We start from the raw sequence: 115,343 nt of genomic DNA on the forward strand, positions 1-115,343 counted from the left end.
CCCGCACAACCCTGTATCCGCTGCGGACAATAACTGCGAATATGGCTATATAAAGATGCTCTTTGCACAGATTGTGTAATATGCCTGTTCATAGAATCATTAACATAGTTTTTGGCAACATCTATCAAATCGGCAAATACTATGAGCAAAAAATAGAAAATAGAGTATCTCCAAATCCTTGACTTGTCTAAAGTACTCATAGCATTAATAGATTTTTTCAGATATTCATTTGGAAATACTATGAAAAAGCTTGTCGCTAAAGTTAAAAGCAGTGAACATAATACTAAATATTTATGATTCAGCATGCTTCTTATCAAGAATGCATACGCACTTTTATCTTTTATTTTAACCGGTCCTATGGAAAATCCTTTTAGCAATTGAGTTATCAAATATGCCACCCCGCACACTTATTTAAAGTTATGTGTTTTTTGCGATAAACTTCTGACTGGTATATCTGGCTATTATATGGGAAGATTGCTTGCTTATGCTCAGTTGATAAACACAACAGCTTTTGCTTCTAATACATGGTAATATTTTACCAGTAAAAAATATCCTTAACAACCCTATGATAGCATTATTGGTTGAAGGTGTGAAAAATCCGGTAATCAGAGTAAAGGCAGCCAAAAATAAAAATTATAAAAGCATGATCTCAATAATATTTTTTGCCCCAGAGTTGTTATGAGCATTGCTGGGTTACATACTTATGAGTATCGCCACATTGGACTCACGTTTGGAGGGAACCTTTTCGGTAAACACATTAATTGTCGTTGCTGCATTCTTCCTTTTCCAATTGATATATTATGCAATAACTCAGAGGAAGTACAACAGGGATATTATAAAAACAAGGGTGGCTGAATAAGTGTAAGCGAACCCCAATTATTTTACATAAAAGGAGTACATAATGAGCAATTGATTAACCCAGTGAAAAAGGAGCGCTAGCTACTCTAACATACTGCAATGGCAGCATAGGGAACAGGTATGCTAACAGCGCCGGGATATGATTTAGAAGGTGCAATAGTATCTGGCTGAAAGGTGAGAAGGTGTAAAATATAGGTGATTTTATAAGATTTATGGTGTAAAATAAAGTATATAGTTCGAATTGGTAAAAGTATGCAATAAGCAAATTAAATTATTATGGAGCATTCCTATAAGGAAACAAAATGGCCTTTGAAAAAATAGATGCCTGACTGTAAAATTTGAAATGTGAGTTGCCGCAAGTAACCACAAATCAAAAACACAGGAGGCATCCAATATGAAGTATACTCAGAATGAAAAGATTTTGCAAATCAAAGAAACGACGCTGATTGTCGGAATTGACGTTGGTAGTGAATCACACTACGCCAGAGCTTTCAATTTCAGAGGCGTAGAGTATGGGAAGCTGTTGATTTTCAGCAACAATACTGAAGGGTTTGCGAAGCTCAAAGAATGGGCAGGGAAGATAGCGGAAGCCAAAGGCTTTACCGAGGTGATCCTTGGGATGGAGCCGACAGGACACTATTGGTTCAACCTTGCTGAGAATACTATGAAAAGCGGGATGCGCATTGTACTAGTAAACCCGCATCATGTGAAGAAAAGCAAGGAATTGGATGACAACAATCCCACCAAGAACGACCGTAAAGACCCAAAAACCATAGCAATGCTGGTTAAGGATGGGAGATATATTGAACCGTATATTCCGGAAGGTATTTACAAGGAGCTACGGTCGGCCATGGACAGCCGGTGGCGGCTAGTAAAGGAACTTTCAGCTGTCAGGAACCGTATCAGCCGGTGGATATGTATCCATTACCCTGAATTCACCAAGGTATTTGAGGATTGGGAGGGGAAGGCTGCATTGTTGATACTGAACGAATGCCCGACACCCAAAAAGGTTGTTGAAAAAGGCATTGAAGGTATCATAGCCATCTGGAAGAAACACAAGATAAGGGCTGTAGGAATAAAAAGAGCTGTGAGGCTTCTTGAATCCGCTAAGACTTCTATTGGAACATCCGAAGGGCTTATATCTGCAGAAAATGAACTCTCAATGTTGCTTGAGGACTATGAGAGCAAAATGCGACAGCATGAAAGAACAATGGCTTTAATTGAGGAGCTGGCAATGCAAATTCCCGGGTTTGAGAAGATGCTTGAAATCAAAGGTGTTGGACTCGTGGTAGCTGCAGGCTTTCTAGCGGAGGTAGGCGATATCTTTAGATTTAGTCATCCAAAGCAGATCCAAAAGCTGTCTGGGCTAAGTCTCAAAGAGAACAGTTCCGGTAAGCATAAGGGTCAGACAACCATATGCAAACGTGGAAGGAAGCGGCTGCGATACTATTTGACATTTGGTATTATGCCCTTGCTGTCCAAGAATGAGGAATTCCGAGCCTTACACCAATACTATACGACTAGGAAGGAAAGGCCCTTGAAGAAAATGCAATCCCTGGTTGCTTTGAGTAATAAGTTAATACGGATATTTTATGCGATACTGACGAAAGACATAGCTTACGACCCACAAAAGATGATAAGCGATATAAAAAGACCGGAAGTAAAAGCAGCATAATTTGCACCGCATATGAAAGAATACATCGCTCTCGTAAGCCAGTCAAGGGCAAGACTGCGTTCGGCTTGTGCCGACCCTTGACAGTCTTACTCACGCGATGGAATGTGTAATCAAGCGGGGCAAGCAGTTAAACTAAAACTAACGCTTTCACTTTAATGATAGATTTGAACCTTGACAAAATGAGCCGGATAGTCGGGATGAATTTTCACCATAAGGGCTTAAGACCCCGTGTTGGAGCTTGACTGACATCCACCTCACGGACAGACAGAATGAAGGAATTAAGGGCATTGACCCAGTTAGATTTGGGAGGTTTGTTGCCGGAGCTAATGTGGATACCAATGGCCGTGATACTGGAAAAAGGACGTAGTTTCATTGGGATACACATCATCATCCATAATTGTGCAGTAATACAATATCTGTCCATATGGCTTGTTTTTAAAAAGGTGAAAATCTGAGATTGAGTGAGTATGCGTAAGAAAAACGAAGAAATATTAGGGAGGTAAAGATGGAAGAACCTAAAATGATCATAAACACGATTATGACAAAGAATGATTATAGAAAATTTCTGTATATTGCCACCTTTAAAAGAAATAAATTTACAATTCCTATGCTGGCTTTAATTGCTTTGCTTGGAAGCCTGATAGTAAGTTTTGATAATGAGAATTTCAACTGGATAAAACTCATCATAAGCTGGGCTTTATTGTTTGCGTTGGCAATTATCGCTGTTCTGATTAAAGTTGAAAGAAGAAATGCCCAGAGAATAAAGACGGATAAAACAGGTGCCTTTGATATCGTCAATACCTTAAAATTCTACGATGACAGAATTGTTATGGAGAATGAGGCCTTGAAATCAAAAGGTGAGTTGAGATATGATCAGTTTTACGCAGTAATGGAGAGCAAAGATTACTTTATATTTTATCTGACGGCAAACCAGGCTTCGTTAATTAGAAAAAAAGATGTAGATAATCTTAATGATTTCAAGGAGTTTATCGTTGGAAAATTTCAAGGCAGGTATAAAAGCATCTAAGGGTAGATAGGAAAATGATGGCGCAGTTTTCGTAACTTTATTGTGCCTTAAATGTAATGCAGCCTTTATATGTTATGTAGAAATATGCAAAAGAGGGGTCTTTATGATTGAATACAGAACCACACTTGAGGGTATAAGTCCTGATGATTTAAAGGGCTTTTTTGTCGGTTGGAAAAAACCTCTGACACCTGAACAACACTATGCTATACTTAACAACAGCAGTTTTTTTGTACTGGCATATGATAAAGATAAATCAAAAGTTGTGGGTTTTATAAATGCTCTAAGCGATAGGGTAAACTTTGCATTCATACCAATGATTGAAGTTCTTCCTGAATATCAGCACAGGGGAATCGGAAGAAATCTTTTCAATATGATGCTAAAGCTCCTGGAAGATATCCCATGTATTGATTTGACTTGTGATGTTGAAATGCAGGGCTTTTATGAAAAATTTGGAATGCTCAAATCGCACGGTATGGTTTTTCGCAAGTATTTTAAACAAGATTAATTTTTTGCACTAAATATTTATTTATATAGTAATGCCGATAGATAGGAATTTATCGGACGGATTGAATTGCAGATTACTTTGAATACCCAATAAGAAAGGTAACATTGAAATAAAAATAAGATATTATTAAGTAGGGCGCTCTTAAATATGCAACTTATATTGATATTAAACGTCTAAATAAGTAAAGAAGTTTTTCTATGCGAATATTTTGAAGGTGTTTTTATGCGAAAAAATATATATTTATTCATTTGTTTTGCCACTTTTTTTGCCCTACTAACAGGTTGTAAAGTCGATTATAACAGGATATCAGTCATGAACTCAAAAAGCACCTATACAGAAGGTGCTGACACAGAAGGTACAATAGACATAGGAAATATAAAAGAGAATTCTGACCGGTTTGTTGATGTGACTGACTGGAATCCATCAACATACGAAACTATCAACAACTTGGATGGAGTTACTATGACTGTTAAGAAAGGAACTACATCTCCAACCGGATTGACTGTAGTAATTGAGAATAACTCTGGCAGTCAATGCATTTATGGAGAGTACTTTGAATTAGAAAAGAAAATCAATGAATCTTGGTATAAGGTTCCTGTTACTATAGATGGCAACTACGGATTTCATAGCATTGGATATGATTTATCCTCTGGTGGCAGTAAAGAATGGGAAGTCGATTGGAACTGGCTCTATGGAAGCTTGGAACCAGGGAAATATCGAATTATAAAAGACATATTGCATTTTCAGGATACAGGTGAATATGATACTTACTATTTAGCATCGGAGTTTACCATATTCCTGGGGAGCAGCAGCAATTCTGTATATAAAGGCAAAAAAATTGGCTTAATCGAAATAATTAGTAGGTCGGATAAGAAAGAGTGGCTACTTTCAAATAAGGATACAATAGATAAATTTATAAAGGCATTAAACAATAGGAAGAAAACCAATGCAAAAATTGACATACGGCCTTATGATTATGCTGTAAAAATATATTTTGCTGATGAATCAATTGATGAGTACTGGCTATGGGTAGATGAAGATATTGATGTTCGAGGAGTTCTAATGAATGAGGATACCACCTGGTTTATAAATAAAGAGTCAAATCCTGTTTTCAAGGAAATCCTAAAGTAAATAGAGCAAATTTTCAAAATGTTTTCATTGTCCAGCATTATATGGCATGCACATATATTGCCTGGTAATGATAATATAACTATCTCAATATAGTTAAATAAAAGAAATAAGCAAAATATTGTTTGTACAGCCAAGGACCATCCATGGCAAATAATTGCGGCCCTTCCGTTATTTTCTTTTTTAATTACAACAATAACTGTTGCTTTCGGTGTTACCTTCCGTATAATCAATCACTAACATTATAAGCAATTTAAAGGTGACTTTTAATGAAGATGTAATATTACTATATGTAAGATTTTTATATCGTCCCAGTCCACCATTGTTCCTATTCTTTCAAATATGATATAATGGTTGGAAATTTGCAATGGTTATGCTAATAGATGATGAAATTCTATACATAAGGTGAAGGCACTTGATGTTTTTAAGTACATTAAAAGAGAAGTATAATATAAATCTTGATGAACAACAGCAGCAGGCAGTTAAACATGTTAATGGGCCTGCTCTTATTTTGGCAGGGCCTGGCTCGGGCAAAACAACTGTAATCACTGCCAGAACTGCATACCTTATTTTGGAAGCGGGAGTGAGCCCTGATAGCATACTCACATTGACCTTCAACAAAGCGGCACAGTTGGAAATGGAGCACCGGTTTAACAGGATATATGGTGCTGATGTTGCACGGAAAGTACGATTTTCAACCTTGCACAGCTTTTCCAACCGTGTTGTCATGGATTATGAGAAAAAGCAGGGTAAAAGGCTCAAGAGGATTGAAGGGGACGAAGAAGCTGGAGAAAGCAAAAGAAAAATTCTAAGCATGCTTTATCAGCAGATAAACGAGTCAAAGCTCAATGACGACGAACTGGAAAATCTAATCAACGAGATCGGGCTTGTAAAAAACAAGATGATAAAAGATTTTGAGGGTATCAAATTCGATACCAAAAACTTCCCCATCATCTATAAAGCCTATGAGGATTATAAAAAGTCCAACCTATATATTGATTTTGACGACATGCTCACATACGCTTACTCAATCCTCAACAAATGTCCCGATATACTTTCCTATTACAGGGAGAAGTACCGGTATATCCAGGTGGACGAAGGTCAGGATTTGTCTAAAATACAGTTTGAAATATTGAAGTTGTTAGTGAAAACGGATGATGGCAATATCTTCATTGTAGCAGATGATGACCAGTCGATTTACGGCTTCAGGGGGGCAGATCCTCAATATATTTTGAATATTCGGGAGCAGTTCAGGGGATGCCGTTTGTATCGCCTGGAAAATAACTACCGTTCTACCAAAAATATAGTTGAGATAAGCAGCAATTTTATAAAGACAAATACCCAGCGGTTTGATAAAAACCACAAAACGGATAATGATTATAAATATGACCCCAATATTGTGCAGGTTGAGGATGAAAAAGAACAACTGAAGTTTATTGTAGAAAAACTGAAAGCACATATGGAAGAAGGCAAAAGTGTGGCAGTCCTCTATCGGAATAATCTTTCTTCCATTGCAATTGCGGATATGTTGGACCGCAGCGGGATTCCGTTTAAGGTAAGGCAGAACAAGCTATTCTTTTTTAACCACTGGGTTGTACAGGATATTCTTGCCTTTTTTAAGTTTGCGCTGAACCAGTGTGATGGGGAATCCTTTTCAAGAATCTATTATAAAATGAACCGTTATATATCCAAAAGCATGCTGGAACATGCATTGAATGTCGATTTCAAAGAATCAGTCATTGATGGGCTTCTCAGCAGTGGTGATATAAAGCCTTACCAGCAAAGAGTGCTGGAAGAACTGAAAAAAGAGTTCAAGATGCTGGCGAGGAAACATCCCTTGCTGGCATTGGAATATATTGAGGATAATTTCAAGTATTTTGACAGTGTTAAGGAATACTGTGAAAACACAGGATTGTCCTTTGACTACCAATACAGCTTCTTTGGAATCATGAAAGCTATAGCCAGAGAATGCCTCACCATCCCGCTGTTTTTACAGCGCATGGAGGAGTTGCGGGAGCTATTTGAAAAGTCAAAGAGTTCGGATTTAAAAAAAGCGGCTACGCTTACGACCTTGCATTCATCCAAAGGTTTGGAGTATGATGCGGTACTGATGGTGGATTTAACAGAGGATGAAATTCCGGGCAGGAGAGCAGTTGAGCTGGCAAAAAAGAATCAGGATAATAGCACCCTCGAGGAGGAGCGCCGTTTATTCTATGTAGGGATGACCAGGGCAAAGGAATATCTCTATCTGGTGAGCCCATCCGTGAAAAATGGGATTAGAGCAGTAAGGTCAACCTTCATCAATGAAGTCATCAGTGTTATGAAGAAAAAGGAAGCGGATGAAATCGGAGAAGGGATGATCATTAACCATAAACATTTTGGAGAAGGAGTAATTACTGCCATACTTGAGCAAAAAGGCGGGCAGGTTATTCTGGAAATTGACTTCGGAGGAATAAGGCGAAAGCTGGATTTTTCAATATGCCTGGAGAATGGGCTGATAACTTTCTAAATACTGAAATAACGTATGCCTGTGAGAATAGCTTTTACGAAGCATGCAATTTAATTATAAAAGTTGTATTTCAATTATTGACTTTATATTTGATGATGGCAATGGTAAAATATTACTAAATAAGTTAATAGAACAGATCAGTGTTATATAAAGTGATCAAAGTCTTTTTCGATATGCTTAAAGTTTATGATATTGCAGAACATAAAGGGAAGGAGAACATTCATGCGAAAAACGGCAAAAGCTTTGTTATTCATTGTTATGGCACTGGTGCTTATGTCAGTAGTTGCATTTTTACCTACATTCCGGCTGAAGACAAGCAAAATGATTACTAAAGAAACGGATAATTTTGTTTTTTATTATGAAAAGCAAGATGAAAATGCTGTTCAAGATATGGCAGATATCATGAATGAATATTATAAGAATGTCAATTCTGCTTTGAATTTTAACCCGACGAAAAAAGCAGAAATATATGTTTATCCTGACCTTAAAGTCCTTCACACAAAAAAATATGGTTATTTGGGCAGGATTTTTGGTCCTGAATGGTATATCGGAGACAATGTAAAAGATAAGGTGATTGTCGTCTCGCCGCTAAATCCGGGGCCAAAACATGACTATGACAGCGTAGTTCAGACTGTTGTGCATGAATATGTCCATACGGTAGTTTATCAGATAAACAAAAAAGCGCCAAAATTATTAAATGAAGGCTTGGCAGGCTATTTATCAGGCAATGCCAAACCCAATTATCCGTTGGGAAATGTACCTGATATGAAAGATATAAAAACGAATAATCCTATCAAATTTGGCAATATAGGACTTTATGGATTTTCTTATACATATATAGAATTTCTCGATAAAAATTACAGCATGAGCAAAGTCGTGGACCTGGTAAAGAATCCTTCGGCATATGAAGAAATATTCGGCGTATCGGAAGAAGACATATATATGCAGTGGGCACAATACGTCAAAGACAATTATCAATGAGAATATTGTACGCATCGGTACAATTCTGTCATAAATAAAAAATGTAATGGAGGGTAAAATTATGTGGTTAATATTAGGAATCATAGCCATAGCAGCAACTTTTATAAATCTTTATATGTATAAAGCAGGGAAGGATTATAGGCTTGCTATGGCAGCAGGATTGTCATTCACAGCATTAACACTTTGTTCGCAATACAGCCTTGTGTCAGTATGGGTAAAAGGAGAGGTTTGGGCAGCTTTATTAGACGTCGTACCTACTATGGAAATATGGCTATGGATTTTGACGATTATATCTATTGGGCTAAACATAACACCCATACTTTTAGATTCAAAGAATAAATAATTAATTATTTTATAATAACACGCTGTTTATATAGTGTGACATTCATATTGATAATTGTGGAGAAGTATTTAGGAAAAATGAATTGGCTATAGGGCTTCTCATGCAAGCAATGTATCTGATGATGGCAAACCGCTTTTTAGATATCCTTTATTTCTTTTTAGGACTTCTCCAGGGACTGGCTATATGTTTTATAATTGCGGGAATATTACCTAAAAATCTTTACTTCAAGTTAAAAGGGTGGAAAGTCTCTGCGGCAAATAATATGCCGCATTTTTTATGTAATCTTTGGTAGCAAAATGCGAAGTAGAAAATATACATAATTTTTATAAGAAAATGAAAATTTTTCTATTTATTGATATAATGTATATATAGAATTTTACATAATTTTCATGGGGATAATTTTTATAGAATTTATTGAATTGATTAAAAACCGTGCAAAATCAAATCCAAAGACTATTGTATTAGGTTGATGCGGCCATAGTTAAAGAAATCGGCGCAAGAAAAGCGCCTGGTAATGAGGTGGCTGGAAATGCAAATGTATTGATATTTCCAAATCTTGAAGCAGGCAACATTGGCTATAAGCTTACAGAAAGATTGGCAAGGGCAAGCGCTTATGGGCCTATAACTGCAGGAATAGCAAAACCGGTGAAAGATTTTTCACGTGGCTGCACTGCCGATGATATCGTGGGTGTTGTTGCAATTAATGCAGTTCAAGCACAAAATCCAATATAAATAATAGTACTTACGCAAAAGTAACATAAACAAGTCATATCAGCACTTTGAAAACAGAATATAGCTTAAAAGGTTGTTGCATTGAGGTTTCCATATATTACAGCTATTCACCAGTTTTCGAATTATGCTATTCTTTTGGCAGGGGTTCCATGAGGTCTACCAAAAATTGCATTTCCGACATAACCGTTGCCAAGCACGGCATTCACGATATTATTACTGAACTGGTGAGAAAGTTCAATTTGGATAAGTTTTTGTTCCCTGAGAAGTATACACTGGTCTTCGTTGCAGCATGTATGGGTATAATCCTGTTTAATAATCCTACAGCAACATATATTGCGCAGAAGCTGTACTGGGTATCCCATGATGCCATAACAAGGCTGCTGCCGTTGCTTTCTATTAATAACACAAATATCATGATCCTGTTCATCCAGGCAATACAGTCACAAACGGCTGGTCTTGGATATTTGATCATCGATGATGTGATTATCAGGAAGCCTTTCGGCAAGAGCATTTTCCCGACATCTTATGTATACGATCACACAAATAATCGGTATGTCTGGGGAATGCACATTGTAGTCCTTCTATGGTCTAATGGTTGGATTAAAATCCCCGTGGCGTTTCGGATATGGAAACCGGAAGAAAAGTGTGAAGAATATCATACCAAGGTTGAACTAGCCATACGTATGATATCCTTCGCCCACAAATTTGGTTTGGCTGCCGAATACGTCACATTCGACACCTGGTATTCCTGTAAAGAGCTCCTGCAAAAGCTCTCAGAGTGCGGTTACCACTATGTCTGCATGATAAAGAATAACCGCAAAGTGCTGTACAACAACAGGGTTAACTTTAACGTTAAGACCATAAGCCTGCTGTTTAGCAAGAAACAGTACAGGTACTACCCCGGTACAGGCTTCTACATCAAGGCTTTATCGGTAATCTTACCTGGTGTGGGTAACACCATGATGGCAATAGTCAAAAACGGCTATAACGCATCTATCCAAAACACCAGATTTATCATTACTGACTTGCCCGGTGTAGCTGCTCAAGACATCCTCAAGAAATACCTTTGCCGTTGGGACATTGAAGTATTCTTCAGAGACATCAAGCAGTTTCTGAACTTTGAAAAAGTTCAAGTCCGGTCTATTAGAAAACTTGAGGGTCACTTCTCCTTGGTGTTCATAACTTCTGTATTCGTGCAGATTTTGCAGATACAGAATAATTTGAATACCATGGGTGAAACCATCAGCTTCCTGCAGGACATTGTCCAGGTTAAAGTCAACGGTATTGTGTACATTATTAATGTAACATCCAAAGACCGGACAGGTAAAGAGGTAAATACTGTCTCAAATCCTCTCGCAACAACCATTTGGGACAAATTAAGTGCGTGAAATCTTTATTTTTCAAGGATCATTTTGTTTTGCGTAAGTACTGTAAATAATATAATCAAAGTATCAAAATATGTATTTTAACCGGAGGGTGTGTAATGAGACTAAACGGTAATTTAGCGGCAAGTTGCATTGTACTTCATGATAACAAGGTTTTGTTGGTGAGGCACACTTATGGAATAGCTAAAAACAAGTATTTTGTACCAGGGGGCAACTTGCAGCCGGGTGAACTGCTTGAACAAACTGCCGTTAGAGAAGTGTTTGAAGAAACTTCGGTTAGGATTAAGATAAAAGGATTGCTATCTGTCCGTTTTGCGCCAAATAGTGCTTGGTTCATTTTTCTTGCGGATTATGTTTCAGGCACGCCAACTTCAGATAACAGGGAAAATGATTCCGCATTGTTTATGGATATTAAAGAAGCGTTGTCTTCCGAGCATGTGAGCTATACCACAAAAGTGTTCATAAGAAGAGCAATTGACAAAGATAAAAAGATATTTACTCTCAGTGATTATGTAAGTACCAGCAGCCCGGATATTACAAGAGAAAATTGGCGCCTATATGATTAACGCCGTATATCGTTGTGATAAGCCTAATCCACAGTTGAGTTACTTCATTTTTTATTATCACATTAATAAAATAATGTAAAGGTATGGTTGATTTAATTTATAAGACGTTATTATTAAGCATTTTTGTCTTGATTATAGGGTTTTAATGTTAGTCCGGCCTAATTTGTGGTAAGAAATAACAGAATCATGGAAATCATATGCTGCTACGAAGCCTTCTGATTTCTATATTAAGATCACTCACTTTGGAGGTTGTTTTTTGCATTGGGTGGAATCGCTGGCATAATAGTATTTTATACTGCTTTGATAAGCATCTGATAGTGAGTCTTATTATGCCGCATTGCTTATAAAATGTGTTATAAGCAATACTCCTTGAATGCTATCATTGTCCCATTAACTCTATATCCACAGAACAAGTTTATTTGCATCGAAATGAGTTAATTTGATATGTTATTGGTTAGTGGATAAAATATTGAAGATTGATGTTGTATGCTTTCAAAGTTAAAGGAGGAATTTGCATGTGGTTTTTATTTGCGTTCTTATCAGCAGTATTTGCTGCATTGACATCTATACTTGCCAAGATAGGGATTGAAGGAATTAATTCCAACTTAGCAACTGCAATACGTACAGCAGTCGTGCTGGTGATGGCATGGACTATAGTTTTTATTTCAGGAGCGCAGAGCCATATTAATGATATTAGTAAAAAAAGTTGGATATTTTTGATCTTATCAGGTATTGCGACGGGATTATCCTGGCTTTGCTATTACAAAGCATTGCAAATTGGGGATGCTTCAAAGGTCGTTCCGGTGGATAAATTCAGTGTTGTTATTACAATGATACTCGCTTTTGTAGTATTACATGAAGCGCCTACTACTAAAACAATTCTGGGCGGTATATTTATTACAATTGGCACCTTTATAATGATTTTGAAAGGGTAATTAATCATGAGATGAGGCATATTTATGAGTTAAATTTAAGAAGTCATTCAGATGGAAGCGCATTGGTGAAACATATAAAAAGGCAGAATGAATGAACGGAAAAATCCTTTGTAACGCAAATTATTAACAGATTACAAAGGATTATTTTATTTTCATTTAAAAGTATATTTTATTTTTATTAAAGATGTTATTAATTATTGACTTTAATAATATTATAGTATATATTTAATATTGTTAAAGGAGGGAAATGACATGGCTATAGAAATAGTACCTGAATGGATGGTAAATCTGGATGATGAAGATGTATCGTTCATTAAAAAATTTATTTTGGCATCTGGTTCGCTCAAAGAAATTGCCAACCAGTATGGTGTTACTTATCCAACAGTACGGTTAAGGCTTGATAAACTGATCCAGAAGATTCAAATCAGTGAGGACACTGCGAATGAGCCATATATTGCTTTAATCAAGCGTCTTGCACTAAATGAAAAAATTGATTTTGAGACGGCTAAGATTTTAATAAACGAGTACAAAAAAACTAAAAAGGAGGTTAAATAGATGGCAAATGTTATTGTCGTTGTGCTGCTATGCCTTGCATTTCTTGTATTTCTTGCAGGTAGCATCTGGTTGCAAATTTTTCTTTCCAAAAAGCAGAATAAATGGCTAGGATTAATTATACCTTTAATTTGTTTCGTTTTTTCGATAATGGCCGTTCTCTCTTTAGCAATGTATACGAATACAGCAATTACTTCTCTGACTGATGTTAATGATGGAGCTAAATTAAGTGATAAAATAACTATTATACATTCAGAGAAATCGAGTATGTTCTCAATGCTTGCAACTGTTGTGCCTGTTTTTCTTATATCTAATATTCCAACCATCATATTTTTAGCAATATACTTTGCATGTAGGGAAAAATTGAAACTACGTACTGAATTGGATAAAATGAATATTCAGGACTTGGAATAATTTAGTACTAAGACTGCCACTTTAAAAATTTAGTCCTATCTATGTGAATATAAAATAAACTCATTTCATTCCCAAGATCGCAAACCCGCATGGTTGATGGGCGGGGTAAAATGGATGATAAAAAGATGTTCCTTAAAAGGGATAGTTGATTTGAATTAAATGGGAAAAATGGAAAGGAGAAAAGCAAATAAAGTTGTTCCATAGAAGGGGTTTTAAAAGTAGTAGGATTAAGGGTAAAGGGATAATGATAGAAATATAAAATCCTTTGTAACCGGCATAATAAATGGATTACAAAGGATTGATTTTATTGGATAATACCCTTGCCATTGAACTTGTCCCGAAGGAAAAACTTAATTTGCTGTTTACACAGAAGCATGAATAGGGAACGGGATAAAAAGGATATTATGGAAGTTGGCTAAAAGGTAGCATGGCTAAAAAGTAGATGATTTTGCTGCTTATATAGTGTAAAATAAAGGAAACGGTGCAGATTAGTGGAATTTTGTGAAGTAATATTTTTTATTCTTGACGAAAGGATGTACGGCATGAAAAATACAATAAAATATATCGAGGTTTTTATAGTTGTGATACTTTTAGCATTTTACTTTTTGTATTCTAATAATTATATAGGGGTAAGCAAGTCAAACATCGAGAAAGATGCTCGTTATTATCAAAAGATTGATGATACTTGGGCCGTGGCTAAAGATACTACAGAAGCTATGTCTGCTATGTTTTTTTATTCCGAAGACGTTGCAGACCATACATTCTCAATTTATGTGAACCGCCCAGGCTTTTCATTCGGATATTTCTTTATGAGTGGTGGATCACTTAATCCAAATGAAATAGCAGAAATCCATATGAAAGGATATAATGAGCGTGCGCTTATTTCAGTGAATAAGCAGCAAGTAAATAAAATGGAAATTGACGATGGTAATGAAGTTCGAACGATTGAAATCGATAGTGAAAAACCTTTTGTATTCATTTTACCTGTCAACGCCGGAATTGCAACTTTTTATGACATAAACGGTAATATCATTGAAAGTGCTAAGCGTTAATTGAATGGTTTTCAATAGGTCAAAAGTCAGCGTCTATGCTGCTCATGATTCTTAGCGCTACAAATGATTTCAGGAGATGCAGAAAATATCGAACTTAATTTGATTAGTGTCATGCAGTAAATTGTAAATGTTTATGCAACTATCCGTGATTTAGTAATAACAGCATCGACAGTTACTCCTTTTACTGCACAAGTATATGCAAACTTGGCAGTGGTCAACATATACGTTACTCCACTTGTACTCTCCGAGAAACCTTGAGCTGCAGTTTCTGTTCCGGTTACAGGTGTGCTTTGAATGGAGCGCAGAAACAGTCTTGTTTCCTCGGTGGAAATAATGCCTGATATCATATGAACCATATGGTCGTTTTCGTCAATTCAAAACTACCACATTACGTCAACTTATTCTTTATTTTATCATGAATTTGGTAATACAATTATTTACTTTTTAATGCACAACACTATTTAAAAATAAAAATTGTAATTACCTTGTAAGGTGTCATTTAAATAGATGTGGACATAATATATATATAGAAGTTAAGAATTGGAATTATGCTTGAAAAAAACATAAGGAAGTGATAGCATAAGGGTAAGAAAAATAAGAAGGGGGTTGTATAGAATGGCGACGGTAGTTAGCATTAAGGATTATAAATTAAATCAAATACCAAAAAGACAGGATGTTTCCACTCTTGATATGATATTCAACCCCGTTAAGAGAAGAAAGTTTTATGCAGATATCGATAAAGACTATGTAGAAACAGATGATGAAAAAGAGATTTTCGATGAAATGACTAAAAGACTGAGGGGTGAGTAAATTTTGCCCTGTCCAGCGTTGCCGAAAATTCCACAAAAGAGTACCCATTATGAGAAGGGTTGCGTTCACTGGTTTGATTTAACCGGTAATAGTGACCCTTCGATCGCTTCACAAAAGGCAAGACCATTTATAATTATTAGCAGATATAACCCTAAATCAAGCAGAGTTATTATTTGCCCAGTGTCAGACATGATACACTATTTAGAAAAAGATACATATGGCAACATAATACAACCTCCAAAATTAAAATATCCTTATCACGCACCATTGTATAAAAAAGATTATCCTTTCCTGGATAAAGATAGTGTAGTACTTCTTGACCAGGTATATACTGTATCAAAAGATGAACTGTTTGAAGACTGGTATATGGGACAAGTTGTAAACACAAGGGAGATAGATGAAGCAATTTTTTATAACTATGATTTGTTTGCGTCTATTAATGAGGTTATTCAAGATTTGCTGAATTCCATTGAAAATATGCATATAGAAAAATACTCTAGGAAGTAATTAAAACTAAATTTAATGCTAGAAAACCTAAGACTAACCAGTAGGACAAGTTTTTGGTTTTATTATGAGAATTTCTGCAGACATAATTTTATGCTTCCCAAATTTCCCAAAAAACATCTTTGAAAGCGTCTTTCAAAAATGCTAGAGCTTCTCCTGGATTCTGAAAATTATTTCCCTGACTATTTCTTTTGGTAATACACTCATAAAAAATACTCTTTTCTGGTTTGTGTTGTTAATTCTTACCAGAAAAGAGTATTTCCTATCTCTCATATACAAATGTGAATATAAAATAAACTCATTCCCTCCCCAACTCCGCAAACCCGCATGGTTGATGGATGGGAGAAAATGGATGAAAATAAAGATGTTCTGAAAAATGGATGGATTCATGGAATGGATTGGGAAAAATGGAAGGGAAAAAAGAAAATAAACATGTTCCGAAATAGGAAGAGAAGGGGTAAGGGGAAAGGGATAAGGAGAGAAAGGTAAAATCCTTCGCAATCCGCATAATAAAAGGATTATGAAGGATTGATTTATTTTATTGGATAGTATCCTTGCACCTTATCCCATGACACTTTACCCTGTTTTTCTGGAACGAGTTTATTTGCAGAGGAACGACTTTATTTGCAAAGGAAAGAGTTTGTTTGATGTTTACACAGAAAGCAGGATTAAGGAACAAGGAGAAATGGAAAAAGACTCTATTCATAACACGACTTCTTACATAGAATAAAATAAGAGAAAATGGCTAATGCGATAAAGAGTATAGGTTAAGGGATATGAATGGGGCGGAGATTAATTGGGATATACAATAGGAACATAATTGAAATAAAAACATTTGTTTAGTATAATGTGTATAGTAAGATTTTGGACATGATATCAAAAAATGCATAATTAATTTATTTGCGTCTGATGTATTTTTGTGGGGTGAATGTAGTGAAAAGATTAAGTGGGCTAGAACAAAGTATATCAGAAGATAATGAGCAGAAACTTAATTTTTTATATAATGCTATTCAAGATACACAGGAAACAATAAAGTTTACAGATACAAAGTCTGGAACAATCTTTGTTTTGGGTACTGCATTTATAACTGCAATTGTAACTTTAGTAGATAAATATATAAACTTATTTAATAACCAGATTGGTATTTCTAAATGGATACTTATAATAGGGTCTATTCTATTTGGTGTATGCTTATTTGTTTCATTATACTTATCGCTAAAATCGATAAATCCAAGCAATAATCCAAATGAGCATATCGAATTCGGTGATGTTGATTATGAAGTAAATGTTAATTATTACCTTACTGGTCTTAATCCGTCAATGCGTTTTCGGGACTATATATGGGAATGTAAAGATTCAAAGTTTTCAACATCAGTTGAACAATACTTTAATTCTATAAGTAAAGTTGGTCCTGAAGGCTTGCTTTTATCCCTAACATATGAGTTTATCAAGTTATCATATATTAAGGAAAAGAAATACAAACGAACCCAATGTGCACTTAAATGGTTAGTGGCATGTTTATTTACTGCTGGATTTACTGCAATAGCATTCATATTATCTCAGAATATAGATACTGTTGATATGAGCAGTATAATTAACAAAAACTTAAATGACAAAAGCATTTACTGGCTCATTATAGGGTATTTTGTTGTAAGAATAGTATTGACGATACTATTCCAAAGCAAAACAAAAATTAGTGGTTTGTTGAACGCTTTGTTAAAATGTTGTACATATTCCTTGATTATAGGTGTAATAGGATATTATATGGCTGGAATATCAATATTTGATGTAATTTTAATCTTTTTAACTTCTCTTACAATTGAGAGAATAAACTTTTCTGCATTACTGAAAAAGATGCGCTTGATACAAGAAGACAGTAATACAAGAATTTCTTTGCTGCTTAATGATTTTTTGCATATAGCGGTTTTAATAACAATTTCATTTTTAAAAATATAGAGGAGGTTTTATATGGCTAGTCAATTTGATAAGAGTTTTAGTGACGTTTATAAAGCAGTCTACGAGAATTCGAAACAACACATAGGAGTGTTTTCTGGAGAGATGGCAGAAATTAAAAAATCTCTATCAGAAGGACTCGGACACCCTAACTTTACTGACATGAAGTATGGAGAGATTATTCCAGGTAGTATAATCGTATTCTTTATGGATATCCGTGGTTTTACTAAAATATCTATTGCACTGGATAATGAAGAATTAATAAGAATTCTGCAAGCCACTACTATTGCATCAATCTACAGTGTTAGAAAATTTGGAGGATATATAATAGAATATACTGGTGATGGTATAATGGCTTATTTTGGTGATGGTATTAAGACTAACTCGCGTGATGCATTCAATTCACTAAGGGCAGCAACATACCTGATGGAAGGAATAAAGAATAATGTTAACAGTTATTTAAGTAGAAATGGTGACGAAACAATTAGAGTAGGTATGGGTTTAGAATATGGAAATACATTATGGACTCAAATTGGTACTCCTGATGCCTGCCAACCTAAACCTGTTTCAGAGGTTACATTTATAGCAGGTAAAAACTCAAGTCATGCAAACCCTTGGGAGGTTATAATTGGCAAAAACATAGCAGAATGGGTTCCAGAAGGGTTTAAAGACACTTATAAGGCTTATGAGTTTCAAAAGGATAATGAGAAATATTCATATAAAAGATTCTTATTCAAGTGGCAGGAATTTAGTAAACAGTTTAATGCCAATCAGCAACAGACTGAGTATACTTTCTTGAAGAAGAACTTACCAGCATTAGGCACAACGATTATGTCTAATACAGACACAGTTATAAATACTTCAAATACTGCAACAAAGGGACCCAGGCCGCTCAAAGACCAGCCTTTCTTTTAGGTAGGTGCTGATAAATATGAAATGGTATGAAGCGGATAAAAAACGCCTTGTTTTAGAGTATGAAAAGGTGAAATCGAAATACCCACAATTTAAACTTGGTATTTATAAAGATTGCCTTGCTTGGGAAGGGGAAATACATTTTGACTCTGAAGATAAAGATTTTATACCGTTAAAAGTCAGGATAATATATGATGATTCATATCCTATTAGCCCTCCTAAAGTGTTTCCAATAGAACCAAAGATACCTGATAATTTATGGGGACATGAGTGGCATAGATGGGAAGAAGGGAACATTTGCTATGTGAACCCTAAAAATTGGAGTATTAACTATTATACTGTCGATGTAATTTCAAAGGTTCAAACATGGTATATAAACTTCTTATTATATGCCTTTAAGAAAATTGATAAAATGCCAGATGTAGGAATTGCAACAATATCAGACAAGGGAGGCAATTGATTTGGGGGATTTTGACTGTCTGTTGATTGGTAAGGAATTAATTAATAAAATTAGAGCCTCCACTATAGATTGGGGTTATATCAATGGATTTACCCATGACGATGTTCTAGGTGCTTTTTCTGCTGACATTGGAGAAAAAAATTCGGCAGTATCACAAGCATCTTTACTTATATCTCAACACAGATTTTTTAATAGTAGTAATTATAAAGAAGGTATATTATTGTGGGTTAAAATTAGCAACGATTTATTGAAACAAATTAAAAATATTTATATATCTGTTGAAGAATTAAAAGAAAAAATTCCATATGGGCTATTTGTAAAATTGGAGGAAAAAGTAGCGACTTATATGCTCTTATTGGGCGAAACAGATAAAGATTACCGCTTTTGCCTGGTGTTCAAAAGAAAGGATGAAGAAAAATTCGCTTTTGTACCAGGTGATATTGAGTTGTTGGACGAAGAACCTAATCCCTTTAAAAGGATAGATGGTTTAGTTCCTATTGAAGAACTGAAAGAAAAAAAAGTGGCGATTATTGGAGTTGGAAGTGGAGGAAGTTTTATAGCATTAGAATTAGCATCAGCAGGTGTAGGAACTCTTAATATATTTGACAATGACCGACTTTCTGTTGTTAATCTCTTCAGGCATGCTTGTGATAAAAGGGATTTAGGTAGGAAGAAGGTAGATGCAATTCATGATACTATCAAAGAGCACTTGTTGCCAACAGAGATAATTAAGAATCCTTATAATATAATGAATCATCCCGAAAAGTTAAGAGATGTTGTTAATGGGGTAGACCTCGTTATCTGTGCGACAGACAATGTTAAATCCAGGGAGTTGGTAAATTATATTTGTGTAAATGCTCAAAAGCCTCTTGTTCTTGTATGTACTTTTGATAATGCAAGAATTGGGGAGATTATAAGGGTGATTCCTAAAGAAACTGCTTGTTATGAGTGTGTAAGAACTCACCAACGTGAGCAAGGTTCTTTAATTAATGCTAATTATACTGATGACGAGCCTATACCCTACAGTTCGCAGATTAGGGAAAAAGAAAATGAAAACATTGGAACCAGAACAGATGTATTTATGGTTGCGGCATTAGCATCCAAAGTGGCTCTTATGACCTTAACCGAGGGAAAGAAAATATTTGGTGAACTACCATTTAATTATATCACTTGGGGCTCGGTCAGAAATATGGATTTTAACCCACCGTTTTCGTTTAATCTTCCATTTACAACAAATTACTGCAATTACTTGGTTAACCCACACTGCCCGATATGCGGAGATTTACCATCAGAGATAGCAGATATAAATATCGAGGAGCGATATAATGAAATTATGGCGGAACTTTTATCAAAACAAGTTTAGAATACTAAAACCTACTCTTATTGTAAAAAAGAGCGTTTACGATTTTATTATAAAAACTACAAAAGAGAGTCCTGATGTAGAAACAGGTGGCATATTAATGGGACATGATAAGGAGCCATTAACAGTTCATGTCACCCACGCTTCGCTTCCAGGACCTAATGCATTCCATTCTGCCACGAAATTTGTAAGAGATACAGAGTATTGCAGTAAGATACTATTGGAACATTATAATAATTTCGGTGTTGATTATGTCGGAGAGTGGCACAGCCATATTGTTCCTTTACATGGAATGAGTACTGGTGATTATTTAACAGTTGGTTCAATAATGAACGACCCAGATTACAAGTTTAATGCATTTGCTGTAATAGTTGCCGTTTTAAAAAAGGATGAAGTTAATCTCATCGGCTATGTATCGTCAAATAGATATATACAAAATGTTGGTATTACAATTGAAGATGATTAATGATTACAATATTACAATATATAAATACATTAAGTCTAAAAATAAGCAGTAAGGTTATGCAAATAAATAAGAATTGGAAAGTACAGAATGGCTCTCAGAACCAGGCTCCTACATCATTTTCAATATTTAGACGCATGTAAAAAAACCAGCAGTAAACGAATAAATGTGTTATAGATAACGAACTATATAGTTAAAATTATCCTGTGCAATTTTCCTCCGAAGCCCTTACAATATAGGGCAGGGGGAATGTATAATGGGTAGAAAATGTGTTGAGGTTAAATCACTTTATGGATTAACGATAGATGACTTAAATTTAATAGCCAATAGTTCTGACAGTAATTATACCAGAGACGTCGTCAAAGCTGTAATCATGAGGCATAAGGGTATCCATACGCAGGTTATTGCAGATACCTTGAGTAAATGTAACGCAACCATTGTGTCATATATCAACAACTGGAACGATAGCGGTATTGCTTGCATCGCCGACCTGCGGGGCGGCAATATTGAAAGTACTGTCACCGATGAAATGGTAGAGGATATCCGCAATATAGTTACCAGTAAGAGTCCTCATGAGTTCGGCTATGAACAAAACCGGTGGAACGCCAAGTTGTTAGTCAGGTATGTAGAAGACCACTGGGGAAAAGAATATTCCGACACCTGGATCCGTAAAATACTGGCTAATCTTGGTTTCTCGTACAAAAGGGGTGTTTATAAACCGAGCAAGGGAGACCCAAAGCTTCAGGAAAGCTTTAAAAAAAATGTCAGTTGTATTGGATATAATTGAGCCTTTAGGAGATGTCTCCCTGTGGTGTCAGGATGAAACCAGTAAAAGGCTCGAATCCAACAACTTTTATTCCTGGAGTCCTGTAGGCAAACCTACAGAAATTGAGTGTAACGGCTGTCATAAGGGCATCAATATCATTGGAGCTACGGAAGTACTGAATCATATGGGTTTTGTGTACGATGTATACTCCAAAAAAGAAGGCTCTTTGACAGCAGCTCATGTGGTCAAATATATGGAGCGTTTACTGGACTATGATAAAGCAAGAGGGATTTCTACCACCTTTGTCCAGTGGGATAATTCTCCGATTCATAAAGGCCCTTTGATACAAGAGTTTGTTGAGGCTCATAAAAGTGATTTAATAGTGTTGCATCAACCTCCTTATTCTCCACACCTGAATCCTCAAGAGGAGATGTGGCACTGGATGAAAAACTTTATTGCACAAGCCTCTGCTGTAAAGAACGAACAGGAACTATTGCATTTAGTAAATCGTTTTGAGGCATATATTAAAGCTCATCCTGATGAGGTTAGGCATCGGCTATATGCCCGGAACTACTTTCCATGATTGCCAATTTGGCAATTGTAGGCTTTAATGTTCGTTATCTATATATCATTTGTATAAATGATTAACATTTTATTACCTTCCATATGTATTCTTCCAACCTGTATTCCTTATTATTTAAGATGTTATCTATAATATCGATAGTTATGTCGTTTTTATCCTTTGCTAAAATATTATGAACTCTATATATTAGATACTTTTTACCTTCTGATTGTAACTGGCGAGCCGTACATAATTCATTTGCTGTAATATAAAAATCATTTTCATTTGATGCTTCAGTTTTAACTTCAATATAAAGTTCATTTCCATTCCTATCATATGAAAGTATATCATATCCGTTAGATGGGTTTTTGGCAGGGGTATTATCTACCATGTCTTGATATTTTGTACCAGCAAGATTCTTTCTTTCTAAGTCATATACATATGCCTCACCCAGTTTGCCAATTTCCATCTGGAATTTATGCAGTTTTAAATAGTCAAATTCGGGAGAAAGTTTTTTTCTTAATTCATCAAAGGTATAAATTATTGATGAAATATTAATGTCGTCTTTTATACTCATTCCTTCAATATTTTGGCTTATTATAGGTTCTACCTTTAAGTTAGAGTTTTTTTTTAATTTATCTGCACAATTAATACAAATAATTCTTTTATTGACGGCTTGCCAATTATCTATAGTATTAGTATACATGTTTCCACAATGAGAACATTTAAGCATATTTTCATTTCTTGAATTCTTTATAACTTGCGGAATTAAGCCTTCAATCTCAACTAATTTTCCGAGTTTTGTTATTATACCATTTACATTAAATCCTGGATACCTTGTTTCTTTTAAATGGTTTAAAAGAGGTGCAAACTTTTCTGGAACATAATACTCACCATTATTTGTTTTTAGGATATTATTATTATATTTTGTAGCGTCTGTTGACTTTAATTCATTAACACCGCACTCTGTATGTGTGTATTGTAAAATAAAAGTACAGCAAGTTGCCACGTAAAAGTGCAGCAGCTTGCCAAACAAATTTGAGAATATTTTACAGTAAATATTAATACAACTTTCACTGCGGTTGATTTCTATCGTCAACGGCAGGCATATTTAGCTATTCATGATTTTGATAGAAGAAAAAAACATTGCCAGCACCCAATTAAAAATAGTACCCTTTAGTTGTCAATGCTAAGGGGGTACGGAAAGGATGCTAACAATGGCTGATATTAAGTATATCAAAGATTTATCGGATAAGAAAGGCTTATCCTTACGAGAAATTTCAAGAATAACCGGTTTTAACTTCAGAACTGTCCAGAAATATGTGGATAAGGATGATTGGTCAAAACCATTAACCAGAAAAAAGAACAGCAAAAGTGTACTTGACTCATTTGCAAAAACTATTGATGAATGGCTGGAAGCCGATTTAAAGGCACCAAGGAAACAGAGACATACAGCCAAAAGAATATATAATCGGCTTAGTAAGTTATACAAAGATGAATTTACTGTATCATATCGAACTGTTGCCAGATATGTAGCAGAAAAGAAACGAAAACTATATGGAAGCAATGAAAGCTATATCCCGCTTTATCATCCTGCCGGGGAGGCGCAGTTAGACTTTGGAATGGCAGAATTTGTGGAAAACGGGATTCGATATGAAGGCTGCTATGTGGCCATGTCTTTCCCATACAGCAATGGCGGTTACATACAGGCCTATAAGGGAACCAACATTGAATGCCTGCTCCAGGGTATGCAAAATATATTCAATCACATGGGACGAGTTCCCACCTGTATATGGTTTGATAACGATAAGGCTGTTGTAAAGAAGATATTGACTAACGGTGAGAGGGAAGTTACAGACGCATTCAACAGATTTCGACTGCATTATGGTTTTGAGAGTAATTTCTGCAATCCCGACAGTGGGCATGAAAAAGGGCATGTGGAAAACAAGGTAGGCTATTCAAGAAGAAATATGCTGGTTCCGGTGCCGGAATTCAAAGACCTTCAAGAATTTAATAAGAACCTGCTGATCGAATGTGATGAAGATATGCATCGTAAGCACTACTTAAAAGATATCCTCATTAAAACTCTGTTTGAACAGGATAAGAAAGCAATGAAACCTTTGCCAAAAGCTGAGTATGAGATCTACCGTCTTGAGAAAGTGAAGTCCGATAAATACGGGAAAGTGAACTTTGAAAACAGAAAATACTCTGCCAGTCCTGAGCATGCTCAAAGGGAGCTTTTTGTGAAAGCCAATGCTTTCAATGTCTGGATTCTTGATGATCAGTATCAGGTTGTTCAATGGCATAACCGATTATATGGAAAACAAAAAGAATCTATGAAATGGGAACCCTATCTGGTACTGATGAGTAACAGACCAAATGCCATAAAATATACCGGCTTTTTTCAGCAGTTGCCCCAAACATTGCAGGAGTACCTTTCTGGCTGTGATTACGAGCAAAAGAAAGCTACCCTAAGAATGCTGAAGAAGATGGTTGCTAACAGTGAGCTTGAAACAGCAGTGGATGCTTTTAACTACTGTGTTCAAAAAGGTATACAAGACTTGGATAGTATATGGGCCCGTTATTACAGTATGGTCTTCGCAAATGCTCCCATACCTGATATTGTTGTGAAAGATGAAATCCCTTGTCTGTCATATGAGGTGAATAACTCAATCTACGACGACCTGCTTGAGAGGGGGCTTCCTCATGCATGAACTAATTGCTGCCTACTGTAACACTCTAAAACTTGGCTCAAGAATTGCCAAGAATTATTCGCAGATTGAGGCCGAGACCCATGAGGAATTTCTTGCTAAGCTTTTGGCTATGGAAATAGAGGCCAGAGAACTCAATCGTAAAAATGCCCTGCTGAAGCAAGCGCAATTTGATGTCTTGAAAACCTTTGGAGACTTTCGGTTTGAAAAGATGAGTATACCCAATACTATCGATGTAGAAGCTATTAAAACAGCTTCTTTCGTTGACAAAAAGGAAAACCTGATTCTCTATGGATCTGTTGGGCTTGGGAAAACTCACCTGGCTACGGCAATGGGTGTGGAAGCCTGTAACCGTGGGAAAAGGGTAAGGTTTTTCCGCACATCTTCACTTGTTAATCAACTATTGGATGCCAAAGCTGAAGGAAGCCTTAAACGTTTTATGAAGCAATTGAATAAGGCAGATTTGATTATTTGCGATGAATGGGGTTTCATTCCATTTGAAAAAGAGGGAGCGCAACTTTTATTTCAGGTTATATCAGACTGTTACGAACGCAAAAGTCTAATTATTACTACTAATTTAGAATTCAGTAAATGGAACAGTATTTTCTACGATGAAAAGCTAACAAGCGCAATCATTGATAGAATTATTCATCACAGCCACTTAATTGTATTTGAAGGTTCAAGTAATCGTTTAGAGAACTCCTTGATGAAAGTACGATAAAAATTCATACCTTATATTAACAAAATTGGATTGCTTGGGTGCTGCATTTTTCTTGTCATTTTGATGCATTTCTAGTTGACAAAACACACTGTATGAAAAAGTATGTACCAGCAAAATGCCATTTTCAACATTTCTGGATTATCTTCATGCTCTAAATTCATTAACTCTTCTATTTTATATATTTGCTCTATTGTAAGGCTTGGTTTATATTCTGCTTTTTCTGGAACACCATTTAATAATCTCTCAAAATGATTTATTAGATTACTTTTTATCCAGATTTTTTCAAAACCTTTAGGATTTTTTATTATATTGTAAGCATAAATATATTTAAAAAAAGATTCACAATATTTATCTTGGGAGCCATACCTTTCTTTATTTCTAAAATATTCCTGAACTTTCTTAAAATCTTCTATATCTAATTTTGAGGCATCATCCTTTCCTAAAACATAGAACAGATTTGATATTGCACTTATGTAAGCACGATGAGATATAGGTTTATAATGTTTAAGGAAATCATCAATAATTTTTTGAGTCTGAGGGGTTAATACTTCCAACATTACTTTTGTATCTAACTTATCATTATTAACACGCATTTTATCACCCACTACAAAATAATCAAATAACATATATATTATAAACTATTATGGCTTTATTTTCCATAGAGAAATCGATTTCATATCAAAACTACTGCATATATTAAGAATTTTGCAAGGCTTAGTGCAGTCGCCACAGATTATCTGTATATTTCTTGGTTCTTTGTAATTTTTTCTGTTGTATAACCCAAAAAAACTCGTGTCACGAATAAAAAAGTCGTGTTAAAAATAAAAAAGTCATGTTAAAAGTCATGGTGAAAATAGGGTAGAAAACCTTATTGGAGCCATGACTTTTTAATAGGATTACTAGGCTCAAGGAGTAAGGTATAAGGCTAAAAATATTGATTTTAAAGGGTTTGAAAAGATTGTTGATGAAAGATATTGATAAAAACTTTCCCCTTTTTCCTTTTAACTTTTCCCTATTCCTGACACGACTTTTTTATCTAAAATGAGGCTGAAAATAGGAAGAAAATAGGAGAAATGAACAAGGAAAATGGGTGATTTATGACATGACTTTATTATATGGAAAGAATTAGGAAAATGGGCATAAGGCGAGAAGGGATAAGGGTTTGAGGGATTTCGGTTTGGAGCGGAGTTTATTTTAAATATACATAGTTAGGGGTATGGATTTTTAGGGAAAAGGAATAAGGAAAATGTTTTAGAAATAATAAAGTTGACTCTATGATAATAAAGTTGGTTCTAAAATAATAAAGTTATTCCCAAAATTAGATTTTCACATCGTAGGGGAGGTTTGGGGTATGTTATGGGAACGTATTCTTGAATTATGTGATAAATATAAAAAACATATTTTTTGATTTATAAGATAATGTATTTATTGTTGACAGAGAAATAAATCAATACTATTATATATATGAGTATAATTGAATATAATCATATGGTGGTGATAAATTGGATTTAATAGAAATCTTTAAAGCGTTGGGAGATGAAAACAGAATTAGAATACTCAATTTGCTAATAAGACAGGAACTCTGTGTGTGCGAGATAGAAACAGTGCTGGATATGACGCAGTCTAATGCTTCAAGACATCTAAATAAATTAAAAACTTCAGGTATTATAACCAGTGAAAAGAAATCTCAATGGGTCTATTACAGAGTAGATAACAAGTTTATTGAAGAAAATAACCTACTGTATGAATTTATTAAAAACAAGATGGCTGAAAATACACAATTGTTAAGAGATATAGAGACACTTAAAAAATATAAAAACAGTAACTTTACATGTGAGCAACTACGGGAAGATAAAAGTCAGGTTCTTAAGTATCTTCGAGAGCAGTGCAATAACAATTAATGAAAATTATTAATAATAGAAAACTGATTTTAGTTATTTTTCTGTAAAAACTTTAAATTAGTCACTATATGATTATAACTGAATATAATCATATAGTAAGAACAAGATAATTTAAATTGATAGGGGGCATAAAACTTGAGTGACAAAGAAACAATGCAAGAAAATAAAGGATTAGGTTTTTTTGAAAAGTACCTTACAGTATGGGTAGCAGTATGCATTATAGTAGGAGTTGCAATAGGACAATTAGTTCCTTCAATCCCTGAAACTTTAAGCAAATTTGAATATGCAAATGTATCAATTCCTGTTGCTATTCTCATATGGCTAATGATTTACCCAATGATGCTGAAAATTGATTTTTCAAGCATTGTCAGGGCAACAAAAAAACCGAAGGGACTAATAGTTACTTGTGTAACAAACTGGCTTATCAAGCCTTTTACAATGTATCTTATTGCAGCGTTTTTCTTGAAAGTAGTGTTCAGTAGGTGGATTGGTCCGGATTTAGCGACAGACTATCTTGCAGGTGCAGTATTATTAGGAGCCGCACCATGTACCGCTATGGTATTCGTATGGAGTTATCTGACAAAAGGCGACCCTGCTTATACATTAGTGCAGGTAGCAGTGAATGACCTGATAATATTGTTTGCATTTACACCAATTGTTGCATTCCTATTAGGGGTAAGTAATGTGACCGTTCCTTATGACACGCTGATATTATCAACAATCCTGTTTGTTGTTATTCCATTGGCAGGAGGGTACCTTACTAGAAGGAACATCATTAAACATAAGAGTATAGAGTATTTCGAGAACATTTTTCTCAAGAAATTTGATAATGTAACAATCGTAGGTTTGCTTCTCACTTTAGTAATTATTTTCTCGTTCCAGGGTGAAATAATTTTAAGTAATCCCTTGCATATTATATTAATTGCCATACCATTAATTATCCAGACATTCTTTATATTCTTCATTGCTTATGGATGGGCAAAGATATGGAAACTTCCCCATGATATTGCAGCACCTGCGGGAATGATTGGAGCAAGCAATTTCTTTGAACTTGCAGTTGCAGTGGCAATTTCACTCTTTGGACTGGAATCTGGAGCCGCTCTTGCAACAGTTGTAGGGGTATTGGTTGAAGTCCCGGTCATGCTTACATTGGTCAGGATTGCAAATAGTACAAGGCATTGGTTTCAATAACCTTGTAGAAAAAGGTGGTATCGAATGAAAAAGAAGGTTGCTTTTGTATGTGTCCACAACTCTTGCCGTTCTCAAATGGCAGAAGGTTGGGCAAAGAAGTTGGGAAGTGACGTATTAGAAGCATATTCGGCAGGGACGGAAAAATACCCTGAAGTGAAGCCACTAGCAGTACAGGTAATGGAAGAAGCAGGAGTGGATATGAGTGACCATCATCCGAAACTATTAAGCGATATTCCGGCGGAAGTAGATATATTAATAACGATGGGATGTAATGTAGAATGCCCTTATGTACCATGCCAGCATATAGAAGATTGGGGGCTTAGTGACCCGTCAGGCGGACCAATAGAGGATTACAGAAAAACAAGAGATATAATTAAGGAAAAAGTCGAGGATTTAATACAGAGAGTAAAGAACAATCAGATTTGATAAGCGGTATGTAATTAATCAAAATAAGAGAATTGCAGTGAAGTTGAAAAGTGCAAACATGTTGAAAAATAACTTGAAGTGTGTAAGGGGTAAAGGGGATGTTTTCATATGAACATATTAGCCATGATATTCGGTTGGTTAAATGACCAACTATTAAAAATGAGATGGCTTTCAGAATTGGTAAGACTTCTTGTGGAAAAAGTATTTGGTTTACCTGTTAGCGAAAGGATAGGCGGAAGTATTCACTTTTTTATATACGATACAATTAAAATATTTATATTATTATCACTATTAATATTTGTCATATCCTATATCCAGAGTTATTTTCCGCCAGAGAGGACAAAGAAGATTCTCGGAAAGATAAAAGGCATTAAAGGGAATATACTTGGGGCACTGCTTGGTACGATAACTCCCTTTTGCAGTTGCTCCAGTATACCAATTTTTATAGGTTTTACTTCGGCTGGATTGCCTTTAGGCATAACCTTTTCTTTCTTAATATCTTCGCCAATGGTAGATTTGGCGTCATTAATGTTGTTAATTTCATTTTTCGGTCTTAAAATTGCCATAGCCTATGTTGTAGTAGGCTTAATTTTGGCAGTTATTGGAGGAACTTTAATAGAAAAGTTTAGACTTGAAAAATATGTAGAAGGATATGTAAGGGAAATTGAAAATGTTGATGCGGAAGTGCCTGAAATGACTCGTAAGGAAAGAATATCATATTCAAAGGAACAGGTCAGAGATATTATCAAAAGGGTTTGGCTATATGTATTAATCGGTGTAGGCATAGGGGCGGCTATTCATAACTGGATTCCACAGTCATTCATAGAAAATGTGGTTGGAGGTAATAATCCATTTGCAGTGATGCTTGCTACTGTAGTGGGCATTCCAATGTATGCTGATATATTCGGTACTCTTCCAATAGCCGAAGCGTTATTTGCAAAAGGAGTGGACGTAGGGACTATAGTGTCATTTATGATGGCAGTAACAGCCCTGTCTCTGCCTTCCATAATTATGCTCAGAAAGGTGGTAAAGCCTAAACTTTTAGCAATCTTTGTATCTATCGTATCAGCAGGGATTATTATTATTGGATACTTATTTAATGCTTTTTCATATATTTTTGTGTAAAGCAGAGATTCATTCTGAAATGATGAGTCTTGTAAAATGCACAGGATGTGAAATCTGTGTAAAAGAAAATTGTGGAATGACGATAATAACGGAAAAAATATTGATTGATGAGGAGGATTTATTATGGTAATCAAAGTTTTAGGTTCAGGATGTTGTAATTGCAAAAAATTAGAGGCTAATGTCAGAGAGGCTGTAAAGGAACTGGGACTTGAAGCCACTATTGAAAAAGTAGAGGATTTTAAGGACATTATGGCATATGGTGTAATGAGAACACCTGCACTTGTAGTAGATGAACAGGTAAAGATTATGGGAAGAGTTCCGTCGGTAGAGGATATTAAAAGATATTTATAACGAGGCGGGAGCATATTTCCGCCTCATTGAAACGCCGCTAATGTAAGAAAATTTTACTACAACCGAAAAATTTTCTTATGAATCTAGGCGTTATAAAGAAGGAGGCTTTTATTATGGGATGTTGTGAAACTCAAAGAAATAATACATGCTGTAGTACGAGTTGCGGGTGTGAAGAGCAAAATTATGAAGAAGAAAAGAAAAAAATAATAATTGATTTTTTGTTTTTAGATTTAAGTATATGTACAAGATGCCAGGGCACGGAGAGCAGTCTTGAAGAAGCCATTAAGGACGTTGCTAAAGTGCTTGAATTAGCGGGCATAGAAGTTGTTGTAAATAAAATTCATATTGATAGTAAGGAAAAGGCCATACAGTATAGATTTGAGAGTTCACCTACTATCCGTATTAATGGAAATGATATACAACTGGAAATGAGAGAATCACTTTGTGAATCATGTGGCGATTTGTGCGGGGATGAAGTGGACTGCCGTGTATGGGTGTACAAAGGTAAAGAATATAATGTTCCTCCAAAAGCAATGATAATTGATGCCATACTTCGTGAAGTATATAGTGACAAAAAAGCACAGTTAAATAATAGAGTTGGTAAGGAAGCATATCAATTACCGGAAAATTTACGTCGATTTTTTGAATCGATTGAGAAAAATAAGAATTGTGAATAAATGATAGGACTAATGTGCGATTTAATATAGAAGAAGATTAAAGCCTAAGCACATCAACATCTTGACCATATGAACCTTTCTATAAATAGGGCTATTATGATTTTTTAAATGCTTTGGAGATTTAGCAGTCTTTCCAAGGCATTTTTTATAACAGTCTGTAAAGTTCAAACTTATTCATTTGTAAAAATTTTTTCTAGGTGAATTTTAAGTCCACCAAAAGTATGTGATACTGCGCAATCATCGCCTTTGCAAATAGCAGGTGAAAATATTATGGAGTATGTAAAGATTATAAAATATTAGGGGTCAATTGTAACTGATTCATTATCTAAACAAGATTTTAACATCTTTATATAGCCATACAGCATTTTTATTACTTCAAGGAATTTCTCATCTAAAGTTTTGTATTGTTCTTCACTTATATAATGGTTTTGATATGCGGTTAGTAAATGGTTTCTCGTTTCACCACAACTGCCAAGGGCAGCGTTGGCATGGAATAATTCCCGCTTTATAAATAGTTGGGTATTTCCTTCGGCTATGTTTGCGGAAATACTTCGACTGCTTCTAATGATTTGGTCAGTAAGCCGGTACTGCTCATGGCTTGGAAACCCTTTAACCAATGCTTCTATTTCTCGTTCAAGAGCGTTTGCCTTCTGCCAAACTTTAAGCGTCTTAAAATCCCTTATGACTAAACCATTGCTCATTTAGATTCATCCTTTCAAATATTAGATTTTCCCACATTATACGGATTGTTAAGCGTAAGTCAAATTTTTATACTAGAATTTTTTATAAAATTATTTCAAATAGTTAAAAGGCTTAAGGAGTTTTATAATGCATAATTAGTCCTTAACATTTGCACTTAGGATTAATATCCTAACATGATTTTTGACGCTTAAAAGTATATTAAAGCATTGTTATATCAATGAATTGGGGGGATTTACTAAATACATATATAATTTAGAGAAGGGTAAAGTGATAAGGAGGAAGAGGATATAGGATATAAAGAAAAACAAAAATACTTGACTTTGTAATAGATGATTTACTATAAAGAATTGTCTTTTATAATAAGGTATTTTATATAAGTTGACATTATATACCTCCGTTAAGATAAATTCCTACGCTTACCTTATTAACAGGTAAGCAATTTTTTTATTGTAGAAATACTTGAAATTATAAAAAGTGATTTATTAAAAGAACTATAACGAACTAAACCACAAGATTGGAGGAATTGTTATGAGAAACAGGATTTTATTAGGCCTTGATAATGGTAACAAATGTACAAAAACAAGTGAAGGTTATATTAGCGAATCAGGTTTTACTAAATCAAATACTGAACCAATTTCATCAAGCAATCTTTTAATTTATGAAGGTAAATTTTATAGCATCGGAGGCCAGAGGTTAAGTGTTCAAATGGACAAGACAATCAACCAGGATGCTTTCATCCTATCGTTACCTGCAATTGCAGATGCGATAAACAAAGCACAAGTAGAAGGTGAAGTAGATGTAATCCTGGGTGTAGGGCTTCCGATTGTCAATTATGGAATTCTTAAAAGAAAGTTTCGGGAATATTTTTTAAAGCAGAATATAAAGTTTAATTTTAACAAAAAGAATTATGCAATCAATATAGTTGATTGCCGTACTTATCCTCAAGGGTATTCCGCATTAATAACGGTGTTTAACAGTTACAAAAACCTTCTATGCAATGTTATTGATATTGGTGGATATACAATTGATTTCTTCAGGGTAGAGAATGGAATAATTGATATTAAATCATGCTACTCACTTCCCGATGGAATCATTACATTAATTGCAAATGTTCAACAGGAACTATTAAAAATGAACATCAGACTTACTGAAGGACAAGTACAGGATATAATAGCAGGCAAAGAACCAGTAATTTTTGAAGTAGACGTTAAAGAAATGGTCGAAGTATTTGCAAAAGACTACACAGAAAATATATTATCGAAAATCCAAGAGTATGGGTTTGAATTTCGGAACGCTACTGTTTTTACTGGCGGGGGAAGTATGTTACTAAAGAGATACATCGAAGAATCCAGTAGAGTAAAATATGCGGATTTTCTTGACCAGTTTGCCAATGCACGTGGTTATAAGATTCTACTTGAGCAGGAATTAAGAAGGTGATACTATGGCAACAAAACGGATAAATTTGTCTTTTTCTTTAGATAGAGAGGATGATGTGAAGGTATATAACATACTTTCTGCACAAAAGTATAAAACAGATTATGTAATTAAGGCGGTGTTAAGTTATATAGGAGAAAGGGATAAGGGTTTTGATAAGGAAAAAATAAAGGAGGCTGTGAAAGAAGCGATAGCGGAATGTGGAGGAATTACCACAGAAAACAAGGGAAAAGAGAATAATAGTTGCGTCGAACATGAATTACCTAACGAAATATTTAATATGTTCGATAATCTATAACCATTATGAGCAGGGAAGTTTCAGACTTCCTGCTTTTTTCTTAGATAATATATATGTAATAAATAGGCAATGGGTTACAAATTTCCTTAGGTTGTTTTTACCATTTTCTCCTCGCCCCTTATCACTTATGTCCTAACAGGAGGTTCCAAAATGAACTGGAATAAAAAGTAAGGTACTACAAGGAACTATAGTTTGATGGATAGTTGAAATATAAAGACAGACTCTTTACAAATAACATTGCTATATGATATTCTTAAAACACATTCTGGGGAATGTAGTTGGTAAACGGGCAAAATAGGGGAAGAGATTGCTTTATTGCAGTTTCTTTCCCTATTTTGTATAAAAAGCAATTCTCTTTTCAGGAGTATGAAGTGTAAAACACGATTTTAGAATCGATATCCTTTATATAGAAAACTAATAAGAATCAATTCTTAGAAACCATTCTTTTTACATTAGAAACAGAGCAAATAAGTAGGTTTTTAATAGGGAAAAGGAGTTAGAAACGGTTTTGAGGGTTATGGGGTGAAAAAGTGATTCTAAAAAAGCAGGTGTAGGGGGATAATAGGTTAAAGGGGATAGGGGGCTTGGAATTAAAAACTGCATTGATAATAACTATTAAAGCATTAAATTTTCTTATCCATTAAATCTTATCAAAATCTATAAAAAGACTCTATTAATAACTTAGGTTGTACTATATAATAGTAAATAGACATTCTTGGCAAAATGTAGCACAATATTGCGTGTATCCTTTGGTAGTGTCAAAAGACTTATGAAAAACGTTTGTTCGGGTGAATGATTTTCATCCTCTGGCAAAATTATAATCTGCGTCCTTGAATTTTCGTCAAGGCTGAAATGAACGGGCTTCCAGCCCGGCCTTGACAAAAATTCAGACGCAGATTAAGGGGGTTTTCAAGAGGATGAAAGTTAAAATCTGACAAAATCAGGGGGGTAGTAGGGTCGAAACTATCTAGGCCTTGGTAATAAAGCGTTTGAAGCATTTTAAGGGTAAAAACTTTTGACACTACCTATCCTTTATGAGGTGAAAAAATATGAAAACTATAGATAACGAACTATATAGTTAAAATTATCCTGTGCAATTTTCCTCCGAAGCCCTTACAATATAGGGCAGGGGGAATGTATAATGGGTAGAAAATGTGTTGAGGTTAAATCACTTTATGGATTAACGATAGATGACTTAAATTTAATAGCCAATAGTTCTGACAGTAATTATACCAGAGACGTCGTCAAAGCTGTAATCATGAGGCATAAGGGTATCCATACGCAGGTTATTGCAGATACCTTGAGTAAATGTAACGCAACCATTGTGTCATATATCAACAACTGGAACGATAGCGGTATTGCTTGCATCGCCGACCTGCGGGGCGGCAATATTGAAAGTACTGTCACCGATGAAATGGTAGAGGATATCCGCAATATAGTTACCAGTAAGAGTCCTCATGAGTTCGGCTATGAACAAAACCGGTGGAACGCCAAGTTGTTAGTCAGGTATGTAGAAGACCACTGGGGAAAAGAATATTCCGACACCTGGATCCGTAAAATACTGGCTAATCTTGGTTTCTCGTACAAAAGGGGTGTTTATAAACCGAGCAAGGGAGACCCAAAGCTTCAGGAAAGCTTTAAAAAAAATGTCAGTTGTATTGGATATAATTGAGCCTTTAGGAGATGTCTCCCTGTGGTGTCAGGATGAAACCAGTAAAAGGCTCGAATCCAACAACTTTTATTCCTGGAGTCCTGTAGGCAAACCTACAGAAATTGAGTGTAACGGCTGTCATAAGGGCATCAATATCATTGGAGCTACGGAAGTACTGAATCATATGGGTTTTGTGTACGATGTATACTCCAAAAAAGAAGGCTCTTTGACAGCAGCTCATGTGGTCAAATATATGGAGCGTTTACTGGACTATGATAAAGCAAGAGGGATTTCTACCACCTTTGTCCAGTGGGATAATTCTCCGATTCATAAAGGCCCTTTGATACAAGAGTTTGTTGAGGCTCATAAAAGTGATTTAATAGTGTTGCATCAACCTCCTTATTCTCCACACCTGAATCCTCAAGAGGAGATGTGGCACTGGATGAAAAACTTTATTGCACAAGCCTCTGCTGTAAAGAACGAACAGGAACTATTGCATTTAGTAAATCGTTTTGAGGCATATATTAAAGCTCATCCTGATGAGGTTAGGCATCGGCTATATGCCCGGAACTACTTTCCATGATTGCCAATTTGGCAATTGTAGGCTTTAATGTTCGTTATCTATAAAAGCAAAACAATTATTATAGCAGTATTTTTAATAATACCTTTGATACTGTTTTTATCAAGTTATATGGGTTTCCGCAGTCAAAAAATCAATAATGAGCACTTAGAAAGTTTCAAAAATAACCTTATGGCAACTATCCAGCAAAAATCATATTTTGATATGAAAAATATAACTCATTTTGAATGGGAGAGAATGTATATTATACGACCTTATACCAGCAGAACAGAAATGCAAAAAATAGTAGGAACAAAATGGACCACTGCCGATACATATATTGGTTATCTGATATTTGATAAAACCTGGCTCGGAGAGCATCCACTGGATGATGACATATTTCAAAAATTAGTTTTTGTGAAAGATAATAAAGTAGTTTTGGATGTTACGCTCGACAGAAGCGATGTAGATTTTACACAAATTAATAGTCCTGTTATAAATGATAATGTCTTATTTGACATTGATAAAACAGATGGAAGAAATATTATTAAAATAAGTAAGCAATAGAGAATACGATGCTTTCGTAAAAAAGAGAATGTTTGGAGTGAATAAGGTATGAAAAAAGAAAAATCAATAAAGATGATTACTATATTTACTGTTATATGTGCTTTAGTAGCATTTATCAGTTTATTTTCCAGTTATCTGCTGTCATTATATTTATCTCATAAATTCAATATAGATACAAGAGATGCTGGTTCAATAGGAATTATAGGCGGTGCAGATGGACCAACAGCAGTTTATTTGTCAGGTCAGTCTTCTTCGCACTTGTTTACTGCAATCTTTGCATTGCTAACAATATTGGGATTCATATATCTAGTTGTTATCAAATATAAGAAAAATCATAATTAATCCAGAATCAGTTATTTATCAGGAGCAAAGATGTAACAACAGGTTTGTTTGTACAGAAAAGATAATATAACATATTATATAAAAAGGCTTTCCAGTCAAAACTGAAAAGCCATAAGATTATTAATCAGATAACCATTTATCCAGATATTTTATCATCTCACTTACATCTGGATAATGCTGTGAGAATCTTTCAGGTGCCAGTTCGGGCACTCTATCTGACAATTTATTCAGCAATTCCTTTAATTCATTCAGTAAATCTATCCCGTCGTTGTAGTTATAATGGTAAACAGTTTCAAGTATGTCAAGGTAATATTCGGCATCCTGATATTCCCTTGAGTCTTTACCAAAGTTCTTGTCTATTGCAGAAAGTATATTCTTAATTTCTTGTTTTAAATTCTTGGCTTTCATATAACCACGTCCTTTCATTTGATTTTAAACAGAATACAGAATTATGGTTTGTAAAGTCAAGTTTTTTTGAATAAAAATAAGTTTTAAAGATTACGGCTCATTAAAAAGGAATACTGACATCGTCATATATAGGGGTGAAGTTGCCATCATCCAGTACAGCGGTGATAGGGGCTATACCAGTTGAAGACTGGTGACTTTCATTTTTGGGGATGTAATCCCAAACATCAAAATCTTCATTTCTTATTATATTGCCTACAATAGCCGCAATCTGTTTTTTGGAACATTCGTTGTCTATTTTCTTAATTAAATCTAACAGTACTTACGCAAAACAAAATGATCCTTGAAAAATAAAGATTTCACGCACTTAATTTGTCCCAAATGGTTGTTGCGAGAGGATTTGAGACAGTATTTACCTCTTTACCTGTCCGGTCTTTGGATGTTACATTAATAATGTACACAATACCGTTGACTTTAACCTGGACAATGTCCTGCAGGAAGCTGATGGTTTCACCCATGGTATTCAAATTATTCTGTATCTGCAAAATCTGCACGAATACAGAAGTTATGAACACCAAGGAGAAGTGACCCTCAAGTTTTCTAATAGACCGGACTTGAACTTTTTCAAAGTTCAGAAACTGCTTGATGTCTCTGAAGAATACTTCAATGTCCCAACGGCAAAGGTATTTCTTGAGGATGTCTTGAGCAGCTACACCGGGCAAGTCAGTAATGATAAATCTGGTGTTTTGGATAGATGCGTTATAGCCGTTTTTGACTATTGCCATCATGGTGTTACCCACACCAGGTAAGATTACCGATAAAGCCTTGATGTAGAAGCCTGTACCGGGGTAGTACCTGTACTGTTTCTTGCTAAACAGCAGGCTTATGGTCTTAACGTTAAAGTTAACCCTGTTGTTGTACAGCACTTTGCGGTTATTCTTTATCATGCAGACATAGTGGTAACCGCACTCTGAGAGCTTTTGCAGGAGCTCTTTACAGGAATACCAGGTGTCGAATGTGACGTATTCGGCAGCCAAACCAAATTTGTGGGCGAAGGATATCATACGTATGGCTAGTTCAACCTTGGTATGATATTCTTCACACTTTTCTTCCGGTTTCCATATCCGAAACGCCACGGGGATTTTAATCCAACCATTAGACCATAGAAGGACTACAATGTGCATTCCCCAGACATACCGATTATTTGTGTGATCGTATACATAAGATGTCGGGAAAATGCTCTTGCCGAAAGGCTTCCTGATAATCACATCATCGATGATCAAATATCCAAGACCAGCCGTTTGTGACTGTATTGCCTGGATGAACAGGATCATGATATTTGTGTTATTAATAGAAAGCAACGGCAGCAGCCTTGTTATGGCATCATGGGATACCCAGTACAGCTTCTGCGCAATATATGTTGCTGTAGGATTATTAAACAGGATTATACCCATACATGCTGCAACGAAGACCAGTGTATACTTCTCAGGGAACAAAAACTTATCCAAATTGAACTTTCTCACCAGTTCAGTAATAATATCGTGAATGCCGTGCTTGGCAACGGTTATGTCGGAAATGCAATTTTTGGTAGACCTCATGGAACCCCTGCCAAAAGAATAGCATAATTCGAAAACTGGTGAATAGCTGTAATATATGGAAACCTCAATGCAACAACCTTTTAAGCTATATTCTGTTTTCAAAGTGCTGATATGACTTGTTTATGTTACTTTTGCGTAAGTACTATAAATCTAAATTAAATCTCTTTTTCAGATGAAACAGTTGTGCTTTAGAAATGTTGATTAGGTTTTCTCCTGCATTTCTTTCTTCTTGAGCATTGCCTGCGTTAATATTGCCATTTTCTTTTATGGCAGTTTCTGTTTCATCAGTATCCTGCATGTCATGATAATCTTTTGTAGAAAGGTTAAAGAGAATTTTTATTTCTTCTTCTCTAAAGCAACATAATTTTTTTAATACTGCAAGTTGCTGATATGTCATATCCTTTAAATCTATATGCTTAACAATTGCTTCAGCAAAATTAGTCATCTGGTTTATATCTCTTGGGTCAATACACATAATTTCATTTTCAGTGTACAGGCCTGTTTTTAATAGAGTGTTTAAATCTTCATTACTTGCAGGGGTAAAAGAATAGGCTTGTTTTTCCCATAGACTAATTAAAAGCCTTAGCATGTTATCATCACGCAGTTTAACGGAACAATCGGTAATATCTTTTCCTAATTCTTTAAAGGTACTTATAATTCTAATATTCCTGAAACCAAACTGCCAAAGGCGGTAGGCGGCTGCAATGCTTTTGCTTTGTCCAACCTTATGGTCATCATTATCAAAGAATAAGTTAATAACCACATCTTTGCCGCAATATTTATCAATTAAGTATATATGGAAGTCGGTTAAATTTGCCTGCCCTGGAGAAACGGCGTCATATCCCATGCAGGAAAGTTTTATTGCATCTGCAATGCCTTCTGTAATCCATAATGCATTAATGCATTTATTCTTCAGTTCGTAAAGGTTAAAAAGGAAGTTTCCAGGTTTAAACGGAACAAAATTTCTAAAGGCCGTTCCGTTTTTATTTGCTGTCAAGTTATCCTGATAATCGGTCACGTTAAGGTATTTGTACTGTTTTGGAGCATTTAAATCTGTTTGTCGGCACTGGTACCCGACAACTATGCCAGTTTCATGGTCTTGAACGGGAAACAGGACTCTGTCATTCAGCATAAAGAAATCACTGTAGTAGAGTTGCTTCTGGCTATCCTTATCAAAATAGATAAGTCCGTATCTCAAAGCAGTATCTATGTCTATATTATATTTCTTACTCATGAAATCAGAGAGTTTATCGACAGAATTTAATTTATCTGCATTTTGAGTAAAGTCATTAATCAGTTTACTGTTTTTAGCATCCTGAATTGCTTTATCATAATCAGTAATCCCATTGTCAATTATATTCTGGGCTTTATGATGCCTGATGGTCATTTCAAGGTCCAGTGCTTCCAGTATAAAACCGGGCTTGTTTGTAGAGTTGGAAGGAGAAACCTTGAAGGAAGGCTTTATTTGTTGTTCTTCTCCTTGGCATTGGCGGCCTTGCGATTCTGCTGTATAAGAAAAATATCTTTCAGGAAGCAGCCAGATATTACAGTAATCTGTATATCTAAGGCTATTTGTTTTATGATAGCGTTCCAGTATTTTATCTTTTAACTTCTGCTCAAAATCAGCGATTGAGTTGAATCCTAGATTCAGCCCAGCAAAGTTGTTTGCAGCAAAAATTTTTGCTTCGTTGAGGCTGTTCCTACCTGAGAAATTTTGCATATACATGATAAATTCAAGGTATGTACCGCTTTTACCGCAGGCATTGCAGTGAAAGTTCCGTTTGTTGTCATTTAAAGATAAAGAGGTAGGGTTATCTGCCCCGGGGTGAAACGGACAGACAAAACGTCCTTTGTTATACTTTCCTTTAAGCCTGTAGTAGTCTTTCAATTTTGCGGCAGTGAGAGACTGCTGGATTAAGGGTTCGATATCATTAAGGTATTGAAATACTAAGACACCAACATCGTGAGAAATTTTTTTGGCTATGATGCTATCTATACTTCTGTTCATAGACTATTCCTCCGTTCCGTAATTTTTAATGAACGTATTATAGCCATAAATCAGTGTATTTCAAGAGGAACTTTATTTTGTAACAAAAATGTAACAAAAAAATAAAGCCTAAAAATTTGACAAACTTAAAAATATGGTTAATATGTTATTAATACTTCAAGGTACTTCAGTTCAAGAAAACTTTGCGAAACATTGAGAGACGCCTTGAAGTTAATGAAGTATGAAGTATTAATGAAATATTCTAATCAATTTTAGTTTTGGTTCAATTCTTGTTTTGAACTGAAGTAATGAAGAATGAAAATTAATACTTGAAATGCTTTATAATCAATCAATAATATGCCTCATAAAACAGGTTAAGGAGGCATATGAGACATGAGCATACAGGTATTAAAAGTTTCAGGGAATAGTAATATTAATGCTGTTGCTGATACAATTAATAAATACGTAGATGAGTATGGCATTGTCCATATTGATGCTATAGGTGTAAAGACAACATATATGACAGTGAAAGCCCTTATACAAGCGGTTGAATATCTGGTGAGTAAAGGGTATAGGTTTAATTTGAGGCCATATTACGTTAAAGTAAACACAGCAGGAAATGATATACAGCCAATTAGTAAGACTGCCATTCGGTGGACTTTGATTGCTAAGGGGAAATAATACAAATTCTTGTATTTATAACCTAAATATGGTAAAATGAATACACACAGTCGAAAGGTACACACCTTTCTTATACTGCATAAGTATAGGAGAGGCGTGTTTTTTGTTTATACTCTTAGGAAGATGGTTAAATAAATAACAAATGGGGTATAAGGTATAAGGGAAGGAAAAGGGCTGTAGGATTTACAAAGATGAGGATATAGTTTATAATGTTCTAATAAAGAACGTTATAAACTATTTTTCTAACCCTAACAGCCAGTTGGGGCTGACTTTGAGGATTTGACACAGGGCTAATAATTCGAAATCAGTCACAATACGCCTCTGCTGCTCGATTTTGCTGATACTTGCCCTGTCTATATATACAGCCATTGTCTCCAACCTGGCTGATAACTGCTGTTGGGTTAGATTGCTTTTTAACCTTGCAACTTTTAACCGAGGCCCGATGATATTACGGTTATCATTGTCGAGTATCAATTTCATATTTACCACCTTTGTGTTTTATTAGAACATTTTAAGTTTAACCGAACATCTAAACTTTTATGTTCTAATAAAGCACATAACATGGTTTTATAGGAGAATGTGCTATGGAGGAGTTTGTAAAAACCGGCAAAACAGTATGCATACTGATAAATAAGCAAGGCAGGATTTACTACAGTAATATCGGTAAGGATGTTGCTAAAAAGTGCCTGGAAGATATTCATATCTTTGACCATTTGCCTGCTGACGGTACTGTTAGTTACAATGTTGGGTATTACACTGTCACTGCTGATACGGTTGATATGGATGAGGCACACTACTATTTGATTCTTATTCAACCGCAGGACAATTTATATAAATATGCTTACAGGGACTCATTTACGGGCTTATACAACAGAAACTACTGGGAGCAGTTGATATCAGGTATGATGCACCGCCCCATACCCAAGAGGTTTACTTTAATTGTTATTGATGTGGATAATCTGAAAAACCTTAATGATAATAAAGGCCATTTGGCGGGGGACAAGGTGTTTCTGCCCCGGATAAATGTCCCGGAGTTGCTCAAGTTGCGTGACCGTTTGCACGTATGCTAATATCTTCCTGGAAGAAAAAAAGGAGGATATGATAAGAGCTTTGAATATATATGTTAAGTGTTCCAGCACCTAACCCTCAAAGCCCTTTAACACATTTGTAATATGATAATAGCATATCTGGGGCGGAATGTTAAGGAGTATCGCAGAAATTGTTTAAAATTTTTGGAAAGGCTGGAGTTGATATGCCCGAAATGCGGCGGGAAAAAAACCTTTCATGACAGATATGCACGTCATGTGCATATGGGCGAGGAAATTGAATGGATTAACATATTCCGTGTAATCTGTAGCAAGTGTGGGAAGACACATGCAATCATACCGGATTTCATCAGGCCGTATAAGCATTACTCGGCTTGTGATAGCGAGCTGGTCCTTCGGGACCAGGAGGACGGTATACCTCTTGAGGAGATTGAGACTGCCGCCAGCATATCCACATTAAGGCGGTGGGTAGAAGAATTCAGGCAACGGGGGCGGCAAGCTGCAGGAGCATTAAGAGCTATACTGTACAGGTATTATGGCAAGTTTGTCAATGAGCTGGAGATGATAGAAACAAAGGTATTCCACATGATTGAGCGGCTGCTTGGGTTACTGCCGCAGATAGAAAGCAGCCATCTTGCCATAGGTGAAACGAATATGTGGCTAACAAATCATCTGGCAGGAGTATTTGTATAGAAAATTCCCACATAGTTTGCGTAGCTGTCCGGAGTTCCCTTCTGATAGGCTTTAGGAAAAAGCACAGGAGGGATCGAAATGATAAACAATGAAGTATTGGAAAAAGCATTAAAGAAACATGAGATCATATCGCCGCTATTGCAGCCGGATCTGGATGAGGCGGAAAAGCGGAGAATACGGCAGGAGATACTTGAGAGGGAAGGAATTTCGGAAAGGACACTTCGGAGGTATCTTGCAGCGTACCGGGAGAATGGTTACGAAGGGCTATTACCAAAGATACGAAAAGATACAGGGCAACAAAGAGCGATATCTCAGGAAATATTAGATCGGGCAATCGAAATAAAACAGGAACTGCCGGAGAGAAGTGTCAGGAGGATCATAAAGATCCTTGAAGGCGAAGGGATTGTCAAAAAAGGAAGTGTCTCCAGAAGCACCTTGTCCAGGCATCTTTTGAAGATGGGCTTTGGTGCAAAAGACTTCAGAAATGTTCGTATAGAAGGAACGACAGCCCGCCGGTTCGTCAAAAACGGAAGGAACACATTGTGGCAGGCAGATATCAAATACGGTCCGTACATACCGACTGCCGACGGCGGTAAGAAACGGACATACATGGTGGCATTTATTGACGATGCGACGAGGCTGGTGTGTCATGCAGAATTTTACGACAATCAGAGGCTTCCGATATTGGAAGACAGTTTTCGCAAGGCAATATTGAAATACGGCAAGCCGGAGGCAGTATACGTTGACAATGGCAAGGTATTTATCTCGAAATGGTTCAGAGTAGCATGTGCAAAGCTGGGAATCCGTCACATGAACACAAAGGCGTATTCTCCGGAGAGCAAAGGCAAGATTGAGAGGTTCAATGCCACAGTTGAAGAGTTTTTCCAGGAGATATCGCTGGAGAAAGCAAAAAGCCTGGAGGAACTTAACCGCAAATTTCGGGTATGGCTGGATGAAGGGTACAACGGGAAGCCTCATAGCAGTTTAAAAGGGGTTTCTCCATCGCAGGCGTATGCAAGTGATCCAAAGAAGGTGCGGTTTGCAACTCCTGAAGAATGCCGGGACGCATTTTTATGGGAAGATACAAGGAAAGTTGACAACACAGGCTGTTTCAAGCTGCAAGGGATAGAATATGAAGCCGGAATCGAATACATAGGCAAAAAAGTGGATGTGCGGTATGATCCTTTTGATATGAGCCTTCTGGAGATATGGTACAATGGTGAGCGCCGAAAGACAGCAACCCCGCTGAAGGTTGGGGAATACTGCTCAAAGGTTGAAAAAACACCAGCAACGAAATCGGCGACTCATTCACGGCTATTAAAAATATATGAGAGCGAGAATGAAAAGAGGCAAAAACGGCAGACCGGAGCATTAACCTTCAGGAGCATGAAGGGCGGTGACAGAAATGTTTGAGCAGTACTACAACTTTCTGCACACGCCGTTCACCCGGGATATACCGGAGAAGCATTTGTATAGCAATCCGGAGCTGGAAGAGGTCTGCAGCAGGCTTGAGTATGCGGCCCGGAACCGGTTGTTTGCAGTGATAACGGGAGATGTTGGTACAGGAAAGACCACAGCCATAAGGAAGTTTGTTGGGGCGCTGGACAGCAACCGGTACAAGGTAATGTACATAAGCGATTCGGCGTTGACACCGAGGAATTTTTACTGGGAAGTATTGAACCAGCTGGGATGTGAAGCGAAATTCTACAGGAGCGATGCAAAACGACAACTAACGAGAGAGATCAGCAACCTGATTGAAATACAGAGACGTATTCCTATAATCATCACAGATGAGGCACACCTACTTTCAAGGGAGATGCTGGAGGAAATCCGGTTTTTACTAAACTTCAGGATGGATTCGTATAACCCAATGAGTTTAATCCTGGTAGGCCAGAGTGAGTTGAAGGACATCCTGAAGAAGCAGATATATGAGGCAATATGCCAGCGAATAGATATCCGATATCATATGATGCCATATGATCGGCAAAGAACCGGTGAATACATAAGAAAGCACCTGGAGTATGCAGGAGAAAGCCGGGAGATATTTACGGATATGGCGGTAGACGAGATATATGAATATTCTCATGGAGTACCGCGAAAAATCAACCGGGCGTGTACAGCTTGCCTTTTACATGGGGCACAGGTACAGAAAAAAATCATAGACGATCATGTGGTAAGGCTTATTGTTGAGGAAGAATTGAACTGGTAGTTAATATGCCCTGTCCGTATACATCTGCGGACAGGGCTAATGAGCAAAACTAGCGGTCAAAAAGAATGAGCAGATTGCGGTCAAAGAGGCCGAACAGCGACAACAAGGCTATACGGATTGTCGGGAAGTCTATTAGAGAAAGTATCCGTAAACAAGATATTGCTATACGGTACGGGGGAGATGAGTTCTTTATACTTCTTGCAAATACGAAAAAGGCTATAGTAGAAAAGGTGATAAACAGGATTAAGGAAAATATAAGAAAAAGAGGGAAGGAAGAAAATATTCATATTGAAATAAGCACAGGGACGGCCTGTTCAGACTGTACCTGCGAGATAGGAAAGATAATAGCCATAGCGGATAATAAAATGTATAAAGAAAAGGCTGGGAAAAAGGTTAAAACAAGACAAATAACTGATGAACTAACAGAACTAAAGCAGAAAATAGAGGCAGTGAGGGATGAATTAAAAAATAAAGTTATCTGGAAACCAAACGGGTCGGTTGACAAAGAACTTATAGAGGTAAATATGAAACTGGAAAATCTGATTAAAAAGTATTTAAAAGATGCACAATAATCCATAAAAGAAGCAGGTATATTATTAACCAGTTAAGATATAAATTGATTTACAGGTGATATTGACCTGTTAATTAATGGAGGATTTGTTTTGAAATGAAGTATTAAATGGGAAGTATAAAACACTTGAAACTATTAACAATCAATCCTTATTATGCTGATAAATACAAACCAAGGAGGCATAATAAGGTATGAATATACAGGTTTTAAAAGTCGCTGGAAACAGCAGCGTTAATTCTGTTTCGGACAAAATAATCCAACACGCTGTGAACGATGGAATAGTGCATGTAGACTGCATAGGGGTAAAAGCAACTTACACAGCCGTAAGGGCGATAATATTGGCAACAGAGTATCTGGTAAAGGAAGGCTACAAATTTAATTTGCGCCCTTATTATACGGAAGTGGATGTACAGGATAATGACAAAATGGTACAAAAAACTGCCATACGCTGGACTATAGTTGCAAAGAAAAAATAAAATAGAAGTTGTTATTGTAGAAAAATAGCAAATATGGTAATATAAGAATATACGGACGGGAGGACATGCCTCCCTATACTGCCAGGCTTAGTGCCTGGAATGTAAGAGTATAGGGTTGGTGTGTCCTTTTTTGATGTTTTTGTTGCTAAGAAGGGGGGAGTATAAGATGTTTTGCAAAAGTATACCGATAAAATCTAATAATATCAAGCAGGAATTACAGGAAATTAATAATTCAATAGAAGTTATGAGGGAAAAACTTAATAAAAAGGTTAATGAATGCTTAAAACCAGACAAAGAAACTATCGAAATAAGCCAGCAATTAGACATGCTTATACGGGATTATTATTTAAAAAGCATTAAGATTAATAAAAATGATTAAGATTATATTCAGAAAAGGAAAAGCAAAATAATAATTAAAGAATGCAGTATTTATAAAAATTATGGCTGATACCTATCGCAGTATCAGCCTGCTTTTATTCACAAGATATCCACAAAATATCCACATGATTTGTTGATAATTCAACCCAAATATGCTTTAGGTAAATTATATGTATTTAATTAAAGTTGAATGGCATATCAATTATGTATTACCGAAATCTATAAAAACTGATTATCAACTTTTCTCTTGTGCCTTAAACCTATATCTGTTAGAATACAACCAGAAAATATTGTCCATAATTTTAGTATTGGAAAAGTTTGCTGTATTATTATAAGCATATAAACGAGGGAGGAAAGTACATATGGCGGAATATGTGTTCAGGGATGTAAACCAGATAGGCGAAAAGGAATACCAGACAATAATTGATGGACAGGAATTGGCAGAGATGTGGAGGGATGGGATAATAACATATAACCCAGAGATTCAGAGAGGAACAAAGGTTAAAAGGGGAAAGGACAACACGGAAACGGAGGTTGCTGTATACAGCAAAGCCAATGTGAAAAAAATTTATGAATCCATGTTAAGTGGGCAGTATTTCACTGACATGATTACATTAAATGTACTTGAAGATGGCAATGAAGAAGTTGAACTTGACGATGAAGGTAACCTTAATGTTAGTGGCGAAATAAACATCTCCGATGGACAGCACAGAATCAGGGCTTTGGCTATGATTCTCGAAGGAAATGAAAAAGGGGATTTAGCCTTTGATTTATCTGAACTTAAATTCCCTGTTAAAATCACTAATTATGATGTTCAAACTGCACAGCAGCAGTTCCACCAGTTCTCCCAAGGACTCAAAATCAGTTCCAGCAGGGCTGAGTATTTTAATCAAACGGGCCTTGCGAATATCATTGTAAGAGAATTGATGAAAAACAGCGACCTGGCTGGCAGGGTGGAAGTGGTGAGAAATTCCATATCGAAGAACGATGAGCGACACATTGTAACCTTTGCTACCCTTGTAAATGCTATAGAGATAGTTTACAAAGATTTAGAGACAAGGGTTCAGGCGATGGAACTTGCAAAGTATCTATCGGAATTTTTCAACGAACTTATAAACCTTATTCCTGAACTTCACAACTACGAAAAGAGGGCACAGAGCAAAGAGACATCGCTGACGGGAGAAAACTTTATGTTTTACGGGTATGTGGCGATAAGCAAAGTTCTAAGGGAGAAGGAGAATTGGAAAGAGTATTTGCCATTAATTAATGAACTAGATTTATCAAAAGGCTCTAAGCAGTGGTACGGAGATGTTATTAAAAGAGGAAAGGAAAAGGGGTATACTATAGTAAATAACAATGAAAGCAGAAAAACATTTGCTAATAAGATTGAAAAGATGTTTAAAAAGTTACTAAATGAAAAAACAGCGTGACTTCAATTGTAATAAATATGGCTGGCAAATTACTGATAGTAGGTTAATGTGTCAGCCTTTTTGGTCAGAGAGGGGAAAGGTTTAAGGAATTAGTTATAAGGTTGTTTTAATGCATGATTATATTTTAGTCGCATAAAAATTTGCCAAACTCCTTAATCCATAAGTCTTTACCCTGACTCATTAATATACATATTATGATTAGGTTTAAAGAAGGGAAAAGGATAACAGGTTAAGGATTTAAAAATAAAATATACTTGACATGAATAACTAATTATATATAAAATGCATCGGTCGAGTAAAGGTTTTATCATCAATGCCTCTTTCGTTAAACTGTCTACAAAAAAGTAGGCAGTTTTTTTATTGCCAATTACAGGCGAGATGGATACGAGGTATAAGGACTAGAGTCCTAAGGTAAATTGAAGTTGCCCATTTTATATGAGTTATACTATATACGATGGGGTAAGGCTTACAAAAAAACAAAAATTCTTGTGTGTTATACTTCTATTAGAGGGATAAGGTGCAAAAAATCTCAAATTTCTTATTGAGTTATACTACAAAAGTGGGGAAATAGGAAAAAATTTAAAATTTACAATATGTTATGCTTAATAGTGTAAGGGGGTAAGGCTCATAAAAAACTCAAAATTTCATTTATGTTATACTCAATTATAGAGGGGTAAGGTTTAAAAAACACAAATTTCTTATGAATTATACTACAAATGTGGAAATAAAGGAAAAATTTTCTATATTACAATATGTTATGCTTAGAAGTGAAGGGAGATATGGTTAAAAAAATCTCGATTTTCTTATATGTTAAACTATCAATAGAGGGGTGAAAATGCTTATAAAATAACCAAAAATTGTATGTGCTATACTTATAATGTAGGGGTTAAATGGTTCAAATAAAATTTAAAAAGTTTACACCCATCTGGTTTTAGAAATACAGTTTGCTCTAACGATATGAGGCTATAAGGGAGGTGGTTTTGTGATAAGTATTAGAGCACCTGATAAAGAAAAAAATGAGAGGCAATTTGCCGAATGCCCCTGTGATATTGGAAATAAAAAATTAATTTGTTAATCAATATTATATCAAAATTAAGGAGAGATGAAACATGAAAAAGTTTATCAACAACAAAGTATATAATACTGAAACTGCTCAATTGATAAGAGAATATTGGAATGGTCGTGAAAAAGATGATGACTTTTATCATCTTGAAAGGCTTTATAAGACTGAGAATGGAGACATGTTTTTATATTATACAGGCGGAAAATATACAGAATATGAGGGCCATGAAGATATTATTCCGTTAGAGCCATGTGATGCATGTAACTGGTTAGAGAGAATTGCACGTACCGAAGCGATTGAAAGACATTTTGTAAATATGTTGGGAAAAGAACTTGCAGGTGCAATTTATATTTCTGCGCAGCGTTTAGACTAATAGAAAATATACTTAATCATTAGTAGAGGGAAAGGTTACATGGAAAATAAAATAGGAATCTTAAAAAAATAGAAGGCAGCATTCGGCAAAATGCTCCTTCTGTAAACAAAATATGTACTTTATAAAACTACCTATAACAGATTATACAATAAAAAATAGGAAAAGTAAAAGGCATTATATACCAGTAAGGTGAATGGTACTTTAAAGGAAACAGGGAGGTATCAGGCTTTAAAAGCCTGATACTGCCCCAAGACTTTCACGACTAATTTATAAAAAAGCAATGTATAGGGAACTCTTAATAAATTTCAACTATTAAAACCTTCTTTAGAAAATGTCCATTTAAATAAATATTAAACAATGTTGAAGAGAGGAGAATGATTATGATTAATACAAAAAAGAATGTGATGTCTAAAGACTATGGTTGTTTACTTATAGCAATATTAAGTAACAAATCGCTATATCCATTAATAGATGAAGAATATGAAAATAATAAAAGAGAATATGATGAACTGATTCTCAATAGCGATTTCTTTAACAATAATAGGCATAAAATTATATCAGAAGATATGAAAGAGTATAGTATTAAATTAACAGGCATTTTTCTATCTAAAAATGGAAACAACTTCATGCGAAAAATTCTCAAGTCAGGATGGCCCAGATTATATGATTATGTTGAAAACACCGATTGTGTAGTTTATGAAGAAATAAAGCAAATAAAAGATTATGGTTTAGATAATTTGTCTGAAGGTTATACAATCTATATTATAAAACAAATGCTAGATATGTTTAATAAGGACATGACTCATAAGAGAGATGAAAGCAAACGTGAAATAGATGCATACAATAATAGACTATCATTAGCATGGAATATTATGATAAAAGAAAAATTCTTTCAATCACTTGATAAGGAGTTTCAATTAGTCTCAGGCGAAGTCAACAGAGACAATACATTGCAAAAAAGAATTAATTTAGATAAAAATAGTAATTTTTGCAAAGGGCTTTTGTATTTAATGAGTTATTATTCTATAGATTTATGGGATTTTGGACAGAGTTACAAGATTGAGGAAAAAGATAGGGAACTTTTGGCAAGTTATCTTGATGCTTCTGTTTTATCAATAGATGACATTTTGAATAATGTTCATGAGAAAGAAAATATGTTCGACTATATTATATTTAGTAGAATGTTTCAGATTTTAATTAATAAATATAGTGCATTGGACGATACCTATGTGCGCTTATATAAAAGCAGCATAGAAAAGGGCATTGAACTTGAAAAACTTACAACGCAAATATATTGTCTAAAAGAGCAGGTTGAAAAATTAGAAAGAGAAAATAACCAATTAAGAGAAAAACTTAAAATTATAAGTTTGGATACAGTAAGAGAAAAAGAAAAAGAAATCATCGATATTAAGAAACAATACAATGAGATTATTAAAGAAAAAGACCAATTGTTAGAGGAAAATAAAGAAGAAATTCAATTACTGAAAATGACTATAGAAAATTTAATTGATGAAAGCCGATACGTTAATGAAGAGCAGATAACTAATGACGCATTAACTGGAACTAGAGGAGTAATTATTGGCGGAACTCCACAATGGCAGCAGCATATGCGTAAAATTGTGCCTCACTTTAAATTCATAGAAGTAGAACAGTTAAACTATGATACAAAAATATTAGAAAATGCCGATAAAATATACTTTAACACTGCATACAACTCACATGCAATGTTTTATAAGACAATGAATGCAGTTCGCAAAAAACAGATAGAAATTGTTTTTATTAATAGCAATTCAGTTACAGCAGGATTTAAAATGTTTGGGCAAAAGAGCGGCCAGTATACAGATAAGCATCTTGCAAGTTAAGCAAGCAAAAAGTAATAAGTTTACTTTCATAAGAGAAATGCTTCATAGCATTTCTCTTATGAAAGGCTAATAAATGGATTAGATATTAGGTTAAGAACAGGAGGAAATCAAATGAAGAAACAAATTCAAATTCATATTCCATATTTAATAAAAGAAATTTTCGAAAAGGTAGTTCGTATGGATAGTTTTGGTAATTATTTCTACGAAACGACATTAATATTTTACTGGAATGAGTTAGATTGCTTTGCAAAAAAGTTAGATTTCACCACTGCAGAAGAAACTGATTCAATTAATGGTGAAATAATTGGACAAGTCTCTATTTCAACAGATGGAGATAGTGCATGGGACCATATTACTGCAAAAGAGTGGTTAAGAAAGGATATAGAGGACGAACTTTATGAAATGTTAATAAATGAAGGATATGAGCCTATTTTTATAAATCATATTCAAGTATTTGGTTATAATTTTGATGAATGTAAGTGTACGTATTCTGCAGTCATTTCTGATGAAAATGAAGTAAATGAATTTTTATATGATTATGAAGAAAGTTATAAATACCTTGCTAATCTTGATAATGTCTATATTCTGACAGAAAAAGAGGCAAAAAGATATAAGGGGTCTATAATACAAGGTTAAAGTTTTAAGCAATAGACTACCAGAGCAAAGAAAAGGAATAAAAGTTAAACCAAGTAAGCCAGCATCATTGTTTGGTATGATAGTAGGTATTGTTTTTGTATTTATTGGGTTATTTGTAGTAATTCCCGGTGCAGGTCTGTTCGGTATATTCTGGACACTGATTGCAGTTGGTATAACAGGGTTCCAAGCCTATAACTTTTTTGATGACAAAGATGTTGCGTCATGGGAGATAAACATAGACACTGGCGCCAATGCAGAGACGAATAATCAGTCAATATCTGTAAGTGGTGATTTTGGAAAAGTGCAAAGTTGTTGGAGATAAAAGAGTTAAAGGGATTTAACAATGAGCCAGGGGTGTTGGAGTATCAGGTTAAAGTTGATTTTGATTTTAAAAAACTAATAACAGCAGATGATGGAGTCTGGCCAAGATTTATTATATTGAAGAAAGAATCTGAAAAAAGCGGCTGGAGGATTGACGGTGTTGGTACGGGACCGTGATTAGGGAGTATGTGATATAAAGTACATGCTTTTATAGCGTGCACTTTTGTTTTTTATATCAAATTTAAAAGGATTTTATTCACAATTATCGAATAGAAAAGTAGAATAAACAGTTTAAAGGTATAAGGAATGATAGTATGCTTGATAACAACTATTATGTATACAAAAAAGAAGTGGACTGGTCGGTGCTGCAGCAGGGTGTAAGCATTCCAGTAACCATACAGGTAGTTTTCCAAAATACTATAAATAAGTTTTTGCCAAGAGGCAAGTCTAAAGATATTTATCTGGTATTGGAAGGACTGACTTATAAGGCAAGGCTTGTAAACCAGAAATTCGATGAGAGAAAATATCCTAATAGAAAAGATATACTGCAAATAAGGTATCATCCACAAAGTGAGATTGCGGAAAGACTTAGAAGCATTTTTGCTGCAAGTTACAGGTATATATTAGAGCAGAGGAATAGCCTGCCTGAAAATCAACGCAAATTCATTAAAGTTCCTGAAGAAATAAAGGAATACCTGGCTATATATACAACAGAGTATCCAGATACATATCTACTTGAATGTATTACGCAGGAGGATACAAGGATAATAAAGGAAACAATGGTTCATGAAGATGAGCAGGAATATGAAGCAAGTATTAACTATAACACTGTTGACCCTAATGCTACTATTGCTGCAGTGAACCAAATAGTAAAGATTCGTAAACTTAACAGGGCAATAGGAGAAAGCCTGAAACTTCTTTATAATTACCGCTGCCAGATATGTGGAGAGAATATTAGTGCAAGATATGGAGTCAATGTTGTTGAATCGCACCATATAAACCCATTTGTTGAATCACTCAATAATAATTCAGAAAATCAGGTTATTATTTGTCCTAATCATCATCGGATTATTCATAGGGCAAGACCTGTTTTTGACAGGAGAAAACTAATATTTGTTTATCATAATGGAGTAGAAGAAAGGATTATATTGAACCGACATTTGCAGTAAGAGAAGGTAATAGTTACAAGTTTGACTTTATGCAATAAATTTACATATATGTTTTAATATATATTTAACTCCTAATGTCATAATGGTAAAATATACTTAACATTAAATTTGTGAAGTAAATGGATTAAGTTACATGAAGAGGAGGGGACAATGATGAACTTAACTGAAGAGGCTTTAAAAATAATTATGGATTTGGGTGATAAAAATATATTTGTCATAAAAACTTGTGATTTTAGTTTATATTATAGTATTCTAGATGAATTAAAAAATAACACGTTATTTTATGTTCCCAATACAGAAATTAAATACAGGAGTTTTAAAGAACTATATGAAAGTACAGACAATTTGTTAATAGATTATATATATAACTTAAGGACAAAGAGTATTATTTTGTTGTATGAACAATTTATTCAGATAATTGAAAAGATTGATTTCAAAATAATTAACAGTAGTATAATAGTGCTTAATAATAATATTGAACGCTATAAATTTTTGCCTATAAACGAAGAAAAAGTTATAAATAAAATTGCTACTACAGATATCAACGAAATCCAAGATGAAGAAATAGATTATATGCTTGAATATTATGATGATATAAGAGTCGACAGATATGGTGATACACAAAGAGTTATTATAGATTACAAAGATAAAAATATTTTTGAAAATTTAAGTGTAGAGGAAATTAACTTGGTAGATACAACCCGTGCCTTATCTATACAACGTAAAAAATATGGAGATTATGTGAGTGATAATAGTGTAGAAAAATGCTTAATTTATTTAGCACAGGATTTAAAAATATATATTAATAAAGAGTATTATAACAGACTTCAAAGTGATATATTATTGAAGGAATTCTATAATAGTTCATATAATCAAGTTTGCGTAATTGCAAATCCTGAACATTTTGATTCGTTACCTATGTATCTTAATGCATGGTGTAGAATTTTTAAAAATATTATACTAGTGGAATATGATATTGATACTAATATATCTTATGAACAAACATATGATATTGATTTATTATTAAAAAAATATTGGAATAGTAATAAATTCCGAGAGTACTGTATTTATGATATTTATTCAAATAAGTATCAAGTAAAAAAAATTACACAGAAAGAAATTATAATGCAAATTCTATCACAATATGTAAAATCTAAAAGCGGCAATAGTAATGAATGGAAAGATATTTTTTTTATTGCTTCAACTGGAGCAGGTAAGTCATTGCTATATCAACTACCTTCAATTATTTTAAATGATGAAAATAGAATTACTATTGTAGTTTCTCCTTTAAAAGCGTTAATGAAAGACCAATTACAGACTATGCATGAAAAAGGGTTAACTTATGCTACATATATAAATTCAGATGTTTCGTATTCGGAACAGATAGAAAGACTTGAAGGAATAAAAAATGGAAAATATTCCTTGATATATGTGTCTCCTGAATTTTTACAAAAGTATTCCAGTGCTAAATATCTTGTTGGTGATAGAAAAATAGGATTATAGATAACGAACATTAAAGCCTACAATTGCCAAATTGGCAATCATGGAAAGTAGTTCCGGGCATATAGCCGATGCCTAACCTCATCAGGATGAGCTTTAATATATGCCTCAAAACGATTTACTAAATGCAATAGTTCCTGTTCGTTCTTTACAGCAGAGGCTTGTGCAATAAAGTTTTTCATCCAGTGCCACATCTCCTCTTGAGGATTCAGGTGTGGAGAATAAGGAGGTTGATGCAACACTATTAAATCACTTTTATGAGCCTCAACAAACTCTTGTATCAAAGGGCCTTTATGAATCGGAGAATTATCCCACTGGACAAAGGTGGTAGAAATCCCTCTTGCTTTATCATAGTCCAGTAAACGCTCCATATATTTGACCACATGAGCTGCTGTCAAAGAGCCTTCTTTTTTGGAGTATACATCGTACACAAAACCCATATGATTCAGTACTTCCGTAGCTCCAATGATATTGATGCCCTTATGACAGCCGTTACACTCAATTTCTGTAGGTTTGCCTACAGGACTCCAGGAATAAAAGTTGTTGGATTCGAGCCTTTTACTGGTTTCATCCTGACACCACAGGGAGACATCTCCTAAAGGCTCAATTATATCCAATACAACTGACATTTTTTTTAAAGCTTTCCTGAAGCTTTGGGTCTCCCTTGCTCGGTTTATAAACACCCCTTTTGTACGAGAAACCAAGATTAGCCAGTATTTTACGGATCCAGGTGTCGGAATATTCTTTTCCCCAGTGGTCTTCTACATACCTGACTAACAACTTGGCGTTCCACCGGTTTTGTTCATAGCCGAACTCATGAGGACTCTTACTGGTAACTATATTGCGGATATCCTCTACCATTTCATCGGTGACAGTACTTTCAATATTGCCGCCCCGCAGGTCGGCGATGCAAGCAATACCGCTATCGTTCCAGTTGTTGATATATGACACAATGGTTGCGTTACATTTACTCAAGGTATCTGCAATAACCTGCGTATGGATACCCTTATGCCTCATGATTACAGCTTTGACGACGTCTCTGGTATAATTACTGTCAGAACTATTGGCTATTAAATTTAAGTCATCTATCGTTAATCCATAAAGTGATTTAACCTCAACACATTTTCTACCCATTATACATTCCCCCTGCCCTATATTGTAAGGGCTTCGGAGGAAAATTGCACAGGATAATTTTAACTATATAGTTCGTTATCTATAGTAGTTGTAGATGAGGCTCATTGTGTTAGTACATGGGGAAAAGATTTTCGTGCTGATTATGGATATTTAGGAGATTATATAAAAAGATACAGAAAAGAGATGCAATTTCCAATTTTAGCATTAACGGCAACTGCAGTGTGGGGTGGAGAATTTGATACACTAAATGAAATAATAGGATATTTAAACCTTATGCCAGACCCTATCATCTATTATACAGATATTAAAAGAACAAATGTAGATATAGAAATAAAAAAAGTAAATGTTACTGGGAATTACCGTGAAACCAAAATAAAAATGACTATTGATGAAATCACTAAGATAGTAAAGGAAGGAAAGAAAGCAATAGTATACTTTCCGTGGAAAAGCCAAATTAAAGATATTTATATTAGACTTTCAGAAGATATTCAATCTAAAGTAGCAATTTATACTGGTGACACAAAGGGAGAAGAAGGTGAAGAAATTATTTCAAAGTTTAAGTCTGGAGAATATATAGTTGTTCTTGCAACGAAAGCCTTTGGCATGGGTATAGATATATCTGATATTGAAATAGTATATCATCATGCGATACCTGGAAATTTGGCTGATTATTCCCAAGAAATTGGACGAGCGGGCAGGAATCGAGAAATTAGAGGAAAAGCCTATACTCTATTTAATCAAAAAGATTTTCAATATTGGAGAATTCTTAAAGGAATTTCTCGTCCTACACAATGGGAGTTAAAACTTATAGTTAATAAATTATATGATGAGTTTAAATATGGTAAGAAAAAACGTCTACAAAAGTTATTGCCTTTAGATACTTTTTCATTTGTTTTTAACGAAAATGAAGTAGATAATACCGAGCAAAAAATAAGGACAGCATTATTTTTAATAGAAAAAGATTTTTTTAAAAGATTTGGTTGGAATATAATTAGCGTCTACCCAAGAGATGAATTTGGTAACTATTACTGTACAGTAGATGACGGTAATAAAGATGAATTTATAAATAAATATGGAAAATATGTTAGAGAAATTTGCAATATAGAAGACAATATTAGATTTTCAAGAGATAAATACTATTTGTGCAAAGATATTGGTAATATTCTCGAAATTGATTTAAAGAAGTTATGGGAAGAGAAATACTATGATAAAAACTATAGGTCTATTAAGTATCTGTTTTTTAACAATAAACTCTTTGAAGATTTTTCGGTCATACCAAGGATTTATACAAAAATAGAACTTCAGAGTTCTAAAGAAAAGGTACTAGGGCAACTTGAATATGCATTGAATATAATTGCGACAGCACTTCAAACGCAGGATAAGTTTACAAAGAATGAATTGGAAAAGTCTCTGAGAAGGGTAGTAAGAGATGATTATGGGTTAGATGACAAGGAAATTATCAATAAACTTCTACATATATGTACTACTTTTCTTTACATGGAAGTTGGAAGTAATAACTATTCTCATAAGATGATTATACGTAAAAGAGATGAAGGCAATGAATATATTTATATTGCTCCAAGACTTAAAATTTCGTTAGGATTACAAAACATTATTAAGATATTTAATAATAGGTTCGAAGATGGGGAAATATTTGAAAAGTTTTTAGTTCCACCATATATTGGAAACTCTATTTATACTTGCGAGACATTGGATTTAGCATATATACTAGAAACTATGGGATTAGCAAGTTTTATTATCAATGGTGGTCATATGCCATATGTTAACATTGTTGTAAACTCGGTTGATAAGTTAGCCACGGCATACTATAAAAATCAATTATTGATGGATATGCGAACAAGGGATGACAATGAAATCAAGATAGTCGAAAGATTTATCAATACAGATAAGAATAAATGGGATTATATTGAAGATTACTTTTTAGGAAGATTAAATATATAAGAAATTAATTCTTAAAAAGCAGGACAACCTATAAGAATAGAATCTTTGACTTATAGGTTTAGATATTCATTAGCAAATATCAAAAAGTTTTTAAATAACTATTATTGAATTATATATAACTTGAGCAGGAGTGATAAAGTTGATTAACTTTCAAGATAAAGTTAATTTTATATGGAGTATAGCAGAACTTTTAAGAGGCCCCTATAAAAAAGAACAATACGGAGATGTGATTCTCCCAATGGCCGTACTCAGGAGGTTTGACTGTGTCCTTGCAGCAACTAAAGATGAAGTATTAGAAAAGTATGAAGCCTTAAAGAAGTCAGGGCTCCAAAACATGGACCCTGTTTTAAATAGAATATCAAAGCAGGAATTCAATAACACCAGTAAATATGATTTTGAAAAATTATTGGCTGAGCCTGATGATATCGCAAATAATTTAAGGAATTATATTAATGGTTTTTCTAAAAACGCCAGAGAAATTATAGAACACTTTGATTTTGACAAGCAGATTACAAAACTTAATGACAACAACCTGCTTTATCTCGTGGTATCTGAGTTTAATAAGATAGACTTACATCCTGATAAGGTAAGCAATACCGAAATGGGGTACATATTTGAAGAACTGATAAGGAGATTTTCCGAACACGCAGAGGCAGGAGACCACTATACCCCTCGTGAGGTTATCAGGCTTATGGTGAATATTCTCCTGAATGAAGATAACGAGGAATTAACGCAGCCAGGGCTTGTTGTAACTGTTTACGACTGCTGTGCGGGGACGGGAGGAATGCTTTCAGTTGCAGAGCAGTACCTGAAAGAATTAAACCCAGGAATACAGGTTGAATTATTTGGGCAGGAGATAAATCCCCAATCCTTTAGCATCTGCAAATCCGACATGCTTATAAAAGGACAAAACGCAGATAACATCATTTTAGGCGACAGTTTTACTGAAGATGGACACAGGGGAAGAACCTTTAGGTACATGCTTACCAATCCGCCCTTCGGTGTGGAATGGAAGAAAGCGGAGAAATTTATTCGTGAAGAATATGAAAAAGAAGGGTATAACGGCAGATTCGGTGCTGGGCTTCCCAGAATATCCGATGGTTCCCTTTTATTCCTGCAGCACTTAATATCTAAAATGAAACAGGATGAAAAAGGCAGCCGTATTGCTATTATCTTTAATGGCTCGCCATTGTTTACGGGGGACGCAGGTTCAGGTGAATCGGAAATAAGGCGCTGGATAATTGAAAATGACATGCTGGAAGGTATTATTGCATTGCCTGACCAGTTATTCTATAACACGGGTATTTCTACCTACATATGGATAGTTACCAATCGTAAAAATAATGACCCAATGAAGGGGCCTGTAAGGACGGGTAAAATACAGTTGGTTAATGCAGTAGATTTCTATCAAAAAATGAGAAAAAGCCTTGGAAATAAGAGAAATGAAATCACTGAAGAGCAGATAAAAGAAATTACCAGGATATACGGTGAATTTAAGGAGAACGAATACTGCAAGATTTTTGATAATGAAGATTTCGGATATCAGAAGATAGTTATAGAAAGACCTTTAAGGCTTAATTTTCAGGTAACTGAAGAAAGAATTAATAATTTATATAATGAAACAGCCTTTAGTAATCTTGCAAAGTCTAAGAAAAAGGGAACAGCAGGGCTAAAAGAAATAGAAAAAGGTAGGAAACTACAACAGCAAATAATAGAAACCTTAAAAACAATGGACTCTACTATTTTGTATAAAAATAGAGATGAATTTACAAAAGTGCTGAAGAAGGCTTTTAAAGACAGTGATATTAAACTGGATAGTGCACTTTTAAAGGCTATCCTGTCTGCCATTTCCGAAAAAGATGAAACAGCGGATATTTGTGTGGACAGCAATGGCAATCCTGAACCAGACCCAGACCTGAGGGATACTGAAAACGTACCTTTGAAAGAAGATATATATGAGTATTTTAAACGGGAAGTAAAACCCCACGTGCCCGATGCCTGGATAGATGAAACTAAGACTAAAATTGGATATGAAATACCTTTTACAAGGCATTTTTATAAATACCAGCCCCTCAGACCTTCTGAAGAGATTATGAGAGAGATAATAGAGTTGGAAAAGAGCATTTCAGAGAAGTTGAAGAAGGTGATGGGTGAATGAGTAGGTATAAGAGGTATGAAAGGTATAAGGATTCAGGGGTTGAGTGGATAGGTGAGATACCAGAGCATTGGGGAGTAAAACCTCTAAAAAGAGTATTTAAAATTATAAATGGAGGAACACCGAGTAGTTCAGAAGAAAGTTATTGGAATGGAGAAATTGTTTGGGTGACGCCAAATGATTTAAGTAAGTTAACTGAAGCATGTATAGTGGATTCTGAAAGAAAAATTACACAAGATGGGTTGCATAACTGTTCAGCAAGAATAGTGCCAAAAGGTAGTATTGTTATCTCTACTAGGGCACCAATAGGGTATGTTGCTATTGCTGGAGTACCGCTATGCACTAATCAAGGGTGTAAAAGTCTTGTTGCTATTAATAAAGTTAACCCAAAGTATTTTTATTATTGGATGCATAGCATAAGTTTTTATTTAAATGTTTTAGGGCAAGGAACTACTTTTATAGAATTATCAAATAGTAGTTTGTCTATGGTTGAATTATTGACACCTTCAATAAACGAACAAAAAGCCATTGCTAATTTCCTCGACCAAAAGACTGCCGGAATAGATGGTTTAATTGCTGATAAGGAAAAATTGATTGAATTATTACAGGAAAAACGGCAAGCAATTATAACTGAAGCAGTTACCAAAGGGCTTAATCAGAATGTTAAGATGAAGGATTCAGGTATTGAGTGGATAGGAGAGATACCAGAGCATTGGAGACTTTCAAAGATAAAGTATGAATCATTAATTAATAATAAAACATTAAGCGAAAGTACAGATGACGACTATGAAATAGAATATATTGATATAAGTAGTGTAACATCAATAGGGGGAATTAATGACGTCCAAAGTTTAAATTTTAAAGATGCACCTAGTAGAGCCAGAAGAATTTTATCTAAGGGGGATACTATAGTATCCACGGTTCGTACATATTTGAAAGCAATAGCCTTTATTGAAAATACTCAATCAAACCTAATATGTTCGACAGGATTTGCAGTTTTAACTCCCCTATCAAAGGTTGTTCCGAAATATTTATTTTATTTAATGAGGTCAGAAAAATATGTTAATGAGATTGTTCGCAGGTCAGTGGGGGTTAGTTATCCTGCAGTTAATGCTTCTGACATTGGCGATTTAGAATGTGCATTACCAGATAGAGATGAGCAAATGTATATTGTAGAATATCTTGATAATTTCACTATGCAGATTAACCAATTGGTAAATGATATACAACTACAAATCCAAAAACTAAAAGAATACCGCCAATCCCTTATATCAGAAGCAGTAACAGGTAAAATTGATGTGAGGGAATTTGGAAGTATAAGCGAGGTGATATAAGGATGAACAAGATAACTGCCCATGCAGTGAATATCCGTACACTGCTGAATAATAAATACACGGTTCAGTATTATCAGCGGGAATATAACTGGGAAACCAAGCAGATTGAAGAACTTATAGAGGATTTAACCAACGAGTTTAATGAGTTCTATAAGGACGGAGACAGGCAGATTGATGTGAGGAATTATGGAGACTACTTTTTAGGTCCCATTATCCTTACCAATGACAATGCAATTATAGATGGACAGCAGAGGTTATCCTCATTAACGCTGCTCCTCATATACCTAAACAATCTTCAAAAACAGCAGACGAGTCTGCCTAAAGTCAATATTGATAACTTGATTTACTCAGAGATGTACGGCCAAAAGACTTTTTGCATAAATGTCACAGAAAGGGAGGTTTGTTTAGCATCTCTATTTGAAACAGGTGATTATGACATTACCAATGAGCAGTCAGAGAGTGTTATTAACCTTTACAATCGATATAAAGATATTGAGCGGATTTTTCCTGACGAATTAAAAGGAAGTCCCCTGCCAGTATTTATTGAATGGTTAATAGACAATGTGAGTCTTGTAGAAATAAGGACTGATTCGGAGCAAGATGCTCATAAAGTTTTTGTAACAATGAACGACAGGGGATTGAGGCTCACGCCAACGGAGATGTTAAAGGGCTACCTTCTTTCCGAAATGGATGATAATACAATCAGAAATAAGGCAAATGATTTATGGAAGAATAAAATTGTACAATTAAAAGAAATTGAAAAGGATGGAGATGCTGACTTTATAAAGAACTGGTTAAGGGCCCAGTATGCAGAAACTATAAGGGAAGGTAAAAAGGATGCAGAGAACAAGGACTTTGATATAATCGGAACAACATTCCATAAATGGGTCCGAGAGAATAAGTCTGTTATGGGCTTAAACAGCAGTGCAGATTTTGAAAAATTTATACTTAAAAACTTTAGGATGTATGCTGATATTTATATTCGCTTAAAGGAATACTCCCGCAAGTTTAATAAGGATTATGAGTATGTATTTTATAATGCTGACAGAGGATTTACGCTGCAGTACCAAATTATATTATCAGCAATAAAAAGTGATGATACCCAGGATGTTGTTAATAAAAAAATCAAAATGGTTTCCTGCTTTATTGACCAATTTATATCCATCAGGATTTTCAATTTTAAGACGGTGGATTATTCCTCTATTAGATATACTGTATTTAATATAACAAAAATGATACGTAATAAGGATATTAAGGAATTGGCTGAGATATTAAAGCGTTATATAAATAATATGGAGTTAACGCTTGAAGGAATTGATGGTTTTTATTTAAATCAGTTTACAAGAAGATATATGCTCCATATTCTCTCAAGAATGACCTACTACGTAGAGGAACAAAGCGGCATCAACAGCAATTTTGCCGACTATGTAAATAGAGAACAAAAAAATCCATATGATATAGAGCATATCTGGGCTGATGATTATACTCAGGGTAATCACCAGTTAGAATTTTCAACAGAAGAAGAATTTAAAGATTTTAGAAATAGGTTTGGAGGTTTGTTAATACTTCCTAAAGATAAAAACAGAAGTTTGCAGGATATGGAATACAGTAAGAAAGTAATCAAGTACGACAGTGAAAACCTGCTGGCTCGGACTTTAAATCAGAATTGTTATAATAATAATCCATTATTTTTATGCTTTATGAATAATACACAGTTACCCTTTAAACCATATGCACAATTTAATAAGGCAGAACTAATTGAAAGGCAATCTCTTTATAAAGAGATATGTAAAAAGATTTGGGATGTAAATAAAATTGATGTATTAGCAAATAGTTAGTAAGGAAGTGAGAGAAATGTCTAAAACTCCTGAAGAACTTTTAGAAAAGGGTTTTGAAGAATATATTGAGGAGCATCTTTTAAAAAATGGATATGTTAAGGGCAGTCCTGATGATTACAACAAAGAATATGCCTTAGATACCAAACTCCTATTTGAATTCTTAGAAAATACTCAGCCGAAAAAGATGGACAAGTTGAGGCAAATTCATAAAGACCAGTATGAGTTTAAAATACTAAAACGGCTCAATACGGAATTAAACAACCGTGGCATGATTGATGTATTAAGGCATGGAATTAAAGATTATGGTGTGTACTTGGACCTCGCCTATTTCAAACCTGCCAGCAAATTAAATAATGAAATGGTAAAACTCTATGAGAAGAATAGGATATCCGTCACAAGGCAGGTGCACTACAGTACCAAAAACGAAAACAGCATTGACATGCTCATCTGTGTCAACGGACTTCCCGTTGTTGTGCTGGAACTTAAAAATGCTTTCACTGGTCAGACTTATGAAGATGCAATAATCCAGTACAAGAAAGATAGAAGCCCCAATGAACTATTGTTCCAGTTTAAGAAAAGAGCCATTGTATTTTTTGCAGTAGATACTTCGGAAGCCTATATGACTACAAGGCTTTCAGGAGATAAGACTTCATTCCTTCCATTTAATAAAGGTTGTGATGGAGGGAAAGGGAATCCAGACAATCCTGATGGGCTTAAAACTGCATATCTTTGGGAAGAAATACTTCAAAAAGATAGTCTGATGGATATACTAAAGAAGTTTGTATTTATTCAGACCGAAGAGAAGAAGGATATGGACGGAAACACCTATACCTCAGAAACCGTCATATTTCCAAGATATCACCAATTGGACGCAGTAAGGAAACTGGAAGCCGATGCAAGGGAGAAGGGAGTAGGAACAAACTATCTTGTGCAGCACAGTGCAGGGTCAGGCAAAACCAACTCCATATCATGGCTTGCCCACAGGCTTGCCAATCTTCATGATGATGAAGACATGCCTGTATTTGATTCGGTTATTGTCATTACCGACAGAAGGGTTTTGGACAGGCAGTTGCAGGACAGCATTTACCAGTTGGAACATAAACATGGCGTTGTTCAAAAAATAGATAAAGATTCCAACCAATTGGCTGATGCCTTAAAAAGCGGAACAAGAATAATTATTTCCACTCTACAAAAGTTCCCCTTTATTATCGAAAAGGTAGGAGAGTTACAAAGCCGTAAATATGCTGTTATTATAGACGAAGCCCATTCCAGCAGTGCAGGAGAAAATATGGCTTCTTTAAGGGAAGTGCTGTCGGTTAGTACCCTTGAAGAAGCGGCAAAACTGGATGAAGAGTTAGAGGGCAAAGAATACGACCCTGAGGAGGAAATTTTAAAGACAATAAAGAAAAGGGGTAAACAGCCTAATATCAGTTTCTTTGCTTTTACGGCTACGCCTAAAGCAAAGACCCTTGAAATGTTCGGAACTATGGGTGAAGATGGACTGCCCCATCCTTTCCATTTATATTCTATGAGACAAGCCATTGAAGAAGGATTTATACTGGATGTAATGCAAAACTATGTTACATATGAAACCTACTTCAAACTGGCAAAGAAAATCGAGGATGACCCAACTTTTGACAGGGCAAAAGCAACTAAAGCATTAACACGTTATGTAAGTCTGCACCCTCATAACATTGCCCAAAAGACTGAAATTATGGTAGAGCACTTCAGGAGTGTAACCAGGCATAAAATAGGCGGAAGGGCCAAAGCAATGGTCGTAACCAGTTCCAGGCTCCATGCTGTACGCTATAAGCATGCGTTTGATGAATATATCAAAAAGAAAGGTTATAAGGATATGAAAACCCTGGTAGCCTTTTCGGGAACAGTAAAAGATGGCGATGTAGATTATAAAGAAAGCGATATGAACGGATTTAAGGAATCAGAACTTCCAGAACGATTTGCTACTGATGAATATCAGGTGCTTTTAGTTGCAGAGAAGTATCAAACAGGATTTGACCAGCCCCTTTTACATACTATGTATGTGGATAAAAAGTTGTCAGGAGTCAAGGCAGTACAGACATTATCAAGGCTTAATAGGACCTGTGCGGGAAAAGCAGATACATTTGTTCTTGATTTTGTAAATAAGGCAGAGGATATTCAAGAAGCGTTTAAACCATATTATCAGGCAACCATTGTCGAAGAAGTGACAGAACCCAATCTTCTTTATGATATTGAAACTATGCTCAATTCTTACGGTGTATATCTAAAAGAGGAGTTGGATAAGTTTGCTTATATTTATTTTAAACCTAAAGATAAAAAAACTTCTAAAGACAGGGTAATAATAAATCACCTTATAGATATGGCTGTAGAAAGGTTTAAGAAACTAGATGAACAAAGAAAGCAAGATTTCAGTAGTCAAGCGACAAAATATATAAGACTTTATTCATTCATCCTTCAAATAACACCTTTTGAAGATGTTGAACTTCATAAGTTATATGTATATTTAACATATCTGCTTAAAAAATTGCCAAAGAAAAAAGGTTCTAATGTACACCTTGCTGATGAAATTGCTTTGGAGTATTATACTACCAAAAAGACATTTGAAGGTAGCATATCATTATCATCGGATGATGAGAATGTACCAGTAACACCTGTAAAATTTGCGGGAACCGGGGTAAAGGAAGAGCAGGAAGAATATCTGTCCAGTATTATTGAGCGTCTTAATAAACGGTTTGGAACAGATTTTACAAAAGCAGACCAGTTATCAGTAGAGCAGATAAAAGAAGATTTTGCTTCCGATGAGGACTTGGTACAAAAGGCTAAGACAAATACTATTGATGACTTTAGACTTGCTTTTGAGAAAGTATTTATTAATAAAGTAATAGACAGAATGGACCAGAACCAAGCATTTTTTACCCGTGTTCTAGACGATGAACAGTTTAAGAATGCACTTATGGAGTATATGCTGGTTGAGACTTATGCAAAGTTAAAAAATGTGGCTTCATAGATGCAATATAAGGAATAGAGTAAAATAAAATTAACAAATTCAAGGAAAATTACATCTACATTTACCTGGGTTTTTAGTGTGTAAAATTGACATTAAATAAATATTGTACTTACTAACGATGTGACGTAAAATATAAGTATACAGATTGAGAGCATACTCTCTTACACAGCCAGCAGATGCTGGAATAAGTAAAGAGGGTATGCTTTTTTATTATTATTTAGGAGGAAGAAAATGCTTACTATTAATGTGTCAACGCCGGGATATTTTTGACCGAATCGCCGGTTAAAAATTGACCCATTCGCCGGTCTTCAATCGCCGGTTTTTGTTTGAACACCCCGTGCCATATTATCCAATCCCGGGATATCAGCCGGGGGTACTACTTTGACACCGCCTTTTATCCTGTTTTTCAGTCTATAGCTCTCACCCCTTATGTTTATGATATGTGCATGATGCAGTAATCTATCGAGCATAGCTGTAGCTATTACTGTATCATTCATAAGCTCTCCCCAGTCTCCGAAGTATTTGTTACTGGTTAGTATTATACTGCCGTTTTCATACCTTGCGCATATAAGCCTAAAGAATAATTCCGCTGATGCACGATCTAGCTGCATATATCCCACTTCATCTATAATCAGTATGTCGGGCCGGGTATATACACGCCACCTGCGCGCTAGTTTTTCTTGCAGATTTGCCTTCTTTAAATCTGATATCAGATGCGCAAGGCTGGCATAATATACAGTCATACCGGACTTTAAGGCTTGCATTGCGATTCCCACTGCAAGGTGAGTTTTGCCGACTCCAGGTGGTCCTAAAAAAATTACATTCTCCTTCCTTGCCACAAAAGCAAGTGTTGATAACGCTCTGATTTGCCTTACATCTATGCTGGGTTGGAATCCAAAATCAAACTCTTCCAGTGTCTTTCTATGCGGAAGCCTGGACAGCTTAATCCTTGTTTCTTCGCTGCGGCGTTTTTTCTCTTGAATCTCGGCTTCCAGAAGTTCACTTAAGAACGACAGATAGGTTGAGTTTTTATGCATCGCATCTTCAAGCTTTGCATCCAAAAGCTCGGAGGCCGTATTCAAACCAAGCTCAGACAGAAGGCTGCGGGTATGTTCCAGCTCAACCATTGGATATCACCCCCACCAGTGTATCGTACACGCTTAAAGACCGTATCTCTACTGTTTCTGTTTCTTTCTTCCTGGCGAAGGGAAGGGGAACCGCTATGCCACCCCTTTCGGCAAGGCCTTGGTATTGGCCCTTAAGCCACACTATCTTGCCCGATGCGTACTCTACTTTGTGGCAAGCTATTCTTACCTCACCATAGTAAGCTTCAAAGAAATCACCACATGTCCTTACTCTTACTTCCCTGCCGCTATACTGCCAGGGTATACCGTATTTGGCACCGTCATAGCTTACAAATCCGTCCCTTGTTACATTTCTTGTTTCCCATCTGTATTTATCGCGAACAGCTTTATCTGGTAGTGGCAGAAGGGGTTCTTTGTTTAATGCTTCAAGAGGTATTTCCCCGGTAGTCCCGTGGATCTTACTGTCTACCTTCCTACACCATTCAAATGCTTGAGAGTTTAAATCATGCAGATCCTTAAACTGTCTTCCCGGTAGAAAGTTATCCTTCACATAATCCACTAGGCGTTCAACTTTTCCTTTTGTTTGGGGCCTTTTTACCCGGCATACCTTCGGTACAAAACCCATGTCTGCGGCAAAATCTTCAAATCTACTGTTCCATATCGGCTTTCCTGCCTCACTGCCGTTTATTACAGTCTTCATTCTATCTGTCAGAACTACCTCCGGTACACCACCGTAATACTCAAAAGCGTTTACTATGCATCTTAATAAGCTGTATATGTCGCAACGTTTAGTAAACTCAATATACTTACACCTTGAATTGCCCAGTATCATTATGAAAACCGGGGCTTTATGGGTATTTCCTCTCTCATCTATGTAGTGGATAATACCCCAGTCCATCTGAGCCTGTTTACCAGGTGGTGTTTCATACCTTCGAACTGCAGGAGCGCTTCTGGCCGGTCTGAACGGCTTTACATAATCCTTAATAATGGTTATACCGCCGGTATAGCCCATATCCTTTAATCTTTCTAAAATCACAACGCAGTTAAATATCCCATTTTCAATCATTTCATTTATTTCGGGTTTAAAAGGATCGAGTTTTGATGGTTTTGTCCTTCCTTTAAGCCCATGCTCAGCTTTAGGCTGGTTCATGTACTTTTTTGCCGTGTTTTTTGATATACCAAGTTCTTTACCTATGGCATATGCACTCTTTCCTTTTTGTGCACCTTCGTGTATCATATTAATTGTCCCACTCCTTATCATACGGTCACCCCCATAAAAGTATTTGACACACTTTTATGGTAACCGTTTGGTTTGGTGTGGGTCAATTTCTGTCCGGCGTTATGGGTCAATTATACCCCGACGGTGACAAATGACTTTATCAATAAAATAATTTTGGATTTAAATAAGTATTTTTCAGAGGTTAGTTTAGACGGCAATTATATGCTAGTAAAGTCTGGTCCTGCGAGTATGTCTATACCTATTAGTTCTATGTATAGGGAATATCAGGAAGTTAAGGATTATAAGAAAACTTTAAAATTATATGTTGGCATTATTAATGATATTCTAAATCAATATAAGTTTAAGATTGATTACAAGAGTGTGTATCCATTCCTTAAAAGCAGGGATTTTGGGAAAGGGGAAAATGATATTCAATTTTACAGGGAACAGGCTTTTACAGATATAGACATACTTTATGTTTCAGACATGGGGGAAACTTTTAGGTTTATTTTGCAAACTGATGATGTGGACTTTTACAAAATGAAAATGGCAGCATGGGAAAACTTGAATAAGATGGCCAATCCATTAGTAAAGTTGGATAAGACACTTGATATATTTTGTCCGAAGTATTCTACAGACTATAACTCGACATTGTTGTTAAGTTGTTTTTTGCAAGAGAAAATTCCTCACTTTTGCAAAATTTTTTCCTCAGGCACCGATGTGGAATTTTTATGTTAACCCCAGTAGTTTTATCTGCTAAATTCTCATGTGTTTAATGTTGATTCCCTCAGCCTATTACTTTGGCCAGGAAAGAGCAACAAGTGGCAATGATGAAGTATCCGGTCAATGATAGCTCCTGTCATCTGCTCGTCATAAAACACATTTACCCACCTTGAAAACTCTATGTTGGTGTTAATGATTACCGACTTTCGTTCATAGCACTCAGATATTACTTCAAACAGGAGTTGCGCTCCTATCCGGTCAAGAGGGACATAACCCCACTCATCACAGATCAATAAGTCGGCTTTATTAAGTGCTTTTAAAAAAGCAGATAATGTTCCGGCTTTCTTTTGCTCTGCCAGTTTGTTTACAAGTGCCGATGTCCTAAAAAACCTAACTTCTAAACCTTTCTTACATGCCTCTACTCCTAATGCAATGGAAAGATGGGTCTTGCCAGTACCCACATTGCCATACATAACAATATTGGTCTTGTTTGTGATGAACTCGCATTCTTTAAGGTATTCTGGCGTGATACCACCAGGAAGTGTTACTTCATCGAACCTAAAGCTCTCAAATGTCTTTATGGTATAAAAACCAGCTTTCTTTATCAGCTTATCTTTCCTTACTTTTTCACGATGCGTAATCTCTGCTTGAAGTAGTTTAAGCAAATACTCCTGATGGCTTTCTGCTTGTATTTTGCCCGACATTTCCACGATGTTTTTGCTTAAGCGAAGTCTCTTACAGCAAACAGCAATATCAGATACTAACATCCATCTACACCTGCTTTCTTAAGACTCTCGTCGTAGACCATAAAATTTGGCTCATACCTTTTTAACTGCGGTATATGATCAGGCAGGCGCACCGGTTCAAGCTGCAATACTTTTTCATGTAGCCGGCTGTGTAGATTTATTAAACTGTCTATATCAGCGGCGCCGTAGGATAGTGCAGTGCTTACTGTTTCTACTGCTTTTTCAAAGCTGCTTTTCTGTGTCAGATTGGCAATGGCCTTTAACACCTTTCCCTTATCTTGCTTGCTCAAATCTTCTAAATACTCTTTTACAGGCTGTGGCAGCATTTGATATATGCCTGTGTATTTCAATGCGCCTGGGCATCTCGCCAATTGGTTAAGGTAAGGCAACCACTGCATGCTTTGTTGTTTATGGTCACCGTAAAGCCTATCGTGGCGCACTATCTCACGATAGTTTTCATCAAGCACTATTACCTCAAAGGCAGTTAGCCTAACCAATACATATGTATTTGCATATTTAGGTGCTACAGAATATTCGTGTAAGCCATTGTTAATCAGAAATTTACCATATCCATTTGTCTTTACATTTATGTATTTGCTTGTATCAAAGGCTACTCTGGGTAGTTCCAAAAGGGATGCAGCGTCATCCTTGTATAACTCTTCAATTGTCCTTTCCTTACGGTAATGCTCTCTTTTCGCATCCTCTTCACATTGAAGCAGAAGCTCTTTATTAAATTTGCTGATACTTTCAAACCGTGGTACCGGAACCAGCATATTTCGTCTATGATATCCAACCTTGTTTTCTGCATTACCCTTTTCATGTCCGGCTCCCACATTACAAAAGGCTGCTTCAAAACGGTAATGTTCCATAAACCGCAAGAAGTCATCAGTCAGAGTCCGCTCTCCGTTTTTCATTACCTTGGTAACCATAGTGCTTGCATTATCAAACCATATCCTTGGTGGCACTCCGCCTATGTGTTCAAATATCGTTTTTAAGCCTTCAAACAGACATTCCTGGTTTTCTCCCTTGAAAACTTGGATATATCCTTTATTACTGTATGGAAACGATAAGTTTAAGTATTTACCGCTGTATAACTTACCTTTTTCATAAAAATCGGCATCACCAAAATCTACCTGTGCTTCTCCTGGTATATGTTCTAACGGTAGAAAACCTTTGTTTTTACCAAAGATCTCTTTTTTCTTTACTGCCACATATCCTGCAACAGTTCTGTAGGAGCAGCCAAAGTCATCCTTGTACTTCTCTAACAGCCGCTCATATATTCGTTTTGCTGTGTGTCTTTGTTTACGCCTGGTTCTTTTATCCTCAGAAAGCCAAGCATCAATGTCCGGCTTGTATGGGTCAAGCTTTGGAAATGTAGTTTCTTCCCTTACTTTTGACTGGTCTTTATTCCAGTCATCTTTATCAAGGTATTTCTTTACTGTCTTACGGTCGTAACCAGTTTCTCTGGCTATTTGGCTAATATTTTTCCCTTCCTCAAAATACATTTTTCTGATATCCTTAATTTGGGTCATTGATAGCATCCTCCATTCCTCCTTGTAGCCGTTTTCCCCAACTAACTACAAGGATATTATTCTGGGGTGGTGCCTTCAATGGCCTTTTGCAATTATGTGGAATTTACTATTGCAAAATTGGGGAATTCTTTTTGCAACTTTGTCCAATTATATTATGCAATAAACATGTTAAGTACCGCACTACAGAATCAAATACACAAAAAAATAGGGAAGGATTATCTTTTCGCAATTCCTTCTTCAACTACATTAATTGTGGCCAGATACCGTCCTGAATATATAAAAATTATAGAGTCACTGATTATGATAGATAAAGACCCGAATGTGATTTCGGATAAAGTGTATCAGTATAAGGACGGGAAGTTTGATATTGCAGTCGATTAAAAAGGATATTAAGTAATAATAGGAATAAGGGTTAAGTATAGTTTTAGAGGAAATCACAAGGATTTATTCCAATTTGATTTAGTGATAGTAAATTCATATAATATAATAAAAGATAGTAATATATGGCAAAGGAGATATGACAGTATGAATAAGGTTTTAATTGAATGTGATACTTTCATTGATAAACGTAAATTAAATAAAGAAGACATTATAAAACAACTAGAAACGATAAAAATAGAAAAAGACCAAGATTTCATAATTGCTTATGATAAAGATTTTAGATTTGCTTTAGTCGGTGAAATGAGTAAAAATAACAACTCGATAATTCTAACAAATATTATAAAAGCCGATGATTTTAGGGAAATGGATAATTCAGACTTGTATGAATTTATAAAGAGGCAAGGTTAATAGGATTAAGAAATAAGGCTTTGGGGATAGGGGGTTCTATCCTGCAAGGCCTTATTTTATTAGCATTTGGGTATCTCAAATTTTACTTTTTCAATGAAAATCCTTATGGTTGGGATATTGTTCATCAGGAGTTGATATTTATCTGGTTCTATTTCATGCTGAATCTGATTTATGTACTGTTCAATTGTTTGAAGGTAAGAAAGGGATAAGGAATCATAGGTAACAGGGTTAAGAAAATGAAGGGTTAAGGCCTCAATCGCTTCGCCTATTTCCCCTGAAACCTTATCCCCCAAAATGCCCTTTGCAACCTGCTTCAGGTAATTTAGTTCCAGTCTGAAAACTTCTAAATTTATCATTATGACCACTCCTTCAGAAAATTTTGAGGTATTATAAAGAAAAGGACATTGCAAATCAAAAAATCAGTGCAAAAATTTTATTATAAAAATTAAGAATTATAATTGTCTTGTAAGGTGTCAATTAAATAAATGTGTACCTAATATATATGAGTTAGAAATTAGAATATGATTGAAAAAATCATAAGGAAAAGATATCATAAAAGTAAGAAAATTAATAAAGTAGATGGGGTAGAATGGAAAAGAAGGTTAGTCTTAAGGATTATAAATTAAATCAAATATCTAGACGACAGAATGTTTCAACTATTGATATGATATTCAACCCCGTCAAAAGAAAAAACTTCTATGCAGATACCGATAAAGATTATTCAGAAACAGATGATGAAAAAGAGATTTTTTATGAAATGACGAGAAGACGGACGGGTGAGTAAGTTTTTACTTGTCCAATGCTAATGAAAAATCAAGTACACATTTTGAGAAGGGTTGTATCCATTAGTTACATATGATTAGGAGGGGAAAAATGTTTTACAATACCCGATTAGATATAAGTAAAGAAGTATGGTCTCAAATACTCACAGACAGAGAAGTTACTACGGAATCTGACTTGAATATTCTGAAAATTGTGTATGAGAGTAAAAACCATGAGATAGGAGCATCTGAGATAGCCTCAAAGTTAAACATTCCACATCATGTGGTAATCAACTTACAGATAAGTAGATTTAGTAAGCGTGTGATAAATAAAACAGGAGCACAACCTCCTTTGAGAAAAGACGGAAAACCCAGATGGTGGCATGTTCCTTTTTTAGGATATGAAAAGGGAGGGAAATTCCCTTGGATTATGCGTCCCGAATTAGTAAATGCTTTTGAAGAAGTTTTTGGCCAAAGTGATACTGAATCCGTTTATTCTGGGGAAATTATCATTGAAGATATCACGTCCCTACCAGAAGGTACAGTAAGTCAGGTTTTTGTTAATCGTTATGAAAGAAATAGGAAAGCAAGAAATATATGTATCGACTATTATGGTAGTAAGTGTGCCGTTTGTGGTTTTGATTTCGAGAGGACATATGGACCAATTGGTAAGGATAAAATTCATATACACCATCTCGTACCCTTATCCAAAGTACAAAAGGAATATGAAGTAGACCCTATACAGGATTTAAGGCCAGTATGTCCTAATTGTCATCTTATAATTCACAGCAAGAGAGAACCTTTTACAATTGAAGAGGTAAGAGAAATGATTACTATGTCCAATAACGGTTAGTAATTGTCTAGATAATGCACATTTAAACAGGCGAAAATGATAAATATTTTCGGGTTGGGATAAACGTATTTAATTTAAGGAGGTCCAAAACGGTGTTTGAGATAGGAAATATAAATGCTCAAAATAAGCAGGAGTTTTATAAGCAACTAAACACATATCTCATTGGTTTAATTAGTGAAGAAACAGACTGGCTTGCAGGTATCTCCAATGCATCCGCTTTACTGTATCTACTACTGCCTGATATTAATTGGGCAGGATTTTATTTATATAAAGGTGGAGAATTAGTTTTGGGACCATTTCAGGGGAAACCAGCCTGTGTCCGTATTGCTTTAGGAAAGGGAGTCTGTGGTACTGTAGCAAAGACAAGAAAAATACAGGTGGTGGAGGATGTGAATGAATTTCCAGGTCATATTGCTTGTGATGCTGCATCCCAATCGGAAATTGTTCTACCCATTATAAAGGATGATAAATTGATAGGTGTTTTAGATATTGACAGCCCTGTTAAAGCCAGATTCGATAAACAGGATGCTGAAGGATTAAGTAGTTTTGTAAATATTCTAAATCAGTATATTGACTGACCAGAACAGTTTGACTAATTGAACATAGAGATTAGCAGGTGTGATTGGAAAGACATTTTAACGGGTTACTGAAGAATTAGTAATATTTTTCAATAAAGTTTTAAAAATGGACCTGACATATTTCTCCATGTGCGCTATAATCATCTCATAAATTAGCAAAGGAGTTGATTAAGGATGAAAAAGAGCATTAATATAATTTTTAACATCGTTATCCCAACATTACTTGCATATGGAGTTTTCTTCTTACTATATAGTATATTTCAACAATATTTTTATGAATATAGGTGGCTTGCAGCAATACCATTTGCAATTGTAACAGGTTATATAATCATAGAAAATAAAAAAGAATGGATAACAATAAAACAGCAGAGTTAGATGACAAGGGGGAAGGGAAAGGATGAGGTTAAATCTTATCCCTTATCCCTAAATCCTTTACATATAGGAAAGAAAGTATGGAAGCAGGTTAGGAGTTATGAAATATGTAATAATAAGCCTTATAGTATGTATTACAATTGTAGCCATTGCTGCAATAATAGGTATTATGAAAAGAAAATAGTATGTATTATAGATAGCAAAAAACAGGCAAAGTGCTGCCTGTTTTTTAATCTTAAACTAATGTTTCTATTGCTTTCTCCAATTCTTCCTGTCGGGGGATAGTGTAAACCTGGGCAGTTACATATCCAGATGCGTGACCCGCAAGTTGAGCAACTACAGAAATATCAACCCCGTTTTTTAGTAAGGTTCTGCAAAAATAGTGTCTGAAGGAATGGATAGTTACATCAGATATTCCGATTTGCTCACAGTACTTTTTAAAAATCTTCCAGATTCCTGACCTGGTGTAAGGAGTCTTGCGCTCAGAAATAAACAGGTTATCATGTTCTGTTTTAATATTCCTTCGTATTTCCATCCAGTTGTTAATTGCATCCCGAACGTCTTTATGCAGAGGTATATAGCGTACTTTATTTAATTTGCCAACAACTTTTAATGTTCCCTTTCTATCGCTTATATCAAAATCGGTTAAGCGGATATTTATAAGTTCGAAATTTCTAACTCCGCACCTGGTAAAAATCTCATACATGGCAATATGGGATTTATTGCCACAGCGGTATATATGACGACGAAGAGCACGGTAAGTCTGTTCGTCCAAAGACTTAGGTGCAGCAGGCGATTGCATCTTTATTTTTTTAATTGCTTTGACAGGATTATTTTTTATATATTTCTCTCCCTCTAAAAATTCAAAGTAACTCTTCAGGCTGGCCAATCTTAAATTAATAGTTGTTTCCTTCAAATGTCTTGTCCCTTGCAGATATGAACGCATATCCCTGATATCAATTTCAGTCACTATAGAAGGGTTAAAGTCTATACCATTGGTTTCTTCAAACCATTTGGCAAATACCTGTATGTGTTCAATATAAGTTTTGATTGTAGAATCAGACTTGTCTATGCTCATTAGATAAGCAGTAAATTCATCAAGATACAGTTTGCTTTCAGTTAATTCCTTATTATCTCTCATAACCAACATCCTTCCATATAATTTTTAGCACTATAAAATATATTGGATAGAGGTTTCAAGTTAGCGTTAAAGTTTTGTTTCCAATTTTACAGGAGATAATGGGCGATTATTGGGGAGTTTTTATTTAGTTTTAAGGGAAATTGGAAAAAGAACTTATATTTTGTTAACAAGTTTTGTTGAAAGCATATTAGCATTGTGGCTAGCAAAAGATTACGGTTAGCAAAGGATTTAATTTTTTAATTTCTGCAAATGCGACATATCCTCGTCAAGACTTGGGCAGTTATTCTGTTGAAGAAACTCATACAGGTCATTAATTAAATCATCTATGTTTCTGTAATAATAATCTTGAAACATATTGACAGGAACATCTTCATTATCTTCTATGTAAAGATTGAGTCTGTAGAATACTTCTAAATGGTCATCATAGCCTTTATCAATATTCACATAGTTGAGCGTAAAAGTTTCTAAGATAGTAAAATTGCCGAAGATGGTTACATTTCTCATCATTATCACTCCATTTGATGTATTATTTTGAATGCATTATACAGAGTAATATAAAAAAAGCAAGTTTTAAAACTGATTTTTATAACAAACTTGCTTTGTCAAATCTATTGTATTAATTTAATAATAATGGAATTATTTCTTTATTATAGATTACGGTAAGTTCTTTAATAATTTTTTTCTTCCTATATTGTACGGTCCTTTCCGTTACACCACAAATATAAGCGATTCTTTTTAAGGACCATCTGCTGTCTGTAAAATCACCATAAGAAATACCGTATTTCATGAGGTGGTTGACCATAATCAGAGTATCAATTTTGTCCTTATCCTTTAAATAATTATCTATTATCCTGCGAATCAACGTACGGGTTTCTTTCGTGATATAATAATTATCCATGCTATCGTCTCCTAGACCAGGTTTATATTTAATATCTGAAAAATCTGCTGGCATTGTACGGTTAAAAGATTTTATTGCTCTGTCTAAATGTGCTTTGTGTTTAATGGCCATTTTTATGTAAGTTCTTAATTGCTTAAAGTCTTTTACCTTATTAACATCAAGTTTGTCTTTGAGAGTGTAAAATACATGGTAATAGGTTTCTTCAATGATTTCCTCAATAAAATTTTGTTCTTCTATTGATTTATAAATATATCTATCAGTGTTTTTGAAAAACGGGTAGATGCTGCATTCTTTTAATCCCTTGTAAACGGTTAAAAAGGTTTTAATAATGCAGTCTGGGTTTTGCTTCTCTAAATCGGAAAAAAAGTCATGGAAACTTGAGTATTGTTCATAGCCATTTTGTTTATAAAATCTGTATATGTTTTTTAAATGAGTTTTTGCAAAATATCTGCTTTCGGGAGTTTGATATTTACTTGGAGGTAGCACACGTATCAGTGCACCTTTAGGGATATTTATGCTATTTTGGATTTTAACTGCTAAGAACTTTGATTTATCGATATTGTTGCTATTAAAGTTTGCTTTACTCATTAAAATGCATCTCCTTTACATTGAAGTTGATGCATTTTAATAAGAATTTCTTTTGTTTTCAAATTATTGCATAACTTTTTTTATTATAAAATTAGAATTACTTGAATCAGTACTCTATTGTTTAGAACCCAATTATGCAAAAGGTTGTTGTCTGCCGTTTCGGATATATAAGATAAATAGTTGTATAAAATATTTACAGGCTGTAAGTTTCTTAATAGTATTTGTTTAGGATATATACTTTTGTAAATATCAGATATTTAGCATTTTACCTTCTACATAATACTAATAGCCACTTCAATCAAAAAATACGAAAAGACTTTACAAAGTTTTGAATAAATCTACATATATATCGTCAACGGGCAATAAAAACAGGCGCAGGGCTAATCCCCTACACCTGCGGTATAAATTTTTTACTATTAAATAACAGTTGCCTATCCAGCAGCAACTCTGATTTAATCATATTCATAACATAAATGTTATACGGTTTTCTATTTTTCAAAACATCTACTATATGAGCGCGGGTGTCTTTATCTCCAGTAAAATCACCAAAGTCTTTTGTCCCGTTGGGATATTGAATAAAAGAGATTTTATTAAAACCAGCATCAGTAAGTTTATAATAGGCCTTGATATTTCCTTCAACCCCTGAGTAATCCTGGTCGTAACCGAGAATTATTTCTGCATCAGGGAAGTACTTTTTGAGAAGTTCTATTTGTTCGTCTGATAAACTGCAGCCCATACTGCTTACTACTGCTGTAGAATTGAGATTATAGGAATAAAGTTTTACTGCATCCTTTAATCCTTCTACAATAACAACTCTTGTAACTTCTTTATAATTTTTCTCTACATATCTATTAAGCAGGTAAAGGTGTTCTGATTTATTAAAACCACAACTGTTGAGAATCTTTTTATTTATTTTCTTCCACATTTGGGCATTGTGCCTGTCTTCCAGAGTAGGTTCAGGATAGAGCCTGGCATCGGAATACCTTTCATAGAGAGATATTTTATGCACTGCTTCCCAATAAACTTTAAACAGGTAATCTTCTTTTAAGAATTCTGAACGGCTGCTGTTATCATCAATAATACTTCTCGCTTGAATACCTGCAAGTTCTCCATCAGCATCAAATATAGGAAAACATATTCGGTACCGCATTGAATTAGTTTGGCAGTCTTTTGTAACGTTTTCTCCAAGGTAGAAGATATCTAGTTCTTCAAGAATATCTTCTCTAAATCCTTTTTCTAAAAGATAGTCATACTTTTTAATGCCGTTTCTTATAAGAATATGGTTTTTAATGCAAATAATTTTTTTCTCTTCATTTTCTCTTTTAAGAATTTCATCTAATTCTTTTTTAAGTTCGGAAATTTCTCTGTTCAAATCTGCTGTGGTCTCTTCACTCTGGGACGCTTCAATTAGTTTTTTTAATTCTTCTATCCTGTTTTTAATACTTTTCTTTCTACTGCTGCTCCTTACTATGCCTGCTTGGAGTTTTTCAATTTCAGGGAGGTTGTCTTTATAGTTTTTGATTGAAACATCAAAAATTGTGTTTATAATATCAGGGTATCTTTGCTTATGGGTAATCTGAATTAAGCCTATTACATCAAGATTATTAGAAAGGTTAGCCCTGCATTTATTTTTATAGCAGCCAATCATCATGTTATCAGGATTTACATAAAAACTATCATGTCCGCATAGTGGGCAGTAGGTAATAATGAACTCGGTTTCATATTCACTGTTGTTTTTACTTGTTGGCTTAATCTTGTACCCGTTAGTTATGAAACGGAAGTGGTTTAAAATAAGCAGCATCCTGTTTAGATTTACCGACTTTTTTATGAATTCAGCCTTAAAAGGTACAATGTATAAGTTTAAGGCAAAATTTAATATATCCTGAAGGGTAATATCATTATTTATCAGTCTTTTTATATGAATATAAAGTCCTTTCTCTAACATAAATTCCTGGTCATAATAATTTTTAACCAGATTATAGTGCTTTAAGTAATTTGTATTTCCATGCTTTATGAAGTGGTCTACAGCATAAGGAAGAATAGAGGTTATAGTAAATTTTGTATTAAAATGTTCGTTATAGAGTTTTAGCATATCTTCATAGACTTCCTTGGTTTTTAAGTTTAGTCTGAAAGTAAACATAGCATTCAACCCTTTCAAATAAATTTTGAAAGGATTTTAACTATAATAATGGCAATATGCAAATTATGACCGTAAGCGCTTAATTTTAGGGTGCCTTGTATGAATCATTACGGCACCAGGAGGGTAGTTCAGGTGACCACGGTAGATAAGGTGTCAGAGATTCATGCGTCAATTCCTTTAAGCTTGGTAAATTTGTCAGTAGATGCACCAAATACATATATGGATTAAGTTGATTTGCTTTGGCAGTTTCTATCATGCTGTAGACAATAGCACTGGCCTTGGCTCCGCGAGTTGTGTCGGCAAACAGCCAGTTCTTCCTGCCTGTGACATACGGACGAATGGCATTTTCGGCTCGATTGTTGGAAAGCTCGATTCGTCCATCCAACAGGAAACGATTCAATGATTCCTTTTGATTCAATGCATATGTGATCGCTTTCCCCAGATTGGAGTTTGGCAGCGGATTTAGTTGTTGCACCCATTCCCAGAACTCATCAAGAAGGGGTTTCATATTTTTAAGTCGTTCTTCATACCGCCTTTCAGCGGATAGTTCCTCCCATTTCTTGTCCATGGCAAACAGACGGTTACAATAATCATATCCGATAGCCGCCTTGGAAGTCTTAGTGTCAGCCCCCTGGGGAATTGCTTCTTCGAATTTGCGTTGTAAATGAGCCCAACATCCACAATGTATAACATCAGGCACTGCATTGTAGCCACTATAGCCATCTGTCTGAAGGTAACCCGAAAAACCCTCAAGAAATCTTCGGGCATGCTGGCCGGATCGTGTCGGTTGGTATTCAAATAAAACAGCCGGGGTTGGACTTCGCCCGGAAGTGTAGACCCACATCCGCGATTCTGTCGTTGCTTTCCGTCCCGGTTCTTTTAATACCTGCAGTACAGTTTCGTCTGCATGAATCAGGGGTTCGGAAATCAAGTGCTTATGAATGGCATTGTACATTGGTTCAAGCCATTCATGGCTTGGACGTATGATCCAGTTTGCCAGGGTGGCTCTGGAAAGTGTCACCCCCTGATTTGCCCAGTCTTTCTCCTGCCGGTATAAAGGCATTCCGTTGGCATATTTCTGATACATAACATAAGCAACTGTTGAGGCAGAAGCAAGGCTGCGTTTCATGACCGGGGCTGGAACCGGCGCTTTGACAATGTTGGCATCTCCGGTTTCCTTCTCGCAGACGGTACACACATAATTAAAACGAATGTATCTCAATACTCTTACTTGGGCAGGGATAATCTCAAGTTCATCCCTGACATGCTCCTTGCCCAGATATCTAAGGTCAGCCTGGCAAATACCGCAAGAGCGCTTGTCCTCGTCAAGGTCACAAACAACCTCCACTACAGGAACTGTCTGTGCCAGTTCTTCCTTTGTTCTTTTAGGTTTTCTGGTATGGGCAGCCACAATTGTCTGTACGGTAGGTTCTTCTGCTTTGTTGTTCGCTTCGACCTCTGCTTCGTTGAAAAGTGAGATTTGATCGTTGTCTTCTCCTAAAACATAACGACGCTTTTCGCTGGATTGGCCGTATAGAGCTTTTTGGGATTTGATAAGAAGCTCTGTAAGCTGGTTGATACGGATTTGCTGGTTTTCCACTATTTTTTCCAGAGTGGAAACATATTCAATTTGTTCTGGCGTAAGCCCTGTAAAATTTATCTTTTGCATAAGATAATTGTACCATATTTCACCTGAAAAATCCAGCTTAAATGCTGTAAAATCAATACTTTTACGCACTTTTTTATCAGTAGATTTCGCCTGTTCTTGCTTTTCGTATTGCTTTGGGTTGATCTATCGTCAGACCCTCCATCAGCCACCGGAATTCCTGCTGGGTAAGCCGTCTTGCTTGCTCCGGTGTACGGGGCCATTTAAAGTTCCCATTCTCAAGACGCTTATATAGCAGTACAAAACCGTCTCCTTCCCAGAAGAGAGCTTTGAGACGATCACGACGTCTCCCACAGAAGAGGAACAGGCTCGGAGAAAAGGGATCCATGCCAAATGTCTCTTTGATAATAGCCGCTAATCCATCAATTGACTTTCTCATGTCTGAGTACCCGCAGACAATGTAGATATCTTCTGCCCTTGTAATATCGCCTAACATATGCTTTTCAATGCCGACAGAACTGCCTCGATGGTTTCTCTGGAAGTTCCGTCATGTATATCAACACAAAAAGAAGGCAAGTGGATTGTGACTGCTGCAGATACCTTTGTCTGGTGAAATGGTACTGGGACAATTTCTTGTTCCGGTTTCTGAGGTACAAGTGATCCGGTCTCACACGCCAAGGTGCGGATTCTTCGCAGCCAGTAGTAGTACGATTTAATTTTTACATTGTTCTGGCTGCACCAACTGACAACTGTCATTCCACTGGTTTGGCAGGCTTGGATAATCTTGCTCCACTGCTTGAGTCGGAATTCAGTTTTGGCATTTGTGATTTTATCCATATTGAGATAGCCTCCTTAGAGATTCTAGACTTTTTAGTCAGAGTCGAAAAACTCGAAAAAGTCTAAAGACTTTTGGATGGATTATCTCATATGGACGGATAAACTTCTATGCGCACTTATATTAAGCGCTTACTTATGACCCAAACTTTTTTATTATTTTAAAATCTGCTTTTAAGTTTGTAGAAATGTAGTTTTATGTAATTGTCCCATCATGAGGCAAAGAGTTCTTGTTGGCCGTTTCAGATATATAAAAGTTATTATTCAAAATACGTTATTTGTCAAATATATGCAAACTTTAATTTTTTTATGGCTAGGGATATATAATTTTATAAGTTTGTAGTTAAAGATATATTTTCTGTTTATGGTTCAGACATATACAAATTTTTCTTTCTATATACTAATAGCCACATCAAATGAAAAACACGAAAAGATTTATAAAATCTTTTTAATAAATTTATATATTGCTGCCTTTTTCTGGGCTATTATTGATGTTTTAAGGCATATCTTATACTGCAAGTATTCTGATAAATTGATGTTATCAATCATAAAAAAACATGTAGAAATTTGATTTTTTCAATTCCATATGTAGAATATCAATAAGATTATTTTAAAACATGAGATTATTCTGGAGAACATTAAACTTAATGAGATTATTAACTTTATCCAGGATTGGATTGTAGACGTAAAATATTACATTTTTATTACAATTTCAAAAAAATAGCCTATAATACGAAGCCTTCAAAAAACACCTGTTATACTAAAAACAGAAAGTAAAAATTCAGCAAACAGTCGGCCGCTGTTAGCATATAAAAGAAAAGGAGTTGGTTCTTATGATAAAAGTAGTTAATGAATTTGGTGATTTGGTGGCAGTGGTTAAATACAATAACGACCTTGATTTCTGGGATGGCAGAAACTTTAGTTGTGGCAGTACTGGACGCCATCTTGGCATTACTAAATTAAAAGATGGCAGATATGTATTAATACATGGTACAGACTGGCAAGGCGAAAGAGATTATGCAGAGGTTGTAACAGACGAGGAAGCATTGAATGCCATTATTTCAACAGGTCATACAAAGTTATTGGAAAAGAAAAAGTTTGAGCCACTTAGAAAATTATATGAAGAGAAGTATTTAAATCAGGAAGTTGAAGAAGACGATTAATAAGCCGAGAACTTTCTCGGCTTATTACACTTAATGCTAAATTCTTAGATAATACTATTTGAAAAAAAGCAAGAAAATTAATTTTGTTTTGCCAACTCTATAAGCGCCTGACTATTTTCATTGATTATAGCGTCCACAAGACTTACGATTTCTTTTTTGGTTTTTTCATTAATAGATATTACCTCGCTATATATGATTTTGATTAAATTACACCACAAAAATATATGTATAAAATTTAACTATATAGAGTTCTTGACTATCGCTCTTTGTAGTATTGTGTCAGCAATAGCATTAAAAAGAATATATAAAGAAAGTTTTGTTGCCAAATTTTATGGAAAGATTATGCAAATTGTCTTATAATTTTTATGTGTGAATGATACAAAAAACGGTGGTAATAAAATGAGTCTAGGCAAAGTGAAAATATTTCCAGCGTTTTTGCAGAGATAGAAATTGAAAAAGTTATGATTATTTTAAAGGAGAACAAGAGGTTATGGATAATGTTACTCTAAAGCAACTTTATGATAAAGTATGCAAGAAAAAATACGGATGTGAGTATTTTAAGATGGATTTACATATACATACTCCTGCATCTAAATGCTATAAAAAGAGATTTTCAACTAATGAAGAAGAATATATCGAAATACTTGATGAAGCCTACGAAAGCGGAATTAGTATTATTGCAATAACTGACCATAATACTGTTAAGGGATATTATGAGATGATGGATTATATAAATAATGATAAACAAAAATATAGTAAGTATGCAGGAATGCTTATATTGCCAGGTATTGAAATTTCGTGTTTTGGCAAGCATATTTTAGCCATTTTTCCTCCTGACAAGAAGCAAAATGAGTTGAATACATTTCTATATAACATAGGTATAGATATAAATGAACAAGGGGAAGAGGATGCTGATGCATATAAAGTAACCCCTATAGAGTTAATGAAAAGGATAAATGAAATAGGTGGCATAACTATTTTAGCACATGCAGATTCTTCAAATGGCATGTTAGAAAAACTTCTTCACAATGACAAGAGTGAAAACGACTCTTGGATACATAAAGGGAAAAGCCTGGCATCTATAATAAAATCTGAACATCTTTACGGAATTAGTTTGAATGACAAGAATTTGAAAGATAAACTTTTAAAAGATATTCTTAACAACAAAGAATACAGAAGGGAAAAAAGTATTGCTGTAATATATTGTTCGGACAGTCATGGAACCCGAGATACAGAAGGCAATTACAAAGCCGATGGAAGACCTATAGGTGAGAGATATTCATATATAAAGTTATCTGAGTTATCATTTCACGGATTAAAGATTGCATTATTAGACCCAGAGGTAAGAATATATGATGAGATACCAGGAAGCAATTACCCATATATAGAGGGAGTTGCTATAAAAGGTGGATACTTGGAAGACCCTAAAAATCCTGATAGATTTCAGTTTTTTAGATTTAACAAAGCACTAAACTGTGTGATTGGAGCACGAGGAACTGGTAAATCAACATTATTGGATATAGTTCAATATACACTCTTCCCAGAAATAACTGATGATGAGGTTACGTTGAAATTCGATACTACCGTTGTTTTCCTAAACTATTTTGGTGATGTATATGCTTTTATTTGTGAACCTAAAATTGAGTTTGACGATTATACTAATGAATCAATAAATGTAAGGAAGAAACCTAGTATCTATAAGTTGAGTAAAAATGGTAAATTTTATAGTAGTAGAAAAAGTAAAGAAATCTATAAAGAATTGCAAAATTTTTCATCAGTTGCTTATAAACAACGTGCTATATTAAATTATGCTCAAGACAAAAGAGGTCCCATAGAAGTAATAAATAACCTTTTACTTATTAGTGATACAGAGAAGTACAGTATTTTACTGAAAAAAATAAAACAGAATTATGAATCTATAGAAAGTGTACTTAGAAATCAAGGCAGAGTTGAATGGAATGATTATATTAAAAGAAAACATATTGTTGAGGAAGATATGCAGGAAATAACACGTCCATTTATTGAAATACTTGAAAATAGTAAAGAAATATTTAACTTGATAGTACTTACGCAAAAGTAACATAAACAAGTCATATCAGCACTTTGAAAACAGAATATAGCTTAAAAGGTTGTTGCATTGAGGTTTCCATATATTACAGCTATTCACCAGTTTTCGAATTATGCTATTCTTTTGGCAGGGGTTCCATGAGGTCTACCAAAAATTGCATTTCCGACATAACCGTTGCCAAGCACGGCATTCACGATATTATTACTGAACTGGTGAGAAAGTTCAATTTGGATAAGTTTTTGTTCCCTGAGAAGTATACACTGGTCTTCGTTGCAGCATGTATGGGTATAATCCTGTTTAATAATCCTACAGCAACATATATTGCGCAGAAGCTGTACTGGGTATCCCATGATGCCATAACAAGGCTGCTGCCGTTGCTTTCTATTAATAACACAAATATCATGATCCTGTTCATCCAGGCAATACAGTCACAAACGGCTGGTCTTGGATATTTGATCATCGATGATGTGATTATCAGGAAGCCTTTCGGCAAGAGCATTTTCCCGACATCTTATGTATACGATCACACAAATAATCGGTATGTCTGGGGAATGCACATTGTAGTCCTTCTATGGTCTAATGGTTGGATTAAAATCCCCGTGGCGTTTCGGATATGGAAACCGGAAGAAAAGTGTGAAGAATATCATACCAAGGTTGAACTAGCCATACGTATGATATCCTTCGCCCACAAATTTGGTTTGGCTGCCGAATACGTCACATTCGACACCTGGTATTCCTGTAAAGAGCTCCTGCAAAAGCTCTCAGAGTGCGGTTACCACTATGTCTGCATGATAAAGAATAACCGCAAAGTGCTGTACAACAACAGGGTTAACTTTAACGTTAAGACCATAAGCCTGCTGTTTAGCAAGAAACAGTACAGGTACTACCCCGGTACAGGCTTCTACATCAAGGCTTTATCGGTAATCTTACCTGGTGTGGGTAACACCATGATGGCAATAGTCAAAAACGGCTATAACGCATCTATCCAAAACACCAGATTTATCATTACTGACTTGCCCGGTGTAGCTGCTCAAGACATCCTCAAGAAATACCTTTGCCGTTGGGACATTGAAGTATTCTTCAGAGACATCAAGCAGTTTCTGAACTTTGAAAAAGTTCAAGTCCGGTCTATTAGAAAACTTGAGGGTCACTTCTCCTTGGTGTTCATAACTTCTGTATTCGTGCAGATTTTGCAGATACAGAATAATTTGAATACCATGGGTGAAACCATCAGCTTCCTGCAGGACATTGTCCAGGTTAAAGTCAACGGTATTGTGTACATTATTAATGTAACATCCAAAGACCGGACAGGTAAAGAGGTAAATACTGTCTCAAATCCTCTCGCAACAACCATTTGGGACAAATTAAGTGCGTGAAATCTTTATTTTTCAAGGATCATTTTGTTTTGCGTAAGTACTGTAACTTGAGACAGAATATAATTAATAAAGTAAATAAAATTCTAGATGGACATGTAAGATTAAGGCTTGAGAAAGATTTCACTGAAAAAGATAAAAAGAGAATTATTGATGATACTGTAAATCAATGCAGGAGGAATTTTAATATAGTATACGAAAAACAAATTCTTTTGAAAAAATGGCTAACACAAGTAGTTAGGAAAGTTAAATTAGAAAATGGAGAGTGGCTTTTCCCAGTATATGTTTTGTATAATAGGTCCAATGAATTGGCTAAATGCTATGGACTTGAAGAAAGTGATGCTGAACAGTTAATCAAATGGATAAGGCCAGTATTAGATAAATGGATTTTTACAATTTTCCCAGAGGATAAAATTGAATATGAATACAATGTAAATACAGGAATAAGTAAAAAGCAGAGATTTCTGCCAAGAAAATTGCTTTCAATGGGTCAAAAATCAGTGGCTATGTTACTCATGATTGTTACCGCTGCACATGATTTGGGTGATAATAGACCTTTAATTATAGACCAACCAGAAGATGACTTGGACAACATTTATATTTACTCAAGTTTGGTAAAAGAGTTTAGAAAAATAAAAAATAGCAGACAGTTAATTTTTGCTACACATAACCCAAATATTCCGATATCAGGAGATGCAGAGAATATAATTATCCTTGAATCTACTGGTGAAAATGGTTATGTTAGTTGCTCAGGTTCTATTGATAAAGTTGGAATAAGCGAAAAAGTACTAAATATACTTGAGGGGGGTAGACAAGCACTGGACATAAGAAATATGAAATATCCTCCATTTTACTGATTATAAAACTTGATACCAGTATGTAGCCCTCTTTATATTATGTGAGATTTAAAAATAGGAATTTTATAATGCTAAGGAGGGCTTATTATATGCTTATAAAACCGGAAGAAATTTATTCGAAGTTCAATGAGGAAAATATTCAAATTATAATTTCTAAGAGATTACTATTCACATTGCTGCAGCAGGTAGATAGACTTCGTGAAATATTAGGTAATGAAGAAGAGATAGTCAATAACTTTGCAATATATGAATATATAGGCAATGCCGAGATGTTAATGGTTAAACTGTATATTCTTATAGCCGAACCTTACAATAAAAAAGAAGTTATTATTGAAACAAGTATTGCAGAATTCCTGGTCTTAAGGGATTTGGTGTTTTGCAATTATTTATTACCGCATCTGAGAGAAGAATTGCGGCCTTCCATCCGCAAGACATACAAGGATTTTTATGATTATATTGAGAGCATTTTAAAAATGTTAGAACGGGATGAAGAAAAGGCATACTGGGATTATATTAAGAATTACAGAATAAAAGGTTGCATTCTTCATTAGGTAATAGGTAAAAGGCATTAGCAGGAAATAAATTCTGCTGATGCTTTTTTCTTATAGGAAATTTTATTACTAAAAAGTCAACCTTTAAAATTCGTAAAATTTTTTTTTACAAACCGTATCTTTTTTTACACTTTTGGTGTATAATAAAGTAGGAGGTGTAAAAAATGTGTATGGAATTATTATTTGAAAATAGAAAACTAATTGGCAAAAATATATTGAGTATCATTAAAGACAACGGATATACGAAGTCTTCCTTCTCAAGACTTACCAATATTTCAAGACCTACTTTAGATAAATTAATCAAAGGAGAAGTCGACAGCCTTGCGACATTTAAAACTCATGTTCGAAAAATCTTGGAAACACAGGGCATGGATGGAGAACAACTACTTAACTATGTTCCAAAGTATAATGCAAAAAAGGAACTTGTTTTTGCTCTATCTGACAATGCTCCAGAGAATCATGCCCTGAACCCTAATGCTCAAGAGATGTTTGGTATTTTAGAGGATATAGTTCATATGTGCGAACTGTATTACAATTAAGAAGGTGCAGATTATGTCGGAATTAATAACGAGTAATAATCTTGAGCAGGTTATTGAAAAAAATAACCTGATTAAAGATGATATATTAAGATTAACAAATGATTTTACAGTCAGATTTAATAAGTCGAGGGTAACGGGACAGGATAAACTGTCTTTTTCAGTATTAAAAGAGAAGCATTTAATCCAGATTCCCATTGATGATGAGTATTGGGGCGGGGCTATTATTACAAAGGGAAATATTAAAATACCAGTTATCAATACAGCCCAGCCCCGTGTCTATCAATATTTTGTGGCATGGCATGAAATATATCATTTGTTCTATGACCTCAGTTTAAGGGATGAGACCCATAACATTGCCGTTGATATGGATTTAAATGAAAGAAAAGCAGATTATTTTGCTGCAAAAATGATTTTTGGCAATGTGTACGATTACTACTATTCATTAGATGATGAAGATTTTATCGACAGAGTCATAAAATGCATGGATGTATATAAGGCACCATATAAGGCAGTACTGATAGAACTGTTTGAAGAAGCCGTTACAAAATATAATGATTTGGATTTAAAAGAAAAAATTCTTGAGCATTTTGATAATAAACCTGAGAACTTAGTGCAAAAATTTATAGATTTGGAATTGGATGCAGAGTTAGTGAAACCCTCATATGTTGTAAGTTTAGGTGGTTTGGAGAAGAAAATACAAAGTGTTATGAAAGAAAACCCAGATGTCTCCCATCATAAAGATAATTATCAGTTTCTGCTCACGCTAAAGAATAAAATTAAAAAAGGAGTGGAGGGACTTGCCAAATGAAAGGAGAAGGCATAAAAGAATTAAAAAAATACCTTTCCACGGGCATGTCTCTCAAAGTTTGCATCCTGGATAATAACTCTGTTGAATTTTTAACATGGGTACGCAAGAGCGTCAGCCCTGAAAAGATATTTAGCCAGTATGATATGATTCTTATCCCCAAATGGGTATGGGTTGAGGTCTGTGATAGTGATAATAGAAAAAGTTACATAAATGATTTAAAACATTATTCGAAGGTCCAAATTATAGATGAAGTTGATTATTTAACATTGGTGGATTACAAAGAAGCAGAATTATACTATCTGTTTTTGCATTGCTGCTACAATGTGAGCAGGCTTGTTAGTTTTATCAAGAAAAACATCTTAAAAAATAGGCCTATAGAGGATTTAGACCCTTATGAGGAATGGCTTAGCGTGTTTTATGAAGAGGGACTAGACCAAAGAAAACTTTCAAACGGAAGAATTCAGAAGAAGAATGCAGGAGAGATATCTATTGCCGTTTTAAGTTATATCCTTTCCTATTATTACAGTGGAAGCATTGATATTATAACTATCTTCAGCAGTGACAGGGATACCTATGAATTTGTTTCTAAGGCTAAAGAAATGCTTTATAGAGATGAGCGATTTAAAGACAGGAGCAATACTTCCATAACTTTCAAATCGAATGACTTTTTGATTTATGAATGGACAAGGCTTGGGTATATAAACGAAGAAAATATTGATGCTTTTGTGGACAGTTACAGGCAGACGAGGAGAATAAAATTTACGAGAAAAAAACAGGATAATTCAATTGAGGAGCAAGACAAATTGATAGATAATGCAGCATTTTTAGAAATGTTAAAGGACAGCACGATACATTTAATTTTTTGAATATACTGAACTATAGTAAAAAAGGTTTTAGTAGATTTTAAGCCTACCAAAACCTTTTTCTTATTTTTTAATATTTCTTATCCTTTTTAAAGTATGATTGGACTTTTATGGTAAAAGAAAGAAGCATAATAAGGAATATGCCTTGTAGGGAGCCTGCAATAAAGCGGATAAACATATTTTCTGCAATAATGGTAAATGGCAACAAAAACATGCTCATGAGTATTACCAATTTTATAGTCAAAAAAACACTATACCTCATAAAATGCCTCCTTATGTTGGTTGCACAGAATTTTATCCGACTACTGCATATTATTTCAAGTCAGATTTTACGTTTAAAATAAAGTCGGTCCATGATATAATGGGAATAGGTTTAAGGGAAATGGACTAAGTGCCATTGACACAGTCACCAATAGAGGTGTCCAACTGATGTCAATGGCATTTTTGTTTTTCAGGGAATAGACGAATAAGGGAAAAGGGATAAGAGTTTTATTATAAAAAAGGTTTTAGAGGCAAGGGGTAAGGGACTTAAGGAAGTGGTGGATGAATTACATTGCAATATCATTCTCCTTTGTTCCGTAATCCTTTATACTTAATTCCTAACTCAGGAGGTATCTGCATGGCTAAACGGAAAATAGATTGGGATGAAAATAAATTAAAAAAATGGATACAGGAAGGAAGAGGACAGGGGGAAGGCAAGGATTACAAGCCCTGGCTTACTGTAACTGATTTTTCATCAAGGGGGAGGTGTAGCCGTCTTAAAGGCATCAAAACCGGGAGGATTCATCATTTTATGGCGGATATTGAGACATGGTACTTTTACCTTTTAGAATTTGACGAAGGAAACAAAATAACCGATATTCGGGAGTTTTATCCATTGCTGGACCTGGATGAGGTTGTTCATGATAAACAGGATTTCAGCAAGAATTTGTTTGTTGACAAGAAAACTGGCTGTCCATATGTTTTGACCACAACATTCCTAATTACCGTTAAGGTGAAAAATGGAAAAACCTCATATGCTGCCAGAAGTGTTAAATCTTCAAAAATGCTTGAGAGGAAAACAACGCTTGAAAAGTTGGAAATGGAACGCAAATACTGGCAAATAAAAGGCGTAGACTGGGCTATTGTGACTGAGAAAGACATAAACCGTGATAAAGCCAAAAACATAGAATGGGCACTTTCATCTATACATATGTTGCCTGATACAGGACTTGCCGAGGAAGATATCATTGAACTTGGTTCAGCGCTTCAGTTCAGGCTTGTTAATAGTGCAAAACCTATTAGGAATATAATTGCTGATTTTGACTATGATTATGCTCTTGATACAGGGACAGGACTGTTCCTGTTCCGTTACCTGATTGCCATGAAAGCGATTAAGATTGATATGGAAACACCAATAGACTTAAATGCTCCAGCAAACAGTATTCAAATTGTTAGGGATATGGAGGAGGGAATGCGGAGTGCTGGCGGTTAATGTTCTAATTGAGTGGATAGGAACCAAGGAACAGGGAGTAAGCGTAATAGAACGGATTCTATGGTTAGATGAGATAAGTGATTTAACTTATGTCATTGATGTAAATGCCAATAAACTTCCTTATGCAAGGACAATAAGCGAGTACAAAGTAGCCTTGGATACAGAGGAAGCAATAATGCTTGATAAAGACCCGTTTTCAAGAGTTGTTGATGAGGTATTACTGTCAGAGAAGGCTAAAGCCATAAGGGACAGAGCGTGGGAGGCTATATCAAGTATAGTTATTTTAGAACCTGAAATTTATTATCCAAGGGAAAGGGCTAAACATGTAAAAACAGTTGCACAAAAATACGGACTTTCAGAGAAAGTAATTTATAAATATTTGAAACGGTATTGGATAAGAGGCAAGATAGTAAATGCACTGCTGCCTGACTATGACCGGTGTGGTGGCAGGGGGAAAGAAAGGAATTCCAAAGGCATAAAGCGCGGACGTCCAAGAAAGCATGCAGATATTGTCGGCGATGGTATTAATGTTGACGAAGAAATAAAGCGCATATTCAGAATTGCAATAAACAGGTTCTACTATAGTTCTGCCAAGCATTCTTTGACTATGACTTATGAACTGATGCTAAAGGAGTATTTTAACGATGGCCATAGAATGGTGGATGGGAAGAAAATACCCCTTCTGAAATCATCTTCTGAGATTCCTACTTTTGGACAGTTCCGTTACTTTTTTGAGAAAGAACGTAATATCAAACGGGAGGTTTCAACCCGTTACAGCCCGAAGAAATATGAACAGGAGTACCGTCCTGTGCTGGGAAGTTCAAGCACGGATGCCATAGGACCTGGTTCGGTATTCCAAATTGATGCAACTGTGGCTGATGTATATTTGGTTTCCCGTTTCAACAGGACACATATTATTGGCAGGCCTGTTTTATATATCGTCCAGGACTGCTTTTCTAAACTAATTGTAGGATTTTATGTAGGTCTTGAAGGGCCTTCATGGATTGGAGCAGCAATGGCTCTTGCAAACACTGTTGGAAACAAAGTCTCTTTTTGTAGTCAGTATGGTATAGATATTCAGGAAGAAGAGTGGCCTGTACATCATCTCCCTCAGGCAATTTTGGCAGACCGAGGGGAAATGCTTTCAGACAATGCAGAGAGTTTGATTATGAATCTTGGGATTACGGTAAAGAATACCCCGCCTTTCAGGGCTGACTGGAAGCCGTTAGTAGAAAGATATTTTAAATTGACCAATGAGCGTACAAAATCATTACTTCCTGGAGCGGTAAATACAGATTTTATGCAGCGAGGCGGGAGAGATTACAGGCTTGATGCGAAACTTGATTTAATGCAATTTACTGCCATTATTATAAAATGTGCGTTATTCCACAACAACCATTATCGTATTGACAATTACAACAAAGATGAAATGATGGTGGCAGACGAAGTGGAGCCTATTCCAAGAGAAATATGGAATTGGGGTATTGCTAACCGAATGGGAAAACTTCGGCATGTAGATGAGGAAGTCGTGAAACTTAACCTGATGCCGTCAGATGTCGGTGTGGTTACTGCAAAGGGGATACGGTTTAAGGGGTTATTCTATAGTTCTAAATCAAGCATGAAAGAGCAGTGGTTTGTAAAAGCCCGCAGCAGTGGAAGTTGGAAAGTGCCTGTATCCTATGACCCAAGGAACATGAATTACATATATATAAAGAAATCCGCTACCGAGTTTGAGAAATGCTACCTGCTGGAATATCAGATAGCCTTTAAGGGTAAGTACATCGAAGAAATTGAATACCTGATGGAGTGGGAAAAGATGCAAAAGGCTAAAGGTCTTGATGAAGGGCTGCAGGCTAAGGCTGATTTAATAACAGAAATAGAAACAATAGTAGAAGGGGCAAAAAGCAAAACAAATAAAGAACTTTTAGTATCAGCAGAAAGTGATGCGCAAAGGAAGAAAAACATACGGCAAAACAGGCAGGTTGAAAAGGAGATAAATCGGGAGATAGAGGCTTTTGAATTGGATAAGCAAATTAATAATAAGAATGCAGAGATAATCTCTCTTAATGAACTGGAAGAAGAGTTACCATCCAATCCTCTGGATTTATTGAGAAGAAAACAGAGGGAGGCGTTTGGGAAGGTTAGGGAATAAAGATTAAAGGGTGAAGGTAAAAGGTTAAGGTATAAAGTCAAAAGGCTAAAGGGTTAAGGTAAGTTTATTTTAGAGGTTGATAGTACAAAGGGGGGATTTTAAAACTATGGGAAAAGTGATAATACCCAATGGTGCGGAGGGGGAAGAGGCAGTCTACAGGGAGCAGGTAATAAGGGAATATGGAGGGAATCCTTTTATAGAGGCACTCCCGCCTATTTATGCTCCTGAAGAAGTGGTCGAAAAGTTGGCCGTTTATCCGCCGTACAGTGAAGAGGAGCGGAATCTCGATGCACACTACAGGATACATCTTACCCAAAAACTTTTTCAGTGCTTCCAGCCTCTACCCCAGCATTTAGATTTAGAAAGCAGGATTTCAAGAGTCATACGGCAGGGATACTTACCGAGGAACCCTATAAGTAAAGAATATGTAATAAGTTTAAAGGATGGATATAGGGCTGTACAGAATTGCGACATTAATGCCAATCAGCAGTTTAGGACAACTGCTTGTGGTTTTACTATCATTGGCGTATCAGGTATGGGGAAATCTGTATCAATTAATAGGGTTTTATCCATGTATCCGCAAGTAATTGTACATAGCAGGTATAAGGAACAGGGATTCAGTTTTTATCAATTAGTATGGTTAAAGTTGGACACCCCCTTTGATGGAAGCGTAAAAGGACTCTGTATTGATTTTTTTAACAAAGTAGACCAACTAATGGGGACAGACTTTTATAAGAAGGTTGCTAATTCAAGAAAGTCTGTTGATTATATGCTGACGCTTATGTGTCAGGTGGTAAGGAATACAGGGTTGGGCCTACTTATTATTGATGAAGTCCAGCATTTGTGCGGTGCAAGAGGCCTTGGTGACGAAAGGATGCTTAACTTTTTTGTAACTCTTGTCAACACTGCTGGAGTGCCCATAATTTTAATCGGGAATCCCAAGGCTATGTCAATTTTACAAAGTGAATTCCGACAAGCCAGGAGAGGTTCGGGCCAGGGGGATATGATATGGGAACGTTTGCAGAATGATGAAAACTTCGAAATACTGCTTAATTCCCTCTGGCAGTACCAGTGGACACGGAAGGAAAGTGTCCTTACAAAGAGCATGCAGGAATTGCTGTATGAAGAATCCCAGGGAATAATCGATATTATCTGTAAAATCATTGTTATGGCGCAAACTGTTGCCATTTCCACAGGAAAAGAGCAGGTCAATGAAAAACTAATACGGCAGGTGGCGAGAGAACATTTCCAATTGGTAAGGCCGATGCTTTTGGCATTGAAGTCTGAAAACATGAGGGAGATTGCTAAATATTCCGATATCTGCACGGCTGAAGTCGATTATGGTAAGTTGGTGAATCAGGAGAAACTGCCAGTAGAAATGCGGATGAGGATAAAGGCAATGAAAGAGCAAAAGGAAAAAAGGGAAAAGGAAAATAAGGCTTCAAAAATGGAGCAGGCTCTTGGCAAGTTAGTGGAACTTGGTATTGAAGTCTCAAAAGCCAGGAAAGCCGTTGAAGCAGTGCTTGAAACAGAAGGTCATAATATAGATGAAGGACAACTCGTTATAAAAGCAATTCAGGTTCTTTCAGGAAACACAACGGAAAAGAAGCCTAAAAAAGTGAAGACTACTCCGAAATCAGAAAATGACTTACGCTATATTGTGGAGGAAGGTAGAAATCAGGGGAAATCGGCATATGATGCGCTAAAGGACAAGGGATATATCAAAGGAGAGAGGAATGACACTTTGTTCAAGGCGGTGTAATTTAAATGATGCATTTTTTTCCAACCCCATATCCTGATGAAATCCTTTATAGTGTATTGGCACGCTATAGTGTTCGCTGTGGGATTACAAGTTATCAAACTATCATGGAGAGCATATTTGGAAAGTGTAGTTCCAGGGCTGTAATGGAAATGCCTTTTAATTTGAATTCGCTGGTATCTAACCTACCTGTGAATTGTCCTTATACTGCTGATGATTTGATTTATAATCATACTCTGTACCCATTCTTTACTGCATTTCTTCCAAAAGAACGGGCAGAAGAAGTAAAACAATTAATGCTGTCTGAAGGTGGAAGCAAAATTTATGGTAAAGCAGGTATTATCGGCAGTAGGATTCCACTAAACCAATATTTAAGATTTTGTCCCAAATGCTTCGAAGAAGAGCAGAAATTGTATGGTGAAGGATATTGGCACAGGTTGCATCAGATACCCTTTGTAATGGTGTGTCCTATACATAAAGCGATTCTTCATAATAGTACTGTTTTAGTGCGGGGTCATAATCCACAAGCCTATGTACCTGCTGACGCTGATAACTGCATTAATAATGAATTACTTTATTTCAAACCTGAAACGATAGAGAAGTTTGTACTCATTGCTCAAGATGCAAGATTATTGCTTGAGAACCGGTATCCATATAAGCCGTTTAAATGGTTTGCCAAACAGTATTTAGAACGGTTTAAGGAATTAGGATATGCTAATGTAAATGGTAAAGTGTATTGGGAACAAGTAAAAAGGGATTTTATAAATTTCTACGGACTTGAGTTTCTGAATGCTGTCTATTCAAATGTATGGGATAAGGAACAGGGAAGGTGGCTGAAGGAAGTTACGCACAGCGATGCGAAGGCAGTGTATCCAATTCGGCACCTGATGCTGGCAAGATTTTTAGGAATAGGAGTAGAAGAACTTTTTATAAAAGAGTTAAATTACAGACCTTTCGGAGAAGGACCTTGGGTATGTCTTAATCCTGCTGCTGACCACTTTCTTGAACCTGTAATAAAAGACGTAGAAATAAAGTATAGGCGTAGAAATAAGAACACTAATGGTTTTTTCAGATGTCCCTGCGGATATGAATATATGGAAACAGTTACAAGAGAACAAGGAGAAAGGGGTAAGGGGCGGCGCAGATTTGTCAGGGTTGTAGAGTATGGACATGTATGGAAGGCTAAGGCTCATGAATTGCATGAAAGTGGAGTAAGTATTCAGGAAATTGCAGTAAGACTTAATGCAGATATTAGTACTGTAAGAAAGTATATTTCTGAAAAAAGACAGGAAAAAAGCAAAAAGTTAGTAGAACGTAATAGTGTTGCTTCTGCGGAGTTTGAAGTAAAAAGACAGTATCACAGGGAAAAGTGGCTTCAGATAGTCAGGGAAAATCCAGACAAAGGCAGACTTGAATTACGGAGGCTGGGTAAATATACCTGTACCTGGTTATGCAGGAATGATAGGGAGTGGTGGGAGAAAAATACTCCTGCAAAGAAATACGTTCAGGCTTACAGTAATGTTGATTGGGAAATTAGGGACAAGGAAATCTTACAGCATGTTAAGCAAACTGTTCAGGAAATATTAGAAAGTGATGAAAAACCTCAGAGAATCAGCCTGCGGTTGATTAAAACTAAGTCAGGACTTAAGAGTTTCGATTTGCAACTAGATAAATTACCACTAACCAAGTCATTCATCAATTCTGTTATAGAGGCTCCTATGGAATTGCACAAGAGGCGTATACAATGGGCAATTGATAAACTTAATGAAGAAGGCAAGGCATTGACTGTTACTAATATTACTGCCATGACAGGTGTAGGTAATAGATATAGGAAGCAGGTTGTGGAAGAGATTAAGAGGGTGTTAGGGGAGTTGGGTGAAAGGTAGTAAGGTGTAAGAAAGTAGGTGCTTTTGCTGGTTATATAGTGTAAAATAAAGGTAAATAGTACAGATTAGTAGAATATTGTGAAGTAAGAAATTTAGAAATAAGAAATTTATATGATTGGCAGATAAGCAGGAATTTCTTTGTGAAATTGAAAGGAGTTTTGAAATTGAAATGTGCATATTGCGGAAAAGAAGCAAAAGGAACTAAAGAACATATTATTTCACGTGCAATTCTTAATTTATTTCCAGAATGCTATTTAACATTTGATGGTGCAAGACATGTGATTCACGAGGCAGACCCGGTGGTCAAAGATGTTTGTGAAGATTGCAATAAAAATAGAATCTCTTATATTGATAACTATGCAAAAGAATTTATTAGCCGATATTTTACGAGAAAATACAACGAAAATGATATAGTTGAAATCGAATATGATTATGTGATGATTCAAAAAATGCTGTTAAAATATGCATTTAATGATATGCGGTCTCATAAAGAAGATTGCTCATTTTATGACAAAGAAATGCTTTATTACCTTATGAACGCATGCGATAATGTCCCGAAGGAAAATGTGACAGTACTATGTGGATTGGCGATTAATGTGTCTCCTATGCCTGATGCAATGTTTGGAAATCTGAAATTGCGATGGTGCAAAGACCCCTTCTTTTATTCAAATAGTACAATAAGAAATATTGATTATGAAACGGGTCAGGTTTTTCTTAATGAAACTGTAGAAAAGGAGGAATTTCCTGATTTGAAATTTTCATATTTGTTTAGGTTTAATAGTGTACAGTTTTTGTTGTTGTGCTGGAATAAAAATTCGGAGAAAATCGAACAGAATAAGGTTGTTTTAAAGTGCCAATATCCATATTACTTAATGAATGCTAATGATAAAAAAGCAGTTATACCGCTATGTACAGATGAGTTAAATTATCATAAATTTGAACATATACATGTACGCTGGGATGGACTGTTTGAAGTGGGGTTAATGAGAAAATATGCGAGTGGTGGGACATATGGATATAAAGAATCATATGAAAAAGAATGGATAGAAGAAGAAAAAAGAATAAAAAAACATCCACGTTAAGAGTGTGTTGTATTATGGTTTCCTATATTTTGAGTAAGTAATTTCATTGATAAATTCCAATTTATAGTTGGGTTGGTTCGTAATATTCTTATAATGCAGCATAAAGAACTTAAATCACATTTCAATACATATAAACCAAGCAGAACTCTTCCCATTAGACTTTGCTTATATTTTTGGAAGGACATTATTTTCTTTTTGGAATAAGTTTATTTACTTTGGAACGACTTTATTTTCATTTAGGAACGACTTAAGAGTTATTTGATTCACAAAATAAAACAACAAAAAATAGCGCAGAAAATAAAATACATATGATAAAGTCGTTCCATGTTGTTAACATAAATCATATCAAAGCGTACTTATTCATATTTTTATAGTCTATAACTCTGAAACCCTGATAACATCTGTACCCTATAACCCTTATATTTCAAGGTTTACAGCACATTGAGGTCAGGGAAAGACTTTATTTTCATTTTAGAACAACTTATGACTTGTTTATTTAAAGCAAAATGATAACAAAACAGCGTAAATAATTAAACACGTACGATAAAGTCGTTCCGTATTGTTAACATAAAGCATAGTTAAGAGTATTTGCCTGCATTTTTATAGCCTGCAATCCTGAATTCCTGATATCATATATACCCTTAAATACTGGTATTCCAAGGCTTACAGCATTATGGTGTTAGAGAATGACTTTATTTACTTTTTAGAACAACATTATTTTCATTTTGGAACAACTTAAACTATTTTCTTTGCAAAACTTAAACCTTACCCCCTAAATCCTTAGTCCTATCTATGTGAATATAAAATAAACTCATTCCCTCCCCAACTCCGCAAACCCGCATGGTTGATGGATGGGATAAAATGGATGCAAATAAAGATGTTCTGAAAAATGGATGGTTAAATTGAATTAAATGGGAAAAATGGAAGGGATATTAGGAAATAAAGTCGTTCCATAGAAGAGGTTTTAAAGGGATAAGGATTAAGGGAAAAGGGATAATGACAGAAATATAAAATCCTTTGTAACCGGTATAATAACTGGATTACAAAGGATTGATTTGTTTTATTGGATAACATCCTTATCCCTTAAACCTATTCCCTTAACCCTGTTCCAACGGAACAACTTTATTTTCAGCGGAACGACTTTATTTGCAATGGAACGAGTTTATTTGATGTTTACAAAACAAAAATTTTTACATCGTCACAACTAATACTCCTTCACCATAAGCGCCCGTACATAACCTCTATCCTTGGTGGTAGAATCTATATAAAAGCCACGGCCATAATAAAAACGCACGAGATCCTTATGTTTTGCAGCCGTATGCAGATAAACCCTGCGGACGCCCCGGGCTTTTATCACCTTGTCGGCAAGGCTCATCAAAGCTTTGCCGATACCGATATTGTGGTAATCGAGCCGTACTCCGAATCTGCTTATATATGCGGTGTTGTCCGGCAAAAATTGAATTCTTATCGTGCCCACAGGGACATCATCGATTAAAGCTATGTAAACTTCCTTGCTTTCAATATCCTTTTTTATAACATCAATGCTTTCCTCCAGGGCTTCCATTGTTCCTTCCAACCCTGTGACTTCCATATATTTTTTAAAGGATTCTTCTATAATGCTCTTAATGGCACCGGCATCTTCAATTGTAGCTCGTCTGATAATAAATGAATAGTTCATCTCCAAGACCTCTTTTTATGATGAAATTTGTATGAAAATTGCTTTGGCAGTTTATATAAATTCGCATGTGTATTTGAGAGTTCAATAGATATGCGTGGCTTTTGATTGCCTAGCCTTAAGGTGTTTAATTAAAGCTGCTGCTTTGGCCGGATTTATACTTAAGTCAAAGGAAAAGGGCTAAGGAACCGGAAAAATAAGTGATAATATCGGAGGAGAAGACGGTTCCTTAACCTTAAGGCGGCTATTTCATTAACAAAGCCATTATTGCTTTTTGCACATGGAGCCTGTTTTCCGCTTCATCAAATATAACGGACTGGGGTCCGTCGATGACTTCGGCGGTCACTTCATAACCTCTGTATGCCGGCAGGCAGTGGAGGAAAATCGCATCTTCCTTTGCTTTGGAGAATAACTCCTTGTTCACCTGATAGGGCATGAAGGTCTTTATCCTTTGCTCCTTTTCACTTTCCTGGCCCATGCTCACCCAGGTGTCGGTGTAGACGGCATCAGCGTCTTTGATGGCTTCGACCGGGTCTTCCGTCAGAACGATTTCGGAGCCCGACTTCTTTGCATCGCTGAGGGCTTCCTCGACTATCTGGGGATCACATTTATAGCCTTCGGGGGAGGCAACCGATATGTTCACTCCCAGCTTGGCGCAACCGTGCAGGAGGGAGTTGGCCACATTGTTGCCATCACCTAAATAGGCCACTTTCAGACCTTTTAATGTACCCTTGTGTTCATATATGGTGAATAAGTCTGCTAAAATCTGGCAGGGATGCATCAGGTCCGTCAATCCGTTAATGACGGGAATGGAGCCGTATTTTGCCAGATCCTCCACATCGCTTTGCTTAAAGGTTCTTATCATTATTCCGTCTATATAACGGGAAAGCACCTGGGCGGTGTCATATATTGATTCGCCCCTGCCCAGTTGGATATCATTGGAGCTCAGAAACAGAGCATGTCCTCCCAACTGATACATGCCGGTTTCAAAGGAAACACGGGTTCTGGTGGATGACTTTGAAAAAATCATGCCGAGGGTTTTGCCTTTCAGAATGTGGTGCTGTATCCCTTGCTTTAATTCCTTTTTAAGCTTCCCGGAGAGCTTTAATATTTCTTCGGTTTCTTCTACTGTAAGATCATATAAGCTGATCAGATGTTTCATTCAAATTACCTCCCGATAATTACCCTATTGCTCTATTCATGGGTTATTTTACATTAATGCTTGCCTACTGCCTTCTTATATACGGTTTCCTTATATGCGATTTCCTTTATTCCGGCTTCCTTTCCATAAGGCCTAGTGGCTTTCGAAAGTAGAATATTCATCCAGGGAATAGACTTCCGTATCCTTGCCGTCTGATATATGCCCGATTACCTGGAGCAATGCTTCCGTCGTATCCAGGGAGGTTATGCAGGGAACATTGTATTCCATAGCGGTCCTCCGAAGCAAAAAGCCAAGCTTTGAAGGCATTTTTCCCTTGGTGGGCGTATTTATTATCAGCTCTATTTTGTCGCTTTTTATGGCATCCAGTATCCTGTCATCCGGCACCAGGGTCGCGTTAATACCAGCCTCCAGAAGGTATTCATAAGAATCTTCGGTGGCTGATATTTTAAAGTTCAGCTTAAGAAGCTTTTTTGCAATTTCGATGCATTCATCCCTGTCCCTTTCGGCCACCGAAAGCAGTACATTTCCTCCAGCGGGAATTTTCATGCCGGTAGCCAGGAAGGCTTTATACAGCGCAGTGTTATAATCCTTGGCCACGCCCATGACCTCACCGGTGGATTTCATCTCCGGACCTAAGAATGTGTCCACGGTAGTGAGCTTCGAAAAGGAGAATACCGGAGCTTTTACCGCTATAAATTCCGATTCTTCGGCAAGGCCTGGCTTGTAGCCAAGGGATTTCAGCTTGCCGCCCATGATCAGCTTTGTTGCCAGGTTTACCATGGGTATTCCTGTTATTTTGCTCATTATGGGCACAGTACGGCTTGCCCTTGGATTTACCTCTATTACATAAACCTTGCCGTCCTTATCGAGGACAAACTGTATGTTAAACAGCCCTATAATCTTAAGAGCCTTAGCCAACCGCACCGTATAATCAACTATTGTATCCTTAACCTGCTGTGGCAGGTCCCTTGGCGGATATATGGCTATGCTGTCGCCGGAGTGGACGCCGGCCCTTTCAACATGCTCCATGATGCCTGGAATCAGTACATCTTCTCCGTCACATATTCCATCCACTTCAATTTCCCTGCCGTTTATATACTTGTCGATGAGTATGGGATGCTTTTCGGATATATCCACAGCAAGGCTCATGTATTCATCCAGGGATTCGTCGTCATATACTATCTCCATCGCCCTTCCTCCAAGAACATAGGAGGGTCTGACCAACACCGGATAGCCTATTTCGTTGGCAATGGCCCTGGCCTGCCCGGGCAGGAAAGCCGTTTTTCCTTCCGGCATGGGTATATCAAGATCAGTGAGCAGCTTGAGGAATTTATCCCTGTCTTCCGATATGTCAATGCTTTCAACGCTGGTTCCGAGAATCCTCACGCCTTCCTTATGCAGCGTACCGGCAAGGTTTATAGCTGTTTGTCCGCCGAACTGAACTATTATTCCAATGGGCTTTTCCTTTTCAATAATATCCAGCACGCATTCCTTGGTAAGAGGCTCAAAGAACAGCTTATCCGAAGTGTCAAAATCTGTGCTCACAGTTTCAGGATTGTTGTTTATGATTATCGATTCAATGCCCAGCTCTTTTAACGCTTCCACTGAATGCACGCTGCAGTAGTCAAATTCTATGCCCTGACCGATGCGTATGGGGCCGGAACCGATGACCAGCACCTTCTTCCGGTCTGAAACGATGACATCATCCTTTCCCTCATAGGTGGAATAATAGTAGGGGGTGACGGCTTCAAACTCACCGGCGCAGGTATCAACAAGCTTGTAAACCGGGTTGATCGGGAATTTATTCCTGAGCTCCAGGATTTCATCCAAGGGCACATTGGCCAGGTTGGCTATGTAGGAATCCCCGAAGCCTATTTTCTTTGCCCTGGAGTACAGGTCATAATCAAGCCATGCTATGCCGGAGTTTTTAACTTCTTCCGCCAGTTTAACTATCTTTTCCAGCTTCTTTATAAAGAAAGCGTCTATCTTTGTCATGCTTATGATATCATGAGCGCTTATGCCCTTCTGAAGGGCCTTGCATATGGCAAAAATCCTTTGATCGTTAGGCTGCTTTATGTATTTTAGCAATTCGTCCTTTGACATATTTTCAAACAGGCTTAAACCCAACTGGTAGTTGCCCTTTACATCCAGCGAGTCAATGGCTTTCAAAAGGGCTTCTTCGAAGGTCCTTCCTATGGCCATTACTTCTCCTGTGGCCTTCATCTGGGTGCCAAGGCTTCTGTCGGCAGTGGTGAATTTATCAAAAGGCCACCGGGGAACCTTAACCACCACATAGTCCAGAGATGGCTCGAAGCAGGCATAGGTATTCTTTGTCACTGAATTTTTGATCTCATCCAGGTTAAGGCCGATAGCTATCTTGGCGGCTACCCTTGCAATGGGATAGCCGGTGGCTTTGGATGCCAGAGCGCTGGACCGGCTGACCCTCGGATTGACTTCGATTACCACATATTCGAAGCTTTCAGGATTCAATGCAAACTGAATGTTGCATCCGCCTTTTATCTCCAAGGCACGGATTATTTTTATAGATGCCGAACGAAGCATCTGGTACTCGACGTTGGATAAGGTCTGGCTGGGTGCCACTACTATGCTGTCGCCAGTGTGGACTCCCACGGGATCGAAGTTTTCCATGTTACAAATTATGATGCAGTTGTCCGCTCCGTCCCTTATCACTTCATATTCAATTTCCTTCCAGCCGGCCACGCTCTGCTCCAGCAGAACCTGACCTATCATGCTGAGCTTTAAACCCGTGCCGCATATATACCTGAATTCTTCCATGTTGTGGGCGATGCCTCCGCCGGTGCCGCCCAGAGTATAGGCGGGACGGATTATGATGGGGAAGCCTGTTTCTTCAGCAAAGGCTTCGGCATCGGCGATATTGGTTACAATTTTGCTATGAGGCACCTTTTCACCGATTTCCTGCATGGTATTTTTGAAAAGCTCCCGGTCTTCCGCTTTTTTTATGGAATTGAGCGACGTGCCCAGGAGTTGGATTCCCATCTCATCCAGTATTCCGTCCTCAGCCAGCTGCACGGCCATATTAAGGCCTGTCTGCCCTCCGAGGGAAGCCAGGATTCCGTCGGGCTTTTCCTTCATTATTATCTTTTTAACGAAGTCCAGAGTTATAGGTTCTATATATACCTTGTCGGCAGTCTCCTTATCGGTCATAATGGTTGCCGGGTTGCTGTTTATCAGCACAACTTCTATGCCTTCTTCCTTCAGAGCCTTGCAGGCCTGAGTTCCGGAATAGTCAAATTCCGCAGCCTGGCCGATTATTATCGGGCCGGAGCCTATGACAAGGACTTTGTTTATGTCATTTCTTTTCGGCATATTTACCTCCATCTATATTCTAGAACTTACTTTATCGCTATATATTTAAGAACCCATCATCGATAGGAAATCATCGAAAACATAGGCTGAATCCGCGGGCCCGGGTGCAGCCTCAGGATGGTACTGCACGCTTATGATCGGCAAGGATTTGTGCCTGAAACCTTCTACTGTGCCGTCATTTACATTTATGTGAGTGATGGTTACATCCTCATTGAAATCGGCTTTGAGGGCGTAATTGTGATTCTGGGAAGTAATATAGCATTTGTTAGTTAAAAGATCCTTTACAGGATGATTGCCTCCGTGGTGCCCGAATTTGAGCTTATAGGTGGTGCCTCCCAGCGCCAGCCCCAGAAGTTGATGCCCGAGGCATATCCCAAGGATCGGTTTTTTTCCAAGGAGCTTTTGTATCGTAAGTTTTGCCGAAGGCAAATCGGTAGGGTCTCCCGGACCATTGGACAGCAATATGCCGTCGGGATTGTAGCCCATTATTTCATCATAGGATGAGTAGGCGGGAAGCACATATATATTGCAGCCTCTGCTTTCCAGCGACCGGATGATATTGTATTTTACTCCGAAGTCGAGAACAACGACTTTCTTGCCCGGACCGCTCTTATGTAGGGTTGTTTTGGTAGTAACCTCCATGACCAGATTGCGCTTTTCTCCCTTTTTTTGCTGCAGTCTTCCCATAAGTATGTCTATATTGCCGCATTCGGTGGAAATGATACCGAACATGCTTCCGTGATGGCGTATATGCTGGGTCAAAGCCCTGGTATCTATCCCTTTTATCCCCACTATGTTGTTTTTCAGGAAAAATTCACTGGGGCTGATGCTGCTTCTCCAATTGCTGGGAGAGTCGCACAGTTCCTTCACTATAAAGCCCTGCAGGTGGGGCTTGTAGGATTCGTTATCTTCCGTATTAAAGCCATAATTGCCTATGAGGGGATAGGTCATAGCAACTATCTGCCCGTTATATGAAGGGTCGGTGATTATTTCCTGATAGCCTGTCATGCTGGTGTTGAAAACCACTTCGCCTACAGCCTCGCCTTCATGTCCGAAGGCTTCACCGGCCCAGTATGTTCCATCTTCCAAAACCAAAACTGCTTTCATTTTCATTCTCCTTATTGCGCAAACATTTAAGACATATATTGCTTTCCTTGTTTTATTGCATGCCGCATAAAATTTTGTCCAATGCTTCTATGAAGCCGTCTACATCCGGCTTTGTGAGTATGAGCGGAGGAAGGAGTCTCAAGACTTTGGTGCCTACGCTTCCGACCAGATAACCGCTTTCGAACAGTTTATCCTTCACTTCTTTTGCAATACCGCCGGTGAATTCCACACCGATCATAAGCCCGGTTCCCCTTATCTCTGCGATTTGTGAATATTTCCGGGAAAGTCCGGAGAGCTTTTCAAAAAAGTAATTGCCGACGTTTTCTGCGTTCTCTGCCAACTTTTCCTCAAGGATGATGCTTAACGTTGTCAAACCGGCAGTGCAGGCGAGGGGGTTTCCGCCAAAGGTGGAGCCGTGGTCCCCAGGCTCGAAAGCGCTGGCTACATGCTCCTTTGCACATAAGGCCCCGATAGGGAATCCTCCGCCCAGAGCTTTTGCCAGGGTGAATATATCCGGTTCCACTTCGAAATGCTCGTATCCAAACAGCTTTCCGGTGCGCCCCAGACCTGTCTGCACCTCGTCCAGGATTAAAAGGAGGCCATGCTTGTCGCACAGGTCACGCACAAATTGCATATAATCTTTTGTGGCAGGGTTGACTCCGCTTTCTCCCTGGATGGGTTCCATCATTATTGCACAGGTGGAAAATTTAATAGCCTTCTGCAGCGCATCCCTGTCGTTTAAGGGTACATGAATAAAGCCTGGCGTCAGAGGTTCGTATGGTTTGTGGTATTTATCCTGGCCTGTGGCGGCTGTAGTGGTCATTGTCCTTCCGTGAAAGGAATTTTTAAGGGTGATGATCTCATATTTTCCCGGCATACCTTTCTTTTTGAAATATGCTCTTGCCAGCTTAATAGCTCCTTCGTTGGCTTCGGCACCGCTGTTGGCAAAGAACACCCTGTCGGCGCAGGAGTTTTCCACCAGCAGCTTAGCCAGCTTTGCCTGGGGTTCAATGTAGTATAAATTGGAGCAGTGCATCAATTCAGATGCTTGCCGGCTTATGGCGGAGACCAGGGCAGGGTGGCAATGTCCCAGGGCGTTTACCGCAATACCCCCTAGAAAATCATAGTATTTTTTGCCATCGGTATCCCACAGGTTTATTCCTTTTCCCTGAACAAAGCATGCAGGTGTTCTGCTGCCAAAAGTATTCATATAATACTTTTTATCCATTTCAATTATCTCATTGAGCTTCATATCAATACCCTCCCCAATTTGCATATCAGAGCTTTTCGCCGCTGTGGTAGAGGACTTTTTCCTTCATTATCATCGTACCGATACCCTTGTTGGTGAATATCTCCAGGAGGATGCAATGGGGTATCCTTCCGTCTATGATATGGGTCCTTCCCACACCGTTTTCCAGGGCTTCCACACAGCCCAGGACTTTAGGCACCATGCCTCCGTTTATGACTTTCTTTTCAATCAGCTGGTGAACCTCGCTGACGGTCAGTGCGGACAGCACTTCGCCGTCGCTGGCTGTTTTAACACCTTCTACGTCGGTTAAGAGCATGAGCTTTTCTGCCTTCAGAGCGATGGCTATCTCTCCGGCTACGGTGTCGGCATTTATGTTGTAGCTTTGACCATCCGGGCCTACGCCTATCGGCGCGATGACCGGTATGTACTCGTCTTTTGCAATCAGTTCAATGACCTTGGAATTGATCCGGGTTATCTTGCCTACATAGCCTATATCAGTTTCTTTGCCGTCGATATCCGGCTTGTACTGCTCACACTCTATGAGATTCCCGTCGATTCCGCAAAGTCCGATGGCTTTTCCGCCCTTTTTATTGAGCAGGGACACTATCTCTTTGTTGGTTTTTCCCACCAAAACCATCTGGGCAACTTCCATAGTCTTGGCATCAGTGACCCTCAATCCGTTAACGAATTCGCTTTTTATATTGAGCTTGTCAAGAGCTTTGTTGATATCCGGCCCTCCTCCATGGACGACAACGGGATTAAGACCGATATATTTAAGAAGAGTGATGTCCTCCATCACTGAGTTTTTTAGCTCATCACTGATCATGGCATTTCCGCCGTATTTTATCACTACGGTTTTCCCGGCGAGCTTTTGAATATATGGAAGCGCTTCTATTAATATTTGTGCTTTTTTGATTATCGTCTCCATTAATAATTTACCCCCTAATTATAGATACAGTCCCGGAGCCGAAAGTCCGGTTTGCTCCGGAATTCCATACATAATGTTGAGATCCTGAACCGCCTGACCGGCAGCGCCTTTCATCAGGTTATCCAAAGCTGAGAGAACGATCACCCTGTTCAGCCTTTTATCCACTACCAGCCCTATATCTATGAAGTTTGAGCCGGCTACATATTTCACTTCAGGGAGTTTTCCCTCCCCAAGAACCCTTACAAAGAACTCTCCATCATAGTGCTTTTTATATAGATCCAGCAGTTCGGAAGTGGATATATCCTTTTTCAAATTAGCATAGGTGGTGCACAGCATGCCTCTCTTAATGGGAGCCAGATGGGGAGTGAAGGATATCAGGATTTCTTCCCCGGCAATAAACGACAGCTCCTGCTCTATCTCGGAGGTATGCCTGTGAGTGGCAACGCCGTAAGCTTTGAAGTTCTCATCACATTCGCAGAACTGATAGGGAAGATCTGTCTTTCTTCCGGCTCCGGAAACCCCCGATACCGCATCAATTATGATGTTTTTAGTATCAATGATGTCATTGGCTAAAAGGGGTGCGATGCCCAGTATTGAGCAGGTAGGATAGCATCCGGGATTTGCTACCAGCCGGGCGTTTTTAATCTGGTCCCTGTACAGCTCAGGAAGGCCGTATACTGCCTCGTTTAAGAGCTCCGGCATCTCATGCTTTAACTTATACCATTTTTCATATACTTCTACGGATTTGTATCTGAAATCTCCGCTGTGATCGATGACTCTTTTACCTTTTTCCAGCAAATATGGTATCACTTCCTTGGATATACCGTGGGGAAGTGCGGTTATGAACACGTCCGCCTTGTCATATATGGCATCCATATTTAAGTCCTGGCATTCAATATCACATATATTTCTTAAGCTGGGATAGACATCGGAAATTTTCTGACCGACAAAGCTCTGCGAAACTGCCACTGTCACTTCTGCCTGGGGATGGTTTTGAAGCAGCCTCACAATCTCGATGCCTACATAGCCTGTAGCCCCTATTACTCCTACTTTGATCATATTTACCTCCAAAATACATATCTCATGATTTATAATTATACATATCAATGCATAAAAATTCAATAATAAAATTTAAAATTATCAGGCTTTTTATTATGCAAAGTTACTAAATTGAAAAAAATAATTTTGGTTAAAAGTGTACTAGTTGATGATGCCATCAAATGATATAGTTATAGTAGTAAAAAAGCTATATGCTTAGGATAAATATAGGAGGGGAAGAAATGGCAAGTTTAAAGCTGAAGAATGTTTACAAGAGATATGATGGTGGGGTTGTCGCAGTAAACGACTTCAATCTTGACATCGAAGATAAGGAGTTTATCATACTTGTCGGACCATCTGGATGTGGTAAAACAACTACACTCAGAATGATTGCAGGATTGGAGGAAATCACCGAAGGTGAAATTTACATCGGTGACAGGCTGGTAAATGACGTACAGCCTAAAGACAGAGACATAGCGATGGTTTTCCAGAACTACGCTTTGTATCCTCACATGACAGTATTCGACAACATGGCATTTGGACTTAAACTGAGAAAGACTCCTAAGGACGAAATAAAGAGAAGAGTTCACGAAGCAGCTAAGATTCTCGACATAGAACATCTTCTTGACAGAAAGCCGAAGGCTCTGTCCGGTGGTCAGAGACAGAGGGTTGCATTGGGTCGTGCTATAGTTCGTGAACCAAAAGTGTTCCTGATGGACGAACCGTTATCCAACCTCGATGCTAAATTAAGAGTACAGATGAGAACTGAGATAAGCAAGCTGCATCAGAAACTGCAGACAACTATCATATACGTTACCCACGACCAGGTAGAAGCTATGACAATGGGTACAAGAATAGTTGTTATGAAGGATGGAGTTATCCAACAGGTTGATACTCCTCAGGCTCTGTATGAGAGACCTGCTAATCTGTTCGTTGCAGGATTTATTGGAAGCCCGCCGATGAACTTCATCAATGCTACTGTTGAAAAGCGCGGTCAGGAAATCCACCTGCTGTTCGGCAAGGAAGATATCAAACTTCCCGAAGGCAAAGCTAAGAAGCTTGAAGGTACCGACTATATCGGTAAAGAAGTTGTTATGGGTATCAGACCTGAAGATATTCATGATGAACCAGCTTACATTGAGCAGATGCCTGATAACGCTGTTGAAGCTACAGTATCCGTTGTTGAAATGCTGGGTGCCGAAACCCTCCTTTATTTGACGATCAACGACACTGACTTTACTGCAAGGGTTAACCCGAGAACAAAGGCTAGAACCAACGATGTTATAAAAGTTGTATTCGATGCAAATAAGATTCATCTCTTTGATAAGGAAACAGAAAGAGTAATAATGAACTAATATTCTCATAGATGAATAAAAAGGAGAGAAAGGTAGATTGCCTTTCTCTCCTTTTGTTCATAGTTTTTTAAAATTTTTGTAGTTTAATGTTCCATATCATTAGTGTATAATTATTTTAAGACAGCCTGTAGGGAGGGAATTCTTTTGACATCAAAGCTTTTTCAAAATCTGATTTATCAGATAAAAAGCATAATAAGTCAGGAATTTGGAATTCTTGATGAGTATGGCCAAATAATAGCCTGTTCGGATGATTCGAAGGTCGGAAAAGAAATTCCAATTCCCCAGAAACTGAATGAAACCGATGATGTTTGCATATCGGGGAATTACGCGTACAAGAGGATTTATATAAAAAAGAAGCCGGAATATATCGCGTTTATTGAGTATACCGATGAAACCAGCTTGAAATTTTTGTCCCTGATTTCAATAAATGTCATAAACATGAAGCTGTATTATGACGAAAAATTTGATAAAAGCAGCTTTTTAAAGAATGTTCTCATGGGAAATGCTCTTCCCGGGGAAATAGCAGTAAAGGCAAAAGAGCTCCATATAGCCTACAACGCCTACAGGGTCGTATTTTTGATAAAAACTGAAAAAAACAAGGAAATGTATGTGCATGAGACAATACAGGGCCTTTTTCCAAATAAATCCAAGGATTTCATCATAGTGCTGGATGATGAATTCACCGTACTGATTAAAGAGCTTAAGCCGGACAGCGATTTGAAGGAAATAGAAAAGGTTGCAAGGAGCATTGTTGATACGCTGAACACTGAAACTATGGTGAAGGCCATGGTGGGAATAGGAACAGTGGCAGATAGCCTTGCAGGCACAATGCAGTCATTTAAGGAAGCAAAAACGGCACTAACAGTGGGAGACATATTTTCCAACGACAGTTCTATCTTTCACTATAACAATCTCGGACTGGGAAGGCTTATTTACCAGCTCCCGGAGAATCTTTGCAGGCTGTTTTTAAAAGAGGTATTCAAGGAAGGGTCCTTTGAATCCCTGGATGCGGAATATCTTACTACTATACAGAAATTTTTCGATAACAATTTAAATGTCAGTGAAACGGCAAGACAAATGTTTGTTCACAGAAATACCCTGGTTTACAGGCTGGACAAGATAAAGAAGATAACCGGCCTGGATCTGACCAGATTTGATGATGCCATCATACTTAAGTTTGCAATGCTCATCAAAAAGTATCTGGACAGAGGTGCAAAAGAGAAGGGGCTAAATAAATTAGAAGATTAGGAGATACAGCAATTAATTTTGCAGATTGGAAGATGCAGCAATTTAATTATCGGATATGGGGTTAAGGAGGTCACCGTGGTTGAATTTAAGAATGTGATGAAGAGGTATCCCAATGGGACTGTGGCGTTAAATGGTGTAAACATTAAGATAAACAAAGGGGAGTTTGTGTTCATAATAGGCTCCAGCGGATCAGGTAAATCAACTTTGCTAAAGCTTATAATGAAGGAAGAGGACCCGACGGAAGGCGAAATAGTAGTAAATGGTTACAGGGTCTCTTCCATGAGGAGGAAGGAAGTTCCAAACTTAAGAAGAAGCTTGGGGGTAGTTTTCCAGGATTTCAGGCTTCTTCCCAACAAAACCGTGTACGAAAATGTGGCTTTTGCGATGCAGGTGGTAGAAGCCCTTCCAAGGGAGATCAGGCGGCAGGTGCCGATGGCTTTGGCTCTTGTAGGGCTTAGCCGCAAGGCCAATGCTTACCCCGGGCAGCTGTCCGGAGGAGAACAGCAGAGAGTGGCTCTGGCGAGGGCGATAGTAAACAGCCCTTCCCTGCTTATAGCGGACGAGCCTACGGGAAATCTTGACCCGGAAACCTCATGGGAAATCATGAGGCTGCTGGGGGAGATAAATCAGAGGGGAACCACTGTAATAGTTGCCACTCATGAAAAGTCTATCGTTGATTTGATGAAGAAAAGAGTTATAGCGATCAACAAAGGAATAATCGTTCGAGATCAACAGAAAGGACTATATAAAGATGAAGATAAGAACAGCCCGATACATATTTAAAGAAGGTTTTTTGAATGCTTACAGGAACAGACTGATGTCCCTGGCTTCCATAGCCATCGTGATGGCTTCGTTATTGATTTTCGGCACGTTTTTTCTTTTGGCGGCTAATTTGAACTCCAACCTGGAAACACTGAAGGAACAGCCTGAAATGCAGGTGTTCTGCTATCCTGAAATGGACGAAGCCCAGATAGCCAACGTGGAGGATGCCATAAAGAAAGATGCGAGAATAAAGGAATATGTGATGGTAACCAAGGCTGAGGCTTTCAACAAGGTTAAGAATGAAATCTTCGATGGAAAGGAATATTTGCTGGAAGACCTTGATGAAAGCATAATGCCGGTTTCATTCATCATAAAGCTTGTAAATCCGGAAGACAATGCTGCTGTAGTCCAAAAGTTCAAAGATATGACGGAGGTGGAAAACGTAACCTATGCGAGCCAGGCTGTGGAGGTAATTGCGAATATTACCTATTGGGTACCTTTGATAAGCGGTGTTTTACTTTTGGCTCTGCTGGTGGTATCCATGTTCATAATATCCAATACGATAAAGCTCACCGTATTTGCCAGAAGGCGTGAAATCAACATTATGAAATATATAGGCGCCACCGACTGGTTTATCAGATGGCCTTTTATTGTAGAAGGTGTTATAATTGGAGTGATAGGTTCAGCTATGGCGTTTGCCCTGATGTGGCTGGGGTACGACGCGGTTGAGCAAAAATCCAGCCTTGCCTTTGCAGGTATAGGCTTAAGCATTGTAAAACTCTTAAAATTCAACCAAGTTGCTTCCGTCATCATGATTATATTCGGAGTCACAGGAGCTGTTGTAGGAGCTTTTGGAAGCTTTATATCGATACGTAAATATTTAAAAGTTTAATATTATACAAAAGCTAAACGAATAAATGGGGGTAGTACGGGTGAAGAGGCTTGTCTTGTTTTTCATGGTTTTTGCCTTGATATTTGTTAATATGGCTCCTGCTCATGCAGATGAGCTGTCGAAGGCGAAAGAGGAAAAGAAAAATATTGAGCAAGAAATGAAGAATGTCGCTAAGGATAAAAAAGAATACGAGAGCAAAATAAAAGAAACTGAAAACCAAAAAAAAGCATTGGAGGAAGAACGGAAAAAGGCAGACAGCGAATTGAAAAACCTGCAAAGTGAGGTTGCAACCCTTAACGACATAATACTGGCTTTGGATGCGGAGCTGGAAGCTGCCGAGGATAAATATCAAAACCAGGTGGCGATGCTTAAAACCAGGATTAAGGTAATGTATGAAAACTCAAGTGTTACATATTTGCAGACTTTGATCGAGTCAAAAAGCATAATCGATTTTTTTGAGAGGCTTCAGCTGATCTCCCTCATATCGGAAAACGACAAGAATCTGGTGGAGGAATTAGATGCGGCCAAAAAAGACCTTGATTATAAAAGGCAGATGAAAGAATCCCAAAAGAAAAAGCTGGAAGAGGATGTGAAGGACAAGGAAGAGAAAATTCAGTCATTGGTAGCATCCAGAAATCAGGCCGACAGAAAGATAAAAGAGTATGAGATGACCCTGGAAGATCTGGAGAAGAGGGAAGATGAGCTGATCAAAAAGAGCCAGGAAATCACGAAGCGCATAGAAAAGCTGATGAGCGAAGCTCAGTACTCCGGGGGCATCATGAAATGGCCCTGCCCCAGCTCGACTACGATATCTTCATATTATGGCAACCGTTATCATCCCATATTAAAAAAGAACAAGCTTCATACGGGTATAGATATCGCAGCCGCAAGAGGTGCCTCCATAGTTGCAGCTGCTGCCGGAACAGTTATCGTGGCGGAATGGCAGACTGGGTATGGCAATACCGTAATTATTGACCATGGAGGCAAGATAGCGACTTTGTATGGGCATGCGGACAAGATCCTGGTAAAAGTCGGAGACAAAGTCAAGGCAGGGGATACAATAGCCAAGGTAGGTTCCACAGGCTGGTCCACCGGACCCCACCTGCATTTTGAAGTCATCAAGAACGGTCAGACGCAGAATCCTTTAGATTACTTGGGCAAAAAGAAATAGACGAGAACAAGTATGAAAAATCAAACCCGGAT

The 115,343-nt window shown here is 36.4% G+C and carries 115 protein-coding genes and 2 pseudogenes; 87 read left to right on the top strand and 30 right to left on the bottom strand.

Features of this window, described 5'->3' with window-relative positions; all coding sequences use genetic code 11:
* The first annotated feature begins 718 nt into the window (after nucleotides 1-718).
* From CDO33_RS20700 to CDO33_RS02600, 17 genes and pseudogenes are all read left to right on the top strand, one after another.
* Nucleotides 719-859 (top strand): hypothetical protein, encoded by a 141-nt coding sequence (locus CDO33_RS20700; protein ID WP_161496680.1) that lies wholly within the window; start codon nucleotides 719-721, stop codon nucleotides 857-859.
* Between the two features lie 393 nt (nucleotides 860-1,252).
* A complete protein-coding gene (locus CDO33_RS02530) occupies nucleotides 1,253-2,533 on the top strand; it encodes an IS110 family RNA-guided transposase (RefSeq protein ID WP_103083326.1) in 1,281 nt (426 codons plus the stop codon).
* A gap of 269 nt (nucleotides 2,534-2,802) precedes the next feature.
* Entirely contained in the window at nucleotides 2,803-2,988 is a 186-nt protein-coding gene (locus CDO33_RS20705) for a hypothetical protein (RefSeq protein ID WP_133158780.1), read from the top strand.
* Nucleotides 2,989-3,038: 50 nt separating this feature from the next.
* On the top strand, nucleotides 3,039-3,560 hold the full coding sequence (locus CDO33_RS02535; RefSeq protein WP_242974024.1) for a YcxB family protein: 522 nt from the start codon (nucleotides 3,039-3,041) through the stop codon (nucleotides 3,558-3,560).
* A 103-nt stretch (nucleotides 3,561-3,663) separates the two neighbouring features.
* Entirely contained in the window at nucleotides 3,664-4,065 is a 402-nt protein-coding gene (locus tag CDO33_RS02540; RefSeq protein ID WP_192875028.1) for a GNAT family N-acetyltransferase, read from the top strand.
* A gap of 312 nt (nucleotides 4,066-4,377) precedes the next feature.
* Complete coding sequence (locus tag CDO33_RS21090; RefSeq protein ID WP_192875027.1) at nucleotides 4,378-5,196, top strand: immunoglobulin-like domain-containing protein; 819 nt, start codon at nucleotides 4,378-4,380, stop codon at nucleotides 5,194-5,196.
* Between the two features lie 415 nt (nucleotides 5,197-5,611).
* Entirely contained in the window at nucleotides 5,612-7,702 is a 2,091-nt protein-coding gene (locus tag CDO33_RS02550; RefSeq protein WP_103083206.1) for an ATP-dependent helicase, read from the top strand.
* 258 nt (nucleotides 7,703-7,960) lie between these two features.
* Nucleotides 7,961-8,683, top strand: coding sequence for a hypothetical protein (locus CDO33_RS02555; RefSeq protein WP_242974837.1), 723 nt, complete (start codon nucleotides 7,961-7,963; stop codon nucleotides 8,681-8,683).
* A 61-nt stretch (nucleotides 8,684-8,744) separates the two neighbouring features.
* Nucleotides 8,745-9,026 (top strand): hypothetical protein, encoded by a 282-nt coding sequence (locus CDO33_RS02560; protein ID WP_103083204.1) that lies wholly within the window; start codon nucleotides 8,745-8,747, stop codon nucleotides 9,024-9,026.
* Between the two features lie 465 nt (nucleotides 9,027-9,491).
* Nucleotides 9,492-9,758, top strand: a pseudogene (locus CDO33_RS02570) (phosphate acyltransferase); the annotation flags it as partial.
* A 149-nt stretch (nucleotides 9,759-9,907) separates the two neighbouring features.
* Nucleotides 9,908-11,146, top strand: a complete 1,239-nt coding sequence (locus tag CDO33_RS02575) for a transposase (protein ID WP_103083335.1) — start codon at nucleotides 9,908-9,910, stop codon at nucleotides 11,144-11,146.
* A 95-nt stretch (nucleotides 11,147-11,241) separates the two neighbouring features.
* Entirely contained in the window at nucleotides 11,242-11,709 is a 468-nt protein-coding gene (locus tag CDO33_RS02580; protein WP_103083122.1) for an NUDIX domain-containing protein, read from the top strand.
* A 175-nt stretch (nucleotides 11,710-11,884) separates the two neighbouring features.
* Nucleotides 11,885-11,992 (top strand): DUF6199 family natural product biosynthesis protein, encoded by a 108-nt coding sequence (locus tag CDO33_RS21660; protein ID WP_422678814.1) that lies wholly within the window; start codon nucleotides 11,885-11,887, stop codon nucleotides 11,990-11,992.
* Between the two features lie 232 nt (nucleotides 11,993-12,224).
* Nucleotides 12,225-12,644 carry an EamA family transporter gene (locus tag CDO33_RS02585; protein WP_103083123.1) on the top strand — a complete coding sequence of 140 codons (420 nt, stop codon included), beginning with the start codon at nucleotides 12,225-12,227 and terminating at the stop codon, nucleotides 12,642-12,644.
* Between the two features lie 252 nt (nucleotides 12,645-12,896).
* Nucleotides 12,897-13,199: a DUF2089 family protein gene (locus tag CDO33_RS02590; RefSeq protein WP_103083124.1), complete on the top strand. Its 303-nt coding sequence runs from the start codon at nucleotides 12,897-12,899 to the stop codon at nucleotides 13,197-13,199.
* Nucleotides 13,200-13,610 (top strand): hypothetical protein, encoded by a 411-nt coding sequence (locus CDO33_RS02595; RefSeq protein ID WP_103083125.1) that lies wholly within the window; start codon nucleotides 13,200-13,202, stop codon nucleotides 13,608-13,610.
* Between the two features lie 542 nt (nucleotides 13,611-14,152).
* Entirely contained in the window at nucleotides 14,153-14,662 is a 510-nt protein-coding gene (locus CDO33_RS02600; protein WP_103083126.1) for a hypothetical protein, read from the top strand.
* A 171-nt stretch (nucleotides 14,663-14,833) separates the two neighbouring features.
* Here the strand turns inward: CDO33_RS02600 and CDO33_RS20565 are convergent.
* Nucleotides 14,834-15,024 (bottom strand): annotated as a pseudogene (locus CDO33_RS20565) (IS701 family transposase); the annotation flags it as partial.
* Nucleotides 15,025-15,277: 253 nt separating this feature from the next.
* On the opposite strand from CDO33_RS20565, the gene CDO33_RS02605 reads away from it, so the two are divergent.
* Together CDO33_RS02605 and CDO33_RS02610 are read left to right on the top strand one after the other, a co-directional pair.
* The gene (locus CDO33_RS02605; protein ID WP_103083127.1) at nucleotides 15,278-15,472 is read left to right on the top strand and encodes a hypothetical protein; all 195 of its coding nucleotides are present in this window, start codon (nucleotides 15,278-15,280) and stop codon (nucleotides 15,470-15,472) included.
* A gap of 3 nt (nucleotides 15,473-15,475) precedes the next feature.
* Nucleotides 15,476-15,979 (top strand): type II toxin-antitoxin system PemK/MazF family toxin, encoded by a 504-nt coding sequence (locus tag CDO33_RS02610; protein WP_161496607.1) that lies wholly within the window; start codon nucleotides 15,476-15,478, stop codon nucleotides 15,977-15,979.
* A 141-nt stretch (nucleotides 15,980-16,120) separates the two neighbouring features.
* On the opposite strand, the gene CDO33_RS21410 is transcribed toward CDO33_RS02610, so the two are convergent.
* Entirely contained in the window at nucleotides 16,121-16,249 is a 129-nt protein-coding gene (locus CDO33_RS21410; RefSeq protein ID WP_274540226.1) for a hypothetical protein, read from the bottom strand.
* 75 nt (nucleotides 16,250-16,324) lie between these two features.
* Here CDO33_RS21410 and CDO33_RS20710 point away from each other — a divergent pair, with 75 nt between their 5' ends.
* The 8 genes from CDO33_RS20710 to CDO33_RS02645 all read left to right on the top strand — a co-directional run bounded on the left by CDO33_RS20710 (nucleotide 16,325) and on the right by CDO33_RS02645 (nucleotide 22,473).
* A complete protein-coding gene (locus tag CDO33_RS20710; RefSeq protein ID WP_161496608.1) occupies nucleotides 16,325-16,465 on the top strand; it encodes a hypothetical protein in 141 nt (46 codons plus the stop codon).
* A 444-nt stretch (nucleotides 16,466-16,909) separates the two neighbouring features.
* Nucleotides 16,910-17,932, top strand: a complete 1,023-nt coding sequence (locus CDO33_RS02615) for a Pycsar system effector family protein (protein WP_103083129.1) — start codon at nucleotides 16,910-16,912, stop codon at nucleotides 17,930-17,932.
* 12 nt (nucleotides 17,933-17,944) lie between these two features.
* Nucleotides 17,945-18,844 carry an adenylate/guanylate cyclase domain-containing protein gene (locus CDO33_RS02620; protein ID WP_103083130.1) on the top strand — a complete coding sequence of 300 codons (900 nt, stop codon included), beginning with the start codon at nucleotides 17,945-17,947 and terminating at the stop codon, nucleotides 18,842-18,844.
* 16 nt (nucleotides 18,845-18,860) lie between these two features.
* Nucleotides 18,861-19,301 carry a type II CBASS E2 protein gene (locus CDO33_RS02625; RefSeq protein ID WP_103083131.1) on the top strand — a complete coding sequence of 147 codons (441 nt, stop codon included), beginning with the start codon at nucleotides 18,861-18,863 and terminating at the stop codon, nucleotides 19,299-19,301.
* A 1-nt stretch (nucleotide 19,302) separates the two neighbouring features.
* Nucleotides 19,303-20,664, top strand: a complete 1,362-nt coding sequence (locus tag CDO33_RS02630) for a HesA/MoeB/ThiF family protein (RefSeq protein ID WP_103083132.1) — start codon at nucleotides 19,303-19,305, stop codon at nucleotides 20,662-20,664.
* Nucleotides 20,627-21,127 carry an MPN domain-containing protein gene (locus CDO33_RS02635; RefSeq protein ID WP_103083133.1) on the top strand — a complete coding sequence of 167 codons (501 nt, stop codon included), beginning with the start codon at nucleotides 20,627-20,629 and terminating at the stop codon, nucleotides 21,125-21,127. Before CDO33_RS02630 ends, CDO33_RS02635 begins: the two co-directional genes overlap by 38 nt.
* A 253-nt stretch (nucleotides 21,128-21,380) precedes the next feature.
* On the top strand, nucleotides 21,381-21,911 hold the full coding sequence (locus tag CDO33_RS02640; RefSeq protein WP_103083342.1) for a helix-turn-helix domain-containing protein: 531 nt from the start codon (nucleotides 21,381-21,383) through the stop codon (nucleotides 21,909-21,911).
* Nucleotides 21,886-22,473, top strand: coding sequence for a transposase (locus CDO33_RS02645; RefSeq protein WP_103083343.1), 588 nt, complete (start codon nucleotides 21,886-21,888; stop codon nucleotides 22,471-22,473). Before CDO33_RS02640 ends, CDO33_RS02645 begins: the two co-directional genes overlap by 26 nt.
* A gap of 61 nt (nucleotides 22,474-22,534) precedes the next feature.
* Here CDO33_RS02645 and CDO33_RS02650 read toward each other — a convergent pair whose 3' ends face one another.
* Entirely contained in the window at nucleotides 22,535-23,461 is a 927-nt protein-coding gene (locus tag CDO33_RS02650; RefSeq protein WP_151898643.1) for a protein NO VEIN domain-containing protein, read from the bottom strand.
* A gap of 199 nt (nucleotides 23,462-23,660) precedes the next feature.
* On the opposite strand from CDO33_RS02650, the gene istA (CDO33_RS02655) reads away from it, so the two are divergent.
* Nucleotides 23,661-25,166 (top strand): IS21 family transposase, encoded by a 1,506-nt coding sequence (gene istA, locus CDO33_RS02655; protein WP_103083304.1) that lies wholly within the window; start codon nucleotides 23,661-23,663, stop codon nucleotides 25,164-25,166.
* The gene (gene istB, locus CDO33_RS02660) at nucleotides 25,159-25,884 is read left to right on the top strand and encodes an IS21-like element helper ATPase IstB (RefSeq protein ID WP_103083303.1); all 726 of its coding nucleotides are present in this window, start codon (nucleotides 25,159-25,161) and stop codon (nucleotides 25,882-25,884) included. Before istA (CDO33_RS02655) ends, istB (CDO33_RS02660) begins: the two co-directional genes overlap by 8 nt.
* Before the next feature lie 71 nt (nucleotides 25,885-25,955).
* Here the strand turns inward: istB (CDO33_RS02660) and CDO33_RS02665 are convergent, their stop codons facing one another.
* Nucleotides 25,956-26,489 (bottom strand): hypothetical protein, encoded by a 534-nt coding sequence (locus CDO33_RS02665; protein WP_133158720.1) that lies wholly within the window; start codon nucleotides 26,487-26,489, stop codon nucleotides 25,956-25,958.
* A gap of 897 nt (nucleotides 26,490-27,386) precedes the next feature.
* Here CDO33_RS02665 and CDO33_RS02670 point away from each other — a divergent pair.
* From CDO33_RS02670 to CDO33_RS02695, 6 genes are all read left to right on the top strand, one after another.
* On the top strand, nucleotides 27,387-27,785 hold the full coding sequence (locus CDO33_RS02670; protein WP_003519130.1) for an ArsR/SmtB family transcription factor: 399 nt from the start codon (nucleotides 27,387-27,389) through the stop codon (nucleotides 27,783-27,785).
* A gap of 153 nt (nucleotides 27,786-27,938) precedes the next feature.
* Nucleotides 27,939-28,976: an ACR3 family arsenite efflux transporter gene (arsB, locus tag CDO33_RS02675; RefSeq protein ID WP_095522197.1), complete on the top strand. Its 1,038-nt coding sequence runs from the start codon at nucleotides 27,939-27,941 to the stop codon at nucleotides 28,974-28,976.
* Between the two features lie 24 nt (nucleotides 28,977-29,000).
* Entirely contained in the window at nucleotides 29,001-29,402 is a 402-nt protein-coding gene (locus tag CDO33_RS02680; RefSeq protein ID WP_003519126.1) for an arsenate reductase ArsC, read from the top strand.
* Between the two features lie 108 nt (nucleotides 29,403-29,510).
* Entirely contained in the window at nucleotides 29,511-30,527 is a 1,017-nt protein-coding gene (locus CDO33_RS02685; RefSeq protein ID WP_014256056.1) for a permease, read from the top strand.
* Nucleotides 30,528-30,650: 123 nt separating this feature from the next.
* Nucleotides 30,651-30,878, top strand: a complete 228-nt coding sequence (locus tag CDO33_RS02690; RefSeq protein WP_014256055.1) for a thioredoxin family protein — start codon at nucleotides 30,651-30,653, stop codon at nucleotides 30,876-30,878.
* Between the two features lie 113 nt (nucleotides 30,879-30,991).
* Nucleotides 30,992-31,555, top strand: coding sequence for a DUF2703 domain-containing protein (locus CDO33_RS02695; RefSeq protein ID WP_101298565.1), 564 nt, complete (start codon nucleotides 30,992-30,994; stop codon nucleotides 31,553-31,555).
* A 296-nt stretch (nucleotides 31,556-31,851) separates the two neighbouring features.
* On the opposite strand, the gene CDO33_RS02705 is transcribed toward CDO33_RS02695, so the two are convergent.
* The gene (locus CDO33_RS02705) at nucleotides 31,852-32,256 is read right to left on the bottom strand and encodes a four helix bundle protein (RefSeq protein ID WP_103083169.1); all 405 of its coding nucleotides are present in this window, start codon (nucleotides 32,254-32,256) and stop codon (nucleotides 31,852-31,854) included.
* A 529-nt stretch (nucleotides 32,257-32,785) separates the two neighbouring features.
* Here CDO33_RS02705 and CDO33_RS02710 point away from each other — a divergent pair.
* From CDO33_RS02710 to CDO33_RS02735, 6 genes are all read left to right on the top strand, one after another.
* The gene (locus CDO33_RS02710) at nucleotides 32,786-33,694 is read left to right on the top strand and encodes a ParM/StbA family protein (RefSeq protein WP_103083168.1); all 909 of its coding nucleotides are present in this window, start codon (nucleotides 32,786-32,788) and stop codon (nucleotides 33,692-33,694) included.
* 4 nt (nucleotides 33,695-33,698) lie between these two features.
* The gene (locus tag CDO33_RS02715) at nucleotides 33,699-33,989 is read left to right on the top strand and encodes a hypothetical protein (protein ID WP_103083167.1); all 291 of its coding nucleotides are present in this window, start codon (nucleotides 33,699-33,701) and stop codon (nucleotides 33,987-33,989) included.
* Nucleotides 33,990-35,130: 1,141 nt separating this feature from the next.
* Nucleotides 35,131-35,661 (top strand): helix-turn-helix domain-containing protein, encoded by a 531-nt coding sequence (locus CDO33_RS02720; RefSeq protein WP_103083342.1) that lies wholly within the window; start codon nucleotides 35,131-35,133, stop codon nucleotides 35,659-35,661.
* On the top strand, nucleotides 35,636-36,223 hold the full coding sequence (locus CDO33_RS02725; RefSeq protein WP_103083343.1) for a transposase: 588 nt from the start codon (nucleotides 35,636-35,638) through the stop codon (nucleotides 36,221-36,223). The genes CDO33_RS02720 and CDO33_RS02725 overlap by 26 nt, the downstream gene beginning before the upstream one ends.
* 27 nt (nucleotides 36,224-36,250) lie before the next feature.
* Nucleotides 36,251-36,766, top strand: coding sequence for a hypothetical protein (locus CDO33_RS02730; protein WP_103083329.1), 516 nt, complete (start codon nucleotides 36,251-36,253; stop codon nucleotides 36,764-36,766).
* 48 nt (nucleotides 36,767-36,814) lie between these two features.
* A complete protein-coding gene (locus CDO33_RS02735; protein ID WP_103083330.1) occupies nucleotides 36,815-37,108 on the top strand; it encodes a sodium ion-translocating decarboxylase subunit beta in 294 nt (97 codons plus the stop codon).
* A gap of 120 nt (nucleotides 37,109-37,228) precedes the next feature.
* Here the strand turns inward: CDO33_RS02735 and CDO33_RS02740 are convergent, their stop codons facing one another.
* The 3 genes from CDO33_RS02740 to CDO33_RS02750 form a co-directional block, all read right to left on the bottom strand.
* Complete coding sequence (locus tag CDO33_RS02740; RefSeq protein ID WP_052221639.1) at nucleotides 37,229-37,516, bottom strand: hypothetical protein; 288 nt, start codon at nucleotides 37,514-37,516, stop codon at nucleotides 37,229-37,231.
* A gap of 356 nt (nucleotides 37,517-37,872) precedes the next feature.
* Nucleotides 37,873-39,111 (bottom strand): transposase, encoded by a 1,239-nt coding sequence (locus CDO33_RS02745; protein ID WP_103083335.1) that lies wholly within the window; start codon nucleotides 39,109-39,111, stop codon nucleotides 37,873-37,875.
* 142 nt (nucleotides 39,112-39,253) lie between these two features.
* Complete coding sequence (locus tag CDO33_RS02750) at nucleotides 39,254-41,119, bottom strand: CHC2 zinc finger domain-containing protein (protein WP_103083268.1); 1,866 nt, start codon at nucleotides 41,117-41,119, stop codon at nucleotides 39,254-39,256.
* Between the two features lie 372 nt (nucleotides 41,120-41,491).
* On the opposite strand from CDO33_RS02750, the gene CDO33_RS02755 reads away from it, so the two are divergent.
* The gene (locus CDO33_RS02755; protein ID WP_103083267.1) at nucleotides 41,492-41,779 is read left to right on the top strand and encodes a stage V sporulation protein S; all 288 of its coding nucleotides are present in this window, start codon (nucleotides 41,492-41,494) and stop codon (nucleotides 41,777-41,779) included.
* Between the two features lie 234 nt (nucleotides 41,780-42,013).
* Here the strand turns inward: CDO33_RS02755 and CDO33_RS02760 are convergent, their stop codons facing one another.
* Nucleotides 42,014-42,259, bottom strand: a complete 246-nt coding sequence (locus CDO33_RS02760; RefSeq protein WP_170045769.1) for a helix-turn-helix domain-containing protein — start codon at nucleotides 42,257-42,259, stop codon at nucleotides 42,014-42,016.
* Between the two features lie 104 nt (nucleotides 42,260-42,363).
* Here CDO33_RS02760 and CDO33_RS02765 point away from each other — a divergent pair, with 104 nt between their 5' ends.
* The 15 genes from CDO33_RS02765 to CDO33_RS02835 all read left to right on the top strand — a co-directional run bounded on the left by CDO33_RS02765 (nucleotide 42,364) and on the right by CDO33_RS02835 (nucleotide 55,509).
* Nucleotides 42,364-42,849 (top strand): GGDEF domain-containing protein, encoded by a 486-nt coding sequence (locus CDO33_RS02765; protein ID WP_242974838.1) that lies wholly within the window; start codon nucleotides 42,364-42,366, stop codon nucleotides 42,847-42,849.
* A 102-nt stretch (nucleotides 42,850-42,951) separates the two neighbouring features.
* Nucleotides 42,952-43,518, top strand: a complete 567-nt coding sequence (locus CDO33_RS02770) for a DUF6431 domain-containing protein (protein ID WP_103102764.1) — start codon at nucleotides 42,952-42,954, stop codon at nucleotides 43,516-43,518.
* Nucleotides 43,519-43,596: 78 nt separating this feature from the next.
* Entirely contained in the window at nucleotides 43,597-44,931 is a 1,335-nt protein-coding gene (locus tag CDO33_RS02775; protein WP_103083290.1) for a DDE-type integrase/transposase/recombinase, read from the top strand.
* Nucleotides 44,924-45,727 (top strand): ExeA family protein, encoded by an 804-nt coding sequence (locus CDO33_RS02780; protein ID WP_103083289.1) that lies wholly within the window; start codon nucleotides 44,924-44,926, stop codon nucleotides 45,725-45,727. Before CDO33_RS02775 ends, CDO33_RS02780 begins: the two co-directional genes overlap by 8 nt.
* A 65-nt stretch (nucleotides 45,728-45,792) precedes the next feature.
* Nucleotides 45,793-46,299 carry a diguanylate cyclase gene (locus tag CDO33_RS02785; protein WP_103083159.1) on the top strand — a complete coding sequence of 169 codons (507 nt, stop codon included), beginning with the start codon at nucleotides 45,793-45,795 and terminating at the stop codon, nucleotides 46,297-46,299.
* Between the two features lie 190 nt (nucleotides 46,300-46,489).
* A complete protein-coding gene (locus CDO33_RS02790; protein WP_034835505.1) occupies nucleotides 46,490-46,774 on the top strand; it encodes a stage V sporulation protein S in 285 nt (94 codons plus the stop codon).
* Between the two features lie 166 nt (nucleotides 46,775-46,940).
* Entirely contained in the window at nucleotides 46,941-47,153 is a 213-nt protein-coding gene (locus CDO33_RS21415) for an aspartyl-phosphate phosphatase Spo0E family protein (protein ID WP_161496611.1), read from the top strand.
* A gap of 361 nt (nucleotides 47,154-47,514) precedes the next feature.
* The gene (locus CDO33_RS02800) at nucleotides 47,515-48,582 is read left to right on the top strand and encodes a DNA sulfur modification protein DndB (RefSeq protein ID WP_103083157.1); all 1,068 of its coding nucleotides are present in this window, start codon (nucleotides 47,515-47,517) and stop codon (nucleotides 48,580-48,582) included.
* A gap of 1,109 nt (nucleotides 48,583-49,691) precedes the next feature.
* Nucleotides 49,692-50,018: a hypothetical protein gene (locus tag CDO33_RS02805; protein WP_103083156.1), complete on the top strand. Its 327-nt coding sequence runs from the start codon at nucleotides 49,692-49,694 to the stop codon at nucleotides 50,016-50,018.
* Nucleotides 50,019-50,398: 380 nt separating this feature from the next.
* On the top strand, nucleotides 50,399-51,880 hold the full coding sequence (locus tag CDO33_RS02810; protein WP_103083155.1) for a hypothetical protein: 1,482 nt from the start codon (nucleotides 50,399-50,401) through the stop codon (nucleotides 51,878-51,880).
* 111 nt (nucleotides 51,881-51,991) lie between these two features.
* The gene (locus tag CDO33_RS02815) at nucleotides 51,992-52,516 is read left to right on the top strand and encodes a hypothetical protein (RefSeq protein WP_103083154.1); all 525 of its coding nucleotides are present in this window, start codon (nucleotides 51,992-51,994) and stop codon (nucleotides 52,514-52,516) included.
* A gap of 76 nt (nucleotides 52,517-52,592) precedes the next feature.
* On the top strand, nucleotides 52,593-52,838 hold the full coding sequence (locus tag CDO33_RS02820; RefSeq protein ID WP_133158707.1) for a hypothetical protein: 246 nt from the start codon (nucleotides 52,593-52,595) through the stop codon (nucleotides 52,836-52,838).
* The gene (locus CDO33_RS02825) at nucleotides 52,829-53,014 is read left to right on the top strand and encodes a DUF4829 domain-containing protein (RefSeq protein ID WP_242974017.1); all 186 of its coding nucleotides are present in this window, start codon (nucleotides 52,829-52,831) and stop codon (nucleotides 53,012-53,014) included. The genes CDO33_RS02820 and CDO33_RS02825 overlap by 10 nt, the downstream gene beginning before the upstream one ends.
* 137 nt (nucleotides 53,015-53,151) lie before the next feature.
* Complete coding sequence (locus CDO33_RS02830) at nucleotides 53,152-54,006, top strand: HNH endonuclease (protein WP_101300408.1); 855 nt, start codon at nucleotides 53,152-53,154, stop codon at nucleotides 54,004-54,006.
* A gap of 150 nt (nucleotides 54,007-54,156) precedes the next feature.
* Nucleotides 54,157-55,509: a DEAD/DEAH box helicase gene (locus CDO33_RS02835; protein WP_103083152.1), complete on the top strand. Its 1,353-nt coding sequence runs from the start codon at nucleotides 54,157-54,159 to the stop codon at nucleotides 55,507-55,509.
* 38 nt (nucleotides 55,510-55,547) lie between these two features.
* On the opposite strand, the gene CDO33_RS02840 is transcribed toward CDO33_RS02835, so the two are convergent.
* Both CDO33_RS02840 and CDO33_RS02845 read right to left on the bottom strand, forming a co-directional pair.
* Complete coding sequence (locus tag CDO33_RS02840; RefSeq protein WP_103083343.1) at nucleotides 55,548-56,135, bottom strand: transposase; 588 nt, start codon at nucleotides 56,133-56,135, stop codon at nucleotides 55,548-55,550.
* Nucleotides 56,110-56,640 carry a helix-turn-helix domain-containing protein gene (locus CDO33_RS02845; protein ID WP_103083342.1) on the bottom strand — a complete coding sequence of 177 codons (531 nt, stop codon included), beginning with the start codon at nucleotides 56,638-56,640 and terminating at the stop codon, nucleotides 56,110-56,112. Before CDO33_RS02845 ends, CDO33_RS02840 begins: the two co-directional genes overlap by 26 nt.
* Nucleotides 56,641-56,823: 183 nt before the next feature.
* Here CDO33_RS02845 and CDO33_RS02850 point away from each other — a divergent pair, with 183 nt between their 5' ends.
* From CDO33_RS02850 to CDO33_RS02870, 5 genes are all read left to right on the top strand, one after another.
* Entirely contained in the window at nucleotides 56,824-58,602 is a 1,779-nt protein-coding gene (locus CDO33_RS02850; protein WP_103083111.1) for a helicase-related protein, read from the top strand.
* Nucleotides 58,603-58,741: 139 nt separating this feature from the next.
* A complete protein-coding gene (locus tag CDO33_RS02855; RefSeq protein ID WP_103083110.1) occupies nucleotides 58,742-60,760 on the top strand; it encodes a type I restriction-modification system subunit M in 2,019 nt (672 codons plus the stop codon).
* Nucleotides 60,757-62,091 carry a restriction endonuclease subunit S gene (locus tag CDO33_RS02860; RefSeq protein WP_103083109.1) on the top strand — a complete coding sequence of 445 codons (1,335 nt, stop codon included), beginning with the start codon at nucleotides 60,757-60,759 and terminating at the stop codon, nucleotides 62,089-62,091. Before CDO33_RS02855 ends, CDO33_RS02860 begins: the two co-directional genes overlap by 4 nt.
* A 2-nt stretch (nucleotides 62,092-62,093) precedes the next feature.
* Nucleotides 62,094-63,929: a DUF262 domain-containing protein gene (locus CDO33_RS02865; RefSeq protein ID WP_103083108.1), complete on the top strand. Its 1,836-nt coding sequence runs from the start codon at nucleotides 62,094-62,096 to the stop codon at nucleotides 63,927-63,929.
* A 16-nt stretch (nucleotides 63,930-63,945) separates the two neighbouring features.
* Entirely contained in the window at nucleotides 63,946-66,936 is a 2,991-nt protein-coding gene (locus tag CDO33_RS02870) for a type I restriction endonuclease subunit R (RefSeq protein WP_103083107.1), read from the top strand.
* Nucleotides 66,937-67,244: 308 nt separating this feature from the next.
* Here CDO33_RS02870 and istB (CDO33_RS02875) read toward each other — a convergent pair whose 3' ends face one another.
* Nucleotides 67,245-68,063: an IS21-like element helper ATPase IstB gene (gene istB, locus CDO33_RS02875; protein WP_103083310.1), complete on the bottom strand. Its 819-nt coding sequence runs from the start codon at nucleotides 68,061-68,063 to the stop codon at nucleotides 67,245-67,247.
* Nucleotides 68,056-69,282, bottom strand: coding sequence for an IS21 family transposase (gene istA / locus CDO33_RS02880; protein WP_103083311.1), 1,227 nt, complete (start codon nucleotides 69,280-69,282; stop codon nucleotides 68,056-68,058). Before istA (CDO33_RS02880) ends, istB (CDO33_RS02875) begins: the two co-directional genes overlap by 8 nt.
* A 228-nt stretch (nucleotides 69,283-69,510) precedes the next feature.
* On the opposite strand from istA (CDO33_RS02880), the gene CDO33_RS02885 reads away from it, so the two are divergent.
* Nucleotides 69,511-69,978 (top strand): DUF1444 domain-containing protein, encoded by a 468-nt coding sequence (locus CDO33_RS02885; protein ID WP_242974839.1) that lies wholly within the window; start codon nucleotides 69,511-69,513, stop codon nucleotides 69,976-69,978.
* A 26-nt stretch (nucleotides 69,979-70,004) separates the two neighbouring features.
* Here the strand turns inward: CDO33_RS02885 and istB (CDO33_RS02890) are convergent, their stop codons facing one another.
* Nucleotides 70,005-70,730 (bottom strand): IS21-like element helper ATPase IstB, encoded by a 726-nt coding sequence (gene istB, locus CDO33_RS02890; protein WP_103083312.1) that lies wholly within the window; start codon nucleotides 70,728-70,730, stop codon nucleotides 70,005-70,007.
* Nucleotides 70,724-72,241: an IS21 family transposase gene (gene istA, locus CDO33_RS02895; RefSeq protein WP_103102817.1), complete on the bottom strand. Its 1,518-nt coding sequence runs from the start codon at nucleotides 72,239-72,241 to the stop codon at nucleotides 70,724-70,726. Before istA (CDO33_RS02895) ends, istB (CDO33_RS02890) begins: the two co-directional genes overlap by 7 nt.
* Before the next feature lie 165 nt (nucleotides 72,242-72,406).
* On the opposite strand from istA (CDO33_RS02895), the gene CDO33_RS02900 reads away from it, so the two are divergent.
* The gene (locus CDO33_RS02900) at nucleotides 72,407-72,622 is read left to right on the top strand and encodes a DUF1444 domain-containing protein (RefSeq protein WP_193838447.1); all 216 of its coding nucleotides are present in this window, start codon (nucleotides 72,407-72,409) and stop codon (nucleotides 72,620-72,622) included.
* Between the two features lie 144 nt (nucleotides 72,623-72,766).
* Nucleotides 72,767-73,030: a hypothetical protein gene (locus CDO33_RS02905; protein ID WP_103083184.1), complete on the top strand. Its 264-nt coding sequence runs from the start codon at nucleotides 72,767-72,769 to the stop codon at nucleotides 73,028-73,030.
* Between the two features lie 59 nt (nucleotides 73,031-73,089).
* Here CDO33_RS02905 and CDO33_RS02910 read toward each other — a convergent pair whose 3' ends face one another.
* The gene (locus CDO33_RS02910; RefSeq protein WP_103083183.1) at nucleotides 73,090-73,386 is read right to left on the bottom strand and encodes a hypothetical protein; all 297 of its coding nucleotides are present in this window, start codon (nucleotides 73,384-73,386) and stop codon (nucleotides 73,090-73,092) included.
* 233 nt (nucleotides 73,387-73,619) lie between these two features.
* Here CDO33_RS02910 and CDO33_RS02915 point away from each other — a divergent pair, with 233 nt between their 5' ends.
* The 4 genes from CDO33_RS02915 (at nucleotide 73,620) to CDO33_RS02930 (ending at nucleotide 75,597) form a co-directional block, all read left to right on the top strand.
* Nucleotides 73,620-73,814 (top strand): hypothetical protein, encoded by a 195-nt coding sequence (locus CDO33_RS02915; RefSeq protein WP_069195179.1) that lies wholly within the window; start codon nucleotides 73,620-73,622, stop codon nucleotides 73,812-73,814.
* A gap of 89 nt (nucleotides 73,815-73,903) precedes the next feature.
* On the top strand, nucleotides 73,904-74,644 hold the full coding sequence (locus tag CDO33_RS02920; protein ID WP_103083182.1) for an HNH endonuclease: 741 nt from the start codon (nucleotides 73,904-73,906) through the stop codon (nucleotides 74,642-74,644).
* A 92-nt stretch (nucleotides 74,645-74,736) separates the two neighbouring features.
* On the top strand, nucleotides 74,737-75,222 hold the full coding sequence (locus CDO33_RS02925; RefSeq protein ID WP_103083181.1) for a GAF domain-containing protein: 486 nt from the start codon (nucleotides 74,737-74,739) through the stop codon (nucleotides 75,220-75,222).
* A gap of 174 nt (nucleotides 75,223-75,396) precedes the next feature.
* Nucleotides 75,397-75,597 carry a hypothetical protein gene (locus CDO33_RS02930; RefSeq protein ID WP_103083180.1) on the top strand — a complete coding sequence of 67 codons (201 nt, stop codon included), beginning with the start codon at nucleotides 75,397-75,399 and terminating at the stop codon, nucleotides 75,595-75,597.
* 232 nt (nucleotides 75,598-75,829) lie between these two features.
* Here CDO33_RS02930 and CDO33_RS02935 read toward each other — a convergent pair whose 3' ends face one another.
* From CDO33_RS02935 to tnpA, 7 genes are all read right to left on the bottom strand, one after another.
* Nucleotides 75,830-76,735 carry a tyrosine-type recombinase/integrase gene (locus tag CDO33_RS02935; protein ID WP_103083179.1) on the bottom strand — a complete coding sequence of 302 codons (906 nt, stop codon included), beginning with the start codon at nucleotides 76,733-76,735 and terminating at the stop codon, nucleotides 75,830-75,832.
* Between the two features lie 228 nt (nucleotides 76,736-76,963).
* A complete protein-coding gene (locus CDO33_RS02940; protein ID WP_192875026.1) occupies nucleotides 76,964-77,242 on the bottom strand; it encodes a hypothetical protein in 279 nt (92 codons plus the stop codon).
* 109 nt (nucleotides 77,243-77,351) lie between these two features.
* Entirely contained in the window at nucleotides 77,352-78,221 is an 870-nt protein-coding gene (locus CDO33_RS02945; RefSeq protein ID WP_103083178.1) for a hypothetical protein, read from the bottom strand.
* 388 nt (nucleotides 78,222-78,609) lie between these two features.
* Nucleotides 78,610-80,361, bottom strand: coding sequence for a toprim domain-containing protein (locus CDO33_RS02950; protein WP_103083177.1), 1,752 nt, complete (start codon nucleotides 80,359-80,361; stop codon nucleotides 78,610-78,612).
* A gap of 85 nt (nucleotides 80,362-80,446) precedes the next feature.
* Complete coding sequence (tnpC, locus tag CDO33_RS02955) at nucleotides 80,447-82,030, bottom strand: IS66 family transposase (protein ID WP_103083333.1); 1,584 nt, start codon at nucleotides 82,028-82,030, stop codon at nucleotides 80,447-80,449.
* A gap of 76 nt (nucleotides 82,031-82,106) precedes the next feature.
* On the bottom strand, nucleotides 82,107-82,463 hold the full coding sequence (gene tnpB / locus CDO33_RS02960) for an IS66 family insertion sequence element accessory protein TnpB (protein WP_103083353.1): 357 nt from the start codon (nucleotides 82,461-82,463) through the stop codon (nucleotides 82,107-82,109).
* Nucleotides 82,457-82,804: an IS66 family insertion sequence element accessory protein TnpA gene (tnpA, locus tag CDO33_RS02965; RefSeq protein ID WP_103083352.1), complete on the bottom strand. Its 348-nt coding sequence runs from the start codon at nucleotides 82,802-82,804 to the stop codon at nucleotides 82,457-82,459. The genes tnpB and tnpA overlap by 7 nt, the downstream gene beginning before the upstream one ends.
* 830 nt (nucleotides 82,805-83,634) lie before the next feature.
* Between tnpA and CDO33_RS02975 the strand changes: the two genes are divergently transcribed.
* The 13 genes from CDO33_RS02975 (at nucleotide 83,635) to CDO33_RS03040 (ending at nucleotide 99,376) form a co-directional block, all read left to right on the top strand.
* A complete protein-coding gene (locus CDO33_RS02975) occupies nucleotides 83,635-83,964 on the top strand; it encodes a hypothetical protein (protein ID WP_103083280.1) in 330 nt (109 codons plus the stop codon).
* A gap of 490 nt (nucleotides 83,965-84,454) precedes the next feature.
* Nucleotides 84,455-86,044, top strand: a complete 1,590-nt coding sequence (locus CDO33_RS02980) for a PHP domain-containing protein (protein ID WP_103083281.1) — start codon at nucleotides 84,455-84,457, stop codon at nucleotides 86,042-86,044.
* Between the two features lie 125 nt (nucleotides 86,045-86,169).
* Nucleotides 86,170-87,408: a transposase gene (locus tag CDO33_RS02985; protein ID WP_103083335.1), complete on the top strand. Its 1,239-nt coding sequence runs from the start codon at nucleotides 86,170-86,172 to the stop codon at nucleotides 87,406-87,408.
* A gap of 47 nt (nucleotides 87,409-87,455) precedes the next feature.
* Nucleotides 87,456-88,262, top strand: coding sequence for an AAA family ATPase (locus tag CDO33_RS02990; protein WP_133158696.1), 807 nt, complete (start codon nucleotides 87,456-87,458; stop codon nucleotides 88,260-88,262).
* 89 nt (nucleotides 88,263-88,351) lie between these two features.
* The gene (locus CDO33_RS21100; RefSeq protein ID WP_192875016.1) at nucleotides 88,352-88,813 is read left to right on the top strand and encodes a hypothetical protein; all 462 of its coding nucleotides are present in this window, start codon (nucleotides 88,352-88,354) and stop codon (nucleotides 88,811-88,813) included.
* A 164-nt stretch (nucleotides 88,814-88,977) separates the two neighbouring features.
* Nucleotides 88,978-89,352 (top strand): helix-turn-helix domain-containing protein, encoded by a 375-nt coding sequence (locus tag CDO33_RS03000; protein ID WP_103081897.1) that lies wholly within the window; start codon nucleotides 88,978-88,980, stop codon nucleotides 89,350-89,352.
* A 13-nt stretch (nucleotides 89,353-89,365) separates the two neighbouring features.
* Nucleotides 89,366-90,160, top strand: a complete 795-nt coding sequence (locus CDO33_RS03005; protein WP_103081896.1) for an ImmA/IrrE family metallo-endopeptidase — start codon at nucleotides 89,366-89,368, stop codon at nucleotides 90,158-90,160.
* On the top strand, nucleotides 90,157-91,026 hold the full coding sequence (locus CDO33_RS03010) for a hypothetical protein (protein ID WP_011837975.1): 870 nt from the start codon (nucleotides 90,157-90,159) through the stop codon (nucleotides 91,024-91,026). The genes CDO33_RS03005 and CDO33_RS03010 overlap by 4 nt, the downstream gene beginning before the upstream one ends.
* Before the next feature lie 790 nt (nucleotides 91,027-91,816).
* Entirely contained in the window at nucleotides 91,817-92,497 is a 681-nt protein-coding gene (locus CDO33_RS03020) for a TnsA endonuclease C-terminal domain-containing protein (protein ID WP_242973912.1), read from the top strand.
* A complete protein-coding gene (locus CDO33_RS03025) occupies nucleotides 92,484-94,649 on the top strand; it encodes a Mu transposase C-terminal domain-containing protein (RefSeq protein WP_103081894.1) in 2,166 nt (721 codons plus the stop codon). Before CDO33_RS03020 ends, CDO33_RS03025 begins: the two co-directional genes overlap by 14 nt.
* 106 nt (nucleotides 94,650-94,755) lie before the next feature.
* The gene (locus CDO33_RS03030) at nucleotides 94,756-96,411 is read left to right on the top strand and encodes an ATP-binding protein (protein WP_103081893.1); all 1,656 of its coding nucleotides are present in this window, start codon (nucleotides 94,756-94,758) and stop codon (nucleotides 96,409-96,411) included.
* A gap of 8 nt (nucleotides 96,412-96,419) precedes the next feature.
* The gene (locus CDO33_RS03035) at nucleotides 96,420-98,294 is read left to right on the top strand and encodes a TnsD family transposase (RefSeq protein WP_242974860.1); all 1,875 of its coding nucleotides are present in this window, start codon (nucleotides 96,420-96,422) and stop codon (nucleotides 98,292-98,294) included.
* A 140-nt stretch (nucleotides 98,295-98,434) separates the two neighbouring features.
* Nucleotides 98,435-99,376 carry a hypothetical protein gene (locus CDO33_RS03040; RefSeq protein ID WP_242973911.1) on the top strand — a complete coding sequence of 314 codons (942 nt, stop codon included), beginning with the start codon at nucleotides 98,435-98,437 and terminating at the stop codon, nucleotides 99,374-99,376.
* 1,204 nt (nucleotides 99,377-100,580) lie between these two features.
* Here CDO33_RS03040 and CDO33_RS03045 read toward each other — a convergent pair.
* The 7 genes from CDO33_RS03045 to argC form a co-directional block, all read right to left on the bottom strand.
* Nucleotides 100,581-101,054, bottom strand: coding sequence for a GNAT family N-acetyltransferase (locus CDO33_RS03045; protein ID WP_103081891.1), 474 nt, complete (start codon nucleotides 101,052-101,054; stop codon nucleotides 100,581-100,583).
* Nucleotides 101,055-101,295: 241 nt separating this feature from the next.
* Entirely contained in the window at nucleotides 101,296-102,213 is a 918-nt protein-coding gene (gene argF, locus CDO33_RS03050) for an ornithine carbamoyltransferase (protein ID WP_103081890.1), read from the bottom strand.
* Nucleotides 102,214-102,345: 132 nt separating this feature from the next.
* Complete coding sequence (gene carB / locus CDO33_RS03055; protein WP_103081889.1) at nucleotides 102,346-105,561, bottom strand: carbamoyl-phosphate synthase large subunit; 3,216 nt, start codon at nucleotides 105,559-105,561, stop codon at nucleotides 102,346-102,348.
* 45 nt (nucleotides 105,562-105,606) lie between these two features.
* The gene (gene carA, locus CDO33_RS03060; RefSeq protein ID WP_103081888.1) at nucleotides 105,607-106,668 is read right to left on the bottom strand and encodes a glutamine-hydrolyzing carbamoyl-phosphate synthase small subunit; all 1,062 of its coding nucleotides are present in this window, start codon (nucleotides 106,666-106,668) and stop codon (nucleotides 105,607-105,609) included.
* 52 nt (nucleotides 106,669-106,720) lie between these two features.
* Nucleotides 106,721-107,920, bottom strand: coding sequence for an acetylornithine transaminase (locus CDO33_RS03065; protein ID WP_103081887.1), 1,200 nt, complete (start codon nucleotides 107,918-107,920; stop codon nucleotides 106,721-106,723).
* 25 nt (nucleotides 107,921-107,945) lie between these two features.
* Complete coding sequence (argB, locus tag CDO33_RS03070) at nucleotides 107,946-108,845, bottom strand: acetylglutamate kinase (protein WP_103081886.1); 900 nt, start codon at nucleotides 108,843-108,845, stop codon at nucleotides 107,946-107,948.
* Nucleotides 108,846-108,863: 18 nt separating this feature from the next.
* Nucleotides 108,864-109,904, bottom strand: coding sequence for an N-acetyl-gamma-glutamyl-phosphate reductase (gene argC / locus CDO33_RS03075; protein ID WP_103081885.1), 1,041 nt, complete (start codon nucleotides 109,902-109,904; stop codon nucleotides 108,864-108,866).
* Nucleotides 109,905-110,125: 221 nt separating this feature from the next.
* On the opposite strand from argC, the gene CDO33_RS03080 reads away from it, so the two are divergent.
* The 5 genes from CDO33_RS03080 (at nucleotide 110,126) to CDO33_RS21420 (ending at nucleotide 115,311) form a co-directional block, all read left to right on the top strand.
* Nucleotides 110,126-111,238, top strand: coding sequence for an ABC transporter ATP-binding protein (locus CDO33_RS03080; protein WP_103081884.1), 1,113 nt, complete (start codon nucleotides 110,126-110,128; stop codon nucleotides 111,236-111,238).
* 144 nt (nucleotides 111,239-111,382) lie between these two features.
* Complete coding sequence (locus CDO33_RS03085) at nucleotides 111,383-112,486, top strand: PucR family transcriptional regulator (protein ID WP_103081883.1); 1,104 nt, start codon at nucleotides 111,383-111,385, stop codon at nucleotides 112,484-112,486.
* 75 nt (nucleotides 112,487-112,561) lie between these two features.
* The gene (gene ftsE / locus CDO33_RS03090; RefSeq protein WP_103081902.1) at nucleotides 112,562-113,269 is read left to right on the top strand and encodes a cell division ATP-binding protein FtsE; all 708 of its coding nucleotides are present in this window, start codon (nucleotides 112,562-112,564) and stop codon (nucleotides 113,267-113,269) included.
* Nucleotides 113,238-114,140, top strand: a complete 903-nt coding sequence (gene ftsX / locus CDO33_RS03095) for a permease-like cell division protein FtsX (protein ID WP_103081882.1) — start codon at nucleotides 113,238-113,240, stop codon at nucleotides 114,138-114,140. Before ftsE ends, ftsX begins: the two co-directional genes overlap by 32 nt.
* Nucleotides 114,141-114,180: 40 nt before the next feature.
* Nucleotides 114,181-115,311 carry a murein hydrolase activator EnvC family protein gene (locus CDO33_RS21420; RefSeq protein ID WP_274540092.1) on the top strand — a complete coding sequence of 377 codons (1,131 nt, stop codon included), beginning with the start codon at nucleotides 114,181-114,183 and terminating at the stop codon, nucleotides 115,309-115,311.
* Nucleotides 115,312-115,343: the final 32 nt, after the last annotated feature.

The organism is Clostridium thermosuccinogenes, from assembly GCF_002896855.1.
Lineage (GTDB): Bacteria > Bacillota > Clostridia > Acetivibrionales > DSM-5807 > Pseudoclostridium > Pseudoclostridium thermosuccinogenes.

Bases quoted from the DNA above. Each gene is read 5' to 3' on its own strand.
- CDO33_RS02530 (WP_103083326.1), top strand. From the start codon at position 1,253: ATGAAGTATACTCAGAATGAAAAGATTTTGCAAATCAAAGAAACGACG.
- CDO33_RS20705 (WP_133158780.1), top strand. From the start codon at position 2,803: ATGAAGGAATTAAGGGCATTGACCCAGTTAGATTTGGGAGGTTTGTTG.
- CDO33_RS02535 (WP_242974024.1), top strand. From the start codon at position 3,039: ATGGAAGAACCTAAAATGATCATAAACACGATTATGACAAAGAATGAT.
- CDO33_RS02540 (WP_192875028.1), top strand. From the start codon at position 3,664: ATGATTGAATACAGAACCACACTTGAGGGTATAAGTCCTGATGATTTA.
- CDO33_RS21090 (WP_192875027.1), top strand. From the start codon at position 4,378: ATGAACTCAAAAAGCACCTATACAGAAGGTGCTGACACAGAAGGTACA.
- CDO33_RS02550 (WP_103083206.1), top strand. From the start codon at position 5,612: ATGTTTTTAAGTACATTAAAAGAGAAGTATAATATAAATCTTGATGAA.
- CDO33_RS02555 (WP_242974837.1), top strand. From the start codon at position 7,961: ATGGCACTGGTGCTTATGTCAGTAGTTGCATTTTTACCTACATTCCGG.
- CDO33_RS02560 (WP_103083204.1), top strand. From the start codon at position 8,745: ATGTGGTTAATATTAGGAATCATAGCCATAGCAGCAACTTTTATAAAT.
- CDO33_RS02575 (WP_103083335.1), top strand. From the start codon at position 9,908: ATGAGGTCTACCAAAAATTGCATTTCCGACATAACCGTTGCCAAGCAC.
- CDO33_RS02580 (WP_103083122.1), top strand. From the start codon at position 11,242: ATGAGACTAAACGGTAATTTAGCGGCAAGTTGCATTGTACTTCATGAT.
- CDO33_RS02585 (WP_103083123.1), top strand. From the start codon at position 12,225: ATGTGGTTTTTATTTGCGTTCTTATCAGCAGTATTTGCTGCATTGACA.
- CDO33_RS02590 (WP_103083124.1), top strand. From the start codon at position 12,897: ATGGCTATAGAAATAGTACCTGAATGGATGGTAAATCTGGATGATGAA.
- CDO33_RS02595 (WP_103083125.1), top strand. From the start codon at position 13,200: ATGGCAAATGTTATTGTCGTTGTGCTGCTATGCCTTGCATTTCTTGTA.
- CDO33_RS02600 (WP_103083126.1), top strand. From the start codon at position 14,153: ATGAAAAATACAATAAAATATATCGAGGTTTTTATAGTTGTGATACTT.
- CDO33_RS02605 (WP_103083127.1), top strand. From the start codon at position 15,278: ATGGCGACGGTAGTTAGCATTAAGGATTATAAATTAAATCAAATACCA.
- CDO33_RS21410 (WP_274540226.1), bottom strand. From the start codon at position 16,249: ATGAGAGATAGGAAATACTCTTTTCTGGTAAGAATTAACAACACAAAC.
- CDO33_RS20710 (WP_161496608.1), top strand. From the start codon at position 16,325: ATGGATGAAAATAAAGATGTTCTGAAAAATGGATGGATTCATGGAATG.
- CDO33_RS02620 (WP_103083130.1), top strand. From the start codon at position 17,945: ATGGCTAGTCAATTTGATAAGAGTTTTAGTGACGTTTATAAAGCAGTC.
- CDO33_RS02625 (WP_103083131.1), top strand. From the start codon at position 18,861: ATGAAATGGTATGAAGCGGATAAAAAACGCCTTGTTTTAGAGTATGAA.
- CDO33_RS02635 (WP_103083133.1), top strand. From the start codon at position 20,627: ATGAAATTATGGCGGAACTTTTATCAAAACAAGTTTAGAATACTAAAA.
- CDO33_RS02640 (WP_103083342.1), top strand. From the start codon at position 21,381: ATGGGTAGAAAATGTGTTGAGGTTAAATCACTTTATGGATTAACGATA.
- CDO33_RS02645 (WP_103083343.1), top strand. From the start codon at position 21,886: ATGTCAGTTGTATTGGATATAATTGAGCCTTTAGGAGATGTCTCCCTG.
- istA (WP_103083304.1), top strand. From the start codon at position 23,661: ATGCTAACAATGGCTGATATTAAGTATATCAAAGATTTATCGGATAAG.
- istB (WP_103083303.1), top strand. From the start codon at position 25,159: ATGCATGAACTAATTGCTGCCTACTGTAACACTCTAAAACTTGGCTCA.
- arsB (WP_095522197.1), top strand. From the start codon at position 27,939: ATGCAAGAAAATAAAGGATTAGGTTTTTTTGAAAAGTACCTTACAGTA.
- CDO33_RS02680 (WP_003519126.1), top strand. From the start codon at position 29,001: ATGAAAAAGAAGGTTGCTTTTGTATGTGTCCACAACTCTTGCCGTTCT.
- CDO33_RS02685 (WP_014256056.1), top strand. From the start codon at position 29,511: ATGAACATATTAGCCATGATATTCGGTTGGTTAAATGACCAACTATTA.
- CDO33_RS02690 (WP_014256055.1), top strand. From the start codon at position 30,651: ATGGTAATCAAAGTTTTAGGTTCAGGATGTTGTAATTGCAAAAAATTA.
- CDO33_RS02695 (WP_101298565.1), top strand. From the start codon at position 30,992: ATGGGATGTTGTGAAACTCAAAGAAATAATACATGCTGTAGTACGAGT.
- CDO33_RS02705 (WP_103083169.1), bottom strand. From the start codon at position 32,256: ATGAGCAATGGTTTAGTCATAAGGGATTTTAAGACGCTTAAAGTTTGG.
- CDO33_RS02710 (WP_103083168.1), top strand. From the start codon at position 32,786: ATGAGAAACAGGATTTTATTAGGCCTTGATAATGGTAACAAATGTACA.
- CDO33_RS02715 (WP_103083167.1), top strand. From the start codon at position 33,699: ATGGCAACAAAACGGATAAATTTGTCTTTTTCTTTAGATAGAGAGGAT.
- CDO33_RS02720 (WP_103083342.1), top strand. From the start codon at position 35,131: ATGGGTAGAAAATGTGTTGAGGTTAAATCACTTTATGGATTAACGATA.
- CDO33_RS02725 (WP_103083343.1), top strand. From the start codon at position 35,636: ATGTCAGTTGTATTGGATATAATTGAGCCTTTAGGAGATGTCTCCCTG.
- CDO33_RS02730 (WP_103083329.1), top strand. From the start codon at position 36,251: ATGTTCGTTATCTATAAAAGCAAAACAATTATTATAGCAGTATTTTTA.
- CDO33_RS02735 (WP_103083330.1), top strand. From the start codon at position 36,815: ATGAAAAAAGAAAAATCAATAAAGATGATTACTATATTTACTGTTATA.
- CDO33_RS02740 (WP_052221639.1), bottom strand. From the start codon at position 37,516: ATGAAAGCCAAGAATTTAAAACAAGAAATTAAGAATATACTTTCTGCA.
- CDO33_RS02745 (WP_103083335.1), bottom strand. From the start codon at position 39,111: ATGAGGTCTACCAAAAATTGCATTTCCGACATAACCGTTGCCAAGCAC.
- CDO33_RS02750 (WP_103083268.1), bottom strand. From the start codon at position 41,119: ATGAACAGAAGTATAGATAGCATCATAGCCAAAAAAATTTCTCACGAT.
- CDO33_RS02755 (WP_103083267.1), top strand. From the start codon at position 41,492: ATGAGCATACAGGTATTAAAAGTTTCAGGGAATAGTAATATTAATGCT.
- CDO33_RS02760 (WP_170045769.1), bottom strand. From the start codon at position 42,259: ATGAAATTGATACTCGACAATGATAACCGTAATATCATCGGGCCTCGG.
- CDO33_RS02765 (WP_242974838.1), top strand. From the start codon at position 42,364: ATGGAGGAGTTTGTAAAAACCGGCAAAACAGTATGCATACTGATAAAT.
- CDO33_RS02770 (WP_103102764.1), top strand. From the start codon at position 42,952: ATGATAATAGCATATCTGGGGCGGAATGTTAAGGAGTATCGCAGAAAT.
- CDO33_RS02775 (WP_103083290.1), top strand. From the start codon at position 43,597: ATGATAAACAATGAAGTATTGGAAAAAGCATTAAAGAAACATGAGATC.
- CDO33_RS02780 (WP_103083289.1), top strand. From the start codon at position 44,924: ATGTTTGAGCAGTACTACAACTTTCTGCACACGCCGTTCACCCGGGAT.
- CDO33_RS02785 (WP_103083159.1), top strand. From the start codon at position 45,793: ATGAGCAGATTGCGGTCAAAGAGGCCGAACAGCGACAACAAGGCTATA.
- CDO33_RS02790 (WP_034835505.1), top strand. From the start codon at position 46,490: ATGAATATACAGGTTTTAAAAGTCGCTGGAAACAGCAGCGTTAATTCT.
- CDO33_RS21415 (WP_161496611.1), top strand. From the start codon at position 46,941: ATGTTTTGCAAAAGTATACCGATAAAATCTAATAATATCAAGCAGGAA.
- CDO33_RS02800 (WP_103083157.1), top strand. From the start codon at position 47,515: ATGGCGGAATATGTGTTCAGGGATGTAAACCAGATAGGCGAAAAGGAA.
- CDO33_RS02805 (WP_103083156.1), top strand. From the start codon at position 49,692: ATGAAAAAGTTTATCAACAACAAAGTATATAATACTGAAACTGCTCAA.
- CDO33_RS02810 (WP_103083155.1), top strand. From the start codon at position 50,399: ATGATTAATACAAAAAAGAATGTGATGTCTAAAGACTATGGTTGTTTA.
- CDO33_RS02815 (WP_103083154.1), top strand. From the start codon at position 51,992: ATGAAGAAACAAATTCAAATTCATATTCCATATTTAATAAAAGAAATT.
- CDO33_RS02820 (WP_133158707.1), top strand. From the start codon at position 52,593: ATGATAGTAGGTATTGTTTTTGTATTTATTGGGTTATTTGTAGTAATT.
- CDO33_RS02830 (WP_101300408.1), top strand. From the start codon at position 53,152: ATGCTTGATAACAACTATTATGTATACAAAAAAGAAGTGGACTGGTCG.
- CDO33_RS02835 (WP_103083152.1), top strand. From the start codon at position 54,157: ATGATGAACTTAACTGAAGAGGCTTTAAAAATAATTATGGATTTGGGT.
- CDO33_RS02840 (WP_103083343.1), bottom strand. From the start codon at position 56,135: ATGTCAGTTGTATTGGATATAATTGAGCCTTTAGGAGATGTCTCCCTG.
- CDO33_RS02845 (WP_103083342.1), bottom strand. From the start codon at position 56,640: ATGGGTAGAAAATGTGTTGAGGTTAAATCACTTTATGGATTAACGATA.
- CDO33_RS02850 (WP_103083111.1), top strand. From the start codon at position 56,824: ATGCAATTTCCAATTTTAGCATTAACGGCAACTGCAGTGTGGGGTGGA.
- CDO33_RS02860 (WP_103083109.1), top strand. From the start codon at position 60,757: ATGAGTAGGTATAAGAGGTATGAAAGGTATAAGGATTCAGGGGTTGAG.
- CDO33_RS02865 (WP_103083108.1), top strand. From the start codon at position 62,094: ATGAACAAGATAACTGCCCATGCAGTGAATATCCGTACACTGCTGAAT.
- CDO33_RS02870 (WP_103083107.1), top strand. From the start codon at position 63,946: ATGTCTAAAACTCCTGAAGAACTTTTAGAAAAGGGTTTTGAAGAATAT.
- istB (WP_103083310.1), bottom strand. From the start codon at position 68,063: ATGGTTGAGCTGGAACATACCCGCAGCCTTCTGTCTGAGCTTGGTTTG.
- istA (WP_103083311.1), bottom strand. From the start codon at position 69,282: ATGATAAGGAGTGGGACAATTAATATGATACACGAAGGTGCACAAAAA.
- CDO33_RS02885 (WP_242974839.1), top strand. From the start codon at position 69,511: ATGTATAGGGAATATCAGGAAGTTAAGGATTATAAGAAAACTTTAAAA.
- istB (WP_103083312.1), bottom strand. From the start codon at position 70,730: ATGTTAGTATCTGATATTGCTGTTTGCTGTAAGAGACTTCGCTTAAGC.
- istA (WP_103102817.1), bottom strand. From the start codon at position 72,241: ATGACCCAAATTAAGGATATCAGAAAAATGTATTTTGAGGAAGGGAAA.
- CDO33_RS02900 (WP_193838447.1), top strand. From the start codon at position 72,407: ATGTTAAGTACCGCACTACAGAATCAAATACACAAAAAAATAGGGAAG.
- CDO33_RS02905 (WP_103083184.1), top strand. From the start codon at position 72,767: ATGAATAAGGTTTTAATTGAATGTGATACTTTCATTGATAAACGTAAA.
- CDO33_RS02910 (WP_103083183.1), bottom strand. From the start codon at position 73,386: ATGATAAATTTAGAAGTTTTCAGACTGGAACTAAATTACCTGAAGCAG.
- CDO33_RS02915 (WP_069195179.1), top strand. From the start codon at position 73,620: ATGGAAAAGAAGGTTAGTCTTAAGGATTATAAATTAAATCAAATATCT.
- CDO33_RS02920 (WP_103083182.1), top strand. From the start codon at position 73,904: ATGTTTTACAATACCCGATTAGATATAAGTAAAGAAGTATGGTCTCAA.
- CDO33_RS02930 (WP_103083180.1), top strand. From the start codon at position 75,397: ATGAAAAAGAGCATTAATATAATTTTTAACATCGTTATCCCAACATTA.
- CDO33_RS02935 (WP_103083179.1), bottom strand. From the start codon at position 76,735: ATGAGAGATAATAAGGAATTAACTGAAAGCAAACTGTATCTTGATGAA.
- CDO33_RS02940 (WP_192875026.1), bottom strand. From the start codon at position 77,242: ATGATGAGAAATGTAACCATCTTCGGCAATTTTACTATCTTAGAAACT.
- CDO33_RS02945 (WP_103083178.1), bottom strand. From the start codon at position 78,221: ATGAGTAAAGCAAACTTTAATAGCAACAATATCGATAAATCAAAGTTC.
- CDO33_RS02950 (WP_103083177.1), bottom strand. From the start codon at position 80,361: ATGTTTACTTTCAGACTAAACTTAAAAACCAAGGAAGTCTATGAAGAT.
- tnpC (WP_103083333.1), bottom strand. From the start codon at position 82,030: ATGCAAAAGATAAATTTTACAGGGCTTACGCCAGAACAAATTGAATAT.
- tnpB (WP_103083353.1), bottom strand. From the start codon at position 82,463: ATGTTAGGCGATATTACAAGGGCAGAAGATATCTACATTGTCTGCGGG.
- tnpA (WP_103083352.1), bottom strand. From the start codon at position 82,804: ATGGATAAAATCACAAATGCCAAAACTGAATTCCGACTCAAGCAGTGG.
- CDO33_RS02975 (WP_103083280.1), top strand. From the start codon at position 83,635: ATGATAAAAGTAGTTAATGAATTTGGTGATTTGGTGGCAGTGGTTAAA.
- CDO33_RS02980 (WP_103083281.1), top strand. From the start codon at position 84,455: ATGGATAATGTTACTCTAAAGCAACTTTATGATAAAGTATGCAAGAAA.
- CDO33_RS02985 (WP_103083335.1), top strand. From the start codon at position 86,170: ATGAGGTCTACCAAAAATTGCATTTCCGACATAACCGTTGCCAAGCAC.
- CDO33_RS21100 (WP_192875016.1), top strand. From the start codon at position 88,352: ATGCTTATAAAACCGGAAGAAATTTATTCGAAGTTCAATGAGGAAAAT.
- CDO33_RS03000 (WP_103081897.1), top strand. From the start codon at position 88,978: ATGTGTATGGAATTATTATTTGAAAATAGAAAACTAATTGGCAAAAAT.
- CDO33_RS03005 (WP_103081896.1), top strand. From the start codon at position 89,366: ATGTCGGAATTAATAACGAGTAATAATCTTGAGCAGGTTATTGAAAAA.
- CDO33_RS03010 (WP_011837975.1), top strand. From the start codon at position 90,157: ATGAAAGGAGAAGGCATAAAAGAATTAAAAAAATACCTTTCCACGGGC.
- CDO33_RS03020 (WP_242973912.1), top strand. From the start codon at position 91,817: ATGGCGGATATTGAGACATGGTACTTTTACCTTTTAGAATTTGACGAA.
- CDO33_RS03030 (WP_103081893.1), top strand. From the start codon at position 94,756: ATGGGAAAAGTGATAATACCCAATGGTGCGGAGGGGGAAGAGGCAGTC.
- CDO33_RS03035 (WP_242974860.1), top strand. From the start codon at position 96,420: ATGCATTTTTTTCCAACCCCATATCCTGATGAAATCCTTTATAGTGTA.
- CDO33_RS03045 (WP_103081891.1), bottom strand. From the start codon at position 101,054: ATGAACTATTCATTTATTATCAGACGAGCTACAATTGAAGATGCCGGT.
- argF (WP_103081890.1), bottom strand. From the start codon at position 102,213: ATGAAACATCTGATCAGCTTATATGATCTTACAGTAGAAGAAACCGAA.
- carB (WP_103081889.1), bottom strand. From the start codon at position 105,561: ATGCCGAAAAGAAATGACATAAACAAAGTCCTTGTCATAGGCTCCGGC.
- carA (WP_103081888.1), bottom strand. From the start codon at position 106,668: ATGAAAGCAGTTTTGGTTTTGGAAGATGGAACATACTGGGCCGGTGAA.
- CDO33_RS03065 (WP_103081887.1), bottom strand. From the start codon at position 107,920: ATGAAGCTCAATGAGATAATTGAAATGGATAAAAAGTATTATATGAAT.
- argB (WP_103081886.1), bottom strand. From the start codon at position 108,845: ATGGAGACGATAATCAAAAAAGCACAAATATTAATAGAAGCGCTTCCA.
- argC (WP_103081885.1), bottom strand. From the start codon at position 109,904: ATGATCAAAGTAGGAGTAATAGGGGCTACAGGCTATGTAGGCATCGAG.
- CDO33_RS03080 (WP_103081884.1), top strand. From the start codon at position 110,126: ATGGCAAGTTTAAAGCTGAAGAATGTTTACAAGAGATATGATGGTGGG.
- ftsX (WP_103081882.1), top strand. From the start codon at position 113,238: ATGAAGATAAGAACAGCCCGATACATATTTAAAGAAGGTTTTTTGAAT.